This is a genomic window from Bifidobacterium [indicum] DSM 20214 = LMG 11587 (assembly GCF_000706765.1).
Classification (GTDB): Bacteria; Actinomycetota; Actinomycetes; order Actinomycetales; family Bifidobacteriaceae; genus Bombiscardovia; species Bombiscardovia coryneformis.
This window is the reverse complement of record NZ_CP006018.1, coordinates 57672-173014: the sequence shown is the minus strand read 5'-3', so window position 1 is coordinate 173014 and position 115343 is coordinate 57672. Positions and strand designations below refer to the sequence as shown.

The following is a 115343-nucleotide window of genomic DNA, read 5'->3' as shown; positions in this document are numbered from 1 at the left end:
GGACATCCTTACGGTCGCCCTTGATGACGCCCGACTGGACGGCGGCACCGACGGCCACGACCTCATCGGGGTTGACGGTCTGGTTGGCCTCCTTGCCGCCGGTCAGTTCCTTGACCAGGTCCTTGACGGCGGGCATACGGGTGGAACCACCGACCAGCACCACGTGGTCGATGTCCTGGATCGCGATGCCGGCATCGTGCAGCACGTTATTGAACGGCGTGCGGCAACGACCCAGCAGGTCGGAGGTCATCTCCTCGAAACGTGCCCTGGTCAGGCTCTCGTCCAGGTGGACGGGGGTTCCGTCGGGGGTCATGGCGAGATACTGCATGGAGATGTTGGTGGAAGAGGAGGAACTCAGCTCCTTCTTGGCCTGCTCGGCCGCTTCCTTCAGCCTCTGCAGGGCAATCTTGTCCTTGGAGAGGTCCACGTTGTACTTGTTCTTGACCTCGCCGACCAGCCAGTCGATGATCTTCTGATCCCAGTCGTCACCACCCAGCTTGTTGTCGCCGTTGGTGGCCTGGACCTGAATGGTCGAGAAGCCGTCGTCGTCCTTGCCGATCTCCAGCAGGGAGACATCGAAGGTGCCGCCACCCAGATCGAAGACCAGGATGCGCTCGTCCTCCTTGCCCTTCTCCAGGCCGTAGGCCAGGGCCGCGGCGGTGGGCTCGTTGATGATGCGCAGGACGTTCAGTCCGGCAATCTTGCCGGCGTCCTTGGTGGCCTGACGCTGTGCGTCATTGAAGTAGGCAGGGCAGGTGATGACCGCGTCGGTGACAGCCTCGCCCAGGTAGGATTCGGCATCCCTCTTGAGCTTCATCAGGATCTGGGCCGAAATCTCCTGGGGGGTCCACTTCTTGCCGTCGATTTCGACGGTCCAGTCGGTACCCATGTGGCGCTTGACCGAGCTGATGGTCCTGTCGACGTTGGTGACGGCCTGACGCTTGGCCACCTCACCGACCAGAATCTCGCCGGACTTGCTGAATGCCACCACCGACGGTGTGGTGCGGGCACCCTCGGCGTTCACGATGACCGTGGGCTCGCCACCTTCAAGTGTTGCAATGCAGGAATTGGTGGTTCCCAGATCGATGCCAACTGCACGTCCCATACTCATGACCTCCTGATGAGTTCCGGTACAGGACCCATGCCCTGCACCAGGTGTCTTCTACGTTTTCCACTCGCGCTTCGTTCGTGGTCCCGATGGCCGACTCGCGTCGGTCCCGGCAAGCAGCCAACCTGACCACTCCGAAACTTGAGCCTACATCACTCAACTTCCTTGCGCAAATATTATTCCCGCCTTTCACCAGTCCTCCCGGAAACGACTCCTCCCAGGTCGATTTTCTGTAATAGACAACGTTTGCAGTAGGAATAGCCACGGTTGCTGAATTCCAGATTGCATTCCAGATTGCAAATGGGCGAGCATAGCCAGTAAATAGATAAATCATGGAGACTCCACACCGCTGCTTCCTGGATGGGTATAGCACTTGATATCGTTGTCAGCAGTCGGGGCACCCTCGCATGTCAACCCAACTGGATTTCAAGGAGGAAAACAGCAATGACAGACAATAACCTCAGCGATGACTGGTGGAAGCAGGCAGTCGTATACCAGATATACCCGCGGAGCTTCAAGGACGTGAACGGCGACGGAATCGGCGACATCCGCGGAGTCACCGAGAAGATGGGGTATCTGAAGGACCTGGGGGTTGATGCCGTGTGGCTCTCCCCCTTCTACCCCTCCGAACTGGCCGACGGCGGCTACGACGTGATGGATTACAAGAACGTGGACCCTCGGCTCGGCACCATGGACGACTTCGACCAGATGGTCCAGGCCGCCCACGATTCCGGACTCAAGATCATCGTCGACATAGTCCCCAACCACACCTCGGACCAGCACAAGTGGTTCCGCCAGGCCCTGGCCGCAGGGGCGGGCTCCGCGGAACGAGATCGCTACATCTTCCGCAAGGGCAGGGGGGAGCACGGCGAGCTGCCCCCGAACGGGTGGATGTCGCTCTTCGGCGGATCGGCCTGGGAGCAGGTCGACGACGGCGAGTGGTATCTGCACATCTTCGCCAAGGAACAGCCGGACCTGAACTGGAAGAACCCTGATGTCCACGAGGAATTCAAGGACGTGTTCCGCTTCTGGTCGGATCACGGCACCGATGGTTTCCGCATCGACGTGGCGCATGGTCTGGCCAAGGACCTGGACAGCAGGCCACTGGCGGAACTGGACCGTTGGCCCATCCAGCAGCAGTCCGAATACCACAACTACGAGCACCCCCTCTGGGACAGGCCCGACGTACACGAGATATATCGGGAGTGGCGGCAGGTGTTCAACGAGTACCAGCCCCACCGGTTCGCGGTGGGCGAGGCATGGGTCGTGCCCGAACATCAGCACCTCTATGCATCCGAGGAGGAGCTTGGGCAGGTATTCAACTTCGAGTTCGCCAAGGCCAACTGGGAGTGCGATGCCCTCTACCGGGCCATCGATGAGGGCCTGGTCTCGGCCGACGAATCGGGATCGACCACCACCTGGGTCATGAGCAACCACGACGTGATCAGGCAGGCCACCCGCTACGCCCTTCCCCAGGTCGACAGCGTCAACTACCACCAGCTGGGCAAGGACTGGCTCCTGCGAAACGGGCAGTCCTACAGGGAGGATCGGCCCCTCGGAACCAAGCGGGCCAGGGCCGGATTCGCGCTGGAAGCAGCCCTGCCCGGCTCCGTATACATCTACCAGGGCGAGGAGCTGGGTCTGTTCGAGGTTCCCGATATCCCCTGGGACCGCCTGGAGGACCCCACTCCGCACCGGACCAGCCGGCAGTATATCGAAAAAGGCCGTGACGGTTGCAGGGTTCCCCTTCCCTGGGAGGCGGGGGACAAGCCCGCACCGAGCGACTGGGATCCTGCCTTCGGACAGGGTGCATCCTTCGGGTTCTCGCCCGCCAAACGCTCCGATGGTTCGGACTGCGCAGACCCCCACCTGCCCCAGCCGCTATGGTTCGAGGACTTTGCAGTGGACCATGAGGATCAGGACCCCGAGTCCATGCTCAATCTCTACCGCAGGGCCTTGCAACTGCGCGCCCAGCTGCTCACGCCGACCGGGGACACCACCGTGCAGGCCCTGACCCAGGAGGCCGGCATCCTCTCCTATCGGCGTGCGGCGACGATGAACGGAGCAGCGGGGGAGCTGGTCTGCCTGACCAACTTCTCGGAAGAGCCCGTGGACCTGCCCGAGGGCGAACCGGTCCTGACATCCGGTCCGCTTGAGAACGGCCGACTGCCCCAGGACACCACCGCCTGGGTTCTTCGCCCCGCGGGCGAGAACCGATAAGACGGTCCGTTACAGAGTTCAAGGAGGGGCGGCCCCGGGGATATTCTCCGGGGCCGCCCCTCCTTGAACCACCAACCAGGAAACCGCTCAGCCTTTGACGGCTCCTGCGAGGACTCCCTTGATGATGTACTTCTGGCAGATCAGATAGAAGACCACGATCGGGATGATGGCCAGGACCAGGCAACCCATCATCGCACCCATGTCGACACTGCCGTACCCGCCCTTCAGATACTGGATGGCGATACTCATCGTCTTGTACCTGCGCATATCCAACGTCAGATACGGCAACAGGAAGTCATTCCAAATCCACATGGCCTCCAAAATCGCCACCGACACAATCGACGGCTTCATAATCGGAACCACGATGCCGAAGAAGGTTCTCGGGATGCTGGCGCCATCAATCATGGCCGATTCCTCCAGCTCCTGGGGTATGCCCTTGATGACACCGGTGAAGATGAAGACGGCCAGACCCGCACCGAACCCCAGATATACAATCCAAAGACCCCAGGGGGTATTGAGCCCCAACATGTCTGCGAGCTTGGAAAGCGTGAACATGACCATCTGGAAGGGCACGATCATGTTGAAGAGGAAGAGCAGATACAAGCCTTTGGCGGCCCAGTTGTTGACCCTGACGATCCACCAGGCGCACATGGAGGTGCAGAGCAGGATCAGGAGGACGGAACCGACGGTCACCACGACCGTCCAACCGAAGCTGGCCAGGAGATTGGTCCGGTCCACTCCCCTGGTGTAGTTCTGGAAGCCGACGAAGGCCCGTCCGGTCGGTATGGAAAAGGCATCACGGGATATGTAGGCCTTGTTCTTGAACGAGTTGATGACCACCAGAACGATGGGGAATATCCACAGCAGGGACACCAGGGTGAAGAAAAGGGTCCAGAGCCAGGAGTGCTTGACCTTGCCGCTCATGCCGCCACCTCCTTACTGGTGGTGAGTCGGTTCTGAATGACCGCGATGATGGCCACGATCACGAAGAAGATCACGGCCTTGGCCTGCCCCACACCCTCGAAGCCCGTCCGTCCGTAGAAGGTCCGGTAGATGTTCAGGGCCAGCAATTCGGAGGTATTGGAGGGGGCGCCGTTGGTCAGGGCCAGGTTCTGGTCGAACATCTTGAAGCCGTTGGTCATGGTCAGGAAGGTGCACACCGTGATGGAGGGCATCATCAGCGGCAGGGTGATATGGAACAGACGCTGCCGTCCATTGGCCCCGTCGACCGAGGCGGCCTCGATCACGTCACCCGGCAGGGACTGCAACCCGGCTATGTAGATGATCATCATGTAGCCTATCTGCTGCCAGCAGTAGAGCATGACCATGCCCCAGAAGCCATATACCCCCGAGTAGGTGATGGAACGCCCCCACCTGCCGAGGACCCCATTGAGCAGGAGCAGCCAGATATACCCCAGGATGATGCCGCCTATCAGGTTGGGCATGAAGAAGACCGACCTGAAGATGTTGGCCCCCCGGATGGCCTTGGTCAGCATGTAGGCCACAGCGAATCCCAGAACGTTGATGATGACGGTGGTCACGACGGTGAAGGCCAGCGTATAGAGCATCGAATGCCAGAACTCCGGATCCGAGATGGCCTGGGAGTAGTTCCCCAGACCGATGAAGGAGGCGTCGGTCACCGTCGTGAACCGACACAGGCTCAGCCAGATACCCATGACGAACGGCACCACGAATCCAACGACGAAAGCCGCCAGGGTGGGGATGGTGAAGAGCGCCCACCAACGCCTGATTGATTTACCTACCATGGAAATCATGGGAACCTCCCAATCTTCTCAATGAAACACCACCCGATAAAGAGGAGTCCGGATCGGCCGGCCGCACAGTCTCCGGACGGCCGATCCGGTGGATTCCTCAGTGCGTGGTCTTGTACTCGGTGGCCCAGCCGTCCACGAAGGCGGTATTGACCTTGGCCCAGTCACCGGTCCCCTGGGCATACTCCAGCATGGCGTCGCTCAGCGAAGCCACCCATTGGGCGGAGGGCAGAGGATGGATGACCGTGTCGTAGTCGCCGGCCTTGGCATAGGCATCATTGGCGCGCTGGACCGGGTTCTTGGACTTGAAGCCGGCCTTTTCGTAGGACTTGAAGGGGGTTTCGAAGCCCATGTCGTCGGTCACGATCTTCCTGGCATCGTCATTGTTGAGGATGTAATCGAGGAACTGGTTCGTGGCCTCCTTGTCCTTCTCCGAGGACTTGTTGTTGGTGGCGAAGTACATGAAGCTGACGGTCAGACCCTGCTTCTCCTCACCGGGTACACCCATATAGATGGGGAGCACACCGATGTCCTCGTCGGGGACATCCTGGTCCTTGATCTGGGGATACCCCCAGGAGCCGTTCTGGAGGAATACGGCCTGCTTTGTGGAGAACTCGCTGTTGGAGTCATCCATGGTGGCGCTGGAAAGCTGGGAGGGCTTGGTGGTGGAGTCCTTCAGGTAGAGATCGAAGATGTTCTTGAAGTTGTCCATGTATTTGCCGGAGATGGTCGGCGGCTCTTCCTCGGTGTTCTGATCCCTGTACTCGTAATAGACCGGGATGTGGGCCAGCTGATCGCCGAAGCGCTTGCTGGAGCTGGAGTCGAAACCGGCCGAACTGAAGGCACCCTTGACACCAAGGGCGTCCTTGTGATCCTGAATCTCATCAGCGACGGTCTTCAGGGCCTTGAAGTTATCGATTTCCTCGATGGACTTGATCGAGGACCAGTCTGCGGAGAAGTACTGCTTCATCAGGGACTTGTTGTAGATGATTCCGTAACGCTCCATGACGTAGGGCACCGCGATGACCTTATTGTCGAGCTTCAGAGCGAAGTCCTGGTTCTTCAGATCCTTGTAGATGCCGGTCTTGGACATGTCGTTGTAGTACCCGGACCAGTTCTGGAAATCGTTGTTGTCCACATCGAACATGGTCGGGGCGTTGGACTTGGCCAGCTCGCTCTTGAGCGACTGCTCGTAGGTGCCGGAAGAGGCCACCGACACATCGACCGGTATGCCGGTATCCTTGGTGAACTGCTTGGCCAGATCCTTGAATTCATCCTGCTGCTCGGGCTTGGCGCTCAAGTAGTAGACGTGCCCCTTGTCGGCGCTGGCCTGGGAACCACCGCAGGCGGCCAGGCCGCTCACAGACATGGTCAGTACCCCAAGGACAGCCAGGGCTTTGATGCTTTTCCTCATGATTCACTCCATCACTTTTGTGACCGACTACCTTATCGGGCGAATTACTCCTGACCGTCATGGTCATGAATAAACGCTTAAGCTAAATAGACACAGGCACTGATGCCGGCCTGTGTGAGATGGGCCGGTGTCGGACTTCATCGACGGACACCGGCTCCGACGGCTTTTCTCCGGGTCTTACCCCTCCTTCAGTTTGGTGGATACGGATACGTTGGACACCTGCAGGCCACCTTCCGTGACGAACAGACCCAGGCTGTCACCATAGTGGTGGTACATCCTTGCGTTGAGGGCCACCCCATCCACATAGAGTGTGGCGATGGTGTCGTCAACGACAAGCTGCAGGTGGTAGTCCCGGCCCGCCTCAAGTTGAATGGGGCGCTCCAGGCCGATGTTCATGTTGGTGAACCAGGGATAGTTGGGATTGCCCTCGAACAGGTAGCGGTTCTCCCCCACCTTGAAGTGGAACTGATAGGATTCCCCGGTTTCCTCGTTCTCGTAGATCCGCAACCCCAGGGAACGCGTACCTTCGGAAAAGCGCACGTCCGCCTCCAGGGCGATCAGGTCACCGCATCCACGAGCCAGGACCTGCTCGGTCCTGCCACCATCGGAGTGCAGCTCAAGATCGGGCAGGGACCGGCGGTCGGCGAAGGAATCCCAAAGCGTATCCACCGGTTGCACACCGAGGGATCCATCAGGACGCTGGTAGACCTGATGCGGCACAAAGGTGCCACCCCACTCATAGTTGGCGGCATCATCGTCGTTCTCCTTGGTGGCCACCCAGCCGAAGAGAACACGCTTGCCGTTGAGCTCGAAGGTTCGGCCTGCGTAGTAGGCGCTGCCATCGAAGGCATCATCGACCGGAGCCGTCCAGGGCCCCTCAAGATCCCGTGCCATCCGATAGACCATGCCATGCTTGTCGCTGTACTCGGTCACGATGTGGTACCACCAGTCGCCGATCCTGAAGAGATCCGGCATTTCATGCATGGTGTACAGGTCCGGGGCCCAGAAATCACCCTCGAAGGTCCAGTGTTCAAGATCCTTCGAAGTGAAGGCCACCGTCCGGCCGGTCTGCCGGGTCTTGGGCCCCTGTTTACGGGCCCCCAGAATCAGCAGGTACCTGTCGTTCTCCTCATCCCTGATTACCCAGGGATCGCGCCAGTCATCGGGATCGTATCCCTCCTGGGGGGTGAAGGTCAGGGCATCCTGGGTTTTGGTCCAGTGATAGAGGTCGTCGCTTACCGCATGCATGAGGACCTGGGATGCCTTACCCTGCGCCGGGTAGTCCCGGTTGTACCCCGTATAGAAGGCATGGTAGCGGCCCTCACCCTGGAAGATGCTGCCTGCATAGATGAACTGGTCCTGCTCATCGTCACCCCCACGGGGGATGGCGATACCGCAGTCCTTGTAGTGGACGAAGTCCTTGGTGGTCGCCAGCGCCCAGCCGAAAGGCTGCCCGAAGGGAATGGGATCGCGGTCATCCCTCTGATGGAAGAGGAAGAACTCGTCACCCTTGCCGAAAGGCATGCAGTCTCCGAACCAGGTGCCGGGGAATTGATAATACAGTTTCGTCATTGCGCCCTTTCCGGTACAACCATGGACCCGAAATACTTGATATCCGCCTCAACAGCCAACCGGGGAACTAGGCCCCTCACACCGTTTAAGCGATTAAGCAACAATTATAGATAGCGGTCGTCAAATGTCAACTCAACTGAGTCGGCCCTCGAATGGCGGCAGATGGACAGGCCGCGTCAGACCTCGGATACCGGTGCCAGATTGCGGATGGAACGCCTCACGACCGTTGGGCAGGTGACCCGGATGGGCTTATAGGCAAGAGCGGAGCCCTCTCCATCCTCAGCGTCCTCGGCACCTTCCTCCGCGCCCCTCTCAAGGAGGGTCCTGATTCCCAGAACACCCAGGTCATACTGGGGAAGCCCGACCGTGGAAAGGGCCGGATGCAGGTGGGCGGAGATGATCTCCTGGTTATCGAAGCCGACCACCGACAGATCCTCGGGCACATGAAGCCCGCGCTCACGCAAGGCGTCAAAAAGCCCCATGGCGGTGCGGTCATTGTGGCAGAAAACGGCCGTGGCCCCGGAGGCCAGAACCTGCTCGACGACTCCGTACCCACCCTCCTGATCGGCGGCACAACGAATCACAAGATTGGGGTCATAAGCGACACCGGCAGCGGCCAGGGCATCGCGATACCCCTGTAGCCTGCCCTGCGAGGCCGGCGAGGGGTCCACGGCGTTGACGAAGGATATCCGCCGATGACCGGCCTGGAGAAGAAGGTCCGTGGCCGCCCTACCGCCCTGGACCTCGTCGGGGACCACGGCAGGGAAACGCCCCTCCGAATCAAAGCAGTTGACCAGCACCGAGTTCACCTTGTCCAGATCCCGCGGCGGACGAACCGCATGATGGACCCAGGAGGAGTATGCAATCCCCTCCACCTGCCGCTCCAGCATGAAGGAGCAGGCCCGACGCTCCATCCCGGCATCACCATTGGTGTCCACCACCAGAAGAATCTTCCCGTTGCGCCAGGCCTCATCCTGGGCCCCTTGAATGACCTGCCCGGCAAAGGGGGAGGTGGCGACCCCATCACTGATGAAACCAATCAGGTCAGACTGACCCCTCGCCAGACTTCGGGCCATGGCATTCTGCCGGTACCCCAGCTCCTGGGCGACCTTGCGCACCTTGCGTCTGGTGGATTCCGGTATTCTGACGTTCTTGTTGTCATTGACCGCCCAAGATGCCGTCGCGATCGAAACACCTGCCGCCCGGGCGACATCCTGAAGTGTGACCATACCCGTCAATCCTAATCGCGGTCAGGGATGCCATCGACTCCCGCATTTGTTTCCCGGGAGGGGTCCAGCCCTTCGGAAGCAGTGGCTTTCCCGACATATCGGACGAACACCCCCTCCAGAACAGGGGTATGAAGCATGATCAGGGTCCCATACCCCAGAACAATCAGCAGGAACAGCCCCTGGGGCATATAGACCCAGGAGGCCGCCACAAGAGCCAGATAGACCAGGTCCATACCCACCAGAGCCAGGGTTCTACCGATATTGGACAGGCCGAAAATCCACGCATTGAGCATGGTGTGGCCGGGGTCGTTCTCGAATCGGGCCTGCAGGGCCCATACCCATTCAAAACCGATGGCCCAGATGATGGTGAGGGCGAATTTGACAATAAGCAGGGGCGTGATCTGCAGGACCACCCAGGCATAGACCAGTGCCGCCAGAGTCGACCCGAAAACCAACCAGATCAACGTGGCCTTGACGAAGTTGTCCTTGAAGGCACGCAGGTAGTTGGCCGTTACGTGCCCGACACCATCGAGATCCCGCCTGGCCGCATCGAACCCCGCCGAAAGGGCGGCGCCTATGGTGAACAGGGGAATGCTGCATACCAGCATGAGGATGTTGATCCATATCGCATCGATGGCATCCGATAGACCACGCATGAATCCGGAGTCCGGAGACAGGAACTGCATCGTCACCTCCTAGGGGTGGGCCGGGAACCAGGAATGCCGGCAACCTGCCGGCGGGCGAACCGGAATCGTTATCCATCCCATCTCACCCGCAACCAAAGACTGGGACCGACGATGGGCATGAGCCCTCGTCGATCCCGACCGCCATCGTGGGCTCAGCCTTTGACGGCTCCTGCGAGGACTCCCTTGATGATGTACTTCTGGCAGATCAGATAGAAGACCACGATCGGGATGATGGCCAGGACCAGGCAACCCATCATCGCACCCATGTCGACACTGCCGTACCCGCCCTTCAGATACTGGATGGCGATACTCATCGTCTTGTACCTGCGCATATCCAACGTCAGATACGGCAACAGGAAGTCATTCCAAATCCACATGGCCTCCAAAATCGCCACCGACACAATCGACGGCTTCATAATAGGAACCACGATCTGGAAGAATATCCTGGGCACGCTGGCCCCATCCATCATGGCGGACTCCTCCAGCTCCTGCGGGATTCCCTTGATGACGCCGGTGAAGATGAAGACGGCCAGACCCGCACCGAACCCCAGATAGATGATCCAGAGACCCCAGGGGGTGTTCAGACCGGTCAGATCGGCCATCTTGGAGAGGGTGAACATGACCATCTGGAAGGGAACCACCATGTTGAAGAGGAAGAGCACATACAGGAACTTCGCGAAGTGGTTGTTGACCCTGACGATCCACCAGGCGCACATGGAGGTGCAGAGCAGGATCAGGAGGACGGAACCGACGGTCACCACGACCGTCCAACCGAAACTGGCGAAGAGGTTGGTCCTCTCGACGCCACGGCGATAGTTCTCCAAGCCGACGAAGGTCTTGCCGGTGGGTATGGAGAAAGCGTTGCGGGATATGTAGGCCTTGTTCTTGAAGGAGTTGGCCACGACCAGGATGATGGGGAATATCCACAGCAGGGACACCAGGGTGAAGAAAAGGGTCCACAGTTTCGAGTGCTTGACCTTGTCGCTCATGCCGAGACCTCCTTGCTGGTGGTGAGCTTGTTCTGGATGACCGCAATGATGGCCACGATGATGAAGAAGATCACGGCCTTGGCCTGGCCCACGCCCTCGAAGCCGGCACGCCCGTAGAAGGTCCGGTAGATGTTCAGGGCGACCAGTTCGGAGGTATTGGAGGGGGCGCCGTTGGTCAGGGCCAGGTTCTGGTCGAACATCTTGAAGCCGTTGGTGACCGAAAGGAAGGTGCAGACCGTGATGGAGGGCATCATCAATGGCAGGGTGATGCGGAAGAGGGTCTGGGTCCTGCTGGCCCCATCGACCGAGGCGGCTTCAAGCACGTCACCGGGCATGGACTGCAACCCGGCTATGTAGATGATCATCATGTAGCCTATCTGCTGCCAGCACATAAGGATGACCATTCCCCAGAACCCGTACGTGCCCGAAAAGGTGATGGACTTCCCCCAATGCTGGAGGACACCATTGAGCAGGAGCATCCAGATGTAACCCAGGATGATGCCACCGATCAGGTTGGGCATGAAGAAGACCGACCTGAAGATGTTGGCTCCCCGGATGGCCTTGGTCAGCATGACCGCAATGGCGAAGGCCGCCACATTGACAATCACCGTGGTGATGATCGTGAAGGCGATGGTGTACCAGAGCGCATGCCAGAACTCGGCATCCGCCAGGGCCGCCGAATAGTTCCCGAACCCGATGAACTTGGCGTCCGTCACGGTGGTGAACCTGCACAGACTCAACCAGATGCCCATGATGAAGGGCACCACGAAGCCTATGACGAAGGCTGCCAGGGTGGGTAGCGAAAACAGTGCCCACCACTTTCGGATCGTCTTCCCTGCCATTGTTGTCATAGTTCTGTTTTTGTTGTGCATGATTCCCTCCCTACTCTCAGTGGGACAAGCATGGCCATTTCGTTTCCTCCCGCAGTCCTCGTTCTGCTTTTCATAATCCAGGGTTACACCTCAAACGCCGCCTATGGCGGGCCGGATACCATCCCCATCACCAGACCGGCCCCGGTATATCTCCACCCCGATGAGATATCATCGACCTACCCGGAGAGGAGCCCGGCAATCGTTTGCAGGAAGTTCCATCCCGGCATGCAGATGAGGAGCACTTCATGGAGTCGACCATCCAGGACGTGGCCCGCCAGGCCAAGGTGTCCGTATCGACCGTCTCCCGGTCCTTCACCCGGCCCGACCTGGTGTCGGAACGGACGCGAGCCAAGGTATTGGCCATCGCCGATGAGTTGAACTTCTCCATATCCAGATCGGCCACGGCCCTCAAGTCCGGGCAATCCCTGCGGGTGGCCGTCCTGATCAACGACCATCTGAACACCTGGTTCAACTCGACCATCATGGAAGGGTTCAACTCCGTTTTCCTCAAGGCGGGGTACGACATATCCATCTGCCAGATCACCAGCGGGCAGGCGCGCCGGCGCTTCTTCGAGGAGCTGCCGGTCAAACGCAATGTGGATGCGGTCATCGTCACCTCCTTCGATATCGAACCGGTTGAAATCTCGCGCCTAATCAGTGTCAATGTGCCCATCGTCAGCCTGAACGTGACCGAGGAGGACGGCTTCATGGCCTCCACCCGCATCGATGACGAACAGGGGGGCAGACTGTCGGCCGAGCACCTGATGGCGCTGGGGCATCGCCGACTGGCGTACATCCGCTCCACCCCGGTCGCCTCCTTGCACTTCAGCATTCAAGCCCGTCTCGATGGATTCATCACCGCCTGCAGAAGCAGGGGCATCGAGCCCACCGTCCTGGCGGCACCCGCAGACGACAACCCCATACCCCAGGTCCTGACCCAGTTGATGAATCTGGACCAGAGGCCGACCGGCATAGCCTGCCAGGAGGATTCCCTGGCTGTTCCGCTGATATTCCAGCTTGAACGGTGCGGCATCAAGGTGCCCGGCGACATGTCGGTCATAGGGTACGACGACAGCCGCTTCGCCGAGGACATAGGGCTGACCACCATTCGGCAGCAGCCCTATGACATGGCCGTCTCCCTGGCCGGGAAGACCTTGGAGCTGATCGAGGGTCGAGAGCTTGAACACCCACACGACCTGGTCAGCCCCACACTGGTCCTCAGATCATCCACGGCCGCACCAGGCGGAACCAGCGACTGACCCGGCAGCCCACATCACTGCTTGTTGGCCTGGTACTCCTTGGTCCAGTTGTCCACGAAGGCCTTCTCGACACCATCCCAGTCGGCTGTTCCCTGCGCATACTCCAGCATGGCGTTGCCCAGGTCATCCTTCCAGCGCTCGGAGGGCACCATGGTGAAACTCCAACCCACACGGTCCTTATCGGAGTCCATATCCTTGTTCATGGCCTCCACCAAGGGGTTGTCGGTCTTGACCTTGTCGAAGGTCTTGAATGGCGTGGTGAAGCCCATGTCCTTGGCGATGGACTCTTTGCCCCGCTCGGAGGTGATCATCCACTTGAGGAAGTCCTTGGTGGCTTTGAGGTTCTTGTCCGTCGCCTTCTTGTTCAGGCACCAGTACTGGGCGGAACCGGTGGCCAGACCCTGCTTGGCTTCATCGGGCATACCCATGTAGATGGGAATCATGCCCACCTGGTCGGCCTCCATTCCGGCGTTCTGCAGGTCCGTCCAGGACCAGGTTCCGTTCTGGTAGAAGGCGGCCTCACCAAGGGCGAATTCCGAGTTGGCATCATCGCTGGTCTTTCCGCTCAGCTGCGAGCGCGGAGTGGTGGAATCCGTCAGGTACAGGTCGAAGATGTTCTTGAACTGGGGCATATAGGTGCCCTTGACGGTGGCGGGCTCCGCCGTGATTCCGTCGTCCTTGAACTCCCTGTCGAGCGGCATGTTGGCCAGGTGGGTGTCGTAGCGCCATATGGAGCTCGAGTCGAAACCTGCCGAGGTGAAGGCGCCCTTGATGCCCAGGTCATCCTTACGCTTCTGCATATCGTCGGTGACGGCCTTGAGCTTGTCGAAGGAGTCGATGTCATTCACGGACTTGACCGCTGCACCGGGGAGCTTGACGTACTTGGCCAGGATGTCCTTGTTGTAGATCAGACCGAAACTCTCGATGACGAAGGGGACGCCCACCGGTTTGCCGGTTTCGGCCGACTTGAGTGCCAGGGCGGGATCCTTGAGCTGCTTGTAGATGTCCATGTCGGTCAGGTCGGCAGTGAAGTCCTTCCAGGTCTCCAGGTCCACGGGGCCCGACAGCTGGAAGAGGGTGGGCGGTTCGGACTTGGCGAACTCGGACTTCAGGGTCTGCTGGTAGGTTCCCGCGGCCGCGGTCTCCACCGTAACGGGCACACCGGTCTCCTTGGTGTACTCCTCCGCTATCTGTTTCCACTGATCCGATACTTCGGGCTTGGAGTTGAGGAAGTAGACCTTGCCCCCATCCTCGTTGGCCGTAGTGCCGGACGACCCGCACCCCGACAGGGCCCCCACGGCCATGGCTGCTGTGGCCAGTACCGTGACCACTTGTCTTACGTGATGATTCATCTTCGAACCTTTCTCTTCGGCCGCCCGCTCATAAGCGACCAGTCCATAAGGCCGGAAGGCCTTCTTTGGTTTCCAGGATCCTTCGGTACCTTATATTTTCCACATTATTCCAGGAAATGCAAACGCTGGCATTTCCTTGTGTGCTGTTCTCCCTATATTCAAAGCCATTCGGAGAGCGGCTTCACGGAGGCTCGCAAGAAGTTCATCCAGCTTTTCTACAAACGTTTGCATAACTAGGTGGACCGAACCGGTTGCCTTCCTGCCCTGCCTTCATTCACTCTCAGCAGTTCCAGGTCTTGAGAACCCTGTCCCCCTGGTAGTTCCCCAGAACTCCGTAATGCGCCGTATAGAGTCTCATCAGTTTCGCCGCAGAGGGGTTCAGCCCCATCCACTGGGTGGCCAGCACCCTCAAAATGTGCGCGTGGGAGACCAGAAGAACCCGACGGCCCTCATCGACCAGAGGTGCCACCCTCTCGATGATTCCGCGCGTGCGGGCAGCCGCCGCAGCCAGGCTCTCTCCCCCGGTGACCCGAACCTGGACCAACGAACCGTCCGGCAAGACCTCCTGCCGGTCACCACTGCCGTCATGGGTCAGGACCGAAGGGTCATCGGTCCATACATCCCAATCCCGTCCAAGATGACGCTGGATATCCCGCCTTCTGCGTCCTTCAGCGTGGCCATAATCCCGTTCAACCAGTTCAGGCATGATCTCGAACCGGTCGAATCCGGACAGCCGGGCCGTCTGCCTTGCCCTCATCAGGGGGCTGACGAACACGCAACCGGCATCGAATCCTTCGGGGAAGTCCGACGAAAGTCGAACCCCCGCAGCAGCCGCCTGCCGCTCACCCTCCTCGGTCAGGGGGATGTCCGTTCTGCCGGTGTATTGTCCACTGAGGCTCCAGGCCGTCTGCCCATGCCTGAGCAGTACCAAACAACCGGTTTCCGAGGCCTCCTTGCCTGCGGCTTGATCTACAGTAGCCATGGTGCAACTCTATCACCGGCTTCAACGCCACCGCTCCATCCACATCCGTGGAATAATGGCCATATGAGCATGGCAGAGCATGAATCGGGCAATCAGGCCGACCACCTGGTCGGCGTATTCCACCGTATAGATGACAAGGTGAACCAAATGCGCTCTTCAGTCGAGTCAGATCCGGAAACCCTTATGGACAAGGTCATGAAGTTCGCCCTCCCCAGCATCGCAGGTCTGGTGGCCGGCAAACTCTTCCAGGCCTTTTGGGGCAGTCTGGTCCGCAAGCGCAATGGTGGCGTGGACACCGAAGAGGGCGACCAGGAGAGCGCGACTGCCGGACTGCTCTTTGCGGTACTTTCGGCGGCCGTGACCACCCTGGCATCCGAGCTGATCGGACGCGGCTCCCAGGCCCTGATCGACAAGCGCCATCGGTAAGCCCCGGAGTACCCGCACTGCCGCAACCTGCCCACCAAGTATCGGACCGGTGCAGGTCGCGTGGCGGATTCCATGTTCTGCGGTAAATCCGATTCAAGGCGCAGCCGTCAGGGATACCGGGCGCAATTGGATATATGTCACTATTCTCTGAGCAAGATTAACCTCTCGGTTCTTGTGTCCCTTCTGCCGCGATGGACACAATGACACCATGACCACTTCAATACAGTCTCCCGGTGAGGCCGGGAAGGGCGGAGAATCCGCCGAATACGAGAGGACCGTCCGCAACCGGACCATCGATACCCTGCTCAACCGCAGGACCATCCGCTCCTTCACCGATGAGGCAATCGACCCTGACACGGTTGCCGTTCTGGAGGAGACGGCCCAACATGCAGCCACCAGCCGGTACTTCAACGAATGGTCCGCCATCCGCATCACCGATTCCGACAAGGCCCGGGCCATTGCCGACATGGCTCACCAGGATTACGTGTCCCAGGCACCCCTTCTGTACATCTTCCTCGCCGACCAGCGTCGCAATGCCGACCTGGCCCGGCAAGAAGGGGTTGACATCGATGCAGATACGTTTGTGCTCAATACGGGATATGCCTTCCTGCAATCCCAGAATGATGCCGTTCTTGCCCTGCATGCCATGGAGACGGCCGCCAACTCACTGGGCCTGGGCTCCGTCATCCTGGGCAGCGTCATCAACGATGTGGAAGGACTGATCGACCTGCTTGACCTGCCCCGCCTGGTCTACCCGGTGCTGGGCCTGGCCATCGGCCACCCCGACCAGGACCCACCATTGAAGCCGCGCATGCCACGGGCCGCGCAGATATTCCTCAACTCCTATGGCCAGTCCGAGAGGCCCGGCGAGGCAGAGCGGGCACTTAAGGACTTCGATGAAGCGGTCAGACTCTATTACCGGGACCTGCGCCAGCTGGATGCGCCGCGCAAGGCTTTCAGCCAGATCATGGCCGATAAATCCTGCAATCCCAAGGGGGACCATGAGCCCATGCTCCCCTCCATCCAAGCCCAGGGTTTCGATATGAACCGCTGACCGACCGGGCAGCACTGCACCGACCGGACCTCATATTTCAACGTCTTGGTTTGTACCCCTTCTTCCGCGAATGCGGTTTCAACTGCTGATTGAGGGGCACCCGGGCGTAGGATCCCGGCTCACGGCTGGTCAGATGCCAGGTACCGCAGTACTGGCATCGGTACACCCAGAGCCGGGCACCTCGCTCGACCAGACTCTGATCGGCGGCTCGAAGCGCCTTCGTCTTGTCGTGATACATGATTTTCGACGTGCTGGCGCATCGCTTGGGAGTGAAGTAGTGCATGGAATACCTTGAAGACCGAACCTCTCAACCTGCCGAAATCGCCTTAAGGAAGGTCGTTCCCGGCAGACAGGTAGAGGTCATACCACTCCTGGGCGGTCAGTTCCACATCTGCCCCGGCGGCCATCTCGGTAATGCGGGATGGGGTCATGGACCCTAGCAGAACCTGCATGCCGGCGGGGTGACGAAGAATCCAGGCCACAGCGATGGCGCTCTTGCTGACGCCGTACTTCCCGGCCACCTGCTCCAGGCGGTCATTCAGCTCCGGGAACTTGGGATTATCAATGAAGACCCCCTCGAAGAACCCCGTCTGGAAGGGACTCCATGCCTGAATGGTCATGTGCTTCAGGCGGGAGTAGGAAATCAACCCACCATCATGATCCAGGCTGGGCGCATCAATCATATTGACGTGGAATTCCTGCTGGACCATACCGGTGTGCCCCAGCCCGAACTGCAGTTGGTTGACGTCCAGCCTCTGACTGACCGCGCTCTGGAGAAGTTCGACCTGCATGGGGTTGACATTGCTGACACCGAAATGGCGAACCTTCCCCGAGGCCTGCATGACATTGAAGGCCTCTGCCAGCTGGTCCAGCTCGACCAGGGTATCCGGCCTGTGCAGGAGCAGGTAATCGACGTAGTCCGTCTGGAGGTTCTCCAGTTCCTGGTCAACGGCCGCAATCAGATGCTCGGCCGAGAAGTCATACCTGGTGATCTTGTCACTGTCCGGGTCACGGAAGATGCCGACCTTGGTCTGGATGCCGACATCTGACCGGTCGATGCAGAGATCCCTCAGGGCCCGACCCAACACCCTGCTGCTCTCGCCATTGTGGTAGCAATCCGCTGTATCGAAATAGTCGATTCCCGCATCCAAGGCCGATTGGACGATCGCGGCGGCCTCTTCGGGCGACTTGGTGTCAATCCGCATGGCCCCCAGAGCCACGCGGGAGGCCTTTACACCCGAGACCCCGATATTCATATATTTCATTGTTTCTTCCTTAGAAATCCAGCTGGTGCAATCCTATCGCCGCACCCCTACGATTTGCGCTCATCCGCAAGGTGCCCACTTGACAAGAGGGCCGCATCCCCGGAAGGGTTGCATCCGGTGAGGGCAGGACCGCCTCGGAATCGTCGCCGAGTCGTTCAACATCGACCAGGGCGGCCCTCGATGAAACATCACCGGCAGCCATGAGCCGGTGGACTGCCGAGGGGGTGACGGCCCTGGTTCGGTTCAGCTTCTGCGTCAGAGAAGCCTTGCCGGACCGGGCAACCACACGAATCTCAACGGACCCCGCAACCGTCGCAATCCGGGTGCTGGTTACCGTGACCCTATAGGACCCCAGAGGCGTGTCCCGGTAGGTCCGCACCCGCCCGCGAGAGTCAACCGTGGGCAGGTTTTGCCGCAGCCCCTGGCCTGTCCCCACGGGCGTAATGGTCCAGACGACCCCCTTACCCCAATCATCAAGCTTCGGAAAAGGGGCCGCCGCGTGAATCTTGAAGGAAACCCGGGCCGTCTTGCCACGGATGACCTCAGGGCGTTTCACTCCCAACTCCACAGTTTCTGGCCTGGGGTGGGTACGGACCTCCTGAATCGGCTTCAGGTTCAGGGGATTGCTGATACCCATGGGCAGACTGACACCCCCCGGGAAGCGATAGGTGCCTGGAGCGCTCTTCTCCGTGTAGTTGGAGGGGTCATCGTCCCAGCCGGTCACGGTCAGTTCAACCCGTTCGCCTGATGCCAGGTTGGCCTTGACCTTCGTGGGCATACCCAGCTCCTGCCTTGCCAGCCCAACGGGCTTATCCAAAACGGGAAGGGGTTCGAAGGAGGTGATTGGATCCGACTTGACCGTGACCTTGGCCCCGACCATGGTGGTATCGTCCCGGATCCTTCCCTGCACCGTATAGACACCATCCTGGGTAAGCAGGGACGGGTCGACCTTCCAGTCCACAGTCTCCCTGATGAACTTCCCGTCGGAATAGCCGACCATGATGGTATCCGGCAGATTCGGCACCTGGCCAGGCTTGGAGGTAACCGAAACGGCCCCCACCGAGGTGATGTAGGCATCGGAAACGAGGAGCTGCGGTGCCAGACTGTGTTCATCAGTGGGCTTGCTCACCCCGGCGGGAATGGTCAGCAGGCCGCTCTGGAAGTCGGCATAGGCCTGCCGGGCCCCTTCCACCGAGAAGGCATCGAAGCCACCGTTATCGCGATTGAAGTTCGGGGTATCACTCATCGGTATGTCGACCAGGAAGCTGACCGGACCCGTAAGCCGTGATCCGCCCATGCTTCGGACAATCGAGGTCACATCGATGTCGACGGCATACCCGTTGTCGATGATCTCCTTATTGGTGAAGACCTGATGGGCTCCGGGTCGGAGTACGGCGTAGTCGGGGATGGTCTCACCGGACCCCAGAGGACGATGGTTGGCTTCGGTCACCTCGGCATTGAGTGGGCCGTTGGCCCAGGTCAGGGTGCTTTGGTCCCAGCCGGGATCGGTTTTGTAAACGTCGACACTGAAGGCGGTGTTGTTCAATCTTTCCGCATCAGTGCTCCCCGCGTTGTTGTTGATGTCGAACCTGGACAGGTAGACCCGCAGCTTGGCCTTCTTGATCTGGTCGGCCTGTCCGGGATAGGCGGAGGGATCGACCTTGACATAGAAACGACGGTTGTAGGAGGCCGAAGACGAGTTCTTCAGCTTCAGGACCAGGTTGTTCGAATAGGAGACACCGAATGGGTACTTGTCCCCCGTGGCCTTGGACGAGGTCCCGGGCTTGGCGCCTATGGCCTCGCTTGAGCCACGTTCTACAGTGGCCGCTTGACCAGCCAGGGACCTGACGTCCCTGTTTCGGCCCGAACCCACCTGCCCTGTCACAGTCACGGAGGCTTTGGCCTGGTCGGGAATGCCCGGAATCCTGCCTGCAACCGTAAACTCTCCCGCCTGACCGAACTGGCTGAGGTTGAGCTGGTCCCAGGTAACCGGCATGTTGGTCACCTTCTCGGTCATGGTTCCACCGGACGACTCCCTGACCGTCACCTTCAGGGTCTCCGGCAAGGCAGGATAGACCCCTGCAAAGGTGTTGACCCTGGTCTCAGGAATCTCATACCTGGTGGCGATCTCGTGGTTGGAGACCTGGGTGGCCCCAATATCGATGCCCCGGTCTTTCGTGCTGCCTCCGAACATGTCCTGGTCCGGTGCGCCTTCCATCCTGATACCGGCCGCAACCGCGGGGCTGTCCGCCTGGATCCTGAAAAGGGAAGCCCGCGTACGCATCCGGTCGACCTGGTCAGACCAGGGAAGAGACGTTTCAGGGTTGGAAAGGGTGGTGCCGAGTTGGTTCCGGATCGCCTCGGCTGCATCTGAGTTCTGGTCAATGACCAGCTTCGGGGTCTGGAAGACGTTCCCGGACGCCTCCAGTTCCTCAACGGTGGTTCCGCTGGCAGCGGTTGGGACGGTGTCGGGCCAGATCAGATTGTGCTTGATGAAGTCACCCGGGTTGCCATGCAGTCTGTGCTCTATGGGCCGACTGCCGTCAGGCGGATACGCCGCCAGGAACTTCAGACTTCCCGAGCCAGTCTTGTAGAGGATGTTGTTGGTGAAGTGGGCAATGGTACCGGAATTGTCGCCGGAGTTGCCCTCCCCGAAGAGGGAGGTCGAGACCCCGTCACCCACGTAGAAGGTGTTGTTGTATATCTGCGGCATGCTGGCACCCGGATCGGAAATCCAGTAATGGAAGAGGCTCTGCTCCTTGTAATCGTAGGAGCCGTGACCAGGGCCGGCCGCATTGGTGCCCGAGTTCCCCGCCCCGTCGTTCACCGAGATGTTGTAGCGGATGACGGAGTTGGTCTGGTTGCTCATGAGGAGCATGAAGCCACCACCGTTGTTGTGGCTGTAATTGTATTGGTAGGTGATTCGGTCGCAGCCCATATCGATGTCGAAGGCCTCGCCGTCGTTATACCCATGGGTATTGCCGTAGACCTCGTTGAACTGAAGGAGGACGTCCTTGCTGGCCATGGCCCAGATGGCCGCGTAGTTCTCGGTTCCGTAGTCCGCGTTGCAGGCCCGCACCACGGTATTGCCCTCAACCAGCCCCTGCGCCTTGTTCTCTGAGATGACAATGGCATCGCCGGCAATATCCTCCAGGTAGTTGTTCCTGATAGTGACCTTCTCGAAGAGCCCAGGGGATGAGTCATTGGAACTGTCCGCCTTGGTCCGTATGCCTTCGAGGCCCACCCGTTGAACGATGTTGTTCTGTATGGTCAGGTTGTGGAAGCCTGTATTGGTCACTCCTTTACCCAGGGTTCGCCCATCCTGATCGACCCAGTGCCCCAAGGCGATGATGCCTCCCACGGCCTTGAGGGTCTGCGACTTGCCTTCCCTCCTGGCCTGGAGGTAGTACTCCGATTGCACATCATGAACGTAGCAGTTCTCGACCGTATCGGATTCAAGCATCCTGTTCTGCCCGAATCCCAGCAGGAGTATCCCGACCCTCTGGGCATCACCATGCTTCTTATAACCTTCGGGGTTGTTCGGTTCCGGGGAATTGGTGACCTCAAGATTCCTGATGGTCCAATACTCCTGGTTCGTCAGTTGCACCGCACCCGACACATACCGTTTGAAGGAGCCCGAACCGTAGGTTCCCCCACCGTTGATGACAGGGCGTCGCCCCGCCTCATATGATGCGGACCCATCCGCCTTGCGGGTGTAGAAATCCAGAACAATCCGTTCGGAACCATTCCCATCCCCCTTCGGCCGTACCTGCCCCTGCCAGGTCGACCCCGACTCAAGGAGGATATGGTCACCGGGAACGAACGTCGTTGCGGAGACCTTGCCCAGGGACTTCCAGGCCCGCGTCGGTTCCAGACCATCATTGGCGTCATTACCGTGCAGAGAATCAACGTAATAGGTCCTGCCGGTCTGTGACACACCAACCGAGGTAAAGGTCCGGCCATTGCCACCCTCAGAGGGTACGCCACCAGCGGCCTCCTCAGCGGCCGCGGCATGGACGGGACCAATCAGCCCTGTAAGCACCAAGGAAACCAAAGTTGCCAGGGCAATCAGGATTGCAGGGAACGAAGGGACCGTCCATCGCGTCGCCTCTCCTGCGGCAGTCAACCAATCTCGATCTCCTGGCCCCGTGTGGATATTCCTATTCCCATTCATGCCTGTTCCCCCCTGAACTTCGCGATGGATATGCTTCACCTGTTACTGGAGTCATGCGGTTTCAGCATTGATCACCGCACCACCGCTAAGAATTATATGACGGCCCTCATTTTAAAGCACAGCTTTTTCATTCTGTTGCAACCCGTCGCTTCATTGCGAGGTGCTTCTACCGAACTTTCGGGCCGCCCGGGCATCCGAAGCCGGCAACAGTCGGTGTTGTGGCGTTTGTGCTGTGAGGAGTGGGTCCCGCAGCGTTGTGGGTTGTTGTGTCGGGGTATGTGGAAGGGGCCCCGTCGCGGCGTGTGCCGTGCGGGGCCCCTTGTGAGTTGTGGAGCGGCGGTGTGCTACTCTCCCACACCCTTCCGAGTGCAGTACCATTGCCGTGCTGGGTCTTAGCTTCCGGGTTCGGAATGGGACCGGGCGTCTCCCCCAGGCCATGACCGCCGCAAATTCTGTTGTACCGGCCCACTTTGAAAGGTGGGTGGGTCGTGGTGACGGTTCGGGGACCGGACGGTGGACGCGTGTTTCGTTGTCGATCGCCTGTGGCCGTTCGTGTTCATTGCCGCAGGTCTCGTTCGCAGTGGTGTCGATGCCTCCACCCCTCAAGGGGGGTGGGTGTTGTGTTGTCTTCGACCATTAGTGCCGGTCGGCTTCGCCCCTTGCGGGGTTTCCACGTCCGGTCTATCGACCATGTGTTCTGCATGGGGTCTTCAGGAACCGAGGTTCCATGGAATCCTTATCTTGGAGGGGGCTTCCCGCTTAGATGCTTTCAGCGGTTATCCCATCCGAACGTAGCCAACCGGCCGTGCCGCTGGCGCGACAACCGGCATACCAGAGGTTCGTCCACCCAGGTCCTCTCGTACTATGGGCAGGGCTCCTCAAGATTCCAACGAGCGCAGAGGATAGAGACCAAACTGTCTCACGACGTTCTGAACCCAGCTCGCGTGCCGCTTTAATCGGCGAACGGCCGAACCCTTGGGACCTGCTCCAGCCCCAGGATGCGACGAGCCGACATCGAGGTGCCAAACCATCCCGTCGATATGGACTCTTGGGGATGATCAGCCTGTTATCCCCGGGGTACCTTTTATCCGTTGAGCGATGCCGCGTCCGTACGCCGGCACCGGATCACTATCTCCGACTTTCGTCCCTGCTCGACCCGTCGGTCTCGCAGTCAAGCTCCCTTGTGCGATTGCACTCAACACCCGATTGCCAACCGGGCTGAGGGAACCCTTGGGCGCCTCCGTTACTCTTTGGGAGGCAACCGCCCCAGTTAAACTACCCGCCAGGCACTGTCCCTGACCAGGATGACTGGTCGAGGTTAGAGGCCAGATGAGGACAGAGCGGTATTTCACATTTCGGCTCCACGGATGCTGGCGCACCCGCTTCGAAGCCTCCCGCCTATGCTACACAGTCCGCACCTAACGCCAATACCAAGGTATAGTAAAGGTCCCGGGGTCTTTTCGTCCTTCTGCGCTTAACGAGCATCTTTACTCGTACTGCAATTTCGCCGAGCTCCTGGTCGAGACAGTGGGGAAGTCGTTACGCCATTCGTGCAGGTCGGAACTTACCCGACAAGGAATTTCGCTACCTTAGGATGGTTATAGTTACCACCGCCGTTTACCGGGGCTTGAATTCACCGCTGCCCCCCCGAAGGGGATGACGGATCCTCTTAACCTTCCGGCACCGGGCAGGCGTCAGTGCATATACAGCGACTTTCGTCTTCGCATGCACCTGTGTTTTTGGTAAACAGTCGCTACCCCCTGGTCTGTGCCACCCCCCTCGGCTCCGCGCGCTGGGCGCCTCACCGCAAGGGGTCTCCCTTATACCGAAGGCACGGGAGTGATTTGCCGAGTTCCTTGACCAGGATTCGCTCGATCGCTTTGGTATACTCTACCTGACCACCAGTGTCGGTTTAGGGTACGGGCGGCGACAGCCCTCGCACCGAAGCTTTTCTTGACGGAACGGCACACCGGATTCGGGGCACGAGGCCCCCCATCATCACACCTCACGCTCATGCCGGACGGATTTGCCTGCCCGACGCGCCACATGCTTGACCACGGATAACCACCACCGCGGCCCGGCTCCCGTTCCGTGTCACTCCTGTGCTACCCGCCACGCATCCACACACCGGTCCCGCACCATCGGACGGTCCGAAGACCGCCGCCCGATACAGGTAAGGGCATGCTTCCACGTCTTGGATTGGGCGGTCTGACGCCGGTAGGAGAATATCGACTCCTTCATCCATTCGACTACGCCTGTCGGCCTCGCCTTAGGACCCGACTCACCCGGGGACGACGAACGTGGCCCCGGAACCCTTGGTCATCCAGCGGACGGGATTCTGACCCGTCTCTCGCTACTCATGTCTGCATTCTCACTTCCACACGGTCCACGGCCGGCTCACGCCGCCGCTTCGCCCCATGCGGAACGCTCTCCTACCCAGTACAGTAACTGCACTGCCGCGTCTTCGGTGGTGTGCTTGAGCCCCGCTACATTATCGGCGCGGAACCACTAGACCAGTGAGCTGTTACGCACTCTTTCAAGGGTGGCTGCTTCTAAGCCAACCTCCTGGCTGTCTATGCGACTCCACATCCTTTCCCACTTAGCACACACTTAGGGACCTTAGACGACGATCTGGGCTGTCTCCCTCTCGACGACGGAGCTTATCCCCCGCCGACTCACTGCCGCGATACACCTCACACGTATTCGGAGTTTGGCTGCTGTCGGTACCCGATACGGGCCCTCAAGCATCCAGTAGCTCTACCCCATGGAGACATTGACGCGACGCTGCACCGAAATGCATTTCGGAGAGAACCAGCTATCACGGAATTTGATTGGCCTTTCACCCCTAGCCCCAGGTCATCGGCCCGGTTTTCAACCCAGGTCCGTTCGGTCCTCCACGCGGTCTTACCCACGCTTCAACCTGCCCAGGGCTAGATCATCCCGCTTCGGGTCCAGGGCACGCGACTCAAACGCCTTTTAAGACTCGCTTTCGCTACGGTTGCCCCACACGGGTTAACCTCGCCACGCACCACTGACTCGCAGACTCATTTTTCGATAGGCACGCCGTCACCCCGAAAGGCTCCGACGGATTGTAGGCACACGGTTTCAGAAACTGTTTCACTCCCCTCCCGGGGTGCTTTTCACCTTTCCCTCACGGTACTCGTACGCTATCGGTCAGACAGGTATATTCAGGCTTACCCCACGGTCGGGGCGGATTCACACGGGATTCCACGAGTCCCGCGCTACTTGGGAACAAGGATCGGCAGACGACGCGTCTTCGACTACGGGGCCATCACCCTCTACGGCCGGGAATTCAATCCCGTTCGTCTCACACGTCGTTTTATCACTGCCGCCGGGTCCGTCGGAACCCGGGCACCAAATCCCACAACACCCATGCCGCAACCCCCGACGGGTATCACACGGCACAGGTTTGGCCATCATCCGCTTTCGCTCGCCACTACTCACGGAATATCTCTTCCTGCAGGTACTGAGATGTTTCACTTCCCTGCGTACCCCCCGCACGAATGCGGTGCCAGCCCATGACGGCTGGCGGGTTTCCCCATTCGGACACCCTCGGATCAAAGCCCTGTCGGCGGCTCCCCGAGGCCTATCGCGGCCCCACGCGTCCTTCATCGGTCCTGTCTGCCAAGGCATCCACCATGCGCCCTTACCGACAACACGACCACAGGCCATGCCACGGCAACAACAACTGCGAACTGCCAGACGACAAATCATCACACTAATAGATCACAAAACGATCGACCCGAACCCACCATGTGGGCTCGGACGAAACAATACAAGCGGACGGACAGGCACAAGGCCAGCCATCCACTCGCGTCCACTATCCAGTTCTCAAACCACCACCACACCACCAGGACCCGCCACGGGACGACACCCGCACAGGAACCCGATGGGCGACAGGAACACCACCCACAAGGGTGGCGGTCCGGGAACCCAACAGCGCATCCATGCCACAGCCATTCGACCGTTCCACGCCAGCACGCCCACACCATCCGACCGACCGGCCGGACCCATGGACACGACCCCACGACCCATAAACAGGCGGGGGATTTTACTCATATCTCCGTAGAAAGGAGGTGATCCAGCCGCACCTTCCGGTACGGCTACCTTGTTACGACTTAGTCCCAATCGCGGACCTCACCTTAGACGGCTCCCCCCCAAACGGGTTGGGCCACCGGCTTCGGGTGCTGCCCACTTTCATGACTTGACGGGCGGTGTGTACAAGGCCCGGGAACGCATTCACCGCGGCGTTGCTGATCCGCGATTACTAGCGACTCCGCCTTCACGGAGCCGGGTTGCAGGCTCCGATCCGAACTGAGACCGGTTTTAAGGGATCCGCTCCATGTCGCCATGTCGCATCCCGTTGTACCGGCCATTGTAGCATGCGTGAAGCCCTGGACGTAAGGGGCATGATGATCTGACGTCATCCCCACCTTCCTCCGGGTTAACCCCGGCGGTCCCCCGTGAGTTCCCGGCATGACCCGCTGGCAACACGAGGCGAGGGTTGCGCTCGTTGCGGGACTTGACCCAACATCTCACGACACGAGCTGACGACGACCATGCACCACCTGTGAACCGGCCCCGAAGGGAAACCACGTCTCCGCGGTCGTCCGGCACATGTCAAGCCCAGGTAAGGTTCTTCGCGTTGCATCGAATTAATCCGCATGCTCCGCCGCTTGTGCGGGCCCCCGTCAATTTCTTTGAGTTTTAGCCTTGCGGCCGTACTCCCCAGGCGGGATGCTTAACGCGTTAGCTCCGACACGGAACCCGTGGAACGGGCCCCACATCCAGCATCCACCGTTTACGGCGTGGACTACCAGGGTATCTAATCCTGTTCGCTCCCCACGCTTTCGCTCCTCAGCGTCAGTAACGGCCCAGAGACCTGCCTTCGCCATTGGTGTTCTTCCCGATATCTACACATTCCACCGTTACACCGGGAATTCCAGTCTCCCCTACCGCACTCCAGTCCGCCCGTACCCGGCGCAGATCCACCGTTAAGCGATGGACTTTCACACCAGACGCGACGAACCGCCTACGAGCTCTTTACGCCCAATAATTCCGGATAACGCTTGCACCCTACGTATTACCGCGGCTGCTGGCACGTAGTTAGCCGGTGCTTATTCGAAAGGTACACTCACTCTCGCTTGCTCCCAATCAAAAGCGGTTTACAACCCGAAGGCCGTCATCCCGCACGCGGCGTCGCTGCATCAGGCTTTCGCCCATTGTGCAATATTCCCCACTGCTGCCTCCCGTAGGAGTCTGGGCCGTATCTCAGTCCCAATGTGGCCGGTCGCCCTCTCAGGCCGGCTACCCGTCGAAGCCTTGGTAGGCCATCACCCCACCAACAAGCTGATAGGACGCGACCCCATCCCATACCGGTAAACCCTTTCCCACACCATCATGCGATGATGCGGAACACCCGGCATTACCACCCGTTTCCAGGAGCTATTCCGGAGTATGGGGCAGGTTGGTCACGCATTACTCACCCGTTCGCCACTCTCACCAGACAGCAAGCTGCCTGGATCCCGTTCGACTTGCATGTGTTAAGCACGCCGCCAGCGTTCATCCTGAGCCAGAATCAAACCCTCCACAAAAAACAATGAAGAAGCCGAAACGACTCTCATAATAAATTGACGGATCCGCTTCCATAAGGAGGAAACAGACCCACGAAAAACCCCGACACCCCTCACAACGCTCCCGCGTACCCGGCAAAACCGGGCGGGCATCGGACTGGCAATCAAAAAAGCTATAAAAGTAGCACAAACACGCTCTTGAGTTCTCAAACCACCACCACACCAACAGTCTCAAGTTATCCGGGAGATTCCTTGTCGCTGTCGGGCAGCAAAAGAACAATTTACACGAACTACCGGAGCGGCGGTGTGCTACTCTCCCACACCCTTCCGAGTGCAGTACCATTGCCGTGCTGGGTCTTAGCTTCCGGGTTCGGAATGGGACCGGGCGTCTCCCCCAGGCCATGACCGCCGCAAATTCTGTTGTACCGGCCCACTTTGAAAGGTGGGTGGGTCGTGGTGACGGTTCGGGGACCGGACGGTGGACGCGTGTTTCGTTGTCGATCGCCTGTGGCCGTTCGTGTTCATTGCCGCAGGTCTCGTTCGCAGTGGTGTCGATGCCTCCACCCCTCAAGGGGGGTGGGTTGGTTGTTGCAAATTGGTACGCTTGAGTATCGGAGAAGCTCAATCATTGCAACGGTTTTACGGCGTGTCGGCATTTTTAACGCCGCCCCTTGCAATCCGACCTTCACCTTTTCAGGAATCCCCTCTGCACAGGGGGCTTCCCGCTTAGATGCTTTCAGCGGTTATCCCATCCGAACGTAGCCAACCGGCCGTGCCGCTGGCGCGACAACCGGCATACCAGAGGTTCGTCCACCCAGGTCCTCTCGTACTATGGGCAGGGCTCCTCAAGATTCCAACGAGCGCAGAGGATAGAGACCAAACTGTCTCACGACGTTCTGAACCCAGCTCGCGTGCCGCTTTAATCGGCGAACGGCCGAACCCTTGGGACCTGCTCCAGCCCCAGGATGCGACGAGCCGACATCGAGGTGCCAAACCATCCCGTCGATATGGACTCTTGGGGATGATCAGCCTGTTATCCCCGGGGTACCTTTTATCCGTTGAGCGATGCCGCGTCCGTACGCCGGCACCGGATCACTATCTCCGACTTTCGTCCCTGCTCGACCCGTCGGTCTCGCAGTCAAGCTCCCTTGTGCGATTGCACTCAACACCCGATTGCCAACCGGGCTGAGGGAACCCTTGGGCGCCTCCGTTACTCTTTGGGAGGCAACCGCCCCAGTTAAACTACCCGCCAGGCACTGTCCCTGACCAGGATGACTGGTCGAGGTTAGAGGCCAGATGAGGACAGAGCGGTATTTCACATTTCGGCTCCACGGATGCTGGCGCACCCGCTTCGAAGCCTCCCGCCTATGCTACACAGTCCGCACCTAACGCCAATACCAAGGTATAGTAAAGGTCCCGGGGTCTTTTCGTCCTTCTGCGCTTAACGAGCATCTTTACTCGTACTGCAATTTCGCCGAGCTCCTGGTCGAGACAGTGGGGAAGTCGTTACGCCATTCGTGCAGGTCGGAACTTACCCGACAAGGAATTTCGCTACCTTAGGATGGTTATAGTTACCACCGCCGTTTACCGGGGCTTGAATTCACCGCTGCCCCCCCGAAGGGGATGACGGATCCTCTTAACCTTCCGGCACCGGGCAGGCGTCAGTGCATATACAGCGACTTTCGTCTTCGCATGCACCTGTGTTTTTGGTAAACAGTCGCTACCCCCTGGTCTGTGCCACCCCCCTCGGCTCCGCGCGCTGGGCGCCTCACCGCAAGGGGTCTCCCTTATACCGAAGGCACGGGAGTGATTTGCCGAGTTCCTTGACCAGGATTCGCTCGATCGCTTTGGTATACTCTACCTGACCACCAGTGTCGGTTTAGGGTACGGGCGGCGACAGCCCTCGCACCGAAGCTTTTCTTGACGGAACGGCACACCGGATTCGGGGCACGAGGCCCCCCATCATCACACCTCACGCTCATGCCGGACGGATTTGCCTGCCCGACGCGCCACATGCTTGACCACGGATAACCACCACCGCGGCCCGGCTCCCGTTCCGTGTCACTCCTGTGCTACCCGCCACGCATCCACACACCGGTCCCGCACCATCGGACGGTCCGAAGACCGCCGCCCGATACAGGTAAGGGCATGCTTCCACGTCTTGGATTGGGCGGTCTGACGCCGGTAGGAGAATATCGACTCCTTCATCCATTCGACTACGCCTGTCGGCCTCGCCTTAGGACCCGACTCACCCGGGGACGACGAACGTGGCCCCGGAACCCTTGGTCATCCAGCGGACGGGATTCTGACCCGTCTCTCGCTACTCATGTCTGCATTCTCACTTCCACACGGTCCACGGCCGGCTCACGCCGCCGCTTCGCCCCATGCGGAACGCTCTCCTACCCAGTACAGTAACTGCACTGCCGCGTCTTCGGTGGTGTGCTTGAGCCCCGCTACATTATCGGCGCGGAACCACTAGACCAGTGAGCTGTTACGCACTCTTTCAAGGGTGGCTGCTTCTAAGCCAACCTCCTGGCTGTCTATGCGACTCCACATCCTTTCCCACTTAGCACACACTTAGGGACCTTAGACGACGATCTGGGCTGTCTCCCTCTCGACGACGGAGCTTATCCCCCGCCGACTCACTGCCGCGATACACCTCACACGTATTCGGAGTTTGGCTGCTGTCGGTACCCGATACGGGCCCTCAAGCATCCAGTAGCTCTACCCCATGGAGACATTGACGCGACGCTGCACCGAAATGCATTTCGGAGAGAACCAGCTATCACGGAATTTGATTGGCCTTTCACCCCTAGCCCCAGGTCATCGGCCCGGTTTTCAACCCAGGTCCGTTCGGTCCTCCACGCGGTCTTACCCACGCTTCAACCTGCCCAGGGCTAGATCATCCCGCTTCGGGTCCAGGGCACGCGACTCAAACGCCTTTTAAGACTCGCTTTCGCTACGGTTGCCCCACACGGGTTAACCTCGCCACGCACCACTGACTCGCAGACTCATTTTTCGATAGGCACGCCGTCACCCCGAAAGGCTCCGACGGATTGTAGGCACACGGTTTCAGAAACTGTTTCACTCCCCTCCCGGGGTGCTTTTCACCTTTCCCTCACGGTACTCGTACGCTATCGGTCAGACAGGTATATTCAGGCTTACCCCACGGTCGGGGCGGATTCACACGGGATTCCACGAGTCCCGCGCTACTTGGGAACAAGGATCGGCAGACGACGCGTCTTCGACTACGGGGCCATCACCCTCTACGGCCGGGAATTCAATCCCGTTCGTCTCACACGTCGTTTTATCACTGCCGCCGGGTCCGTCGGAACCCGGGCACCAAATCCCACAACACCCATGCCGCAACCCCCGACGGGTATCACACGGCACAGGTTTGGCCATCATCCGCTTTCGCTCGCCACTACTCACGGAATATCTCTTCCTGCAGGTACTGAGATGTTTCACTTCCCTGCGTACCCCCCGCACGAATGCGGTGCCAGCCCATGACGGCTGGCGGGTTTCCCCATTCGGACACCCTCGGATCAAAGCCCTGTCGGCGGCTCCCCGAGGCCTATCGCGGCCCCACGCGTCCTTCATCGGTCCTGTCTGCCAAGGCATCCACCATGCGCCCTTACCGACAACACGACCACAGGCCATGCCACGGCAACAACAACTGCGAACTGCCAGACGACAAATCATCACACTAATAGATCACAAAACGATCGACCCGAACCCACCATGTGGGCTCGGACGAAACAATACAAGCGGACGGACAGGCACAAGGCCAGCCATCCACTCGCGTCCACTATCCAGTTCTCAAACCACCACCACACCACCAGGACCCGCCACGGGACGACACCCGCACAGGAACCCGATGGGCGACAGGAACACCACCCACAAGGGTGGCGGTCCGGGAACCCAACAGCGCATCCATGCCACAGCCATTCGACCGTTCCACGCCAGCACGCCCACACCATCCGACCGACCGGCCGGACCCATGGACACGACCCCACGACCCATAAACAGGCGGGGGATTTTACTCATATCTCCGTAGAAAGGAGGTGATCCAGCCGCACCTTCCGGTACGGCTACCTTGTTACGACTTAGTCCCAATCGCGGACCTCACCTTAGACGGCTCCCCCCCAAACGGGTTGGGCCACCGGCTTCGGGTGCTGCCCACTTTCATGACTTGACGGGCGGTGTGTACAAGGCCCGGGAACGCATTCACCGCGGCGTTGCTGATCCGCGATTACTAGCGACTCCGCCTTCACGGAGCCGGGTTGCAGGCTCCGATCCGAACTGAGACCGGTTTTAAGGGATCCGCTCCATGTCGCCATGTCGCATCCCGTTGTACCGGCCATTGTAGCATGCGTGAAGCCCTGGACGTAAGGGGCATGATGATCTGACGTCATCCCCACCTTCCTCCGGGTTAACCCCGGCGGTCCCCCGTGAGTTCCCGGCATGACCCGCTGGCAACACGAGGCGAGGGTTGCGCTCGTTGCGGGACTTGACCCAACATCTCACGACACGAGCTGACGACGACCATGCACCACCTGTGAACCGGCCCCGAAGGGAAACCACGTCTCCGCGGTCGTCCGGCACATGTCAAGCCCAGGTAAGGTTCTTCGCGTTGCATCGAATTAATCCGCATGCTCCGCCGCTTGTGCGGGCCCCCGTCAATTTCTTTGAGTTTTAGCCTTGCGGCCGTACTCCCCAGGCGGGATGCTTAACGCGTTAGCTCCGACACGGAACCCGTGGAACGGGCCCCACATCCAGCATCCACCGTTTACGGCGTGGACTACCAGGGTATCTAATCCTGTTCGCTCCCCACGCTTTCGCTCCTCAGCGTCAGTAACGGCCCAGAGACCTGCCTTCGCCATTGGTGTTCTTCCCGATATCTACACATTCCACCGTTACACCGGGAATTCCAGTCTCCCCTACCGCACTCCAGTCCGCCCGTACCCGGCGCAGATCCACCGTTAAGCGATGGACTTTCACACCAGACGCGACGAACCGCCTACGAGCTCTTTACGCCCAATAATTCCGGATAACGCTTGCACCCTACGTATTACCGCGGCTGCTGGCACGTAGTTAGCCGGTGCTTATTCGAAAGGTACACTCACTCTCGCTTGCTCCCAATCAAAAGCGGTTTACAACCCGAAGGCCGTCATCCCGCACGCGGCGTCGCTGCATCAGGCTTTCGCCCATTGTGCAATATTCCCCACTGCTGCCTCCCGTAGGAGTCTGGGCCGTATCTCAGTCCCAATGTGGCCGGTCGCCCTCTCAGGCCGGCTACCCGTCGAAGCCTTGGTAGGCCATCACCCCACCAACAAGCTGATAGGACGCGACCCCATCCCATACCGGTAAACCCTTTCCCACACCATCATGCGATGATGCGGAACACCCGGCATTACCACCCGTTTCCAGGAGCTATTCCGGAGTATGGGGCAGGTTGGTCACGCATTACTCACCCGTTCGCCACTCTCACCAGACAGCAAGCTGCCTGGATCCCGTTCGACTTGCATGTGTTAAGCACGCCGCCAGCGTTCATCCTGAGCCAGAATCAAACCCTCCACAAAAAACAATGAAGAAGCCGAAACGACTCTCATAATAAATTGACGGATCCGCTTCCATAAGGAGGAAACAGACCCACGAAAAACCCCGACACCCCTCACAACGCTCCCGCGTACCCGGCAAAACCGGGCGGGCATCGGACTGGCAATCAAAAAAGCTATAAAAGTAGCACAAACACGCTCTTGAGTTCTCAAACCACCACCACACCAACAGTCTCAAGTTATCCGGGAGATTCCTTGTCGCTGTCGGGCAGCAAAAGAACAATTTACACGAACTACCTGGTTGTTGCAAATTGGTACGCTTGAGTATCGGAGAAGCTCAATCATTGCAACGGTTTTACGGCGTGTCGGCATTTTTAACGCCGCCCCTTGCAATCCGACCTTCACCTTTTCAGGAATCCCCTCTGCACAGCAGTCCACGCTCTTCTTGGAAGAGGAACCGCCGTGTTGAGCAGCAAGAGATAAACTTACCACGCATGCGTCATTCCGCAAATCAGAAATTATGGAGACCGTCGTTAATCCAGTAATTCCAGTCCTCGTATCGGCGTGTCGGAAATACGATCATCATCATCTGCTTTGTTCTGTCGGCCCTTTCCCCGGTGCAAACCCCCCTAATCCGAGCACATTTTATTCACATCTGCCCCCTTTAACTTCCGCATGACGGCGTGTTTCCAGGACCGTTTCGATTATGACATCGCCAAGGTGCCGACCGTGGTAATCGGTACCTACGAACATGCATATATCCAGTCTTCAATTCGGGCCTTGGCGAATCCGTCGATAGCTGCGGCGATACAGGGGGGGGGGGGGGACATCAAGACCCGGGCGGCTCTCGGCTGATGATCCTGAAACCTGATGGTGTAAGACAAAGGGTATGGGCAAAACAATTGCAGTACTGACCGGCGCAGGCATTTCAACCTCGGCAGGAATTCCGGATTTTCGCGGGCCAGATGGGGTTTGGACCAAGCATCCCGATCAGACGAGCGTGTACGACCTCGACCTCTTCATGAGTGACAGAGAGGCGCGGGAGTACTCATGGCGCTGGCAGAAGGAGTCACCGGTCTGGAGGGCCCATCCGGGTGTGGCCCACAAGGCCCTGGCCAGGCTGGAGAAGGCGGGCATGCTGATGCTCCTGGCCACGCAGAACTTCGACGCCCTTCATGAGAAGGCCGGCAATTCCAGCCAGGTAATCGTCAACCTGCACGGGACCATCGGCACCTCGCACTGCATGAAGTGCGGCCAGGAATACCGGACGGCCGACATCATGGAACGGCTGGACCAGGAGCCGGATCCCCACTGCCGCAAGCGCATGCCCTACCAGGGGAATATGCCCTGCGGCGGCATCATCAAGACGGATGTGGTCTACTTCGGTCAGGCCCTGCCCGAGGGTGCCATGGAGAAAAGCATGAAACTGGCCAGCAGCGCCGACGAATTCTGGGTGATAGGGTCCACCCTGGAGGTCTTCCCGGCCGCCTCCCTGGTACCCGTTGCGGCACAGGCAGGCGTGCCCATAACCATCATGAATCTGGGGCAGACCCAGTACGATTCCTTGGCCACACGGCTGATTCATGAACCGATAGAGGAGGCCTTGCCCAGGCTGGTGGACGAGACCATCGCACGGAACCCGGGTCAGTAGTTCTGATGAACCTGGAAGCCCTGGCTACGTAGGGTATCCAGAATCTGGGTGATGTGGTCGGGACCATTGGTCTCGACCGTCACCTCAAGGAGGACACCGTTCTCGTAGTGGCCCGAGGACTTGAACTGGTCATGGTTGAGCTCGATGACGTTGGCGCGAAGATCGGCCAGGACCGTGGCGACCTTGACCAGCTGACCCGGGGTGTCAGGAAGCTCGACGCCGAACTGCATGATACGGCCGCGGGATATCATCCCCCGCTGGATGACGGCGCCGATGGTGACCGTATCGATGTTGCCGCCCGAGATGATGGGGACAATCACATGGGGCCCGGGGGCGGCGCGGAAGACATCCGACTGAAGATCGAGCTGACCCAGGGCGGCCAGGGAGACGGCCCCGGCGGCCTCGACCACCAGCTTGTGCTTCTCCAGCATGAAGAGAATCATCTCGGATATGTCACTCTCGGTGACCTGCACCAGGTCGTCCATGTAATGGCTCAGCAGTGCATAATCCAGGTCGCCGGGGCGCTTGACGGCCACACCCTCGGCCGCCGTGCTGACCTGGTCGGCCGCCACGACCCTGCCTGCGGTCAGGGACTCGCGCCAGGCCGGAGAACCGACCGGAGTGGCTCCGATGACCCGGACATCGGGCCTGAAGGTCTTGACCGCGAGCGCGACTCCGGCACCCAGACCTCCACCACCCAGCGGAACCACGATGTCGGTCACATCGGGCACATCGTTCAGGATCTCCATGGCAATGGTGCCCTGCCCGCAGAGAACCTCGTAATCATCGAAGGGGTGAACGAAGGTCATTCCACGCTCGTCGGCCAGATGCCGCGCATAGGCGAAACTCTCGTCGAACACGTTCCCCTTGAGGACCACTTCGGCACCGTAGGCCTTGGTGGCATCCACCTTCAGGGGCGGAGTTATCTGGGGCATGACGATGGTGGCCTGTGCTCCGCGATGCCGGGAGGCGAAGGCCACACCCTGGGCGTGGTTGCCCGCCGAGGCGGTGATGATTCCCCGATCCAGATCCTCCTGTGAGAGGGACGCAATCTTGTTGTAGGCACCGCGCACCTTGAAGGAACCGGTCAGTTGTAGGTTCTCGGGCTTGAGCAGCACCTTGTGCCCCACCCGGTCACCGAGTTCCTGCGAGTGCTCGATCCGGGTGTGCCTGGCCACACCCTCAAGCCGCTTGGCGGCATCCCGCAGGTTGGCGGCATGATCCGCCCTCAGGTCAACATCGACTTCATTGGTATCCATGCTCAATCATTATCCCCGCCCCGCCCACTCGTGACGAGCCGGTGTCAACATGGTGGACATGGTCGCCCGATGAAAAGAAGCTGAACGGGCAAGACAGGGTCGGGAACCTCCATGAAGGCGTGAATATCCGGCCCTACGGGAGAAGCCGAATCGGCTGGAAAACAGGGAGGAGACTCCCCTCAGCCGGCATCGTCGATGATGGTGTGATCATCTGCGAAACGGGCAGGCAAGGAACCATCATTATCCGAGGGCACCTGGGCCACACCCGCGGCCAGGTCGGCCATGAGGAGGTTGACCGCAACGGGGTCCTCGACCCTCAACCTGGCCTTGGTCTGACCCGGACCGACCTTGAAGGTCCACCCCGAATCGGGCATGACGGCAAACATGGTCTCGTCGGTGTCATCATCACCCAGAGCCATCATGAAGTCATAATCACCGCTGGAAACAAGCGGAAGAACCGCCTGCCCCTTGCTGGTGGCGACCGGGGTCACCTCGACCACCTTGGAGTTCTCCATGATCATCAGCCCCAGGCCCACGACCACACGCCTGAGCCGTTGGAGAAGGTCCTGCCGCTCGGCGTCGGCCACCCTGGCATCACTCATCCGATAGTGCCAGGCCACGGCGTCGGACTTGCTCTCGACGAAGGAGCCGGGCACCCGCTCGGTTGAAACATCCATGATGGGCTTGATGACCTTCTGCCAGGTCTGAGAGTCGGGCAGTCCCTTGGCACGCTCCCAGACATCCTTCTGCTGACCGGGGCAGTTCTTGCTCCAGGCCCCATGCTCGGCGATGAGACCGACCGGGAGCTGGCTGAACCAGTCCTCCATGATTTCGTGGCTGCGGCCCGAGACCAGAATCATGTCCACATCGGGGTTGGAACCGACCTGGGTCAGGAGCTTGCACAGCGCCCGGGTGGGCCTGGCCCGTTCGGGCTTGCGGACCAGCGGGGTCAGGGTTCCGTCGTAGTCGCACAGGACAAGCCGGCGCTTGGCCTTGTCCCATTGACGGACGATTTCGTTGTGGTGATCCATTCTGAACCTCTTGTCGGTCATGCCGGGGGTGGATACCTGTTTGAGGGTCTCCAGGAAGGAGGTGCACCAGTTGGAGGCCGTGCGGACCTTCAACCGTGCCTGCATACGGATATTCCTTTGGCGGGACTCCTCGGGGGATATCTCCAAGGCGTTGTGGAGGGCCTCACAGACCATGTCGATGTCGTAGGGGTTGACGATGAAGGCATCGGTCAACTCGTCCGCCGCCCCGCACATGTCCGAGAGGACCAGGGCACCATCACGCCCGTCATGGCAGGCCAGATACTCCTTGGCCACCAGGTTCATGCCGTCGCGCAGGGGGGTGACCAGGGCCACGTCGCCGGCTGTGTAGATACCGCAGACCGGTTTGATCGACAGGGACCTGGTGATGTAGTGGATGGGGGTCCAGGCAAGCAGGGAATAGCGTCCGTTGATCTCGCCCACCAGCTGGTCCACCTGATCCTTGAGGCGCTGGTAGGACTCGACGTTCTCCCGGGAGGGGGTGGCCAGGAGATAGTAGGTGACATGCCCCACCCATTCGGGGTACTTGTCAAGCATGCAACCGAAAGCCTTGAGACGCTCGGGCAGACCCTTGGTGTAGTCCAACCGATCAACCGAGACGATGACCTTATTGGATCGGCTCTCTATGGAGGAGGCCGCCTGCTTGGCCAGGGTGGTCTCGGGAATGCCCTCGCTGGCGTAATGGCTCCACCAGTTACTATCGGGGACGCTGGCCTCGGTGGCGGCCACCCCCTCGGCGGTGACCGAGGTCCGGTAGCGGTGGCGGGGCGACTTGCCGCAGGCCTCATCTATGCCCCGGCGCATGGCCCTGGCCAGACCGGAACGGGCCGTGCGGCTGTACAGGTTGTAGTCGATGCCTATGGGAAAGGCGTCAATGGCGGCCCGATGCCCGTCGGGCATCTCGACCACCCCATCCTCATTGACCGGAATCTCAGGCAGAAGACGGTGCAGGGAGGCCAGGAAGCTGGCCGAGAAATCCACGGTGTGGAACCCAATCAGGTTGGCCCCCAGCACACCTTCCAGAATCTCACGGCTCCAGGGCAGGGATCGGAATATCTCGGCACTGGGGAAGGGGACATGCAGGAACCAGCCGATGGAGGCATCGGGGTAGCGCTCGCGGAGCATCTTGGGCAGGAGCATCAGATGGTAGTCCTGAATCCAAATCGTGTCCCCCTTGCGAATCAGGGGTTCCACCACCTGAGCGAAACGCATGTTGACCTTGCGGTACATGTCCCAATCCTGCTGTTTGAAAACGGCCTCATGGGAGAAATCATGGAAGAGGGGCCAGAGGGTGTTGTTGGAGAAACCGGCATAGTACCCGTTGAGCTCATCCTTGCTGAGGAAGACGGGGATGCACCGACTCTCCCGATAGGCCTGGCGGATGTCCTGGAGCTCCTTGTCGGAGTACTGCTCCGGGTCGATGCCGCTCCAGCCTATCCAGAGGCAGTCCTTGTGGGCGCGGTGATAGGGGCCGATGGCCGTGGCCAGACCGCCCACGTTCTGCCGCAGCGTATAGGATCCGTCATCCGTGGCCTCAAGTGACATGGGAAGCCTGTTGGAAACAATGATCAAACGAGACATACGGCACCACTCTCCTGTCCGGACCGGCCAAGCCAATGCCGGTCTACCTGTCGCTCCCCGGTCCGACCCGACCATCAGGGGCGGGCAGGTGAAAACCACGACATATAGGTTCCACTGTAGCCGCATGACCAGGTGGTTGCCATAATTGACCGGCCGGAATGGGATGACGAGACTCAGAGCCGATAGACGAATCCCTCCCAGGGGGCCAGACGGCCGGTCAGGAGAGAGCCGACGGTTTGCTCGGGCCGATAGGTGGAAATCATGATCCGGTCAACGTCTCCGACCCCCAAGGACATGGAGGTGGCGGCAACCTGGTCCATCCCGAGGAGGGAGGCGGTCTGTTCAGGCAGACCTGCGGGCTTGCTGCTCAGGTTGACCACGACCAGGAGACGCTGGCAGGGCACGGCCTCCTGGATGCTCCTGGCCTCCGGGCCGGACTTGCGCTCGGGGGCCTGATCCAGGGAACGGGTGAAGGAGTAGACCTGTTCCGCTTCCGGATCCAGGAGGGAGAAATCACCGGCGGCCACTACCGGGTTGGTGTGCCGGAGGCGAATCAGCTCCCGGTAAAAGGCCAGAACCGAGTCCTGGTCGCGCAGCTCACTCTTGGCATTGATCTTGTCATGGTTGGGATTGACGGACAGCCAGGGCTCCTCGGGGGCATAGGGGGCGGTGAACCCGGCGAACTTGGTCGCATCCCACTGCATGGGGGTCCGGGCGTTGTCACGACTCATATAGGCCAGGGCATCCATCATGGATTCCGGGCTCTGCTCGTGCGCCTGGTCGACCCGCTGATGATAGAGATTGATGGATTCGAGATCGCGATACTGATCGAGCCGGGTGAACCCGGCGTTGGTCATGCCCAACTCCTCGCCCTGGTAGATGTAGGGGGTGCCCCGGTGCATGTGGAGGAGAAGGCCCAGGGCCTTGGCGGACCGGGTGCGAAGCTCCTCGGTGGAGGTGTCACCCCAGCGGGAGACCACGCGCGGCTGGTCGTGGTTGTTGAAGTAGAGGCTGGCCCAGCCCGCCTTGGCCACGGCCTCCTGCTGCCTACCCATGGCATCCTTGAGCCTGCTTGCCCGGAAGGGACGGACGTTCCACTTACTTCCATCGGAGTCGATACCGGTCTGGGTGAAGAGGAAGAGCATATCCAGTTCGCGATTGTCCGGGTCGGTGATGGCACCGCTTCGCTCGGGCGGAAGGTCCGGGGCCTCACCCACGGTCAGGTAGCCCTGGCGCCCCTCGAAGACCTCCCGGCGCATCTCCTTCAGGTACTCATCCAGCCTGGGACCGTCCACGCAGAAGGGCACCGGAGAGGAATATCCCTCCGGGCCCACCGGCCCGTCCTGGATGGCCGCCCCCTCTTCGCCCGGCAGAAGACCCTGGTCGTCGACCAGCTTGGAAATCATGACAATCACGTCCATGCGGAAACCGTCGATACCCCGGTCCATCCACCAGTTCATCATCCGGTAGACGGCCTGACGCACCTGAGGGTTCTCCCAGTTCAGGTCGGGTTGCTTCTTCGAGAACTGGTGGAGGAAGTACTCACCGCGGTAAGGGTCGTACTCCCAGGCGGAGCCGCCGAAATATGACCCCCACCGGTTGGGTTCCGCGCCCGGGGTTCCCGGTTCATGGCCGGGCCTGGCAGGGCGCCACCAGTACCAGTCGGCATGCGGATCGTCGGTGGTGCGCGAGGCCTGGAACCAGGCGTGCTCGTCGGAGGTGTGGTTGACGACCAGGTCCATGACCACCTTGATTCCCCGGCTATGGGCCTCGTCCAGAAGCTCATCCATATCGTCCATGGTGCCGAAGATGGGGTCGATGTCCTGATAGTCGGAGATGTCGTACCCGTTGTCATCCTGAGGGGATCGGTAGACGGGGCTGAGCCAGATCACATCCACGCCCAGGTCGGCCAGGTAGTCCAGACGCTGGGTGATGCCCGGCAGGTCGCCGTAGCCGTCACCGTTGGTGTCCTGGAAGGACCTCGGGTAGATCTGGTAGACCACGGCATTGGCCCACCAGGGGTTGGGGGTGGCCCCGTTGGTCCGTATTGCATCGGATAGCTGCGCGCGCTCTTCCTGGGTCATGGCTTTCCTTCCACAGGCTGGATTCGAAGGACTTCCTTGTTCTGCAACTCCCACTATACGGGCTGTCTTCGCCCATTTCGAAAGGAGCCCCCAGGGCAATCCCCGGAGGCTCTATGACAAACAGACGAGCAAGATGTGACCCTACCGGGAGGCCTCCTCCCGGTGGACCTGGAAGGCCAACTCGGCCAGGTGGACGCCATGGGTCAGGAACTCCTGGGTCCGGCAGACGTAGTCGTTCTCACGGCCAAGTCTGGCTATGTACCCATTGATGTAATCCACCTCGGTCTTGCGCCCGCGCGACATATCCTGGTACATGGATGGGTAGTGGAGGGGGTTGCCCACGCGGCTGACATAGTCCACCTCGTCCAGGGTGGCCTGTCGGGTCTGAATCAGCTGCTTGCCGGCTCGCTCGCAGGCATCATAGGCCTCATCAATCAGCTGTCTGGCCATGTCCATTGCTCCCGGGTAGGAGATGAACTGGCCCATGGTGATCTGGTACATGGTGCAAATCGTGTTGACCACCGAATTGAAGATGATTTTTGCCAGACAGGTCCCCTCGAAGTTCTCGGTAAGGATCGGGTTCAGGTTGGCCGCCTTGAAGTCTGAGGCCATCTCCCGCTCCAGATCCGTGGTCTTCTCGGTCATGGCACAGAGGTGCATGGAACCGGCCCCGGACTTGCCTATGAAGTCCACATCCCCCGGTCCGTTCAGGACCGTCCCAATCATGGCCGTGCCCCCGTAGATTCGTTCCTTGGGGAAGTACTTGAGCATCTTGTCGAAGTGACCCCATCCGTTCATGGCCGAGAAGACGACTTGGTGGTCCTTGAAAAGGTGGGCGCACCTGTCCAGGACCTCCTCCAGTTGCATCTGCTTGAGCATGATGATCCAGACATCAGGGTCGCCCTGATAGTCCTCCGGAGTGAAAATGTTGATGGGAACCAGATGGCGGCCTTCATGGTCACGTGAGACGTAGACCCCGCCTTGATCGCGCACCTTATCGACATTGGGCATCCAGGTATCGACGAAGTCCACCTGCAACCCCGCCTGCTCCTGGAGGAGCACACCCAATCTGTATCCCATGGCACCGGCACCCATCACCGCGTACTTCATTGCAATCAGCCTTCTTCGCTATTGATAGTCTGTGCGGATAAACGTCCCCGGAGCCATCGGACCCCGGGGAGTTACTGGCAGTATGCAGACGGCGGAGCAAACAAGGTCGGGGTCCGTTCGGATGTTGGACGGAATGGTCAATTAGGCAGTTCTGAAAGTCACACCGGCGCTGGTGGGACGAAACCACGCAACAGCCCCGCTCAGGAATCCTGACGGCGGGCCTTGAAGAAATGCGAGAGGAGGTCGGCGCAAGCCCCTTCCTCCACTCCGCCTATGACCTCGGCCGAGGGTCCGGTGTGGGGATCACGGGGAATGTCCCAAACCGATCCGCAGGCGCCCATCTTGGGGTCCCACGCACCGAAGACCACACGGTCGAAATGACAGGCCAGGATTGCCCCTATGCACATGGGGCAAGGCTCCAACGTGACGACCATGGTGCAGCCCGACAGGTCCCAACCCCGGTCACCGTCGGCCCTGTCGGCAGGGCCATGGGCCGAGGCGGCCTGGGTGATGGCCTCCATCTCGGCATGAGCCAGGGGCCTCCCCTGGGCCTGCCGACGGTTGCAACCTCGACCCACCACTTGCCCATGAGCGTCCAGGACCACGGCCCCCACAGGGACGTCGCCCTGGTTGGCCGCCTGTCCAGCCAGATCCAAGGCCTGGCCCATGGCCCTCTTCCAAGATTCGTGCACAGGGCCAGTCTGGCAGTCCAACCTGACAGGCTCCACCGGACCGGCCCCGTGCTTTTCGACTCAGGACCGGCCGCTCAACATGTCGGCGATGCTGCGCCGCACATGGCGGAAGTGGTTGGCCCGACCGTGCTGCCCGTACCCATGCTTGGCCAGGAAGGATCGAATCAGCTTGTCGCCCTCACTGAAGATGAGGGCCGTCAGGCCGATGCCCAGGCAGATCAGCCACTGCGTACCGGTCAGCGGGGCCATGCCCAGCACGGACGCCACCGGAGCCAGGTACATGGCACCGGCGTGAATGCCCAGGGCCACGAACGATGCAACCAGGAGGAACTTGTTGTCGAGCGGATTGAGCTGGATGATCAGCTTCTTCTCGGACCTGGCGGACATGGCGATGAAGAAGTTGAAGAGCACCAGGAGGGTCAGCGCCATGGTCCGGGCCACGGTCAGGCTCATCCCCCTGTCGAGGTTGGACCGGAAGAGGACCAGGATGCAGGTGGCCATCCAGAGGCCGCAGACCGCCAGACGAATCCAGAGGACACGAGAGAGCAGACCCTCTTCGGCCGAGCGGGGTGGGGATTCCAGCTCGTCCCCGTCACCTGGCTCAAAGCCCAGGGCGATGTCCTGGACACCGTTGGTGACGAAGTTGATCCAGAGCATCTGGAGGGGAAGGAAGAGGAGCGGCTCCTCGGCGATGACATTGACACCGACCGCAATCATGGCAGCGGCCGCCGTGGAGAGGAGGAAGTAAGCCGAACCACGTATGGCCTTGAAGGTGGCCCTCCCCTGCCGGACGGCCTGGGTGATGGTGATGAAGTTGTCATCAGTCAGAACCACATCGCTGGCCTCACGGGCCACGTCGGTGCCGGATTCACCCATGGCAATGCCCACCGAGGCGGCCTTGAGGGCCGGGGCATCGTTGACACCGTCACCGGTCACAGCCACCACGTGCCCCTCGTCCTGGAGGGCTTCGACGATGCGAAGCTTGTCCTGGGGCGAGACCCTGGCGGCGATGGAGGTCTCGCGCAGACGGGCACGGAGAACCTCGTCACTCATCTCCAGCATCTCACTGCCGGTCAGGGTCTGCTCGGTGTGCTCCAATCCCAGGCGCTTGCCGATGGCGGCGGCGGTCACCGGGTGGTCACCGGTTATCATGACGACCCTGATACCGGCCTTGGCGCAGTCGGCTATGGCCTCGCGGACACCGGGGCGGGGCGGATCCAGCATTCCTTCCAGACCGAGGAAAGTCATGTCGTGGGCCTGCTTGTGGTCTTTCAGGTCTTCATCCGGGTCGATGGTCCGGCTGGCAACGCCGATGACGCGCAACCCTTGGGAACCCATCATCTTGTAGGAGGCATGGACCGCATCCTGGTCCAGGGGAATCCGGTTCCCGTCCGGGCCGACCATGGTCGTGCTCATGGACATGATCGCATCGGGCGCCCCCTTGACGTACTGGGTCAGAGTCCCGTCCGGATTGCGTCGGATGGTCATGGAATGGAGAAGTTCAGGTTCATAGGGGGTCTGGGAGGCGATCGGGGAATCCAGTTCCTCCCGGGTCACGGCCCCTGTCTGATCGGCGACCCGGGCCATGGCCATATCGACCGCATCACCGCTGTACCGGATTGTTCCATCCTCGTCGGCCTGTCGGTGGGCCTCGTTGGTCAGGGCTCCTCCGCGCATCAGAGCCATGAAGGCCCGGGTACGGGGATCGTCGGCACCGTCAGCACCGATCTGATCGACCTGGATCGGATCTCCCCCTCCCAGGGTGCACTGCTCAACCGTCATTCGGTTCTGGGTCAGGGTGCCGGTCTTGTCGGAACCAATCACCGTGATGGAACCCAGGGTCTCAACGGCCGGCAGGGACCGCACGATGGCGTTGTAGTCGGCCATCCGGGAAACACCCAGGGCCATGGCCACGGTCAGAACGATGGGCAGGGCTTCGGGCATGGAGGCCACGACCAGGGAGACGGCGGAAAGGAAGGCTTCGGTCGCATCCCCGTTGATGATGGCCCCACCGATGAAGACGAAGACGGCCACCAGGATGACCGCCACGGCGATGCCGACCTCGGTGCGGTGGATGATTCGCTGGAGCGGGGTACGCCCCTTGGCCACATGGACCAGGTCGTTGATCTCGCCCAGCTCGGTGTCCGAACCGGTGGCGACGACCAGTCCCCTGCCGCGTCCGCTGGTGACCATGGTGCCCGAGAAGGCCATGCACTTGCGGTCGCCCAGGGAGGCATCCTTGTGGACAGCGTCCGTACTCTTCTTGGCCTCATCGCTCTCGCCGGTCAGCATGGCTTCGTCGATGCGGAGTTGAAGGGCCTCAACCAGCCTGAGATCGGCTGGGACCCGGTCACCGCTCTCCAGCACCACCAGATCACCGGGGACCAGGTCGGCCGCATCGATGTCCTGAAGCCGTCCGTCGCGCATGACCCGGGTGGTGGGCGTAGCCAAGGAGGTCAGTGCCTCTACGGCCTTGTCCGCCTTAGACTCCTGGTAGTAACCGATGATGGCATTGAGGAGGAGGACGATGAAGATGGCGGCTGCATCGACATAGTGTTTGAGGAAGATCGTGACGATGCCGCAGACAATCAGAACGGCAATCAGAGGGCTGGTGAACTGCTCCAGGAAGAGTCGCCACTTGGGCTTGGTCTCTGCCTCGGCCAGGGTGTTCTGCCCGAAGATATCCAGGCGGCGACGACTCTCCTGTTCGTCCAGGCCCTGGTCGGTGGTCTTCAGCGCGGTCATGGCCTCGCTGGCATCGAGGCTGTGCCAGGCCGTATCCTGCAGTTGGGTGTTCCCTGTCTGCTCCAGGGATGTGTTCCGTGGTTCGTTGGTTGGCGGGTTGGTCGGATCTGTCATATCAGCCAGGCCTTTCCATGTGGATTGGTCGTACTGTCCGTAGTGCATAGGGCATTCGAGAACGCCTTGGCGAGGGGCCCAGGTGGCCAGTTACCATTCAGCTGACGCGGGCGGGTATGGAGCCCAGGCGTCCTGAGGACATGTTGTTGTCTGTCGGTTCGGTTTGCAGCCGGCCCATCATACGGGGGTCATGATGGATATGGAGTGCGGCGGACTTGTTTGTGAAAGCCGCCGGTACACGTTCGGGGTCCAGCGCCTTGACCGACCCTTGCAATGGTACAGATTCAAGGCTTCAGGATGAGCGCCGGGGCTTGAAGGCAGTCCACATCTTCACACATTTACGCCCGTCGCGAGCGCCGGGAAACCCTGGCGACCGATACCGTCCGAATCGGCCCGACAGACAAGTTGTGGGTTTGGCACCGATACGCAGAATTTTCCCTCTGTGGATAATTCAATTCCGTATACTGAAATAGGTAAGGTACGGGAACAAACTCCTCCCTGCTGGTTCGGCCCCATCCCAAGTTTCATCCCGGGCACGATGATATCGGGAATCCGCCAGACGCATGGCATGGGTGGGGCTTCCGAGCGAAGGAGGCAGCCAGTGGAAGTGTTCGTCCTGATTCTGTGCGTGGTGGCCGCCGTCCTTATATCCTCCTTTGTTTCACGGTTCATCCCCAGGGTCTCGACTCCCCTGGTACAGATCGCCCTCGGTGCGATTATGGCCTGCCTGCCGGTTTTCCCGGAAATGCAGCTGGACCCGGAACTCTTCATGGTCCTCTTCATCGCCCCCCTGCTCTACCTCGAGGCCCACACCATCAACAAGGTGGAACTCCTCAAGGACATCCGCTCCTCCTTGTCCCTGGCAATCGGTCTGGCCGCCCTGACCATGGTCATGGTCGGGGTCATCCTGCACGCGGCCTGGCCCATGTTCCCCCTGGCCGCAGCCGTGGCACTCGGCGCCGCCCTGGGACCGACCGATGCGGTGGCCGTTTCATCCCTCGGCAAGAGCGCCGACCTGACCGCCAGTCAACGGTCCACCCTGGCCGGCGAATCCCTCTTCAATGACGCCACCGGAGTCATAGGCTTCCAGTTCGCCATTCTGGCTACGGTCACCGGCTCATTCTCCATGACCCACGCCCTTCTGGAGTTCGTCGTGGAATTCGTGGGCGGCATTGGATTCGGCGTCATCATGGGCTTCCTGGTCAATTGGGTCTTTGAATCCGCCCGCCGAATGGGGTGGGAGACCACGACCACCAGAATCCTCCTGGAGCTCTTCCTGCCTTTCGTGATCTACCTGGTCGGACAGAACGTTCTGCATGTCTCCGGGGTCCTGGCCGTCGTGGCCACCGGCCTCATGGCCCGGTTCGACCACACGGGCGTCGGCCCCAACACCTCCAAGGCCAACATCGTCTCCACCAGCGTCTGGAAGGTCCTTTCCTTCAGTCTGAACGGGGCCGTCTTCATCATCCTGGGCATGCTCCTGCCCACAGCGATGGGCACCAGTTGGCGTGACCGCCGGGTCAGCAACTGGATGCTCGTAGCCACCATCGTCGTAGTGGCCCTGACGGTCATCCTCCTCCGGTTCCTCTGGGTGACGACCGTACTGGTTTTCGCCAGGGACAAGGAGACCGGGAGGCGCCGCCCCATGACCGCCCGGCGCTGGCGGTCGGCCGCCGTCATGACCTTCGGAGGCCCCAAGGGAACCATCACCCTCTCCCTGGCGCTGACCATCCCCTACACCATCTCCAACGGGAACCCCTTCCCCATGCGCAACGAGCTGATTTTCGTAGCCGCTGGGGTCATCATCGTCACCCTGGTCCTGGCCAACTTCGCCCTGCCCCTGCTTGCGCCCTCCCGTCAGACGGAGGTACCTGCCCAGCAGGTGGAGAAGTCCATCGACGTTCTGCGCAGAACCATCAGGGAGCTTTCGACCAGGATAAACGACGAGAACCGCCTGGCCATCCAGCACGTCATCAAGCAGTACAACCATCGAATCGCCAAGCTCAAGTCGGAGATTGGACAGTACTCCCCCAAGGAATTCGAGGACCTACAGGTCCAGACCATGGAGTGGGAGCAGGATTACATGGCCGAGCGGCTGAGCCGGATCGAGGATGCCGCCGACCAGATTGAAACCCGCCTGAACCTGGAGCCGAAAGGTAACCAGGAGAAGAGTGCCCCGGCAGCTGCAGATACCTTGAACGACGCACCCTCCGCTGCGGTTGGGGCCGATACGGAGGATGCCGCGGCCAGGGTCCCCCAGTCCGAGGAAAGGACCGTGTCCGAAGCCGGGACCCCCTCCCCCGCGGTCGATGATGCTGCGCCGACCGGCCAGTTGCCTGCGGGCACCGCCGCCGACCGGGATGCCGATGCGGACATGACCCGCAGCCTGCAGAAGGCCGAACAGGCTCGCGATAACGCCGAAGGGGAAATCCGCAGGCCCGAGGAAATCCAGGCGAGCGAGGATCAGAACCGTCTCTTGGAGCTACGCTGCCAGGAGCAGGCCGCCAGGAAAATCCTGTCAACCATCTCCTCCTCCCTCTTCCATCTGGACAAGGGCGGGGAGATTCGCTGGCGCACATATACAGCACACAGGCGGGTACGCGGCCTCGTTCGCAGCATCTTCTACCGCCTACGGCACAAGACGTTCAAACTCAGCGAAAACAAGGTCTTCCTGGCAGGACGCCATCTCCAGGCGGAGATGAACCATTTCCTGATTGAGAAGCTCTACGCCGAGCTGGGCAAGGGACGGTTCAAGACCGAGGACCTCCTGACCACCATCATCAACCACCAGATGATCGAGTCCTCCGCTGAGGGCCGGACCGATTACTCCGGCATGCCCGCCGTCAGGGATAACGTGGAGGAGGCCAAGCACGAGGGCTACGCCATTGAACTGGGCCAGATACAGGACATGTTCGAGGCCGGTGAGATCTCCCGCTCCCTTGCCAAGGAACTGCGCCGCAACGTATACGTCATGCAGGTGGATGCGGACTCGGCCCTCTGATTACATGAGTCCCGAGCTGACGTTGATGTCTGCCAGCCACTGACGCAGGTCGTTGAGCTCACGAATGTCAACACTATGGTCCAGGTGGTCGTACTCATGGGCCTGCAACCAGGTGTGCTCGTCCAGCCAGGCCGCCAGGGCCCTGAACTCATACTTGGGAACGATCGTGTCCTCGGAACCGAAACCGAAGAAGACCGGCTTCTCCAAATCCGCCAGGCGGACATCGGCAGGGGCCGTGCCCTCCACCAGTCCGGGAGCCAGGAAGCCTGAAAGGCAGACCGAGGCCCGGTAACGCTCCGGATTGACCCTCAACAGGTGGACCGCCAGCATCCCTCCCTGGGAGAAACCCATGACCACAATCTGCCTGTCGGCGGGAATGTGCTCTCCCACCCACTCGTCTATGGCCTTGGCCGCGGCATATCCGTCCCGGTCCAGGTCCTCCCGCTCCGGGCGCATGTCGTGGAACCAGGTGTATCCGGGGCCGAACATCCCCTTTTCACTGCCCGGCACCACCATGGGGGCTCTGAGGGAAATCGAATCATTGTAGGGGGCCACGTAGCGCATCAGATCCGCCACGTCCTCCTCATTGGAGCCCCAGCCGTGCATAATCAGGAAGAGTGGGCGGCTGGTATTGGCAGCGGCCTCTTTACGGGAATACAGGGCGTACTCCACCGTGAGCGGGTCGCCGAATCGCCCGGGAACCGCTGTGGACTCCCTGCCAATCAGGCCCGTCCGGTCTTCTGCGCCTTTTCCACCGTCACTGATTGCTTCAGCATTACCCATACCTCCACGATACCGTCCGCCGGAGGTGAATGCACGATAAAGCCGAACGGCAATCCTGGTTGAGACCGCATAATGTAGTGCACCCATGCGGGGCAAGGCAATCACAATGAGACAGTACGAGAGACGAGGCAGACAGCTACCGCCGAACGGACGGAGCCGAGATGATAAAAGCGACCAAGGCTCCGGGTCAACAGTGATTCGGCGCCTTGTCTTCTCTGTTTTAACGTTCGGATTCCAGGGATTGGATCTGTCCACCCCAATCCGCCTGGAGCCTGGACATCTGGTCCGCGTTACCGATGACCACCCACCGTTTGCCCGAAAGCAGTCGCATATCCGAAACGGAAAGAGCCTCACCACCACCGAATCGGTCCAGGAGATTCGCGGCCTGGGAACGAATGGGCCCCTTGGCCAGGGACGCAGCGGAATCATTGTTGAAGACCGCATATGCAACCTTGTTGCTGGCGCAGTACCTGACGTGGGAGACCCCGACGAACCTGTCTGCACCGGCTTCCTGCCATCCCGAAGAACAGGAGCCCACAGCCCGATCTATGCCCTGGGTCATGGCCTGGGCTGAATCAATCGGAGCAGCATCGACCTCCTTGGCCTTGATCAGCCCCTGCGGATGCCCCTCGGCGATGACCAACCCCGCAACCGTGAAGAGGACCCCACACAGAAGGAGGATGATTCCACCCGAGCCCACAGAACGGTGCCGGCCCGCAGGCATATATGTGTGCCTGGCAACAATGACCAGGACCACCGTCAGGAGGGCAAACCCCAGGGAGGCACCCGCCCAGGCGGAAATCGCAACCCGACCGATGACCCCCAGCCTGGTCGGCGCAACGGCATGGGCCAGGAGGGCAAGGCCGGCCAGGACCGAGACCAGACCGGTAATGATGGCGAGCCTGGCCCAGATGTTGGCATGCTGAACCTGAACGGGACGCTCGTTGACATAAGGGCCGGGAGGATAGGCAGCGGGCAAGCCCTCGCCGTATTCGCCGTCCGTCAACTGCTGATCGAGCTGGTTGAATCCATCAGCCATACGACTCACCGCCCTTCCGCCCAGGCTTCATCGACTTTCGATACTGCCCAGTCTATGGTCGGTACGCGCATGAAACCCTCCAGGCGGGCAATGATTCACCATCCTGTCAATTCCGCCGACGAACGGGGCGCGGCTCAACCCTTGGTGGAGCGGGGGTCCTCCTTGCCAATGGTCCTCTTGTCGCGCACCTGATTGGCTCCCTTCTTGTGGACGTTGACCTCGCCGCCACCGGACCTGTCCGCATAGACCTTGGCCTGCTTTGCCGCCTCCGCCTGGGTGGCAAAGGTCTTGGAGGCGCGTGAGGCCCCGGCCCTCTTGACGCTCCAGACGTCACGCCCCTTCTCGAATTGCACGTGATAATCAGCCATAATGACTTCCTTTCAGTACCTCGCCGTACTTACTCATCATCCACTGCCGACCCAGGGCGCAAGTGCTCCGACACACCTGCCCCCTGAACGGAACTCGTCGGGCAGATTCGCCACATTCCACGAGCCTGGACTGGCCGCCCAAGCCGATTTAGACCGGCGCATATCGCAATCCGCCACAGATAGGCACGATTCCCCAATTGAGCAGGCCAAGAGATACAAGAACAGAAACTGAATATAAAGGAAGGGAAAATCGAACCACGAGGGAAGTGAAATCTACGAGAGCGGGCGACGGGAATCGGACCCGCCTCTGAAGCTTGGGAAGCTTCCATTCTACCAATGAACTACGCCCGCAGTCGCACCGTCAGTACTTCGTATGAACAGCACGCAGGTCTTTATGATAGCAGTTCCTGAGGATACGCGCGAGTCCGCTCCCCAGGCCGTGGCGGCTGCCATGCTGGCACCGGCCCAAGCTCTGGGTCCGGACCGCCCCGGCAAGACCACCACGGCCTTGGGCTGGTGGCACCCGGTATGCCGCCGACTGCCTGCCGTCGAATCCTGGGGAGGTCCGTGCAGACCGTCATCTGCGACGGCCACAGGATTGAAACCTGAGCACACGGCCCACAGCCCACCAAATCCCGTCAGCACCCCAGACGACTCAGTAGCTGATTTGGCTACCCGCTCCGCCTTCTGCATCCACCTGGGTCTGGCCCATCTCCTGGCTCATGCGCATAAGGCGGGCGATGCGCTCATCAGTAGGCGGGTGGGTGGAGAAGAGTCTGCTGAATCCCTCGGCCGAGAAGGGGTTCTCAATCATCATGGCGGCCGCGCTCTGAGTACCGGAGGTCTGTGGCATGGGCACGGCCTGGGCACCGTAGGAGATCTTGTTCAGGGCGGACGCCAGGGCGGCCGGATCACCGGTCAGGCGGCTCCCATCCTCATCAGCGTCATATTCACGTGTACGGGAGATGGCCATCTGAATCAGGGAGGCGCCCAGAGGGGCCAGGATGGAGCTGATCAGAACGCCAATCAACCCCAAGGCTCCTGTCGAATTATCCCGGTCGCGGTCGCTACCACCGCCGAAGTACATCAGGGAGTACCCCAGATACGTGATGACCGTGGCCATGGCCGAAGCAATTGCCGAGGTCAGGATGTCGTGGTTATAAACGTGCATGAGTTCATGCCCCAGCACGCCCCGAATCTCGCGTTCGTTGAGGATGCGCAGGATTCCCTGGGTGCAGCAGACGGCTGCATGGCGCTCATTGCGGCCGGTGGCGAAGGCATTGGGTGATTCGGTCGGGGCAACGTAAATCCTGGGCATGGGCTTGCCTGCACGGCCCGAGAGTTCCCGGACAATCCGATAGAGCTCCGGGGCCTCCTGTTCACTGACCGGCTGGGCGTGCATGGAAGCGATTGCCACCTTGTCGGAAAACCAGTAGGACCCGAATGTGGTGGCCAGACCGACGATGATGTAAACGCCCAGGGTCCCCTGCCGACCTCCGGTCAGCCACCAGATCAGCATAATGACAGCCCACATGAGGGCAAACAGCAAGGTCGTTTTAAGACCGTTGAAATGCCCGTGAACCTTCAGCTTGCCATCCATGAGTGACATGTTAGTCTGCGTTGCTGGATTTTGACTGAATAGAAACTGTGCGGTCCCACCATGCATGGCGAGACCGCACCATCGACCCCGCGGAAAGCAGTGGGGCTGAAAATCCGCCCTAAGCGCCACCCTCCAGGGTCCTCCTCCGGAACTACTCGCCGTGGGCCAAACTTCTGAGCTTATCGGGGTCGGTGACCTTGATGTGCTCACGCCCAACCTTGGCGCCCTCGGCACGTTCGTAGGCGTCAACCCGCTTCCAGCCGGCGAAGTCGATGGGGGTTATCCCCTTGGAGGCCAGGAGACGGTCGATGGAATCGTCGGCACGGTCGGGGGCCAAACGGCCATGGGACTCAGTGGAGGCCAGATCATCCAGCATGTTGCCGATGGTCTCCAGGGCATCGGACTTCGTGGATCCAATCAGGCCTACCGGGCCGCGCTTGGCCCATCCCGTAGCATAGAGGCGATCGATCGGGTGACCACCCTCGGCCTGGGGGGCGGAGCAGACCCGACCATGTTCGTTGGCCAGGGTGTACCGGGAGAAGTCGTAGGGGATGCCACTCACCTCGGCAGGCTTATAACCGATGGCATGGTAGACCGCCTGGACCGGGCACTCCTCGTACTCGCCGGTTTCGCCCATAACACCCTCGGGGGTCACCTCGGTCTTCTCCAGGCGAATGCCGCTCACCTTGCCGTCCTGCCCCAGAATGGCTGCCGGCATCCGGTTGAAGTGAATGCAGAATCGACGGTCGGCCGGGTTGCCCTCGAAGTCGACGCCGCCATCCGCTTCCATGTCTTCGGCCATGTCCTTGATGGCGTAGAGCTCCTCCAGCATCTGCCTGGTCAGCTTGTCCTGTGCGGCCAGGTCGATGGTCTCCGGATCGAGGTCGAAATCCTCGTCGTCAAGAACAATCTGGACCCCGGGCAGCTTCTCCAGCTCGCGCAGCTCCTGGACGGAGAACTTGGCCTGGGCCGGGCCGCGGCGGATGAACATGTGGAGCTCGCGGGCCTTGTTTCCCTTGATGCCCTCGTACACGTTATCGGGGATATCGGTGCCCAGAAGATCATCTGCGCGGCGCATCAGAATCCTGGCCACATCCATGGCCACATTGCCGCCGCCTATCACCGCCACCTGTTCGGCATCCAGGGGCCACTCCCGACCCGCTGTCGGGTATCCGTCATACCACTCCACGAAGTGGGCGGCACCGTATACACGATCCAGGCTGTGCCCCTCGATCTCCAGAGGACGGTCGTCCACGGCACCAGTAGCGAAGAGGACCACGTCATAGCGGTCCCTCAGGTCATCAAGGGAGACATCACGGCCGAATTCCACATCCGCATAAAGGTGGATATCGGGGTTATCCAGCGTCTTTTCCAAGGCCCCGGCGATGTACTTGATGCTGGGGTGGTCAGGCGCCACACCGTATCGGACCAGGCCGAAGGGAACCGGCAGCTTCTCGAAGAGGTCGATGCGGGCACGGCTGCCAAGCCCGAGCTCGTCACCCTTCTCCTTGAGCTGACGAAGAAGAATGTCCGAGGCGTAGACCCCGGCAGGGCCGGCACCCACGACTGCAACACGCAACTGCCCATCGGCTACGTCGCCGGTCGGAGAGGCTGAATTGTTGGAATCATTGACCTTGTTATCGCTCATGCCGACCAGCCTAACGTAAAGTCGGAATCCGCAACAGACAGGGTCGGAGTCACTCCCCGGGACTTTCACCAAATTTTGGCAGCCCTGTTTTCCCTGAATGAAGTCGCAGGTGTGCCTCTCCAGCCGGACGAGGGCAGGTCACCGTTTCACCCGCATGGATGCCGCACCCGGACCCAGGGAATACCGGGAAGGTTCAGTCCCGATCCAAGGAGCGCGGTCAGTGCCCAGAGGATGGAGACCACGTCGATGGCCTCCTGCATGAAGGCGCCGACGACAACCGGAATCAGGTCGAAGGCCGCACAAAGCATGCCCACGGTGGCCAGGGAGAGTCCGGCCAGGACCGCCTGGAGCATGACCCGTTTGGTTCGGCGGGCGATGGCGATGGACCTGGGCAGACTGGCGATATCGTCATTCATGATGACCGCCTGGGCCGATTCGGAAGCCGCCGTCGTGGTTCCGTCGGTAATGGCCATGCCCACATCGGCCGCGGCCAGGACCGGGGCATCGTTAACCCCGTCACCCACCATCAGCGTGATGGATCGGGTTATCGATTCACCAACGAATTTCGAGAGCCACCGGTCCCACCAGGGTTCCCGGTTGGGCTCTGCTTTTGCAGCCTCGGCAATCAGGTCTGCCTTGTCCTCGGGGAAGAGGCCAGCATGGACGTCACTGATGCCCACCTGGTCGGCGATGACCCGGGCCGATTCCTCCTTGTCGCCGGTCACCATGGAGAGGCGTTCTATACCCAAGGCATGAAGGTCGGCAATGGTCTGCGCGGCATCATCCCTGGGTACATCCTTCATGACAATCCGCGCCGTCACATCCCCGTCAATGGAGACGTAAGCAGCCATCTCGTCGGGGGCGAGAGGTGCAAAGGCACTCTCCGAGACAGCTGGGTCACCGCCGGATACATAGGCCATGCGGCCCACACGCACCGTGTGCCCGTCAATGAGCCCCCGGACCCCGTTACCGGCCTCCTCCTGAACATCCTGGGCCTTGAAGCGGGCATCTCCCTGACGAGTCCGACCCTCCTCAACCCGGTTGCCTGCCGCCGTGATGCCGTTGGCCAGGATATGGACCGAATAGGACTCGACGGCCCCGGCCATGGCCAGAACCTGCCCGGTCTCCCATTCGGCGCTCTGCTGGTCGGCCATGTCAACGTGGGTGACCTGGGGCCGCTTGACCGTCAGGGTGCCTGTTTTGTCAAAGAAGATGTGCGAGACCCGGCCCAGGTTCTCAATGACATCCTGGGTCTTGATCAGGAGTCCGGCCTTGGCCAGTCTGCCGGAACCGGCCATGTAGGCCACCGGGGCGGCAATCAGAAGGGGGCAGGGGGTGGCCAGGACCAGGACCTGGGCAAAGCGGGTCGGTTCCCCGGAGATGATCCAGGCCACGCAGGCGATGATGAAGGCCAGAACCGTAAAGGGAACGGCCATCAGGTCGGCCGTCTTGACCACGGTCGCCCGGGAGGATTGGGCCGAGCGGACCAGGTTGAGAATCCGCTGGTACTGGGAATCCCGGGAGAGCTGCCTGGCCCTCATCAGGAAGGTGCCCGAACCGTTGACCGCACCGGACATAATCTGGGAACCCTCGTAGAACTGCCGGGGCATGGGTTCCCCATTGATGGTCGAAAGGTCCAGGGTTGCCGAGGGGCTGACCATCTCGCCGTCGACGGGCACGGTCTCTCCGGGTTTGACCACCAGGAGGTCGTCCAGAGCCACCTGAGCCACCGGGACGGTCTTCCAATCCGATTCCTCGGGCAGGCTGTGCCCATCAATCCGGGCCTCCCTGCCGCCATCGACCACATGGGCCACCTGGGGCGCAGCCTCGACCAGGAGGGTCAGGTTGCCCTGGGCCTTGTTGTTGGCGTATTGCTCGATTGCGTCGCCCGAGTAGAGCATGAGGACCACGGCCCAGCTGGCCCAGTACTGCTTGACGGCCAGGGTGGAAAGAATGGCCACCACTGCCAGGATATCCACGCCGACATGACCATGACGGACGTCGTCTATCATTCCGCGAAGGGTGTCAATAAGGGAAATGGCGACCAGGATCGTAACAACCCACTGGGCAATCACCTGATGGGGCCGCCATAGCAGGCCCATGGCCAGACCGCAGGCCAGGACCAGCCAAAGCATGGGTACCTTGGAGGCAAAGGACAGGATTTTCTTCATCACCGCTCCCTGAGGTCGACAGACGACGAGGCGCCGATGGATGCCCCTCGCTTCTCCCGTCCACCCTATATCCAGATGTGTTTCCCCGAGCCGAGCGACATGAGGAAAGACCGTCTGCCCGCATGGCGAGCGCCGCAGGACCATTCCGTGGATTCAGACGGGAGGAGCTGAGGCGATGAAAACAGGTGGGGTTCCCGGACACCAGCTTATGATGTCCAGGAACCCCACCTGTCAGAGCGCTCTACCCTGCCTTCAGGGTGCGAATCGCCATCCCACGGTGCGAGCGGTCACACTCGGGAAAAGCGTTCTCCGGTTCACTGCCCAAAGAAGAACCCGAAGGGATCCTGCGGGTTGTTTCCGTTACCGCTACCGGAATCATCCTGTCCGGAACCGTCATCACCGGAACTCCTCTTATTGGACTTGGGCCTGCCTTGCACGGCCTGCTCTTCCTGATCGAGGGTGATATTCAGATCGACGGCCTGGTTGTTGCGCACAACCGTAATCTTGGCCGAACTGCCGTAGGCCGCGGCCCGCACATATCCCAGGAGGGAGTAGTTGTTGTTGACCGCATTGTCGTTGAAGGCCACGATGGTGTCGCCGGTCTTGATGCCCGCCTTTTCCGCCGGGGAACCGGCGACCACCTTGTTGACCTTGGCACCGCCACGGGTGACCCCATCGGCCTCGACCGTGCCGCTGGTAATGGTCACGCCCATGGAGACGTGCCTTGCCTTGCCGCTCTTGATGATCTCCTCGGAGATCCTCTTCACCAGGTTGGAGGGGATGGCGAAGCCGATGCCGATGGAGCCCGCCTCGGACTGGGAGGAGGCCATGGAGGCGATGGAGGAGTTGATACCGATGACCTGACCGGCGGCATTGAACGTAGGACCGCCCGAGTTACCGGGATTGATGGCCGCATCCAGCTGGATGGCGTTGGTCACGACGGGGTTGTTGTTGCTCTCATCCATGACCGAAACAGGGCGGTTCAGGGCCGATACGATACCCGTGGTGGCTGTGTTCTCATAGCCGAGCGGGTTTCCGATTGCCATGACATCCTCACCGACGGCCAGCTGGTCCGAGTCGGCGTACTGAATCGGTTTCAGGTCACTCGGGGCCTTTTCCAGGGCGATGACCGCCAGGTCGGCCGTGGTATCCACCCCGACCACCTTGGCTGTATATATCTGGCCATTGGACAGGGTGACATTGATCTCCTGGGCACCATCGACCACGTGGTTGTTGGTGACCACATGGCCCTGGTCGTCAATGACCGCACCAGAGCCTGCACCCACACCGTTATTGACCTTGACCTGAATGGAGACCACGGAGGCGGAGACATCCTTGCTGATGGCCTGCCAGTCGGGGGCCTTCCCGCCCTCGATCTTGGCGGTCCCCTGCCCGGAGGAGTTGGAGGAGATTCCACTCAGGCTGGATGAGCTGGGAAGGCTGACCCAACCGTTGGAGAGGGCGGCCCAACCAAGACCCAGCATCAGGGCCGCAGCGACCAGAGCCGCCACCACGGCGGTGAAGACATACTTGCCGGAGCCACTCAAGGAACCCCCACGCATGGAGCCGTCAGGAGCCTTGCCGTCGCCACCCGGAGGGAAGGACCCCTGACCCTGTGCGGCAGGCCGACCAAAGACGGGGTATGGAGCACCCGGGCGGTTACCAGCGGGGGCACCACCATTGGAGGGCTGCCCGAAGACACCGCGCCCACCGGGCTGGCCCTGTTGGCCCGAGGCGGGCTGTTGCCCGGGTTGACCCTGCTCACCGGGCTGGCCCTGTTGATTCTGCTGGGTCTGCTGGGTCCCGGGTGCTGTCTGTCCGGTCGGGGCATAGGCACCATACAGCGGAGCCGGACGATAGTAGGCCTGCCCCGCCTGCTGTGGCCGCGCATCCTTCGATGCATCGGATGAGGAAGTGGGAGTTGCACCCGCACCCGGAGTTCCAGGATCCGCGTTGGGGGACTGGGCCGACGCCCCGTCCCCGTTCTCCGGGACTATATCCATCGGGTTGGCTGCGTAATCGGTCGAAACCGCTTGCGGCTGAGCGATGGGCTCGGGCCGGCCCATCTGGCCGGCTCCATCCTGCTTGACGGGTTCATTTCGTGCTGCGGACTCCTGCTGGTTGGGTGCCTCAGCCTGCGAATCGGCAGTCTCGTTCTCGATATGGCCGGTCTGCCATGACTGGTTCCCATCCGACCCCTTCCAGGGTTCGGGCCTGTTCTCTTCAGCCATTCCTGCTCCTTCGAATCAACTCTATGCACTGCCTATTGCGTGGCCGCACCTGATAATCTACCCCGGCAACCCGCGATATTCGTTGATTATACGTAGGCTATCGGGTCCTTATTATCGTTCGAACCGCTATCAGACTAAGACAGGTGGCCTGGATGATTTCTGAACGTTCCATGAAAGCGGATTGTGACCTTCCATCCAATCTGCCGAGAGCGTGCCTCCTGGTGGCGAATCGCTTAGCCATGCTTTTGGATACAGTGAAACCATGACCTTCCTCATGAATCCCCTGGGAGCGGAACCCGGTCGACCGGGCGACCGTTCCGCCTTCTCGTTCGAAGCCATCACCCAACTGCCCTCTGCTGCAGACGGACTGGGCCGCGAGGGGCGGCGGTACGGCCGGACCGGAATCATCCATACCCCCCACGGCGATATTCATACGCCGGCTTTCATCCCGGTGGCCACCCAGGCCGCCATGAAGGCCGTGCTGCCCGAGCAGATGCGCGAAATGGGTGCCCAGGTGCTTCTGTCGAACGCCTTCCACCTCTTTGAACGTCCCGGCGAGGATATTCTGGACCAGGCAGGCGGACTTGCCCGGTTCATGAACTGGGATGGCCCCACCTACACGGATTCCGGCGGATTCCAGGTCCTCTCCCTTGGAGCGGGATTCAAGAAGACCCTGGCCATGGATGTGACCGGAATGCAGTCCGACGAGGTCATCGCCGAAGGGAAGGAACGCCTGGCCTTCGTCGATGAGGACGGAGTCACCTTCAAATCGCCCCTGAACGGGGACCAGCACCGATTCTCTGCCGAGATATCCATGGGAATCCAGCACAAGATCGGGGCCGATGTCATGTTCGCCTTCGATGAGTTGACCACCCTGATGAACACGCGTTCCTACCAGGAGAAATCAGTGGAGCGGACCTTCCGGTGGGCCAAGCGGTGCGTGGCGGAGCATGAACGCCTGACCGCGGAGAGGACGGGAAAGCCCTATCAGGCCCTGTTCGGCGTCGTGCAGGGGGCCAATTACGAGGACCTCCGCCGCAAGGCCGCCGGTCATATCGCCTCCCTGGACTTCGACGGGGTGGGCATCGGCGGGGCCATCGAAAAGCGGCTTCTGGGCCAGACCTGCGCCTGGATATGTGACGAGATGCCCGAGTCCCGGCCCAGGCACGTTCTGGGCATCGCCGCCGTGGACGATATCTTCGCCGGTGTGGAAAATGGCGGCGACACCTTCGACTGCGTGGCACCGGCCAGGTGTGGCCGCAACGGGGCCGTCTTCACCCGCGACGGCCGTTGGAACATCAAGCGCGCCCAGTTCAAGAACGACTTCAGGCCCATTGAGGAGGACTGCGACTGCTACGCCTGCACCAACTACTCCAGGGCCTATATCAACCACCTTCTGCGGGCTCGGGAATTCAACGGGTTCACCTTGGCCACCATTCATAATGAGCGCTTCTTCGTTCGCCTCCTGGACGAGATCCGCGCCTCCATCGATGGCGGCTATTTCGATGACTACAAGAAGGAGACCCTGGCAAGGTTCTACGCCAACGGCTCCAGAGGGTAAAACCAACACGCTTGTAATTGCGCCACCTGCGGGGACATGCTATCATTTCTGTTTGTCTGCGAACGTGGCGGAATGGTAGACGCGCTGTCTTCAGGTGGCAGTGAGCGAATGCTCGTGAGGGTTCAACTCCCTCCGTTCGCACGGAGACGAAACGCCGTCGACAAGGGTTCTTCCCTGTCGACGGCGTTTTCCATATCTTCAATCAGTCAGGTGCCGGAAGCAGCACTCCCGGCACCTCACCTTTTATAGACCCTCCGGGTCTTCTTCTATGTCCTGATCATCGAAGACCTTCCGCCCACTGTAGAGGTCCATGTCCAGCTCGTTTTCCGTCCTGGCCACAATGACGGCCGTATTGGCGGCACCAGCCACGTTGACCAGGGTGCGGCCCATGTCGACCAACTGGGAGATGGGCTGCATGATGGCGATGAAGGGAACGGGCAGACCCGCCGCCGTGAACAGGGAGGTGGCGGTAATCGTGGCCGTACCGGGCACACCCACCGTCCCGACGGAAACCACCAGGGCGAAGACAATCAGAAGGGCAAAGCGCACGAAGGAGTACGAACCACCCTGGGCATTGATGGCGAAGACCGCCAGGAGGACCGGCCAAAGACCGGCGCATCCGGGCATACCCAGATTGGCACCCAGGCTGGCCACGAAGGAGGCGGTCTCCTCCGGAACGCCGGCCGAACGCAGCTGGCGGACGGTGACGGGAATGGTGCCGATGCTGCTCTCGGAGGTGAAGGCCACCACACCCGCAGGCCAGAGGGCCCGGAAGAAGGGCAGGGGGTTGACGCGTCCAACCAGGGCCAGAATCAGGGGCTGGGCCAGGAAGAGCTGAATGGCCAGTCCCAGGTAAGCCACCAGGAGAACACCCAGAAGGGGCAGGAGACTCTTGAGGCTACTGTTCCCGATGGCGGCCGCAATCAGGGAGAGGACAGCGTAGGGGGTAAAGCCGACGATGATCTGGGTGGCCTTGGAGAGCACCACATTGCCGGCTTCGACGAAGGCCTTGAAGGGGGCCACGCTCTTCTCGCCACGCGGGGTGGAAGCGGCCTTGTTCATGGAAACGGCCAGGAGGATGGCGAAGATCACAATCGGAATGACCTGGTTATTGGCCCAGTTAGCGGCAAGATTCGATGGGAAGAGCCCTACCAGGGTATCGACCACACCGGGCACCTCGCGGGGTTTGACCCCCTTGGGCAGGGCCTGGTCAAACCCCTTGCCCACCTGGAAGAGCAGTCCGAGGACCAGAGCAATCACGGCTGCAGTGAAGGTATTGACCAGCAGGAGCACGATAGTCTTCAGGCTGATGTTCTTAAGCCTGCCGGCCCCGCCTATCCGCCCGATGCTGGCGACGATGCTGAAGAGCAGGAGGGGGACCACTATGGCCGATATGACCTTGGACCAGATGGCGCCGAAGGCTCCCACGTAAGCGGTGTGGCCCGAGAAGCCAACCCCCACGATGATTCCCAGTACCGTGGCTATGATGACCCGCCAGCTGAAGTTGACCTTGGTCTTCTTGCTCAGCAGGGCCAGCCCTGCAAAAAGGACGACGACGACTATCAGAGCCGCCCAGTCCCAACTCGTTTCCGACATCGGATCTCCTCTTTTAGCAAACCTTCCCAGAGACCGGTCGGCCCAGGGGTGGGGTTTAATCTAGCAGGAGAAAAACGTAAGTTCATCCGGTTCGGGCCTAATGCATATATCTGTTGCTTATGAGGCGTTATTCCCGGACCGATCAGGCCGATTGAAAGGCGGTTGCCGACTAGGAGCGGACCAGGCGGGCGATGGCCTCGGAAGCCTCTTCCATCTTCTCGTCGGCCTCCTCCCCACCCTTGGCGGCGGCCTGACGGACACAGTGGCTCATGTGGTCATCCAGAAGCGTCAGTGCCACCGACTTCAAAGCGCTGGTGGAGGCTGCAATCTGGGTGAGGATGTCGATGCAGTAGGTATCGGACTCGACCATCTGCTCGATGGCCCTGACCTGACCCTCGATACGCCGAAGTCTGGTGATGGTTCTCTTCTTGTCGTTGGCATATCCGGGCAAGGTCCACTCCATTCCTGGTCGGACCATGGCCTGCCGGGCGGGAACCGGGGATTGTCCATGAAATCCGTCTTGAAATCTACCATCAGTATACCCCCCGGGGGTATTATGGAGGCAATCCACTCCGAAAGGGTGATTCATGAGCAGCACTCTCGTTCTCATTGCGGCCCTGGTCATAACGGCAGGCATCATCTGGTACTTCTTCGCGCCCAAGAAAGCCGCGCGAGCCAAGGAAGAGGACGGCGTCCAGACCGTCCGCATCACAGTCAAAGGCGGATACAGCCCCCAACTGATCCAGGTTCAGGCCGGGCGGCCGGTCAAGCTGGTCTTCGACCGCCAGGAGAGCGGAGAGTGCTCCTCGCACGTGGTCTTCAACGACTTCAACATCGACAAGACCCTGCCTGCCTTCCAGACCTCGACCATCCAGCTGACACCGCCCAAAGCCGGCGACTACCCCTTTGCCTGCGGAATGAACATGCTCCATGGGATGCTCCGGGCCACCGACGGACCCCGGGCAGGGGATACCGCGGACTCCACCCGGACAGAAGCGGACGAAGCAGTGCCCAATCAGGAGCAGAGGAACCAGGGGCAAATCAACCAATCTCAGGAGGACCAGGGCGAAGCGGACCAGGAACGAACGGCTGAAATCCGCGACCTGACCCGACGGTTCATCGTGGCCCTGATCTTCACCCTCCCGGTCTTCATCCCGGCCATGTTCGGCATGTTCATCCCCATGCCCCGCATCCTGATGAACCCCTGGGTTCAACTGGTCCTGATTCTGCCGGTCATGTTCTACGCGGGCTGGCCCATCCACCGCACCGGATGGCTGGCCCTGGCGCACCGGACTCCCGAGATGAACTCCCTGGTCGCCCTGGGCACCGCCACCGCATTCCTCTACTCGCTGGTGGTCACCATAGCGCCGCAACTCCTCCCTGTCGGCAGTCGTGAACCCTACTACGAGGCGGTGGGAACCATCATCACCCTGATGATTCTCGGCCAGATACTTGAGGCACGGGCGCGACGCGGCACCGGTGATGCCATTCGCGCCCTGGTCGGATTGAGGCCGAAAACGGCCACCGTGGTCAGGACCGACCAGGATGGCATGGAGACCACCAGGGAAATCCCGGTCGACGATGTGGCCGTCGGAGATGTGATCCAGGTCCACCCGGGCGAGAAGCTGCCAGTGGATGGCCAGGTCATTTCGGGGTCATCCTCGGTCGACGAGTCCATGGTGACCGGCGAACCCATGCCCGTTCTCAAACAGGAGGGCGACTCCCTGGTGGGGGCCACCGTCAACGGGACAGGCTCCCTGCGCTACAGGGCCACCCAGGTCGGCCAGGACACGGTCCTGGCCCAGATCATCCGCCTGGTCAGGACGGCCCAGACCTCCAAGGCGCCCATCCAGAAACTTGCCGACCGGATATCCTCCATCTTCATCCCAGGGGTCATCCTGGTGGCGCTGTGGACCTTCGTGGTCTGGTGGGTCTTCGGCCCCATGCCCCGCGGGGTCTACGGAATAGTGGCGGCGGTCTCCGTCCTGGTCATCGCCTGCCCCTGCGCCCTGGGACTCGCCACCCCACTGTCGGTGACGATCGGAACCGGGCGCGGAGCCCGGGCCGGCGTGCTCTACAGGTCGGCGGAGGCCCTCCAGGGGGCGCATGATGTTGATACGGTCGTGCTCGACAAGACGGGCACCATCACCCAGGGCCGTCCGGAACTGGCCGACGTTCTGACCGCACCGGGGGTGGACGGCCGGCTCCTGATCAGGGCGGCCGCGAGCGCCGAGAGCAACTCCGAGCATCCCCTGGCCCAGGCCATCGTTCAGGCAGCCAAGGACCGCAACCTCGCCATGGTCCAAGCCGACGGCTTCGATTCGGTCACCGGCGAGGGCATCGACGCAACCTTCCCCCCAGGCTCCTTCCAGGAAGACAGGGCGGAAGGTCCCCGTAACGGGGATGCCATCCATGTCCTGGTCGGCAACCGCAGGCTCCTCGAAGGCAAGGGAATCGAGTCGGGTGCCGAACGGTCGGACCATGCGGACACACAGTCGCTCTTCGACACCGCCCGCAGCTGGGAAGACCAGGGGCGCACGACCATCTTCGTCGCCATCGATGGACTTCCGGCCGGGGTCCTGGCCGTGACCGACCAGGTCAAACCCGGCTCCAGGCAGGCCATCCATGACCTGAACGAACGCGGCATCCAGACAATCATGTTGACCGGCGACAACCAGGGCACCGCCGAAAAGGTGGGTGGTCAGGTAGGTGTCAACCGGGTGGTGGCGCAAATCCACCCCGAGGACAAGGCGGGCATCGTCAAGGCCCTCCAGGCCCAGGGGCACAAGGTCGCCATGATCGGGGACGGAATCAACGACGCCCCGGCCCTGGCCCAGGCCGACCTGGGTATGGCAATCGGCACCGGAACGGACGTGGCCATCGAGTCCGCCGACGTAACCCTGGTCTCGGGCGACCTGAATGCAGCCGTCAAGGCCATTGACCTTTCGGCGGCGACCATGCGCAACATCCATCAGAACCTCTGGTTCGCCTTCGGGTACAACGGCCTGGGCATACCCATCGCCGCCGGTCTCCTCTACCCCTTCACCGGCCTCCTCCTCAACCCGATGATCGCCGGGGCCGCCATGGCCTTCTCGTCCCTGTCGGTGGTCCTGAACGCCAATCGTCTACGCCGAACCCCGCTCAGGGCCAGACCGGTCAAGGGGGCCACCCCCATCGACATGGATGCCCTTACTACGGATATCAACATTTCCGACCATCAAGAACACAACCAAGAGAAAGGACATGAGATGGGACTCTTCCACCGTCATGACGACAATCAGCAGAATCAATCCGCCAAGGTGACCGACCCGGTCTGCGGTATGACCATCGACCCCGACACGGCTGCGGCCAAGCGCGACTATCAGGGGAACACCTACTACTTCTGCTCGCAGAACTGCGCCGACACCTTCGACAAGGACCCGGAGAAGGTTCTGAACAAGTAGGTTGGGCGGCAGGCCAGCACCCGTGAGGTGGGCCGCCTAGTCCTCCTCGTCGAGTTGGCAGGGCTCATCCAGGAAGGCGAAGATACGGTCCAGATAGGGACCAAGAACCGCGTTCGGCATCTGGTAGAGCTCGTGCATACTGTCGGGTATCTTCACCAGCTCGGCCTGGCAACCCCCATCGCGCACCTGGGCCACGAACCGTTCCTGTGGCGAGGGAAGAACGAAGCGGTCGTGCTGAGCCTGGAACACCAGCAGGGGTGACTCCACCTGCCCACACTGGGATGGCCTCAGGACCGCCCTGCTCAGTTCCAGACTCTCCCTTACCCAGCCGAAGGTGGCCGCGCTGGTCTGGAAGCGGACCTGGTCCCGCCTTTGCCGCCGGGCCCAGGTCACCCGGGCCCGGCTTCCCCCGGGGTAGTTGTCCATGTTGATTTCCGGGTTGAAGGGACCGAATCCAGGCGCCATCCGCCTGCTCCACCCCATCAGACATGCACCATTCGCCGCACCCCAGGCCACAGCGGGCATGAGCCCTGTTCTGGGAACAATCATCGGTGAAGAGAGAATGGCCTTGTCGATCATGACAGGGAACCTCTCCAGGAGCCGCGCCCCCACACCGCCACCCATGGAATGGGCGTACAGGACCAGGGGTCGGTCACCTGCATAGGACCGCCCCACCTGGGAGCAGAAGGCCGCCAAGTCGGCCACATAACGCTGCCAGTGATCCACCCAGACCAGATTGGGATCGGAGACGCCCCGTCCCGAGAACCCGTGCCCCCAGTGCTCCAGGATGCAGACCGAGTACCCCTCCATCAGGAAGTACCAGGTCAGCTCCTGGTACTTGTCGGCAAACTCCGTGAACCCGAAGGAGATGACCACCGCACCACGGCAGCGGGCCTGGCAGGGTTCCGAGGTGCGGTCCTGGAACTCGCCCCGGTCGTAGCAGACATAGTGAAGAAGCTCATCCGACCCGTATCGATCCCGGTCCGCCTCACCCACCAGGATGCCGCCCTTCCCCGAAGCGCTTTGGGAGGTCATCCACCCTTCGTGGCGACAGAGGGCAAGATCCGGCAGGACGGTATCCTGCATGATCCGGTCATACCGTTCCTCGTCAATCAGCTCGACGGTCATGGCTCAACCTCCTACATGAGCTTGGTGCTCTCCAGGTTCCGAACAATCCAGTCGTTGAAGCGAATCACGGGCTTGCGCAGAAGAAGGCCCAGCAAAAGGGAGGGAACCAGGAAGAGGGCCAGGGCACCCATCTCCCTCCAGAACTCCATCCCGTAAATACCAGCCACGGCGGATTGCATGGCCCCGATGGCGTGGACGAAGGGAAGGAACGGGTAGACCCCCTGGAAGAAACCGGGCAGGGTCTCCATGGGGAAGGTACCGCCCGAACCGGCCACCTGCATGACCAGGAGGATGACTGCGATGGCCTTGCCGATATCGCCGAAGGAAACCACCAGGGTATAGATCAGGTTCATGAAGACGAAGGAGGTGAAAATGGCCACCACAATGAACAGGAGTGGGTGGACGCACTGGACCTTCAGATAGAAGAGGTCACCCAGACCAATCAGGCATCCCTGAAGTACGGACAGGAGGGCGAAGATCGCGAACCGACCGAAGTACTCCTGATAGAGTTTGAGCCCGAAGCGCCGGGCATTGCCCGGAGACTCGGGGCGGAACTCTCCCCAGGGGTGGGGGTCGCCGGGGTCGGCCTCGTCTGCATCCGCCCGATTCCAGGTGGCCTGCAAGGAGTCGAGGTGGAGCACGGCCGCCTTCTTCCTGTCGGAGATGGCAACCTTCATCATGGCCGCGAGAATCGTGGCACCCACCCAGATGGAGAGGACGGTATAGAAGGGGGTCATGGCCGACCCGTAGTTCATGACCGGGAAGACCGCATGACGGTTGACCCCGACCGGGGAGGCCAGGAGAGAGGCCAACGTGTCCGAATCGCCGGCCAGGAGAGACTTGACGCTCTCGGCATCCTGACCCTGGTAGGCCTGCGTCAGGTGGCCGCTCAGGTCGGTCAACCGCTTCGCGGCCTGGGCAAGCCGCTGGGAAATGCCGGTCAGCTGGTCCTTGGTATGGCTGATGTCATCGGCCATGGAGCCGGTCAGGCCCGAAGCCCCCTTGATGGTGCCATCCAGGCCGGTCAAGAGCTGGCCTGTAGAGCCGACCACGGTATCGACGGCCCCCGCCAGGTCATCCAGTCGCGGCTTCAGATCCTTCCTGTACTGGTCGCGTACCTGGTCAACGGAGGAACGGGCCTGGCTGATTCTGTCCCTAAGGCCCTGGTGGAGTTCATCCAATTTGCCCGAGCCGTCCCTGACCGCCTGCGAAGCCTGGCTGATGTGGTCGGCCAGGTCGCGCTGGGAGGCCTGGGCGGTGCGCATGTTGGCCTGGGCCCGGTCGATGGCATCCAACAGGGCCTGGCGCTGGGCGGGAGTCAGACCCGCGTCGGATTGAACAGAGTCCCGCAAGGCATCCAGGCTGGCAATCAATCTGTCATAGTCGGCGGCCGAGGCGTTGACCCTGTTGCTCAAATCGTCCAACTGACCGCTGACCGCAGCACTCTGATTCCCTACCTGGGCAAAGGCGTCGTCAACCTTGGAAGCGATGGTGTCATAGGCTCCGGAAGCCTGGTCCAGGGCCGTATTGACCGAGTCGGCCGAACCGGACAGGGACTTCCCCAGGTCCTTGGTGCCCTTGACTCCCTGGTTCAGGGACTTCCTGGTCTGGGAAAGGGCGGAGTCGGACTGGCCCAGAATCCTGCCGGTGGAGTCGATCATCTGTCCCGACGAGTCCAGCAGACCCGCGTAGGCGTTCACCTGATCGGATGCAGTGGCCAACCTGCCTGATATCTGATTGATGTGATCGGTGGCCCTGTCCAGATAGTCCTGGGCCTGGGGGCTCTTGGAGTATGTGAATACCTGGCTGGCGAGGTCAATCCCCACCTGTCCCACGGTCTTGACGAAGGTCTTGTCGATGGTGGTGGCCACCGTATCCGCACCCTGCTCGGTGACATGAGGGGCAATGGCGTTCTTTTTCTCGTTCAGATAGTACTCAAGCTTGGCATGTTCCATGTCGGGCGAGAACAGGGTCATCATATCCGCACTGAAATCCTTGGGAATGATGATGGCGGCATAGTACTCACCTGAGCGCACCCCATCCAACGCCTGGTCACGGTTGACGAACTTCCAGTCCAGCTGGTCGTTTGCCCGCAGGGTGCTGGTAACCGTCTCCCCCACGTTGATTTTGACCGGAATCAGGTCGGACTTGTACCCCCTGTCGGTATTGGCCACGGCCACCTTGATGGCCTTGGTGTTCTTATAGGGGTCCCAGCTGGCGGCGATGTTGAACCAGGCGTAAAGGGCCGGCACGATAACCAGCCCCATCAGAACTATGATGGCGATGACGTTGCTGGTGGCATCGGACAGGTCCTTGCGCAGCACCCTCCAGATGTTCTTCATCGGTTCCCACCACCTTCCGATTCCTCGAAACCCTTGGGGTCCGGGCCCGAACCGGCCGAGCTCCCGGGTGCACCCTCGGATGCGCCGCCCTTCCCCTGGTTCGTTCCGGCCCCGTCACGTCTCCGGTTGGATTCATGGGCGACAGCAGTCAGCCTGGTCGTGGCGGTGTCTCCTGCTCGGCGCCCACGGGCCGCGGGCAGAATCAGGGAGCGGAAGTCATCACCGGACCTCTCGGTCATACCAAGCTGCTGAACATAGCTGTCACAGATGTACTCGACAACAATCAGATAGGTATCGATCAGCACGATGGAGGCGATGCAGGCGATCAGCATGACAATCTTGGCCTCGGTGCTGAAAAGGAGGATGAGGAAGAGAACAGGCAGGAGAACCAGGGCCAGGCCCGCCCTGATCAGGGACGGATAGATTGACAGGAAGCGATGGGCCCGCTGTCGCAGAATCGCATGGTAGCCTTCCTCACCGCCGCCCATGAAGGCCCGGGCCAGGTTGCCGAGGTTCAGTCTCCGGTCAGCCGAGTGGTTCTGCTCGGTCAGCATCAGGTCGGTGGCGCCCAGACGCCGGTCGAAGAGGGCATTCAAGTTGAGGAGGTACCGCCGCACCACCAGACCAATCAGGAGGGCAACCGGCAGGTACCAGAAGACGTGGAGCATATCCGCCCAGTAATGGGACCCGTACATGCCGCCGATGGTCTCCCTCATGGCATTGATTCCGTAGGTGAAGGGGAGCCAGGGATTCAGGTTCCGGAAGAAGTCGGGCATCATTTCAATCGGATACATACCCGAGGAACCCGGAATCTGCAGGATGACCAGGACCACGGCCAGGGCCTTCCCGATGTGACGGAACGAGGCGGCCAGGGCGTAGATGATATTGATGTAGACGAAGGAGGAGAACACCCCGGCAAGAACGAAAAGGAGGGGCTGCTGGCACTGGATGCCCAACATCAGGTCGCCCACCGTGGCAATCAGGGCCTGGAAGAAACCGACGAAAACAAGGAGGAGCCAGCGTCCCAGGTAGGCCTGGGTGGCGTTGCACTTGCCGATACCCTCCTTGTCGACCTCCAGCTTATAGATGGCGATCAGAATGAAACCACCCACCCAAAGGGCCAGATTGGTATAGAAGGGTGCCACCGAGGACCCGTAGTTGCTGACCGGGTAGACCGTATGGGTTTCCAGTTCCACCGGGGTCGCCATGGCCTTGCCGAACGACTCGGGGTTCAGACCAAGGGTCTGGGATATCCGGTTCCAGGCGGCCGAGGACCCCAGGGCAGCCACATCGGTACGAACCACATCCAGATCCGACCTGACCGAGGCCAGTGAGGTCTTGGTGGTTGCCAGGGTGGTCTGGGCCTGGCCGATAGTCGAATCCAGCTGGTCAAGGAGGGTCGATGTTTGAGCGGCTGTGGTCGACAGGCTGGTCAGGGCACCCTGGAGGGAGCCGTTGGAGGCGTTGAGATTATCTAACCCCGTAAGGAGATTGGGCATGGTGGTTCCGGTCAGCCCCTGACTGGCCGTTGACAGTGCCGCAATGCCCGTATTGCCAGTACCAGCCATGGCCGAGCTCAGGTCCGACGTGGCCTGCTTGCCCGATTTCAGGGCAGCCGACGAGTTCTTCCTGAAACTGTCCAAAGAGGATTTCTGCTGCTGGTTGGTGGTCTTCAGACTGGTGATCTGCCCCTGGATGGTGTCATACACAGGATCCCCCGGTCGCAGTCCGGAATGGTCCAGACCGGACTGAAGTCCATCCACTGCCCTCCCGTTGGCATCGACCAGCTGCCCAAGACTCGAGTTGACGCGATCAACCTTGTCCTGGGTGGTGTTCAGGTCAGCGGTGATGCCGCCGGCCACCGTGTTCACATCCGCAATCCCGTTCGACAGGTCTGTCGTGCCGTTGGACAGAGCCTGGTTCAGAGCGGTGGAAAATCCCAGACTGTCATCCCGAACCTGGGTCATGGTGCCCTGGGCCTTGCTCAGGGTGGTCTGGGTTGAGGCTATCTGTGCCTGCAGATCCTTGATGTTCCGCTTGGAATCCGCCACGGTCTGCCGGGCCTGGCCCATGGTGGAGTCGATCCGATCCAGCTGCGCCGCCATCTGATCGATCTGGTCGATGGTCCGCCCCAGATCACCCACCACCTGGCTCCTGGTCTGCTCGGCCGCCCCCTGTGCATCGCCGGCCGTCTCCAGCACCTTCCCGGCCAGGGCGTCACTGACCGCCGAGATGAAGACCGTATTGATTTCCTGGTCGATTGTGGAGGCCCCCGTATCGGTCACCTTGGGGGCGATGGCGTTCTTCTTCTCGTTGACGTAATAATCCAGGGCAGGTCTGCTTCCCGTCCCCTCGACCACACCGACCAGGTCCGAGCTGAACCGTTCGGGAATGACGATGGCCGCGTAGCAGCGACCCGAGTTCACCTCGTCTATGGCCGCCTTGTCGTCGTCCATGAACTTCCAGCCAAGGCTCTTGTTGTCCCTCAGCTCCTGGATGACCGACCGCCCGGCGTTGAGTTTGCCCGTCTGGGCCGACTGGGCCCCCCGATCCATGCTGACCACTGCCACGGGGAGGTCCTTGGTATTGCTATACGGGTCCCACAGGGCCATGATGTTGAACCAGGCATACAACGATGGGAGGATGGCCACGCCTATGGTGACCACCAGGGCCACGGGATTGCGCAGTATCCTCCAGAGGTCTCGCCTGAAGATGGCCAGTATGGTCCTCACCGCCAGGCACCTCCTTCTCAATAGTCCGATCCGGTTCCCGACAGGGTGTTTCCTGCCGCCAGGTCCGCCAGCGGTCTCGCCCCGCCCGAGTATAGCCACCCTGCCTTGATGCTTGTCCGGGTCAGCTCTTCGTGAATCCTCAAACGGGCCCCGCCGCCTCGTTTACATATCCATGCCTATTCGACACTAGGATGGCAAGGCGGCAAGAAACATGCAACAATGATGACTTCATCTTATGCATTCACAGCGTTTTTACCGTTTGACCACGCCGTCATGGGGGATGACAAGTTCTTGAAGGAGTGTGTATGAAGCTGGCTGAGCTCTCACGCCGCAGTAGGATTTCGGCAGCCACAATCAAGTATTACCTTCGTGAGGGGATGATGCAGCCGGGGACCAAGGTGAGGGCCCGGCTCAGCGAGTATGACGGATCCCACCTGAAACGACTGGACCTGATCGACACACTGATCCACGTCGTCGGGTTGTCGGTCAACCAGGTCAAAACCATCCTCTCCGCCGTGGATGATCCCGATATGAGCCTGGGCGACGTCCTGACCAGGGCCGCCGTTGCCCTCCCCTCCTATGACAGCAGGGCCAAGAGGTATTCGGAGGAGGACGACAGGGGCAGGGACGAATTCGGGGGAAACCAGATCGACGAGGAACACGATGCGGATAGGGACGAACGTCTGAAACAGGTTCGGGAGGACCTGAAAACGGTGGGATTCGAGGACCTGCCGGACCTGCCCTACGTACGACAGCTTGAAGATGCCATCGATGCCGCCCGCAAGGCAGGCATCCCCTGGGGCCGGGATGAACTGGCACGGTTTGCGGACCTTGCACGGGAGGTTGCCAAGGTCGACTTCTCCCTTGTGCCCTGGCCCAAGCGCGAGGACAGCATCACTGTCTCGGTCCTGGGCATGGTCATGACCGAACCGATTCTCATTGGCCTGCGTCGCCTGGCCCACTTGCAGCTTTCCAAGGATCTTCCTCGGACGACCGAGCTGTCCTGAGCCTTCTGCAAACCGCATGTAGCGCCAGGCAGCAAGCAACCGGATACTTGCTGCCTGCTATCGCAAAATCGACTTCCACGGATGACAAGCCAGGGTTCCGCTTGTCATCAAAGACGGCTTACAAAACAGCCTCTTCCCATTGCGGGGAACTTGGTATTTGCCGAATTGAGCGTGATGCCAAAATCATCAAGGTGCCCAAAAAGAACGTGGAGGAAAATACCATAACTGTTGCACGGAACCCGATGGCAGTAAGTAGGGTTCCTGCTATAGCACTACAGAACGCCGACGCCATTTGCGATGGAGCCGTAAGAGTAACACCAATTCTGCCTTGCATACGGTTTGGGGCTTTCGCAAAAATGAAGCCAACCAGCAAAGAGTTAATGATTGGGAAGGGAACACCAATCAGAGAATTGCAGATGATAATCACAAGTTGATTCCCCGACACGACCATGGGAATCATAAAGAGACTGATGCAGGCAAAAGCCAGACCCACACTTTTGCCGACAGGTGCGGTATTGCTGATTTTGTTTGCAATGAGCGATCCGGCAATCATACCAAGGCAAATTCCGGCGCCAACAAGACCGATGTATGTGGAATTTACTCTCTTTCCAGTCAGATCGAGCTGGATGGCATATTGAATTCCATTGATGCCGAAGCTGGCAAGGCTGGCAGCGCTGACGGAGAGCACCACGGTCTTACGCTTCAGCGACCACTTCCAGCCCGACAAGAAGTCTTGACCGTAGGACTTCCTATCTGATTGAGTCTTCTCGATCTGCTGATTGCCGGTTTTTAATCCAAAAGCAGCAATTCCGGCGATGGCGTACATGAACGATGCTGTGAAAAACGGGAGCATCGGATGCAGCGAATAGAGAAATCCACTGAGTGGGCTGCCGGTCATATTGACGGTTGAGTCTCTTCCTTCGTTGATGCTTCTGGCCTTCGGGTAATTGCGGACACCAATAATTGACCGAAGCATGGCATCTGTCGCACCCCCCAAGAACCCGTTGATCGCCGATGCAGTCACTGATAGCACAATCAGAACCGTAAAAGAGAGATGGTTGACCAAACCCAGAATCGCAATGGTTCCCCATAAGACGAATCCGGCCAATGCGTTGAAAGCAATCAGCCTTTTCCTATCGTGGCGATCTATATATGTACCGCCGAATATGCTCAAGCCCTGCTGAGCCACCAGTGAAAGTGTTCCGAGCCAGCCTGCCGACACCAGCGAACCGGATACAGAATAACCAAGCAACGATAAAGACAAGGTTTTGATGGAGAGACCAACAGCGGAAGCGGTGTCCGCTGTAAACCAGGATAAGTACTCTGGATTTTTCCAGAAGGACTCTGAGCGTGTGGATTCGGCCATCAGTTCACTCTTTCAGGGGTTAGGGAGAAGCCGGTCTCACTCACTGCCAGATGTTCCATCAACAGTATGGAAGGAGTCTCATCAATACCTCTCGCGGGAGGGTCTTATTACCTTTTCCGTTGCTTCTTTCTTTCCGTATGGTGTGCTGCTCGCCTTATTGGATTGATATGAGAATAACACGTACAAACTATTTGTATAACTTATTTGTACAACTTGCTTGCTATGATTCTCGCGGGAAAGAGAGGGGCTTTTCTTATGACTCAAGAAACATCCGCAGATGAAAAGTCTGAAATCCCAAGAGCTTCAAACAGCGAAACACTTAAAGTCCTAGCCAACCCCATCAGGATGAGGATTCTTGGAGTCTTGCGAGTCAAGGGAACACAGAACGTCGGATCTATAAGCAGCTTCCTTGGGGAGGCGCCAGGCGCAATAAGCTACCATCTCTCTCAGCTGGCAAAAGTTGGACTCGCAGAAAAGGTACGGAACGCCGAGCAAGATAAGAGGCAAAGCTGGTGGAAGGCAAGCCAGACTGCAACACTTGTAGAGTCCTCAGACAGGGATGATGCCACCGAGGAAGAAGCAACAGATCTCTTTAGGCGCTCGGCAGCACTGGCATATGAGCAAACCTACGAACGCTATCTAGACGCATTGCCTGATCTTCCAAAGGAGTGGGCCAGCGCAGGCGTAAGCAGTGATTCCGTATTGATGCTGACACCCGATCAGATGAAACAGATGAATTCCGAGCTTGATGCCGTCGCAAGAAAGTGGGCGAAGAGAGGTGCCGAGCAGCTACCAGGGGCCGAACAAGTGGCCCTGATTGTACAGGCTTTCCGCTGGATTCCGTAAGGGCTGCGGTACAGATGGGCAGGCTGAACCGTCTGACTCGGTTCGCGCCTACGCACCCTTACGAAGAAGGCGGGATACAGCCACTGACAGGGCCACGGCAAACCCCAGTGGCATAAAGCCTCCGACCGGGAGGTGGCAGACCTCCATCAGCATGGACATAGCCATCAAGGGAGCCGATTGAGAGGCCGCCAGCAGAGCAGCGGCACCAAGTACGGCGCACTGCCAGAGGGGCAGACCCGGGAACCACCAGGACACGACCAGTCCCATGGCTGCACCCAGGCTGGATCCCAGAGCGATGGAGGGGGTCAGGGTGCCACCCGAAGCACCGGCCCTGATGGTGGCAGTGGTCAGAGCAGCCTTGGCCAGAGCCATAATCAGCAAAGCGCATACCGGAATCAGGAGAGCTACCAGAGAGTCTCCCGAAACGGCGTGCTGACTCATGCCCACCTGGGCCAGGGCCCGACCGTTGCCCATGACCTCGGGCATCCAGATGGACACCAATCCGGTCAGGAGGGCCACCCCGGTCAGTTGCCAGATGATGGCAGGCCCTGTGGTGCGGTGGTTCTGAGCCCACGTGGTCAGCCAACGGAAACCGGCACCGGCCAGCCCCATGACCGGACCGGCCAAGAGCACAAAAACCATGAACCAGGGGGAAAATGAGTCATGCCCCACCAGATAGTAGGAGTCGAACCCCTTGATGGAACCCCCAACCAGGGTGGCCAGGCACGACATGGACAGGGTGACCAGGACGGCGGTCATATCAACCCCGGTCAGGAGCACCTCTATACCGAAAAAGGTGCCGGTCAGGGGGGCTATATAGATTCCCGCGAATCCAGCACCTGCCGCAGCCGCCACCAATAGGGACCTGTCATCCTTACGCAGTCCCAAGCGGGATGCCGCCCTCCACCAGATGCCACCCAGCATGGCTCCGGCCTCACGAGGGGCCACTTCACGACCGATGGAACCCCCCGTGGCCACCAGGAAAATCTGAGTCAGCACATGCAGAACCGTCTGCCAGACGGGCATATCGGCACCCTTGACCACCTGACCGACCGAAGGCACCTTACGAGTCCGGTTACGCAAGAACCACCAGATAAGAGAGGCAACCAGGCCTCCGATAAGGACTGATGCAACCCGCCGTAGAGTGGGCACCTGCGAGGGGGTGGAGACCCCCGGGGATTCGACGAAGCCAAGGACGGTACGTTGTATCCACTCGAAAAAGAGGGCCAGTAGGCCCGAAGACAGGCCCACCAAAGACCCCAGAACCAGGACCGATAAGGCAAGACCCCAGAACCTGGGCAGGGAACGACCGACCTGCGGGGGGTCAATGCCTCCCCGGCGGTCCGCACCGAACTCTTCCCGTCCCTGCATCGCTTGGGTCATGGTCTCCAATCTAACGCCAGGGCCTTGTAGAGGAAGTCCCTCTGGAGGACCAGCAGGTTCCTGGCCACGGTCTCATCATTGGTCATATGGGTGATTCCGGACAGGGGAAGGACCGTATGTTCCCTACCGGACGCCATCAGGGCCCCGGACAGGCGCAGGGTGTTCGCCACGGACACGTTGTCGTCGGCGAACCCATGAATCAGCATCAGGGGCCTACGCAGGAGTGGTGCGTCATCGATGATGCTGTTGCGCCGGTACACCTCGGGATCCAGACCCAGATAGCGCTCGGTGTAGTGGGTGTCGTAAAGGGTCCAGTCGGTGGGAGGGGCGCCTGCACAGGCCGCATGAACCTGGTCGGGAGCCCTGAGGACGGACAGGGCCGAAAGGAAACCTCCGTAGGACCATCCAATCATGGCTACGTGGTCCAAATCTGCTTCTGGGGCGAAATCAGGCAGGGCCTGGAGGGCCTCCAGCTGGTCATCCAGGGTCACCTGGGCCATGTCTTCGAATATCGCCCTGTCCCAGGCGGGGCCGCGACCAGGAGTACCGCGTCCGTCGGCGGTCAGAACCAGGAAGCCCTGGTCGGCCCACCACTGGGACTCCCAGTAATAGGCCTGATTGAAGAGAACCTGCTGCGCTCCCGGCCCCCCGTATGGTTTCAGGAGTACAGGCAGGTGCTCCGCACCGGCATAGGGGCTGGCGGGCGAAGGGTGGACGATGGCCCCGAAGAGCCCATGGGCACCCATCCGGACGAAGTCGACATCGGGGATGAAACCGGGCTGGCTGCTGTGGTCCGCCAGAACGGCACTCCTGGCTCCAAGACTGTTCAGGTGACCGGGGTCGACCTGATCACGCCCGACAGCAGCGGCCTGGGTGCCGGCCCCGGGAATCCCTCCGGGGGTTCCGTCCGTCATGGCCTCAACCGTGGAGGCGGGACCGTCGGAGGCCTTCCTCCGGTCATCGGTGATCAGTCCAAGTCCATCCACTCCCAGTCGATCCAGACAATCGTCCTCACCCAGGTAGCAGTGCTTGATCTGACCATGGGACGAGGCCATGGTATGGCACTCGACAACGACACCCCGTCCGGCCCGGGAGGCCGTCCAGAGGCCCGGCAGCCGGTTGAGCACATGGACGCTGCCGTCATAGCCCAGACCCATCAGGTCGAAGCTGCGGGGATCGGTGGAGACAATGGCCAGCACGTTATCCGGCCCGACCGATATGACCCGCCTGATCTGACATCCAGCCGGAGAGAAGGCCTTTCCGTTCACCTGCAGGCGGGTGGTATCGCACTGGGTATCGATCAGGGCATCCACCAGTCCGCCGTCGGGGCGGTAGGCCGGCAGTCCTTCCACAATGTCCAACCACTGATTGTTGCTGTGTGCCCCCAGTTCACGGGTCGGCACACGGGATGCCCCCTCGGGGGGAAGACGGGGGACGCCGCCATCCGAGACCTCTACCAGATCCTGAGAGGCCCCATCGGTTCCATTCTCGCGGGCCGGAATCTCAATACCCAGAATCCTGTCTTCGGTCTGTCTGCGGTTCTGAACAAGCAGAAGGGGTTGATGCCCATCCTGCCAGCGGACCACGGCCAGGTATTCGAAGGCCTGGTGATCCCAGTCCACCTCACCTACCCGAACGGGGCACCCTTCCTGGTTCAGACTCACCAAGGCCAACCCCACGCGGGCATTTTCCGTCAGAGCCTGGGGGTAGCGCCTGGCCTTAGGAGCTTTCTGGGGGTTTGCAGGGTCGCTGACATACCAGACCGGCTCATTCGAATCATCGGTGTGCTCCACCAGGAGGGCATCGGAATCGGGAGACCACCAGAATCCTTGATACCGGTCCATTTCCTCGCCGGCCACGAACTCCGCCAACCCCAGGGTCATCTCATCGCCGGCATCGGCACCCAGAGTCAGTACGGGGAACTCCTGGTCAAGGCCAGCCTCCTGACCAATCAGGACCATCATCATGGAGGAGCCGGTGGAATAGGCCACCTTGGACCCGTCGGGCGAGATGGTCGGGTTGAGAATGGCCTGATCAGCGTAGTGCCGGGACCCATCGGCCTCCATCCGCCCCAGGGTCCGGGTCGAGGCACTCAGACCGTCCTGGGCGATCCGAACGAGCCAGAGCTGCCCGCCCAGGGTGAAAACCACCCGGTCACCGGACCGGTCAACGCTGTAGGAGACGATTCCCTCCCCGCCTTCACGCGAGCGCTCACGTCTGGCCCGTTCCTCCGCAGGCACATCCTCCACGTCGGCATCAGCAAGGAGGTTACGGGGGTCGGCCAGGAGAATCTCGTGGTGACCACCATCCTTGTCGAAGGAGGAGAGCCATAAGGAGGTCACCAGGTCCTCCGCCCCGTCGGAGCGCAGGAAGAGGGCGCGGGAGCCATCTCCAACGGCCCTGGCCGACCGGGGCGCACCAAGGGTGAACCGCAGTGTCCGGGCCTTCATACGCGGGAAGTCCTCTATTGCCGAGACGGGACCGGAATCCCGTAAACCAGGGTTCTCCTCTTCGACCATGCTCTCTCTCCTGCCGGATGTCTTGCACGGTCCTCCCATCGGGCCATGCATCTGGTCTGATGATAGGCGTCCACTTCCCCAAAGGGGAATCTCGATATCAGCACCACCACGGCCACCCCCGCCCGGATATCCGCCCCGGAATCCGCATGAACCCTTGCAATACCGACCTTTTCAAAGACCGGTCTCGGCTGGTTTCATTGAAGAATTTGCAAGTATCCGCGGGCACATCTGCTGCCCCGCCCACGGTCACGTACTATAAAGGAGTTATATAGAAAGGGTTAACTATGAGCGTTCTCGACCGTTTCGAGAAGAGCGTGGAGGGGGCCGTCAACGGCGTCTTCTCGAAGTTTGGCTCCAAGGATCTTCAGCCTGTCGACCTGTCAAGCGCCCTCGAGCGCGAGATAGACTCACAGGCCATGCCCGTCGGTCGTGACCGCACGGTGGCACCCAATGAGTACCGGTTCCGACTCTCGACCCCGGACTTCGACCGGATCGAACAGTGGGGATCCGAGGCCCTGGCCAACGAGCTGGCCGATAACCTCACCAAGTACGCCGAAAGCCAGCATTACGCTTTTGTCGGCCCGGTCGTGGTCATCTTCGAAGAGGATCTGAACCTCAACAAGGGTGACTTCCACCTGAGCGCGGAGTCTGTCCAGGGGAACGCGGCTCCGGTCACCACACCCAGCGAATCCAAGGATTGCCCCGTTCTGGAGATCAATGGTCGGCAGTACCTCCTGACCGCCCCCAAGACCACCATCGGCCGTGGATCCTCATGCGACATCGTCATTGACGATGCGGGAATCTCACGCCGCCATCTTCAGATTGAAATCACCGACAAGGGCGTAGTCGCCCGCGATCTGGGCTCCACCAACGGAACATACGTGGAAGGGCACCAGGTTCCCGCCGCCACCCTGCTCGACGGCAATACCATCACCGTTGGCCGAACGCGCATCCTGTATTGGGCTTCTTCGCAGGAGCAGGATTCGTAAATAGCCAGGCCTTGACGTAAGGTCGATATCATTATGCTGACCGAACTGACATTCGCCATCCTCAAATATGGATTCCTGGCACTGCTATGGGTCTTTGTCTGGCTGGCAATCAGGTCCCTGCGCAAGGATATCGAGACTTTCTCGCCCCGAACTTCGCACAACCGCCGACGCTGCCAACGTGCAGCACGCCGTCAGGTACCCCCGGCGACCCGTTCGGCTGCTCCGGTGGCTGCCGGTCATTCCCCGCAGGCCGGCCCCACCCTCCTGGTGGTCATTGATGGACCCCTGGCCGGGTCCACCACCCCGCTCTCGGGTCAGCCCATCACCATGGGTCGATCCTCTTCCAACACCCTCGTCCTGGATGACGAATTCGTCTCCGGCCACCATGCCCGGGTCTATCAGGACCCGGCCAGCGGCCAGTGGGCCATCGAGGACCTTGGGTCGACCAACGGCACCATTGTTTCGAGCCAGCGCATCGCAACGCCGACCATCCTGCCGGCCGGAGTGCCCGTTCGAATCGGCGCCACAACCTTCGAGTTGAGGTAGGCGCCATGACCAAGACCGACCAATCCGAACGTCTGTTCCTATATTCCACCGCCGTTTCCGATGTGGGTTATGTGCGTAGCAACAACCAGGACTCCGCCTTTGCCGGAGAACGCCTGGTGGCCATGTGCGATGGAATGGGTGGCCATGCCGGAGGCGACACGGCTTCGACCATCGCCATCAGATCACTGGCCCATATCGAGCGTGACGACCGTGACCAGGACGTGCAGTCCCTGGCCCAGATGATGGAGACCTCAGTCATTGCCGCCCATGATGCCATCGTGGGCAAGGCCAAGCGGGAGCATCGGCTCTCGGGGATGGGGACCACGGTCACCGCCCTGGCCCTGGCCGACGGATCCTGGGTTCTGGCCCATATCGGCGACTCCCGGGCCTACCTCCTGCGCGAAGGTCGACTGGTTCGGATGACCCAGGACCACAGCTATGTTCAGCACCTGATCAACACGGGCCGCATCTCACCTGCCGAGGCAAAGAGCCATCCCCAGCGCAACGTGGTCATGAGGGTCCTGGGTGATTTCGACATCGACCCCAGGCCGGATATCTCCATCAGCAAGGCCCGGCCCGCCGACCGGTGGATGCTCTGCTCAGACGGCCTCTGCGGCGTTTTGGAGGATTCAACCATCGCCGAGGTTCTGGAGTCGGTCTCCGACCAGGCCGAGTGCGCCCAGCAGCTGGTCACCATGGCCCTGAAGGCCGGCAGCACCGATAACGTGACCGTGGTCATCGCCGACGCCACCCTTGCACTGGATGCGGATGCCTTTGATCTGCCCCACCAGACCCCTCTGGTCGGTGGAGCGGCAAGCTCCAACCTGGAAGCCCTGGCCGACATCCTCGACGAACCGGTGGCCGCCACACCAAGGTTGCGCGACGAGTCCAACGAGTCCCCCGCCAAGCGGGCCGCCGTCCTGACCCAGGGCGGGGAACCGGACGAGGAGGAGACCCGGGGGGTCATGGTCCAGCCCTCGGCCGCCCGCGAGGAAAGCGGCGAACGCCACGTGCTCGATACGAGCGAGATTCCGGTTGTTCTCAAGAAGGATGGGTCGCAAACGGATGACCCTTACGACCCTGAAGTGGCAGATGCCATCCACAAGGAGCATCTGGAGCAACGCGAGCGCGACCGCTCCCACCGATTCCGCATGCGTCTCGTACTGGCCGCCATCGCCGCCATGGTGTTGGCGGGGCTGGTGGGAGGAACAGCCAGCGCCTATGGATGGAGCCAGAAACAGTACTATCTGGGTCAGGAGAACGGCAGGGTCACCATCTACCAGGGTGTGCCCACCAAGGCCTTCGCGGTCTCCCTCTCCCACCCGGTCAGGTCAACCGACATCGAGGTGAGCAACCTGCCCCAGTCCTGGCGCGATCAGCTCGACGCGGGAATCACGGTCTCCAGTCTGGCCGATGCCGAGGAGCATGCCACCCTGATCAGGCATGAGGCCAGAAGCCTGAGCGAGGAGCGAAACAAGGGGGGCGACCGGATCAAGCCCTCCGCATCCCCGACCCCTTCGGACAATCCAGAGGATGGGCAGCACTCCTCATGATCTCCACACGCCTGCGACGCCTGTCGCTGTTGCTCTTCTCCCTTTTGGTGGGGTTCGTCGGTTTCTTCCAGATGTTCGCCCGGACCAACGGGGGCCTGCCTGGTCCCTTCATGGCCATGCTTGCGGTCACCGCGGTTCTCTTCATCGCCCTCTGGGTACTTTTGGAGATATTCCAGCCTTACGGGAGCCAGGTCATCCTCCCCAGCGTGGTCATACTAAGCTCATTGGGAACCACGTTGATTACGCGCATCGACCTGCGCAATGCCAAAATCGGCGAACCGACCAAGGTTGGCATGACCCAGTTGGTCTGGCTCAGCCTGGCCCTGGTCCTCTGCGGGATTCTGGTGGTCACCCTGCGGGACTACCGGGTTCTTCGGCGATTCTCGTATGTCAGCATGGTTGTGGGCCTGGTACTCCTCCTCTCCCCCATGCTGCCGGTGGTCGGCCGCGAAATCGGTGGGGCGCGCATCTGGGTGGGCGTGGGTTCCCACACCATCCAGCCCGGTGAGTTCGCCAAGCTCTTCCTGGCCTTCTTCTTCGCCGCCTACCTTTTCGACCACCGCGACCAGCTGGCCGTTGGCGGCAAGAAGTTCCTCGGCATGCGGATGCCCCGCATCAAGGACCTGGGGCCCATCATCATCGTCTGGATGATCTCCCTGGGCGTCCTGGTGCTCCAGCATGACCTGGGTACCTCCCTTATGTACTTCGCCATGTTCGTCTCCATGCTCTACGTGGCCACGGGGCGAACCAGCTGGATCGCCATCGGCGCGGTCTTCTTCATCGTCGGGGCTGTCGTGGCATCCATGGTCTTCGCCCACGTAGGGGCCAGGGTCGACGCCTGGCTCCATCCTTTCAGCGACGCCGAGTACGGCAAGGAATTCGGAGGGTCCGGCCAGCTGGTCAGAGGCATCTTCGGATTGGCCGCAGGTGGACTGACAGGAACCGGACTGGGGCAGGGCAGGCCCTGGATCACCCCCCTGGCCAACTCCGACTTCATCTACTCCTCCATCGGCGAGGAACTTGGGCTCACCGGCCTTCTGGTTGTTCTGGCCCTCTACCTGATCATCGTGGCCTCCGGAATGATAACGGCCATGAAAATCAAGGATGGGTTCGGTAAACTCCTGGCCTCCGGCCTGGTCTTCACCATGGCCTTCCAGGTCTTCACGGTCGTGGGCGGCATCACTCTGGTCATCCCCCTGACCGGTCTGACCATGCCGTACATGGCGGCCGGCGGGTCCAGCCTGGTGGCCAACTGCATCCTGGCCGTCCTTCTGATCATCATCTCCAACGCAGCCAACAAGCCCGCCCCGGAAGTCTCATCCGATACCTTCCAGTACGAAGCCCTGGCCGTTCTGCGTCAGCATGAGGCCGAGGAGCAGATCGAAGGCAAGGGCCACCGGTCCTCACGCAGCACCGGCAGCGAGAACGAAAGTCGTCATGCCCATACAGACACCAGCAACTCCCCGACGCAGCAGATGAAGGGAGGGGCGGAATGAACAAGTCCTTACGGCAGCTTTTCAATGCCGTCATCGTCCTCTTTGTCATCCTGGGTATTTCCAGCACCCTCATCATGGTGGTCCGGGCCAACTCCCTGAACGCGGATTCGCGCAACATGCGGGCCCTGTACCATGAGTACGCCGCGCCACGAGGAGCCATCCTGGCCTCGGACGGAACCGTCATGGCCATGTCCGACCCCATCGACGACTCCTTCCAGTACCAGCGCAAGTACATGAACGGAAACGTCTACGCTCCGGTAACCGGCTACTACTCGATCACCAGCCCGGCCGACCGGGGCATCGAGGCTTCCAGGGATCGCCTCCTGAGTGGTCAGTCCGACAGTCTCTGGATGGACCGGGCCAAGTCGCTCTTCACAGGCACCCAGAACAAGGGGGCCTCCATCGAGACCTCCATAAATCCCCGTATGCAGGAGACCGCCTACCGGATGTTGGGTGGTATGTCCGGCTCGGTGGTGGCCATAGAACCCTCAACCGGGCGAATCCTGGCCATGGTCAGCACCCCCAGCTACGACCCCGGCGCACTGACCGGGCACGACAGCTCCGACGCTTCAAGGGCCTACCAGGAACTTGCCAGACGCGCCGACAACCCCATGCTGAACAGGGCCACTTCGCAGCTCTATCCGCCTGGGTCCACCTTCAAGGTGGTCGTGGCCGCAGCCGCTTTGGAATCCGGCCAGTACAGTCCCGATAGCGAAATCCCGGCAGGTGCTTCGTACACCCTGCCCGGCACCGCGTACGATATGACCAATGCCACGGCCGCCGGGGACGGGGTCAACGGTAAGATCAGCATGCAGGATGCCCTGGCTTACTCCTCGAACACGGCCTTCTCCCAGTTGGGGGTTTCCCTGGGTGGCAAGACCATCGCCGACCAGGCCAAGAAATTCGGGTACGGGTCCACAATCACCCTGGACGGGACCAACTCCTCCGGTTCCCCCATGCGGGCCGTGGCCTCCAGGTTCCCGGGCGAGCAGACCCCCGACAAGATAGCTCTCGCCTCCATCGGTCAGGGCGACACCCTTGCCACCCCCCTCCAGGACGCCATGATTGCGGCGGCCGTGGCCAACGGAGGCAAGCTCATGCAGCCCACCCTGGTGGACCGGGTCCGCTCCAGCGATCTGAGCGTCATCAGCGAGACCACGCCCTCCGTCTATTCTCAGACCTTCTCGGCAGACACGTCCCAGGCTCTGACCCAGATGATGGAGGGAGTGACCACCAAGAGCTATCCCGATCTGCAGATTCCCGGCATGCAGGTGGCCGCCAAGTCCGGCACCGCCCAGATCGGTGCGGGCAATACCTCCAATGACGGGTGGATGATAGGATTCGCTCCGGCCGACAAGCCCAAGGTGGCCGTCGCCGTGGTGGTCCACGGCATCTCCTCCTATGGCATGGAAATCGCCGGCCCGATCATGAAGAGCGTGATGCAGGAGGCTGCCAAGTGAAGCTGATAGAGGGACAGCTCATACATCGTCGGTACCGTCTCGACCGACGCCTGGCCCAAGGTGGCATGGGAGAGGTCTGGAAGGGCTATGACATCGAGCTGGGCCGCGTGGTCGCCATCAAGGCCCTCCGTGGCGACCTGACCAACGAAGAGTCCAAGCTCCTTCGCTTGCGGGCAGAGGCCCATAACTCGGCCAACCTGGCCCACCCCAACATCGCGGCCCTCTTCGAGTACTACGAACACGACGGCATCGGCTTCCTGATCATGGAGTACGTCCCCAGCGACTCCCTGGCGGACATCTACCGATCACGGGGTTCGCTGGAGCCGACAGAACTCCTGCCCATCCTGATCCAGACGGCCCGGGGCCTTTACGTGGCCCACTCGCATGGTGTGATTCACCGGGACGTGAAACCCGCCAACATCATGGTCTCCGAGACGGGCGAGGTCAAAATCACCGACTTCGGAGTCTCCTACTCCACCAACCAGGGTCAGATCACCCAGGATGGGATGGTGGTGGGCACGGCCCAGTACATATCGCCCGAGCAGGCCCAGGGGCTCCAGGCCACCCCCCAGTCCGACATCTATTCCCTGGGTGTCGTCGCCTACGAGGGCTTGTGCGGGCATCGGCCCTTCACCGGGGCCACTCCGGTGGACATCGCGGCCGCCCACGTGAACGACCCCGTACCGCCCCTGCCTGATTCGATCGACACCCAGCTGACCAGTTTCATCATGTCCATGCTGGCCAAGGACCCACGTGACCGTCCGGCAAATGCCCTGGTGGTATCCCATACCCTGGCCAAAATCGAGCAGCGCCTGCTTGACCAGCAAATCGGCCAGACGGAGATAATGGACCCCGATGCACCCCGGCCACGGCAAATCATCAGCAAGCCGCACATGGCGAAAAACCTGTTAAGACTTCCCTGGACGCAAAGTGGAAACAAGACTGCAGACGTTCCTGAAGGGATGAACGGAAGGGAAACCCTATGAGCATCACACTGCCGCCTTCCTTGGCGAACGGACGTTACCAGCTCGAACAACTGATCGGGCGCGGCGGTATGGCCGAGGTCTACACAGCGCTGGACACCCGGCTCGGCAGGATCGTTGCCATCAAGATCATGCGGTCCGACCTGACCAACGACGAGATATTCCTGTCCCGGTTCAGGCGCGAGGCCCACGCGGTCGCCCAGCTCAACAATCCCAACATCGTCTCCATATACGACTCAGGCGAGGAAATCCTGGTCGACAGCCAGGGCAACCATGAGCGGGTGCCCTACCTGGTCATGGAGTATGTGAAAGGCCAGACCCTGAGGGCCATCCTCAAGGAAAACGGCGCCCTGAGCCAACGTGACGCCGAGCAGGTGATGCTGGGGGTCCTGGCCGCCCTGGAGTACTCCCACCATATGGGAATCATCCACCGCGACATCAAGCCCGGCAACATCATGATTTCGGAGCAGGGCATCGTCAAGGTCATGGACTTCGGCATCGCCCGCGCCCTGGATGACTCCGCAGCCACCATGACCCAATCCCAGGGTGTGGTGGGCACGGCCCAGTACCTGAGCCCCGAGCAGGCCAGGGGCGAGAGCGTCGATATGCGCTCCGACCTCTACTCCGCCGGCTGCGTGCTCTACGAGATGCTGACCGGACGGCCGCCCTTCAACGGGGATACGGCCGTGGCCATCGCCTATCAGCATGTGTCCGAGGTGGCGACCCCGCCCAGCAGCATCGTGCCCGGCCTTCCCCGGATGTGGGACTCCATCTGCGCCAAGGCCATGGCCAAGGACCGCCAGAACCGCTACGCCACGGCAGGGGCCTTCAAGAACGACATCATGGCCTACATGAACGGCGGCACTCCCGTGGCTGCCGCCTTCAACCCCCTGACCGACCTTTCGAACCTCAAGGCCAGGAAGGACGCCGAACAGGAGGCCGCCACCTCGGCTCTGCCCCCAGAGGACGAGGCCACGACAGCCACCCAGGCCTTCAGCCCGATTGAGGATGAGGCCCGAGCCGCCGCCCCCATCGCCACCGCACAGAAGGCCAAGAAGGCCGCCCAAAAGGCCAAGCGCAAGAAGAAGATCATCATCGGCTCCGTTCTGGGGGTCATCCTGGTCCTGGCCATCGGTCTGGGCGCCTGGGCGTTCTTCAGCAAGGACCGCACGCAGACCACCACTGTGCCGACCATCACCAATCAGATGTCCAAGGTCCTGGCCAGGGAGAAGATCACAGCCGCGGGGCTCAAGTACCAGGAGAGAGAGGACAACGATTCCTCCGAGCCCAAGGGCACCTTCACCAAGCAGAACCCCAAGGGTGGCAGCCAGGTCCCCAAGGGTTCCACGGTGACCGTTTGGTTCTCGGCAGGACCCAAGGATTCCGCCATCCCCGATGTCAAGGGGCAGGACCAAGACAGCGCCAAGAGAACCTTGGAAAAGGCGGGCTTCAAAGTATCGCCCGCTGCCTCCGTCGAAGACAGTACGGACGTGCCCAAGGACCATGTGACCAGAACCGACCCCGCCAGCGGGCAGAGCATACCCAAGGGGAGCAACGTCCTGCTCTATATCTCCTCGGGCATGACCAAGGTGCCTGACCTGACCGGCAAGTCCAAGGATGAGGCCACCAATATCCTGCAGAGCCAACGTTTCAACATCACCATCCAGGAGGAACCCTCCAAAACGGCGGCCAAGGGCACGGTCATCAGTTCCAATCCGGCCCCCGGATCATCAGTCCAGCAGGGAACCATGATTACCCTGTCCGTCTCCAGCGGGATGAGTATGCCCAACCTCATCGGCAAGACCCTGGCCCAGGCGAGGCAGGAACTGGGCGAAGGGGTGAAGATCAATGTCAACGGCCCCAACGATGACAACGCCAAGGTGACAGAGCAGAACCCGTCGGCAGGAACCGTCATTGACAAGTTCAGTGACGCGGTGAACCTGACCACCTCCAGTGGTCTGGCCATCCCCTCCTACAATGGGGACACCCTGGGCAGCTACAAGCACAAACTCGCGGAACTGGGCATTACCAGTGTTTCCGTGAACGGGCCGACAACGGATAACGCCAAGGTGGTCGGTGTCGACCCGGCCCCGGGTGCCCCGGTCGACAACAAGCCACCGGTGACCATCTCGACCAAGAGTTGACCCCGGGAGAGATATCGGGGTCTCCCAAACAACGAGCGGCCGTCCTGCAATTCAAGTTGCAGGACGGCCGCTTGCATATCGGTCGGGAACAGGAGACCGCAAGTCGAAGGCCCGGAATCCCGACCAGGGCGTCTCTAGAAGGCGGAGTAGTTGGACATCTGCCTGAGATAGGGCACATTGGTGGCCAGCCAGGGGAAGCCCCACTCCAGCAGGGCACAGGCGATGACCAGAATGAGCAGAATCATCAGTATCCAGCGAATGGGTGCGGTGCCGGACTGATGACGCAGAATCCAGCCATAGATGCTGGCCACCGGGCGGGGCCTGGTCCCGTTCCTGATTTCCCGTAGAAGGGGATAGCGCCAGGCCAGCAGGGCGGCCAGGTAGATGACCAGGTAGGCGGCAATCAGCACCAGAATCGTTGTCTGGAGAGAACCGACCCTGACCAGGGGTGTCGAGGCCTTGTCGGCGAAGAGCACATCGGTCCCCTGATCCCCCATCAACTCCCTGGGCACACCATCGGAGACCTTGGCCCAGTAGTCGAGCTCACCCCAGCTGACCCAACGATGGGTGGCCGTGGAGTACTTGGGCTCGCAGGTGGTCAGGGTAATCATCCGCTTGGTGGCAGGATCGTCCGGCCGCTCGGGATTGGGCGCAATCACATCGACCTGGTCAGGCAGGACGATCTTGTAAGAGGTGTAGCGGTACACGTACCAGTAGTTCTTGGTCCGGAGCACGATGGCATCGCCGGGCTTGAACTCGTCAACATGGGCCAGGGGTTCACCGTATCCGGCGCGGTGGCCGGCAAGAGCTACATTGCCCAGTTCACCAGGCATCTGCGAGGTGGGGTAATGCCCGATGCCGGCATAGGCCAGCTGGGAGGGCGAGGTGCCCTGAACGACATTGCGCTCCCAATGCTCGCCGAAGCGAGGAATGTAGAGCTGGGCCATCAATTCGCCATCAGCGGCCGATTCCGGTTCGACCGGGGGATTACCGTGCTGGGGCTCGGCCACGCGCTCGGTATCACCGGAGGCGGGTTTGCTCCAGGAGGAGGCCTCACGGGCCTCCAACTGCCGGTGCTCCGACTGTACGCCCGTCCACCAGAGTTGCCAGACAACATAGAGCGCGCAGAAAACAGCCAGGGTTATAAGCAGCTCTCCCAGAACCTCTGCCACGGAAACCAATTTGCTGGGGCCTTTTTTGGGGTTTCCCCCGGCCTCATTCCTCGAATCGGGGGCGTAGTCGTTTCCCGGCTCTTCTGATGTCATTCTTGCGCTTTCTCGTCCACTGATGCGTATTGGAGGGGCTGGAGCACCGCGGTGGCCTCGGCGAAGCGGAGGTTATCGGAGTTCTCCACCTTCCACCCCAGGCCCAGCGTATTCACATACTCCTTATAGACCTTGACTGACGGCGAATCATCCAAGGCCTTGTTCATGCGATCAGTCGGACCTATGGCAGCGATTTTATATGGCGGCGAGTACTTTCTTCCATGCAGGAGGAGCACATTGCCCACGCAGCGCACAGCCGAAGTGGGCAGGACCCTCTGGTCCTGAATCTGCATGGACTCGGCCCCGCCGGCCCAGAGGGCGTTGACCACACTCTCCACGTCCTGCTGGTGAATCACATAGTCGTTGATATTGGCTGAGGATCCGTCCTGCCCCACCTTTTGCTGCCAGAGGGGGGAATCGTTCAGGGTCACCGTCAACCCAGGTCCCTGGACGGCCTTGAGGACCGTTCCCGCCCCGGCATCCTCCCTGGAGTCGGATCCGTCCTTGTCGTCAGTCAGGTTTTTCAGAGCGTTGATCTGGGAGCTCATGGAATTGATGTCCTGGCGCAGACCGGAGGCCTTGCTCTCACGTTCCTCCACCAGGCCGGCCGTATCCGATGTGACGGTCACGGTCCTGTTGACCCTGATATTCACAGTCAGCATGTACCCGACAAGAGCCAGGACCACAGCCACAGCCACCGTACCCACCAGGGACTTGCGAGCACCGTGCTTGCCCGTCCTCCTGACCATTGCGCCCCTCATTCCCGTCTGCGATAGTATTACGTTCGAGTCTAACCGCTACTATGTCTTAGTAGACCGAATGAAGGAGAATATTCTCATGGCAGAGCATCAGCTCCATGACACAGACGAGGCGGTGGACGAGGAGCCTGTCAAGGCCGAGGAGACCGTCGAGACCGGGGAACCCATGTCCGAGTCGGCACCAGACAAGTCGGAAGAGGCCGAGGCCAAGGCCGGAGATGCCGATGTTGATGCGTCCGGCGATTCAGGCGATAAGGACTCCGACGACGACCTGGATGACGAGGAGTACGGTCTGTCCATGGACAAGGTCGAGGCGGTTCTCAACCAGAGCGTCGACAAGAAGCACATGACCCCTCAGATGCGTCGTATCATCCAGCGCCAGGAGGAGAACACCAAGCGCGTGGAAGAGACCATCAAGGGCACCAAGGCGAACCCCCGTTGGTTCGTTCCCCTCTTCGTCACCCTGATGTTGCTGGGTCTGATCTGGATCGTGGTCTACTACATCTCCTCCACCCGAGGCAATGTCTACCCGATTCCCACCATCGGCAACTGGAATCTGGCCGTCGGCTTCGGCATCCTGCTGGTCGGCTTCCTGATGACCATGTGGTGGCACTGAGCCGATTCATCTTCCCGAGAACCCCGGAATCGCAGCCTCTATGACTTGCGCTTCCGGGGTTTTCCATATCCAGCAGACTATCCGTGGTCACATCCGTACTCAGGAATTTGACTTATCCACACCCTTCACCCTGTAGTTACAAACACTTTGTACACAACCCAGAATCGTCCTATTTGCAACGATTTTGGGTTACTTATCCACACTTTTACCCAGCATATGCACCAGAATCAGGGACTTATGCGCAACTTATCCACACTTTTATCAACAGTTGTGGATAGATTACACGTGTGTAATTTGCCGCCGGCGCTCCTTACATGAAGGGGATGGGGTTGGTCATATTGCAGAGGAAGGCCAGAGCGGCAATAACCCACAGGAAGACAATCGCGATGCCAATCCACCGCACGGTAAAGGACCTTGCGGTCCTGGCCCGTCCCGCGATGCGGTCCAAGGCGACCATATAGAGGAGACCTGCCAGGAATCCGCCTACATGGTCCTGCCAGGCGATTCCCGGCACGATGAGGGGCATGCAGAAGTTGAGGACCATCCAGATCACCATGGATCGAATGTCCATTCCCATACGGCGGTAAATCACCAGAATGGCGCCGAAGAGCCCGAAGAGGGCCCCCGAGGCACCGATGGCCGACGTGCTCCATCCGCTCGGAACCAGTGCGGCATAGACCATCAAGCCCAGATCGCCGCCAAGTCCGCTCAAGAGGTAGAGCACCAGGAAGCGCCACCTTCCCAGAAAGCGCTCCAATACCGGTCCCACCACCCAGAGGGTGATCATGTTGAAGAGGATGTGGGTCACATTGGTCGAGTGCATGAACATGGAGGTGACGAACATCCACGGGTTCCGCAGGGCCAGGGCCGGGGCGAAAGCCAATCGGTTGACCAGGACGGTCAGATAATCCTGCGGTCGGAGCAGGTAGGCAATCATCTGAACCAGCCAGACCAGAATGCAAATCAGGGTAATCCCCACCGTCGCCAGGGGAAGGTCGCTCCCCCACCGCCTGCGCATGTAGGCCAGGGGCCCACCCGACCCCCTGCCCGAACCTCCCGGATTGGTGTACTTGCCGTTGAGCATGTGCCCACTCTACCCCGGCACCTTGGGCCCTGTGTGCCTTTTCCGTGCTTCAATCGGCCCGTCGTCGCACCCGTTCGCTTCCATCCACTAGGATGGAAAGGGAGTCGGCCATAACGGGCAAGGCCGGCATATCGTCGTCGAAAGGAGCCAAACATGGAGAACAAATCTTCAAACGGCTGGAAGTTCTTTGCTCTGCTCTTCGGCACGCTGCTGGCTGGCGTTGTCGCTCTGTTCATATACAAGCAGCAGAACCCGGATTATGATCCCTGGGAGGAGCCCTGGGAGAACAGCTCATCGCCGGTTGACCTGGGCCTGACCAAGGATGAGGGTGAGGAGTCCACGGACACCATTTCCCCCCTGCAGGAAGGCGCCACGGCCTGAACCGTTCCGGCCGGAGGGGAGCCTGACCCAGCGTTCACGCAAGGCACCGCCCGTTCATGTCAATGAGCATGAAGCGGCGTGCTTCGTTTGCGGACGTGCGGGCAACAGGCTCCTCTTTTTGTATATTCATGCTCTTACGAGGACTCCCACTCGTTTTGCCCGGGGATGGACCACGCCAGGCGGGAATGGTGACACGCCAGGTTCCCAGCTGGGCCACAATGGGAACATGAGTGTCATACGAGAAGCTGACGTGGAAGAGGGTCGTCGGGATTTCCTGTCCTGGCGGGATATGGCCAAGGAGATCAGGCAGGGCCTGACCGACCCCGATGATGTGGCCGCACGAATGGCCATCGACCCGAAAGTACCCCGACGCCAGGCTGCCATGGCCGTGCGATACTCCCTGCATATGTTGGAGATCAAGGCCCCCGGACCAGGAGTGGAGGTAAGGGTGGCTCCTTGGGGGGCCATCAAGATTCTGGACGGTCCGGCTTCGGACCCCCACAACCTGACCCCGCCGGATGTAATCGAACTGGACCCGGAGGTCTGGCTGCGCCTGGCCACTGGAATAACCAGTTGGCAGGAGGAGCGAGAAGTCGGACACATAACCGCCGTCGGCGAACGCGACGACCTTCACGAATTGCTGCCCCTGGTCTGATTGACTCACCTAAACAGGTGACAGTCACCAAAGCAAGAAGGCCTCAGGCGATTAACCCGGTTGCCCTGCAACCGGCCTATAGGTCACTCGGCCTTTTTGGAACCAGCCTTTGCCGTACCCGATGCCTTCGTGCCTGCCTTGGTTGAAGACTTGGATGCCGTGGATTTCCTGCCCGAGCCGGACCCGGCCGTGGCCTTGGAAGCACTCTTGGCCGATGTCTTACCGGATGCCTTGGTCTTGGCCTTGGTTGTACCCGTCTTGGAGGCGGATGTCTTGTCGGCCACCTTGGCACTCGAGGCCTTGCTACCCGCGGTCTTGGTGGATACGGCGCTCTTGCCTGTCTTGGTCGCCTTGGAGCCTGACTTGGCGCCGGCCTTCTGGGATTCCGTCTTTACGGCTGCGTCCTTCGTGTCCTTCTTCGGGGCACCATGCCCCAGGATGCTGGGAACGGGAATGGGGATACGCTTGCGGGGCTTGGGCGTCACCGGCATCTCACCGGATGTGGCCTTGGCCGCGGCCTCGGCAGCCCAGCGCGCATAATCGTCCAGATCATCGTCTGCAGGGGCTGATGCCGCATCCGCCGTATCAGGCAGAGCACCAACTGTGTCGGAGGACTTTTCGGCTGAATCCGCATGCCTATATTCGGCCTCGACCACCGTAAAGGGATCGGCAGGCCCCTCACCGGGCTCCTTGCCACTTAGTTCCTTGGCCAGCTCGTCGTAATCCGTATCAGTTGTCAGATACTTGAGCTTACGGGCTATTTTCGTCTGCTTAGCCTTCTGACGTCCGCGGCCCATCCGACCCCCTTCGCCAGGTAACGTGCACGTTAGGCACAGTGATTGTAAGTTTGCATCACATAAGAGATTACCACCTGCTTATCTTGTCTACTCGGACTTTTACGATAAAAGCAATTTCCAACGGCATTTCGGCATTTCGACAAGGGCGGGTCCATGCAGAGCGAAGAGCAGGTCACAGCGGCAGGCAATGAGATCAGCGAGAGCTTCAAAACCGCCAAAAAGCTGTCGGACCAGGTCCTAGCCAAGCTGAAGGAGAACCCCGGACAGTACACGATGCTGACCGGAGACAGGCCCACGGGGCGTCTCCACCTGGGCCACTATTTCGGCTCCATCCGCGAGCGCGTCCAGATGCAGGACCGAGGGGTCCATACCAATATCATCATCGCCGACTATCAGGTCATCACCGACCGCGATACCACCGAGCACATGAAGGACAACGTCCTCAACCTCGTCCTGGACTACCTGGCGGCCGGCATCGACCCCGGCAAGACCATGATCTTCACCCACTCGGCCACTCCAGCCGAGAATCAGCTCATGCTCCCCTTCCTCTCCCTGGTGACGGAGGCCGAGCTGCATCGCAATCCGACAGTCAAGTCCGAGATGGAGGCCAGCGGCCACGCCCTGACCGGACTGCTCCTGACCTACCCGGTCCACCAGGCCTGCGACATCCTCTTCTGCAAGGCCAACGTGGTCCCGATCGGGAAGGACAACCTCCCCCACGTGGAGCTGACCAGGACCATCGCCCGCCGTTTCAACGAGCGCTACGCCGGTGGGAACACCGTCTTCCCGGAGCCGGCGGCCATCCTCTCCGACTCCCCCGAGATTCCGGGCCTGGACGGACGGAAAATGAGCAAATCGTACGGAAACTCCATCATGCTGGGAGCCACCGCCGAGGAGACCGCCAAGCTGATCAAAAAGTCCCCCACGGATTCCGAGCGCAGGATCACCTTCGACCCGGTCAACCGTCCCCAGGTCTCGGCCCTCCTGACCACTGCCGGACTGGTAACCGGACGCGACCCCAGGGAAATCGCCGAGGAAATCGGTGATTCCGGTGCAGGCGCCCTCAAGGCCTATGTGACCGAGTCGGTCAACACCTTCCTCGCCCCCCACCGCGAGCGCAGGGCCGAGCTGTCCAAGGACATGGATTACATCCACGACGTGCTGGACGAGGGCAACAGGAAGGCCGAGCAAATCGCCGAGGAGACCCTGGACCAGGTCCGCTCGGCCATGGGAATGCGGTACTGAAAACCAAGCCTCCAGGCAACAGGCCTGCGGAGCCGACAAGTCGCTCCGCAGGCCTGTTTTCATACGTCGTAACGCCAGGACTTATCGGTGATGACCCTGGCCACCACCAGTCCGATGGGCAGGCAGATGATGACCATGAAGGCCCGGAAGGCCCAGTCCAGCGCCTCCAGTGTATTGAACTGCCCCAGGTAGAACATGGCCCGGTACATGTAAAGCCCGGGCACCATGATGACGATGGAGGGGACGGTCAAGCTGATACGTGGATACCCCAGGTCCGGCGGCAGGTATCCATGGCGGACCGATGACCGCCAGACCGTGGCCAGGATGCCGGCCACGAAGGCCCCGAGGAAAGCGCCCATCTCCGGCGGGACATTAAGCAGATCCTGCATCTCCAGACGCATCGTATCGGTCAGGGCCCCGATGGTGGCCGCAACCAGGGCCATGCGCTGGGGAGAATTGAAAAGGACCGAGAACCCCCATACCCCGCAGAAGGCCGCAACCATACGCAGACCGGCAAGGACCCAGGCGTTGAGAACCATGGGCTCGAAGCCCTGCGGGTTGAGCATGACCATCCTGGCAACGGCCCAGCCACCCAGGGTGGCGACCAGGATAATCGAAAAGGCGTAGGTGATGCGCTGTATCCCCGAGGGAAAATCCAGTTTGGCGATATCCAGGCCACCGGTGACCAGGGGGAAGCCCGGAATCACATAGAGGATGGCACCAATGTATGCGGTGTCGTGCCTCAGGGCCACCGGGTCGAAGAACCCGACCAGACGTAGGGTGCCGATGCAGGCCAGGGCGGCGATGATCACCGAGGCTCCGGTGGCAAAGAACTGGTTGATTCTACGGTCCAGCATCTGCCGGCGGAACCACTGACCGATGCCCGCGCCGACAAAGGCGCCCGCCATGTCATATGGGCCACCGCCAAGAAGAAAGACGAATGCGGCGCAGGCCACCGCCGCAGCGAAGCCGGAGAAGATCGGAGAGTAGAGGGGCTTTCTGCGCTCAATCAGATTCAGGCGTTCATGGGCCTGACGGACCGTAATGCCTCTATCGGCGGCGACGGGTTCCACACCGGAGGATTCCTCCCGCTCTATATGTTCGGCGGCAATCTCAGCCGCCCCGTCGCCCCCATCAAGGCTGGAGGCCGACTGATTTCCGACGGCACCCAGACCAACGGCCGTCATCGTGTCCATCTGCGCCGCCTCAACCCGGCTCTGCTCAATCTGGTCCAGGTTCTCCACCGCCTCCGCAGTGGTCTCCTTCAGGGCCTCAACCGCTGCGGCATCGTGGGCCAGCAGATCCTTCAAGGCCTTGCGGGCAACCGCATACACGTGGGGATCATCCAGATTATCGACCAGCTCCTCGGAAACCGAAGGCATGGCATGGTACGTGCTACTCTGCCCACAGTTGACGCTGAGCCAGTCGGCAAAGTGCTCCAGGAGCCAGATTCGCTCCGTATTGACACCGGTGGTGGGAAGGTCGACCACCTCGGTAATCCGCGAAACCCCATCGGTACAGGAGGCTTCAATGTCGGTCAGGTTCACGTCGGCCCGGACATGGACCCCCATCGGATAGGCGATTCGGTGCATCATCTGGCGCACACGGAAGCTCCCGGTGCCTGCCCCCAGTTCCAGCATCCCCACCCGTACTATGAGGCTGGTCTTGGCCGCTATGCAGGCATCGAGGATCGGCTTGTCATAGTCCCGCTCGATGTCTTCCATATCCAGGGGAATGGAATGGGTATGGTACTTGCTGACCCTCCTGGCACCCGCTTCCGTACGGCGGGGATCGTGATGCGGCAATCCGCTGCTCTTGGTTTTCACCCTTTCATTCATACTCCCTCCCACGTCACGCAGGCCGGTCATGACCAGGTAAACCACCCTGTATGCAGGAAACCCGTCCATATGTCAGGCGAGCCACACCCATTCACAACGTGACGGATGCCGGATGGACCATGAAATACAAATATGCCGTAGGCGACCTAGAATGAAGAGCGAGCCGCTAATTCGAAGGCTGTGGGCCTGCAACGCCAACCACCAATAACCGCGGAGGTGCCGCGGAATGGTTGATGACCGGGCAACCGGAGATTCGGCAAGGAGGACTGATGACAGATAGTAATCAGCAAATCACGGCGGCGGATGCGACCCTGGTTGCGTCCGGTACCGGCACAAAAGGCCCGGAGGAGCGCGATCTTCCCCAATCACTGGGTGAGGATATGGCATTGTGCCTGCGACTGCTTCGGGATGTTCTGGGGGAATTCGACAAGGAACTGCTCAACCGGTTTGACTCGCTGCGCGAAGATGTGGTGGCGGCCAGTGCCGACCATTTCAACAGACACCCCTCCGACCCCCTCCCCGACGAGGACGGTCTGGCCAAGGCGGTCGCCCTGATTGACGACACATCCATACAGGACTCCCAACTCCTGGCCCGGGCTCTGACTACATACTTCCACCTGGCCAACCTCTGCGAGGAGAACTACCGGGTGCGCGTCCTGCATGAGCGCGAAGGAAAGATCGACCTGGGTGTCAAGGGCACCGACCCCATCAACGAAATGACCAGCGCCTACAGCCAACTCCTTCAGGAGATGGGTCCGGCCAAGGCCTCGGAACTGCTGGAAAAACTGGAGTTCCACCCGGTATTCACCGCCCATCCCACCGAGGCGCGACGCAAGGCCGTCGAGGGCAAGATACGCCGCATCGCCAACCTGCTGGCCGTTCGCCGTGGACTGGGTGGTTCCGAGCGGGTGGAAAACGAGCGTCTGCTCCACAACGAGATCGACGCCCTCTTCCGCACCTCCCCCATCGCGACCAAGAAGCCGACGCCCGTGGAGGAATCCAACACCATCCTCGACATCTTCGATGCCACCCTCTTCCAGACCATCCCCAGGGTCTACCGCAGGTTCGACGACTGGATGCTGGGCAAGAAGGCCGGTACGGTCAAGCCCGTCTGCCCCGCCTTCTTCCACCCCGGCAGCTGGATAGGCTCCGACAGGGACGGTAATCCGAACGTCACCGCCAAGGTCTCGCGCAAGGTGGCCCGCAAGTTCTCCGACCACGTGCTCAAGGCCCTCCAGGAGGCAACCTCCACCGTCGGCCGCAACATGACTATGGAGGCGACCACCACCCCGCCCAGCAGCGAACTGCGAAGCCTGTGGAGCCACCAGAAGGAAATGAGCGAGCGCCTGACCGACCGCGCCGAGGTCGTCTCCCACAGGGAGTTGCACCGGGCCGTGGTCCTGGTCATCGCCGACAGGCTCACCGCCACCATCAAGCGTGACGCCGACCTGATGTACCGCAGCTGCGACGATTTCATCGCCGACCTGAAGATTGTTCAGGACTCTCTGGCCGCAGCCGGGGCCGTCCGCCAGGCCTACGGCCCCCTCCAGGACCTGATATGGCAGGCCCAGACCTTCGGTTTCCACATGGTCGAGATGGAGTTCCGTCAGCACTCACTGGTCCACGCCCGCGCCCTGGAGGACATCCGCGAGCACGGCCTGCACGGCGAGCGGGGAGAATTGCAGCCCATGACCCACGAGGTGCTCGACACCTTCCGTGCCCTGGGTGCCATTCAGAAGCGCAACGGGCAGAAGGCGGCCCGCCGCTACATCATCTCCTTCACCAAGTCGGCCCAGAACGTCAAGGACGTCTATGAACTGAACCGCCTGGCCTTTGAGCATGCCGAGGACGTTCCCGTCATCGACGTGATCCCCCTGTTCGAGCAGCTGGAGGATCTGCAGAACTCGGTGGACGTGCTGGAGGAGATCATCAAGATTCCCGAGGTCCAGGCCCGTCTCAAGAAAACCGGCAACAAGATGGAGGTCATGCTGGGGTACTCCGACTCCTCCAAGGATGCCGGACCCGTATCGGCCACCCTGGCCCTGCACTCCGCTCAGGAGCGTATCGCCAAGTGGGCCGAGAGCCATGACATCGACGTGACCCTCTTCCACGGCCGCGGCGGTGCCGTGGGCCGTGGCGGCGGCCCGGCCAACAGGGCCGTCCTGGCCCAGCCGGTGGGTTCCGTGAACTGCCGCTTCAAGCTCACCGAGCAGGGCGAGGTGATTTTCGCCCGCTACGGCAACCCGGTTCTGGCCATCCGCCACATCGAGTCCGTTGCCGCAGCCACCCTGCTCCAGTCGGCCCCTAGCGTCGAAGAGCGCAATACGACCATGACGGAGAAGTACTCTGACATGGCCGCCAAGCTGGACGATTCCGCCCACCGGCGCTTCCTGGACCTCCTCCACACCCCCGACTTCGCTCCCTGGTTCTCCATCGTGACGCCTCTGAACGAAATCGGCCTCCTCCCCATTGGTTCCCGCCCCGCCAAGCGTGGTCTGGGAGCCAAGTCCCTGGATGATTTGCGGACCATACCCTGGGTCTTCTCCTGGGCACAGGCCCGCATCAACCTGGCCGCCTGGTACGGCCTGGGAACGGCCTGCGAGGAGTTCAACGACCTGGATACCCTGCGCCAGGCCTACGAGGAATGGCCCCTCTTCAGCACCTTCATCGACAACATCGAAATGAGCCTGGCCAAGACCGACGAGCGCATCGCCAAGATGTACCTGTCCCTGGGCGATCGTGATGACCTGAGTCAGAAAGTCCTTTCGGAGATGGAGCTGACCCGCAAGTGGGTCCTGCAAATCGTCGGCGACGAGTGGCCCCTACAGCATCGCCACGTGCTGGGCCAGGCTATCCGTATCCGCTCTCCCTATGTGGATGCCCTATCGGTCACCCAGGTACGCGCCCTGCGAACCCTGCGGCGGCGCAACGACAAGGAGGAGCTCAGCAAGAGCCAGCAGGCGGACTTCATCTACCTGATTCTCTGCACCGTTTCGGGAGTCGCCGCTGGCCTCCAGAACACTGGCTGATCGCCGCTTGACGGTTTAAACAGGAGGCCCCGTTCTCCCGCAAATAGGAGGAGGTGGGGCCTCATTGCATTCATATGCTCCTTGAGATGAGTCGCATGTTCTTGTTTTCCAGATAACATGATGAGTATCGGTGAGTTAGCTCGTTTTCGATGTAGCTTGAAGAGTCGCTTCCTGACGGATAGAGCGTTGTAAGCATGGGCCATCGGCACGGTTCTGGAGATATTCGAAGTGGCTGTGTCCGGGTGGGGGGGGGGGCAGACTCCCCGCGTAGCCGAGCAGACCCCGGCACACTTCCCGGCAATACAGCCAGGGCACGCACACCGTCCAAACCCAAGTCCTCGGCAGAGGATTCCTCCTACTGGACGGGGACGGATAGGCCCGATACCTGGCCGATAGCACGACCAGATTTGCAGCCGTCAGCCTGCCGGAAAATCTGAAAGCCAGCCGGATCACCGGCAAACAAGACGGCCAGCCCTTCACCAGAAGCCAGTCACACAGTCAACTTCACGATTGGCGGAGGAGCCCGACACCGGACCCACAGCAGGTCTCCTACCCGTATGGCAGGGCGAAGCGACCTTCGCCCGATCCAGTGCGTAAAGGCTATCTTTCCGACGGATGGTTCATCGGACAGGTCGCCTGCGATTTCAGCAACCCCGTCACAGACAACCTCACCCTCACCGCCAAATGGACACACCAAGACCCAAACAAAGCGTGGAGAATAAACCCCGACAAGGGCATCCTGCTCGCCTTGGCCACCGGTATGACCGGCATGGGCGGAATGCTGGCATCCCACCGCCACAGGAGCAACTGCTTCACGCTTCGCACGAGTAAGACAGGCCGGGTCCCATCACTGCAATCCGGCGAACCGGCGGTTGTGCCCATCCCAACCGAGCATGGCCGCCATCTGCTTCTAAATGACGGAAAGGTACCCGTCGTAGCGCTCGGGCATGTCCGTGAACTCCAGACCAGCCGGCTGATACCACGAGTATCGGCGGGCGCCACCGTCGCCGGTCCAGATCTCAGGGCAGTCGTTGACCAGCCAGTCCGAGGGAACGGCATGGGCACCACCTGTTGAAGCCAGGGCCAATGCCTGCCTGAGCTGGCCTTCTTGGTCTGAGGTCAGGCTACCGGGGTAGGCCGAGAAGAAGAGCGGGGTTCCTGTCCGCGCCAAGAGGTCCATCCATTGACGGTTGAGCTTCCAGTCGATTGAGTCGGATATGCCCACGCAGTCGGCATCGGTGGCGTAGAAGCTCCCGTTCTGAGGAAGGCGGAAGGCCAAGGTATTGACCCCGATCTGCCTCGTCCGATCCCACTGCAGACCGCTGGTGTCGTCACCGGTCCGGTTGATCTGCATGAAGCCGACACCCAGGTGGCCGACCACGTTGCACCCCTGGACCAGCATTCCGGTCGTAGAAGCCTGCTCGAAGATGGCCCGGTAGAGCTGCTTGACCACCTGGGCGCTGGTCAGGCTCTGGTCGTAGAAGTGCCAGCCGTCCAGGCTGGGCCAGGGATTCATCTGGAATCCCCACCTGCCCAGCAGGTCGAAGGTGCTGAAATCATGCTTGACCAGCTGGTAGCCCCACTCCCCCATATGGACGATGTCCTGGCGGATGTAGTCCAGGGCCTGCGGGTTCGAGGGGTCCAAGCATCCGTTATGCGGGAGCCTCCACTGGTCGGCAATGGTCTCGTCCTCATTGAGGAGCGGACGGTACCAGATGCCGGGTTTGATGCCCTTGGCCTTGATCTGGTCGGCCAGGGTGCCCATGTCGCCGAACTTCTCATTGCCACGCCGCCAGGGGCCGCCGTTGTAGTCCTCAAGCCGGTGGTGGTCCTGCCAGCCATCGTCCACGACCATGGTGGGACGGTGGGCGTTGCCCCGGGTCAGGGAGGCCAGATACTCAGCATCGGCAAGGATCCGGGAACGGCTGGAGTCCCCGTAGGCGTAGTACCAGTTGTTGCTCCCATAGACCGGCTCAGGGGGCATAAGACCGTTCCGGCTGATCCGGGAGCAGAAGTCACTGCCCACAGCAAAGACTGGGCCGCCAGCCCGCTCCTGGAGCGGATATTGCAGGCAGATTATGGTGGCAGCTTCAAGCTCCCGGCCGTCCAGCACCAGGCCACTGCCGCCGTTGCGCAGGTCCAGGAAGAGGGTGATGCCGGCCGTATCGACCTGCCAGAAGCAGAAGGCGTTAGCGCCGGTGGCCACCCCGTACCCCTCGGCTTGCTCCTGACCCACCGCCAGGAAGTACCAGGGCATGAACCGGTTGGCACGCATGGTCTGGAAACCCATTCGGCCGTAGCCACGCTCCCAGGCGTCGCCCAGGTAGAGGTCGTCGGAGGGCATGGGCCTGGTCCAGCGCAGGGCCAGGGAGCGGATGGGGGTGGAGCCGGCGGTCAGGCTGACCTTCAAAGCAGACTCGCCCTTGAGACTGACCCTCACATCGGGGGCTGTGCTGAAGGGTCTGCCTGCGGACATCGTCTCCCTGTCGGCATCGGTGGTCAGCGTGATCCAGTCCGGCTCTCCCAGGCTAAGACTGGTTGGGTTCATGATTCTGTGCTCCTTCATCCCTGCGGTGTAACAGATGGCGATAGGTCAGACCCGGACCAAATCGATCAGGCGGATGGTCTCGGGCTGGCAGCGGGGTATGCGGATGCCCACGCGCTCCAGATAGGTGCCGGTGACCTCGGCGTCGCCTAGTGGACCTATCGGATCCAAGTGCTCCAGCGAGGCTCTGGGCTTAGCGGGGCCAGTCCAGGCCAGCCGATATCGGGCCTTGGGGTCCAGGCCGGGAATACGTAGATAAACACCACGATTATGCAGGGATTCATCCAACTGGACGTGGGCCATGATGGCACGACTGCGGTCGGGGGCCACCACGCCATGTGCCAGGACCGAGGGGTCTGCCAGGTCCAGGCGGACCACATGGCCAGAGTGGAGGAAGCCGCGGTTGACCTTGTACCAGGTAATCCACTCCTTGAGCCGCTCCAGGTCCTCCTCGCCGGCCTGGCGGATGTCCCACTCGATGCCCATGGACCCGAAGACGGCCGTGGCCGCCCGGAAATCCAGGCCGTAGGTTCTGCCTGTCTGTTGGGAGGAAGGCTGGGAGATATGAGCGCCGATGTACTCGGGAGCCACAGTCTGCTCGGTCCAGCGCTGGATCAGCTGCCTGCTCAGGGCATCGGTCATATCGGAGTTCCAGAAGCGGCGGATTTTCTCGATCACACCCAGATCGATGCGGCCGCCGCCTGAGGCGCAGGACTCCCACTCCACCGTGGGGAAGCGAGCGCGGAGGGTGTCCAGCAGGCGGTAATAGGCCAGGGTCTGCTCGTGAATGGCCGGTGCGCCACCGTGGGTCTGGGAACCGGCTTCAAGAAGGTCGCGGTTGTGGTCCCACTTGACGTAGTCGATTTGGCAGGACTCCAGGACCTTGGTCATCGCCTCTAGCACGTGATCGAAGGCCTGGGGGTTGGTCAGGTCAAGGACCAGCTGGTTGCGCTGCAGCTCCGGGTTTCTGGATGATGCCCTCATGACCCACTCAGGATGGTCGCGGCAGGCATCCGAATCAGGATTGATCATCTCCGGCTCAAACCAGAGACCGAACTGCATCCCCAATTTATGGACATAATCAACTAAAGGTTCCAGGCCCTGTGGCCAGACCGCAGGGTCCACCCACCAGTCGCCCAGACCGGCCTTGTCGTCCCGACGTAGATGGAACCAGCCGTCGTCCAGAACAAGGCGCTCCGCCCCGATGCGGGCGGCCAGATCGGCCAGGTCGCGCAGGGTATTGAAGTCGTGGTTGAAGGTGATGGCCTCCCAGACGTTCAGGATGACCGGCTGCTCGCGCGGATGCTCGGGCAGGGTGCGTTCCCAGTCATGCAGGCTGTTCATAATCGGATCCATGCCATGGTCGGAGGCCGTGACCACAATCCAAGGGGTGCTGTACTCCTGGCCCTGGTCTAGGACCACCTCGCCGGGCATGAGGAGCTCGCCAGCACTGACCCCGGCCGGGGTGGAGCTGTTCCGGTCCACCCGGAACACCGTGTTCCCGCTCCAGGCCGGCTGGACGCAGAGCACTCTGCCATGATGGAAGTTGAACCCGGGGGTGCCCACCATGACCACAGGCCCCTCGAAGCCGGTGCGGCCCCAACGGAACTCGCGAACCCAGGCCCCGTCAGCCAGGTCATGACGCTGGGGGCTGCGCTCACGCTCGTGCCGGCCCGCAAAATCCAGAATCTGGGTTTGCTCGTCGTCCAGGGGCAGGCGGACCTCCAGACCCTCCAGCAGGAAGGGGTCGGCACCCAGGTTGCGCAGAGTATGACGAATCCGCAGTGAACCGCCGGCCATGGCCTCCACCCTGGTCTCCAACCCAAGCTGGGCATCCTCGTCACCGGCCTTGATGGTCAGCGAGTCAGCTGTCTGCTCAGGCTGACTCTCGACCAGGAATCGAGGCGACCATGAACGGCCAGCATGGATACCATCGGGGTCTTGGGTGATCCGATACCCGGTCAGGCCCGGATGCAGGTAGGTGTTCTGCGCATGCTCCAGCAGCAGGGGCGAATGGGTCGGGGCCCAGGCGGGGGTCTGTTCCAAGCCATCCAGTTCGGGGCCTGCATAGAACCCTCTGATGTCAGGAATATCGGCACCCGGCGTAATAGGCCCCAAGGCCATGCAGGTGAGTGGCTGACCCGAATGGGCCGACTGTGGAAAGAGCATGGGGAAATCCTTTGGTAACTACGGCACAAATGTGCAAAAACAATGATGCATGATGAACCAGTGAGCCGCCCGCCCACTGCAATTGGGCGGCTCCTGATTAATGGACTACTTGACCGCTCCGGCCACCATCCCTGCAATGAAGTACTTTTGCAGAAACATGTATGCGACCACCATGGGGACTGCCGCAATCAGGGATGCTGCCGCGGCAACGCCCAGATTGTTGGTATTGGCAGAGAAGAAGGAGGCCACACGAGGAGCAATGGTCTGGGCCGAGGGGTCGGTCAGGATGTAGCTGGACAGGGCATAGTCGTTCCATACTGTCGAGCCGGTCATGATGATCACGGTCGCCGTCACTGGCTTGAGCATGGGCAGGACCAGGCGTATGAAGACCTGGAGTCGGTTGGCCCCGTCCAGCTCGCCGGCTTCGTCAATCGCCGGAGGTATGGCCTTGATGAAGGCCGTGTAGAGGAAGACCGACAGAGGCAGGTTGGTGGCGGTCAGCACCACGATGATGCCCCAGTAGTTGTTCACCCCGCCGATCTTCACCAGGAAAGAGTAGAGGGGGACCAGAATGCTCAGGGGCGGAATCATCATCATGGAGAGGATGAAGGCCGAGACCAGCTTGTTGAACCGAGTCAGACGACGAGCCAGGGGATAGGCCGCAGCTGCTCCCAGGATGCAGACCATGGCTGTCGTCCCCACGGTCACCACTACGCTGTTGAGTACGGATTTGAGGATGCCGCCCTCATTAATGGCCTCGAACCAGTTGGACCATGCCATGTCGTGGGTGCGCATGCTCAGGGCCGAGCTCAGATCATCCGAGGGCTTGAGCGAGGTGGTGATCGCCAGGTAAAAGGGCAGAAGCTGGCAGAGGCAGACGATGACCAGGAAGAGGTAGATAGCCCAGCGCCCACGCTGGTATGACCGCTCGGCAGGGGTCATTGCGCTCTTGTTCTTGCCAGCCATGTCAGGCCTCCCAATCCAGCTTGGCCAGTCCCTTGTTGACCAGCCAGGTCACGATAGCAATCAGGACGAAGAGGAAGACCCCGATGGCGGAGGCATATCCGGCCGCCTGGTTGTCGAAGTAGATCGTGCCGATATAGGTCGAGATGGAGTTGGTCGAATACCCGGGACCACCGCCTGTCAGCACCTTGACCATGTCGTAGAGCTTCAGCCCTCCGATCAGGTTCAGAACCACGCTGGTCGTGAAGGCGGGTGCCAGGAGCGGCAGGGTGATGTTCCAAAACTTCTTCCATCCGGATGCCCCATCGACTTCGGCGGCCTCTACGATCTCCTGGTCCATGGTCTGCAGACCGGCCAAGTAGATGATCATGGAGACGCCGACGAACTGGATGGAATTCACCAGCACGATGATGCAGACCGAGAACCCTGCATTGTTGAACCAGGCCACCTTGTGCAGACCCAGCGCCGTCATTACGGCGTTCAGAGCGCCCTGCTGGTACTGGAAGACGAAGTAGTACATGATGCCCATGATGACCGGGGCCACCAGAGCAGGCAGGTAGATGATGGCCCTGATCAGGGTGCGCCCCTTGATCTTGGCGTTCAGCAGCAGCGCCAGAGCCAAGCCCAGGATCTGCTGAAGCACTGTGCTGCCGATGCCGTAGATGAAGGTGTTGATGACCACCTGTTTGAAGTTGGTGTCAGTCAGCATCTGCTTGTAGTTGGCCAGCCCTACGAAGGACTTGGCGTCGTTGTACCCGTCCCAGTTTGTCAGAGAAAGCCCAATCCCCGACAGGAGCGGATAGATGATGAAGACCACCAGGAGGATGACAGCTGGAAGATAGAAGAGATTAATCGAGGCACCCCTGAAGCGGCGACGACGCGGGGAGGGACTCCTACCATGGTCAATGGATGCACTCCTGCCATCCCCATGTAACGGTGATCCGGATTGGGTGTCCTGCAAAGGAATCACCCCTGAGCAACTATCTGTCATGACTCGACTCCTCTTGGCCTATTAATCAAGAAGACTTCTGGCCATACAGGCCATTGAAAGAGGTCTTGACCTGATCTGCAGCGTCCCGTGCAGTCAGCTGACCGGTCAGCAGACCGTCGGTCGACTTGGCCAGGGTGTTGTACATGCCGTTGGGCAGGTACTTGCGGTCGAAGAAGGGGACCAACTTGGTTTTCTTCTCGTTCACCCAGTAGTTGTAGGTCGGCTCGAACTGCCCCAGCGCGGACTTGACGCCGGTCAGAGCCGAATCGTTCATGCTTACATCTACCAGCTTCTGCAGGTTTTCAGGCTCGGCCATGAAGTCGATGAACTTCAGCGCCGCATCCTTGTTTTTGCTGGTCTTGGAGACACCGAAGGTCAGGGTGTCCTCGCCCGTGGAGAAATAGGGCTTGCCGACTTCGGCAGGAACCGGCATCATGCCCAACTTGACGCCGGGGTTGTAGGACTGGATCAGCTGGGAGCTACCGTTGGCGCGGAAGGAGAAGCCGGCCTTGTCCTGAGCCATCAGCCTGGAGATGTCATCCTGGGATGCAGAAGTGTAATCCACGTTGAACCAACCGTCCTTGGCCCACTTGGCCACTCTGGAGGTGTACTTCTCGTAGATTGCGGTGTCGAACTTGCCATTGGAGAGATCCTTGAGCTGGTTTTCGTCGTACATGCCCGGAAGCATGTAGTCGGCGATGTCGCCATTGGGACCCGCGTCCTTATTGGAGGAGATGAGCGGAGTGTATCCGGCGGCTTTCAGCTTCGTGCAGGCCTGCTCAAAAGCATCCCAGGTGTCGATGGACTTGGGATCGACGCCAACCGCATCCAGGACCGTTTGGTTGTACATGATGCCAGACACCTGGATGTCGGCGGGCAGGGCATAGAACTTGCCGTCCTTGGTCTTAAAGACATCGTCGCCTATCGGCTTGAGCCGCTTGGCCCAGGACCTGTTCTGCAGCGGCTCCAGGAAGTTGGCGTAACGGTCGCGCGACCAGCCATGGGTGTTCCAGATATCCGGAGGATTGTGGCCCGCCAGACGAACCTTGATATCGTTCTCGTTGTTGTTGGTGCCCGGAACCATCTTGATGGTGATGTCCGGATTCTTTGCTTCGAACTTCTTGCCCAGGCCCTGAAGAGCCTTGAGCTGGGCGGTCCCCGTCGACTGCATAGTCATGAATTCCACGGTCTTCTTGCCTCCGGAGGAGGAAGAGCCGCAGGCGGCCAATGGGGTTATTGCCATAGCGCAGCAGATGCCGACCGCTGCCACCGTCTTGATCTTGTTCATCAACCACTCCTTCGTGGGTTGTTTCTTCGTCGAACATGTTCCGAGAGAAACGGAACTGACTTCGCATTCCTAAATATACGCGAGTAGATTCGTCTGTCAAATACCTGAGGCCGGCTGCCTTCACAATTGACTTTGAAGAAAAGTGCTCTCAATATAACTGTATATTTAGAGCTATTTTCTTGATTTCCCAGTCACGACAAGACATATACAGACAAGTCCACATAGCTTCTAAACCAGGGTTCACAGCTATATCAATTCGAGTAGATTCTGCATTTCGGGTAGCATAAATTGAGACTGGTGAACAGGCAGATGGGAACGGGCTCTGATGGCTATAAACAATAAGAATCACCCACAACGCAGAAGGGCCACACGCACGGATGTGGCCAAGCTGGCCAATGTCTCCACGGCCGTGGTCAGCTACGTATTCAACAACGGGCCCAGGGCTGTGGCTCCGGACACATCCAAGCGGGTGCGCGAGGCGGCGAAGCTACTGAACTACCATCCCAACCCCACTGCACGAGCCCTGCGCACCGGGTATTCCAAGATGCTGGGGGTCATTGTGCCCGATTCGTCCAACCCCTTCAGCGCCGGCATCTACGACGAGCTGCAGACGGTGGCCATGCGACGAGGATACTCGGTCCTCTTCATGAACGTGCGCAGCGACCCCGAACTGGAGGAACAGGCCATCAGACAGCTGCTGGAGCGCAATGTCGATGCCATTTTCCTCTCTTCCTCACGCAGCTACACACAATTGAGCATGGCCCATCTGGAAGAGTGCCGCTTCGTCTTCATGGACCAGCCCCACCGGGTAACCAATGCCAAGAGCGTGTCGACCGATTACTTTCACTCTGGCCTGACCGCCACCCAACACCTGATCGAGCACCGGCATTGCAGCGTCGACATGCTTTTTGGCGGCTCCCCCGACGACCGGGGCGATGCCCGAATCCAGGGCTGGTACGCGGCCCACCAGAATGCCAATCTTCCTGCGGGCAGAATCCGCCAGGCCTTCTTCACGCGCGAGGGCGGCTATCGCGCCACCTTGGACCTGATCGACAGCGGCAGGCCACCCCAGGCCATCTTCGCCGGATCGGACCTGGAGGCCATGGGTGCCCTCCGGGCCCTGCATGAGCGCAGGCTGCGTATCCCCGATGACGTGTCCATTGTCTCCTTCGACGGCACCATTGACTCCCTCTACACTTGGCCTCAGTTGACCACAATGCAACAGGACACCGTGAAAATTGCCTCCTGCGCCATCAATGCTGCCCTGGAGCCGGATCAGGTCCCTGACGTGCAGACCATCAAGGCGGATATGGTCGTCCGTCACTCCTGCGGCTGCTGATACAACACATCGCACAAACTGTGGATAATATCCTTAGTTTCTCATCGATATAGACCAGCAGCATATATCAGAAAAGGCACTAGCATCATCGCCGCAAAGACAGTGACATCAGCACCTTCTCAGACTCCGCTCTGGCCCGAACCCAGGGTCAGGCCCCTATCAGATCCAGCATTTCAGGAACGGACTTCTTGCCGAACTCCACGGTCTCCTGACCATCCTTGCGGATCACAATACAGGGGACGCTCATGACCTGGTATCGGTCCTTCAGCTCGGGGAAGTGGGCCAGGTCGTAGGCCTCGGCTCGCACCATGCCGTTCTGAGCAGCCACACGCTGAGCGGACAGGACCGTGGTCGGACACATGGTACAGGTCAGGGAGACCAGCATCATCACGTCTACCTGGTCCTTGATGGCATCGATCCGGTCCGAGGTGGGCTGATCCACCTGCTGGCCGGGGCCCGCCACATTGTAGAGGGCCAGGACGAAGGAGTTGAACTCGTGGCCGCTGGGCACGCCATGGAAGGCCAACCCGGTCGTCCGGGAGACGCCTTGGTCGTCCACACGGCAGATGCGCACGCTGGGCCGAGCATCGGGCAGGTCGCCGACGGAATCATAATCCTTGCCGTCCTCATCCGTACGGGAGCCCACCCTGGAAGTCAGCTTGCCGTCGGAAAGCCCGACCAGCTCGTCTACGAAGGCCTCCAGCTCCTTGGAGACCTGGCTGCCATCCAGATCCAGGGCCAGCTCCAGCTTTCCGATCATCTTGCCGAAGACCAGATCCAGCTGCTTCCTGATATCGGGCCCAAAGAAACCAGATGTCTTGGCTGGGGCATTTCCCGTACCCTGGGCCACGGGAGCCGGCGAGGTACCAGAAGCGGCAGCCGACTCGGCGGCCTCCTTTTCGGACTTCTCATAGGGGGTGTTCTCGGGTCTGGGCGGCACCAAACCGGTCCGGGCGGACATATCGGAGGCATAGCGCTCCAACTCCACGGCTGCCACAGCACCGTCAGAGGTGGCGGTGATGACCTGGCGGAGGTTCTTCACCCGCAGGTCGCCAGCGGCGTAGACGCCCGGGACCGAGGTCTCCAGGTAGCCATGGGTGATGACGTACCCGTGATCGTCCAGGTCAACCACGCCTTTGACCAGGCCGGTCTGAGGCACATAGCCCGCGAAAACAAAGACACCGAAGGTGCCTTGGTCGGCCGGCCTCCAGGCCTTGGTCTCCCCGGTGGTCCTGTCCAGGAGGGTGGCCTCGACCAGGCCGCCCGGACCGGCGGAGACACCCTGGAGCTCGGTGGAGTAGTGAATCTCGATCTTGTCGTTGTTCCTGGCCTCGGCGGCCACGGAGGCGTCACAGGTGAAGTCCTCCTCACGCACCAGGAGGGTGACCTTGGTGGCGTACTTGGTCAGGAAGACGGACTCTTCGGCGGCGGCGAATCCTCCGCCAACAACCAGGACCTCACGCCCGGAGAAGAACTCCCCGTCACAGGTGGCGCAATATGCCACTCCCCTGCCGGCGTACTCCTGCTCACCTTCGAACCCGATCTTACGGGGGCTGGCTCCGGTGGCAATCAGGACGCCGAAGGTCCGCAGATCGCCCCTGGATGTGTGGACCACCTTGATGTCGCCATCCACATCAATCCCGGTGGCCTCGGCCGTCATGAACTCCGCACCGAAGTCCTGGGCCTGCTGACGCATGGTCTCGGTCAGCTTGTGCCCATCCGTCCTGGCCACTCCTGGGTAGTTGACCACGTCCGCAGTGATGGTGATCTGCCCGCCGAAATCGTCCTTCTCCAGAATCAGAGTACGGTACCGGGCACGGGCCAGGTAGAGCCCGGCGCTCAGTCCGGCAGGGCCGCCACCGATGATGACCACATCATAGAGATTCTTGTCTTCCTTCATGTTCCTTATTTCCTTGTCGATGAAGTGCATACAGTAAGGGGAACCCCTCAATCGCAACGACGGCCTGGTAACCGGAGGAACCGGCTCTCCGGAAAGGCGGATGCACTCCGCCAAGCAGCGCCGCTCCGATGAGCAGGTTCCCCTGGCTCACTGGAATGGTCCGTTCAGGACGCTTGAATCAGAGCTGACCCACCAGGTCCAGGCTGGGCTCGATGGTGTCATCGCCCGGCTCCCACTTGGCAGGGCAGACCTGATCGCCGTGCTCGTAGACGAACTGCGAGGCCTGAACGCGGCGCAGCAGCTCGTCGGCGTTACGGCCCACATTGGAGGAGATAACCTCGTAGGCCACGACCTTGCCCTCGGGAGACAGGATGAAATCGCCTCGCTCTGCCTTGCCTTCGGCCTCGTTGTACGTATCCAGGTCCTTGGCCAGGGTGGCTGTGGGGTCGGCAAGCATCGGGTACTGGATCTTGGCGATCTTCTCGTTGGCCTCATGCCACGCCTTGTGGACGAATTCGGTGTCGCAGGAGACCGAGTAGATCTCACAGCCGGCCTTCTTGAAGTCCTCGTACTTGATGGCCAGATCCTCAAGTTCGGTCGGGCAGACAAAGGTGAAGTCCGCGGGGTAGAAGAAGAGGACGGACCAGTGACCCAGCAGGTCCTGCTTGGTCACCTCGTGAATGTCGTCGTTCTGGAAGGCCTGGGTCTTGAAGTCGGTGATTTCATGCTGCAGTAGCGTCATGGTTGGTTCCTTTCGGGGAATTATCGGATACCGTCAATCCAACCGCCCGGAACACCTCGGATTGTGGAGGATTCAGAACCTCGTACAAGAGGCGACGGGCCGGGTCGGATACCGACTCCATGCTAGCGACCGAGACTTGGCACCGAAAGGTGGGTATCATCCCAGCCTGTGTGATATACGGCACAGAGCCCCCTGATGGCCGCCTATGATGGAGGGATATGCCAGAGCAGCCAGAAGGAGTCCCCGCCATGAGCGAAAATCGCACGCCCGCATCAGAGGGAGAACCCCGCGCCAACGCGACCTGGAGCAGGATGCTGGCCGGCAACCGCCGCTTCTTCGAAGGGCAGGCCGAACACCCCTGGCAGGACGCGGAAACAAGGGAGTCTTTGATTGATGCCCAGTCTCCGGATGCTGTTGTTCTCTCCTGTTCGGACTCCCGGGTCCCGCCTGAAATCATCTTCGACCAGGGGCTGGGTGACCTCTTCACGGTCCGCACGGCCGGTCAGACCTTGGACCCGTCGGTTCTTGCATCCCTGGAATTCGCCATTACCGAGTTGAAAATCTCGCTTCTGGTGGTGATGGGGCATGAGCACTGCGGAGCCGTGACCGCCTGCCTGCGGGCCATCGAAGACCACCGTTCGGAAACAGGAAGGACCCGAATCGAACCCGGAGACGAGGCCCTGGATGAGACCTTCGTCCACGACAGCCCCTCACCAATCGTCAACCAGGTGGGCACTTCGATTCTGGCGGCTCAGGAGGCCGGCCTGGAGACCACTGACGAATACGAATCGGTGCATATAGCCCGGACCATCGAGGCCCTGGTCGACAGGTCCGAGGTCATCCGCCAGGCCGTTGCCGAGGGACGGATCATGATGGTGGGGGCCCGCTACAGTCTGACCAGCGGCAAGGTTCAGGTTCTCTCCTTCTGACCAATCCACGGAGTCCCGCCTGCCCGAGGTTGGGGATCCCCTCGGACCCACCATCCGGCCGAGCAGGCACCCTGCCACTCGCGCCAGCCGGTTTGACCTCTATGGCACTGGATACCCCGGATAGAGAAGACCATAACGTACATTGGAGGCATGTCATTATGGCTCAACATCCTGCTTATCTTCGTCTTCCTCCTGATCGGGTCCGTCTTCTCGGGAACCGAGCTGGCACTGGTCTCCCTGCGCGGATCGCAGCTGGAACAGATGGAACAGCAGGATGCCCGCGGCGCCAGGGTGGCTCGAATCGCCCGTGACCCCAACACCTTCCTTTCGTCCGTCCAGATAGGCGTGACCTTGTCCGGATTCCTCTCGGCCTCCTTCGGCGCCTCCTCGATAGCGCCCTACGTGGTTCCGGTGGTGACCGGCTGGGGTGTCCATGCTGGACTGGCCTCGACCCTGACCACCATCGTATTGACCCTGATCATCTCCTACTGCTCCATCGTCATCTCGGAGCTGGTGCCCAAGCGCATCGCCATGCAGCGCACGGAGAAAATAGCCCGGGCGGTGGTACCGGCCATCGACATGTTCTCGACCATCTGCAAGCCGCTTATTTGGCTGATTGCCAAGAACACCAACGGCATCGTGCGCATCCTCGGTTTCGACCCCCAGCAGACCGACACCCAGGTCAGCGACGATGAGCTGCGCGTCCTGGTCTCCTCCAACACCAACCTGAGCAAGGATGAGCGGATGATTCTGGGCGATGTCTTCGACGCCTCGGAGACCAGTGTGGCCGAGGTCATGCGCCCCAGGGCCGACGTGGTCTTCATCTCGGGCGATATGCCCCTGAAGGAGGCGGCCGACTTCGTCCACAACGAGCCTTACTCACGCTACCCGGTGACCGGCCGTGACTTCGACGATGTTCTTGGATTCGTCCATGTACGCGATCTCCTCGATGTGCGCAACCGGCGCGCCCGGACCGTGGCTGATGTAACCAGGCCCGGCATCTCCCTGCCCGGAACCTCCAAGCTCCTTCCCAGCCTGGAACGCCTGCGCAAGAAGGGAATCCACCTGGCCGTGGTCATCGACGAGTATGGCGGCACCGATGGCATCGTGACGCTGGAGGATATGACCGAGGAGCTCGTGGGTGATATCCGCGATGAGTACGACCTGCCCGAAGAGAAGGGGTCGGCCCAGTCGGGAGCCTCCGCCTTCGTGAATGGGGTGGCCAAGGTGGATGGCGGCATGACCATCGAGGACTTCGCTGACCTGACCGGAATAGAACTGGAAGACGGGCCTTACGAAACCCTGGCCGGGTACTTCCTGGCCCAGACCGGGCGGATGGGCAGGGTGGGCGATGTGGTCCACTCCGACGACGGGTACGATATGGTCGTTACCAGGGTTGATGGGCGGCGTATCGAGACCATCGAGGTCAGACACCGCGAAGTGCTCCCAAGCGACGGCTCCGAGGATGACGATGGCAGTAAGTCGGAGGCAGCGAACTCCGATACTTCTGGTGGAGACAAGGAATAGCGCCGGCCCTCCTCGTCGAGAGGGACATGGTGCCCACAGAAGGTCTGAATAATCACACTAATCTCCCGGGAAATCCCCATACTCGCAGGTATCCGTGGCTAGGGTTGAAGTAAGGGTCGGTTGGGAAACCGGCCGAATGGAATCGCTGACGATACGCCGACGAACGAAGGAGAGATTATGGCACTGAACTTTACCGTACCGGGGCTGGACGAAGCCACCAGTGAGAAGGTCATCGCAATCCTCCAGGAGCGCCTGAGCCAGGAGCAGGAGACCGCCCTGGTTCTCAAGCATGCCCACTGGAACATGAAAGGCAAGGAGTTCATCGGCATCCACGAGATGATGGACCCCGAGGTCGACTCGGTTCTGAACATGGCCGACGAGACCGCCGAGCGCATCGCCACCCTGGGTGGCTCACCCGCCGGACGCCCAGACGACATCGTGAAGAACCGCAACTGGGAGGGCCTTGAGCTGACCGGTCGCCAGGATGCCCTGGACTATCTGAAGGCACTCGACAAGTACTACACCACCTTCATCAAGCTGGACCGCGAGGCCATCAGTAAGCTGGATGACCTGGATGTCATCAGCTCCAATATCCTCCAGGACCACGTCCAGGAGCTGGAGCACTTCCAGTGGTTCATGAGGAGTCACCTGTTCTGATTCCCCCGGAATCACCTCGGCTGCTCCAAGCCGGTTGTTCCGTCAAGCGTTGATTGACGACAGTCCGGCGGACAGCACGGAAAGCGGGCTGATTGGTAAAACGCCAATTAGCCCGCTTTTTATTGCGAGCCATCAGCCCTTGCGATAGAGCTTGGTGTAGGAACCCTCGGCACGAGGACGAACCACAATCTGGTCGACATCAACCGTGTCGGGCTGCTCCAGCGCCCAGGAAACACATCCTGCGACATCATCGGCAGTCAAGGGATCCGGCACCCCGGCATAGACGGCATCGGCCTTGGAGGAATCACCGCCGAATCGTTTCAGGGAGAACTCATCAGTATGGACCAAGCCGGGTGCGATATCGACTACCCGAACCGGCTCACTGACCAACTCCAGACGCAGAATACGGGCCATGACCCGTTCCGCTGCCTTGGAAGCGCAGTATCCGCCACCACCCTCGTAGGGTTCGATACCGGCAGTCGATGAAACAACCAGGACCGTACCCTCGGACTCCTTCAGGGCCGGCAGGAACTTCTGGATGACCCTCAACGTACCCAGGACGTTGAGCTCATACATGCCCCGCCAATCGTCCAGGTTCGAGGTGGCCACGGCATCCTTGCCGAAGGCTGCCCCCGCACAGTTGACCAGGGCCTTGACCGGACCTTCCGACAGCACGGCATCCACTGCCTTCCGTGTTGAATCCTCGTCGGTCACATCACAGACCTGATAGGTGAATCCTTCGCCCAGCTCCTTGGCCAGGTCCCGCAGGTTCTCCTCGCGGCGGGCCAGACCCACCACCTGCCAACCCTTACCCACCAGGGCCCTGACACTGGCCTGCCCGATACCACTCGATGCACCCGTGACCACTGCCCGCTTGAT

The 115343-nt window shown here is 60.7% G+C and carries 73 protein-coding genes, 2 tRNA genes, 6 rRNA genes and 2 pseudogenes (2 of these 83 cut by a window edge); 28 read left to right on the top strand and 55 right to left on the bottom strand.

The window, feature by feature from the left end:
• Nucleotides 1–1105 carry the 5' portion of a molecular chaperone DnaK gene (dnaK, locus tag BINDI_RS00590; RefSeq protein ID WP_033491733.1) on the bottom strand. The gene continues 770 nt to the left of window position 1, outside the view, so only the first 1105 of its 1875 coding nucleotides appear in the window; the start codon lies at nt 1103–1105; its stop codon lies off the left edge, out of view.
• 447 nt (nt 1106–1552) lie between these two features.
• Between dnaK and BINDI_RS00585 the strand changes: the two genes are divergently transcribed.
• Nucleotides 1553–3328 (top strand): glycoside hydrolase family 13 protein, encoded by a 1776-nt coding sequence (locus BINDI_RS00585; protein WP_033491734.1) that lies wholly within the window; start codon nt 1553–1555, stop codon nt 3326–3328.
• Between the two features lie 87 nt (nt 3329–3415).
• Here BINDI_RS00585 and BINDI_RS00580 read toward each other — a convergent pair whose 3' ends face one another.
• The 8 genes from BINDI_RS00580 to BINDI_RS00545 all read right to left on the bottom strand — a co-directional run bounded on the left by BINDI_RS00580 (nt 3416) and on the right by BINDI_RS00545 (nt 11841).
• Nucleotides 3416–4252: a carbohydrate ABC transporter permease gene (locus BINDI_RS00580; RefSeq protein ID WP_041031327.1), complete on the bottom strand. Its 837-nt coding sequence runs from the start codon at nt 4250–4252 to the stop codon at nt 3416–3418.
• Nucleotides 4249–5103, bottom strand: a complete 855-nt coding sequence (locus BINDI_RS00575; protein ID WP_033491765.1) for a carbohydrate ABC transporter permease — start codon at nt 5101–5103, stop codon at nt 4249–4251. The genes BINDI_RS00580 and BINDI_RS00575 overlap by 4 nt, the downstream gene beginning before the upstream one ends.
• A gap of 97 nt (nt 5104–5200) precedes the next feature.
• On the bottom strand, nt 5201–6514 hold the full coding sequence (locus tag BINDI_RS00570; RefSeq protein WP_081830726.1) for an ABC transporter substrate-binding protein: 1314 nt from the start codon (nt 6512–6514) through the stop codon (nt 5201–5203).
• A 177-nt stretch (nt 6515–6691) separates the two neighbouring features.
• Nucleotides 6692–8086 (bottom strand): glycoside hydrolase family protein, encoded by a 1395-nt coding sequence (locus tag BINDI_RS00565; RefSeq protein ID WP_033491768.1) that lies wholly within the window; start codon nt 8084–8086, stop codon nt 6692–6694.
• Nucleotides 8087–8262: 176 nt separating this feature from the next.
• On the bottom strand, nt 8263–9315 hold the full coding sequence (locus BINDI_RS00560) for a LacI family DNA-binding transcriptional regulator (protein WP_033491769.1): 1053 nt from the start codon (nt 9313–9315) through the stop codon (nt 8263–8265).
• A gap of 11 nt (nt 9316–9326) precedes the next feature.
• Complete coding sequence (locus tag BINDI_RS00555) at nt 9327–10001, bottom strand: YesL family protein (protein ID WP_033491771.1); 675 nt, start codon at nt 9999–10001, stop codon at nt 9327–9329.
• A gap of 152 nt (nt 10002–10153) precedes the next feature.
• Nucleotides 10154–10990 carry a carbohydrate ABC transporter permease gene (locus BINDI_RS00550; protein ID WP_041031326.1) on the bottom strand — a complete coding sequence of 279 codons (837 nt, stop codon included), beginning with the start codon at nt 10988–10990 and terminating at the stop codon, nt 10154–10156.
• Entirely contained in the window at nt 10987–11841 is an 855-nt protein-coding gene (locus BINDI_RS00545; RefSeq protein WP_033491750.1) for a carbohydrate ABC transporter permease, read from the bottom strand. Before BINDI_RS00545 ends, BINDI_RS00550 begins: the two co-directional genes overlap by 4 nt.
• Nucleotides 11842–12107: 266 nt before the next feature.
• On the opposite strand from BINDI_RS00545, the gene BINDI_RS00540 reads away from it, so the two are divergent.
• Nucleotides 12108–13121, top strand: coding sequence for a LacI family DNA-binding transcriptional regulator (locus tag BINDI_RS00540; RefSeq protein WP_033491755.1), 1014 nt, complete (start codon nt 12108–12110; stop codon nt 13119–13121).
• Nucleotides 13122–13135: 14 nt separating this feature from the next.
• On the opposite strand, the gene BINDI_RS00535 is transcribed toward BINDI_RS00540, so the two are convergent.
• Both BINDI_RS00535 and BINDI_RS00530 read right to left on the bottom strand, forming a co-directional pair.
• Nucleotides 13136–14473 carry an ABC transporter substrate-binding protein gene (locus BINDI_RS00535; protein WP_033491751.1) on the bottom strand — a complete coding sequence of 446 codons (1338 nt, stop codon included), beginning with the start codon at nt 14471–14473 and terminating at the stop codon, nt 13136–13138.
• A 280-nt stretch (nt 14474–14753) separates the two neighbouring features.
• Entirely contained in the window at nt 14754–15455 is a 702-nt protein-coding gene (locus BINDI_RS00530; RefSeq protein WP_033491752.1) for a histidine phosphatase family protein, read from the bottom strand.
• Nucleotides 15456–15524: 69 nt separating this feature from the next.
• Between BINDI_RS00530 and BINDI_RS00525 the strand changes: the two genes are divergently transcribed.
• Nucleotides 15525–15881 (top strand): DUF4235 domain-containing protein, encoded by a 357-nt coding sequence (locus tag BINDI_RS00525; RefSeq protein ID WP_033491756.1) that lies wholly within the window; start codon nt 15525–15527, stop codon nt 15879–15881.
• A 208-nt stretch (nt 15882–16089) separates the two neighbouring features.
• A complete protein-coding gene (locus BINDI_RS00520) occupies nt 16090–16935 on the top strand; it encodes a nitroreductase family protein (protein ID WP_081830725.1) in 846 nt (281 codons plus the stop codon).
• A 37-nt stretch (nt 16936–16972) separates the two neighbouring features.
• Here BINDI_RS00520 and BINDI_RS07245 read toward each other — a convergent pair whose 3' ends face one another.
• The 9 genes from BINDI_RS07245 to BINDI_RS00475 all read right to left on the bottom strand — a co-directional run bounded on the left by BINDI_RS07245 (nt 16973) and on the right by BINDI_RS00475 (nt 33550).
• Entirely contained in the window at nt 16973–17218 is a 246-nt protein-coding gene (locus BINDI_RS07245; RefSeq protein ID WP_033491753.1) for a hypothetical protein, read from the bottom strand.
• A 43-nt stretch (nt 17219–17261) separates the two neighbouring features.
• Nucleotides 17262–18200, bottom strand: a complete 939-nt coding sequence (locus BINDI_RS00510) for an aldo/keto reductase (protein WP_033491754.1) — start codon at nt 18198–18200, stop codon at nt 17262–17264.
• Between the two features lie 10 nt (nt 18201–18210).
• A complete protein-coding gene (locus BINDI_RS00505; RefSeq protein ID WP_158332577.1) occupies nt 18211–22254 on the bottom strand; it encodes an Ig-like domain-containing protein in 4044 nt (1347 codons plus the stop codon).
• 451 nt (nt 22255–22705) lie between these two features.
• Nucleotides 22706–22822, bottom strand: a 5S ribosomal RNA gene (gene rrf / locus BINDI_RS00500).
• A gap of 169 nt (nt 22823–22991) precedes the next feature.
• A 23S ribosomal RNA gene (locus BINDI_RS00495) occupies nt 22992–26055 on the bottom strand.
• A 409-nt stretch (nt 26056–26464) separates the two neighbouring features.
• Nucleotides 26465–27989: ribosomal RNA gene (locus BINDI_RS00490) — 16S ribosomal RNA — on the bottom strand.
• 275 nt (nt 27990–28264) lie between these two features.
• Nucleotides 28265–28381 (bottom strand): 5S ribosomal RNA (gene rrf / locus BINDI_RS00485).
• A gap of 186 nt (nt 28382–28567) precedes the next feature.
• Nucleotides 28568–31616, bottom strand: a 23S ribosomal RNA gene (locus tag BINDI_RS00480).
• Nucleotides 31617–32025: 409 nt separating this feature from the next.
• Nucleotides 32026–33550, bottom strand: a 16S ribosomal RNA gene (locus BINDI_RS00475).
• The 16S, 23S and 5S rRNA genes sit together here, the layout of an rRNA operon.
• Before the next feature lie 865 nt (nt 33551–34415).
• Here BINDI_RS00475 and BINDI_RS00470 point away from each other — a divergent pair.
• The gene (locus tag BINDI_RS00470; RefSeq protein ID WP_033491447.1) at nt 34416–35177 is read left to right on the top strand and encodes a Sir2 family NAD-dependent protein deacetylase; all 762 of its coding nucleotides are present in this window, start codon (nt 34416–34418) and stop codon (nt 35175–35177) included.
• Here BINDI_RS00470 and ilvA read toward each other — a convergent pair.
• From ilvA to BINDI_RS00440, 6 genes are all read right to left on the bottom strand, one after another.
• A complete protein-coding gene (gene ilvA / locus BINDI_RS00465) occupies nt 35171–36436 on the bottom strand; it encodes a threonine ammonia-lyase (RefSeq protein ID WP_033491448.1) in 1266 nt (421 codons plus the stop codon). The two genes, BINDI_RS00470 and ilvA, sit on opposite strands and share 7 nt — an antisense overlap.
• 179 nt (nt 36437–36615) lie before the next feature.
• Complete coding sequence (locus BINDI_RS00460) at nt 36616–39066, bottom strand: bifunctional alpha,alpha-trehalose-phosphate synthase (UDP-forming)/trehalose-phosphatase (protein ID WP_052109056.1); 2451 nt, start codon at nt 39064–39066, stop codon at nt 36616–36618.
• Nucleotides 39067–39239: 173 nt separating this feature from the next.
• Nucleotides 39240–41150, bottom strand: a complete 1911-nt coding sequence (locus BINDI_RS00455; protein ID WP_033491450.1) for a glycoside hydrolase family 13 protein — start codon at nt 41148–41150, stop codon at nt 39240–39242.
• 141 nt (nt 41151–41291) lie between these two features.
• A complete protein-coding gene (locus BINDI_RS00450; protein ID WP_162472056.1) occupies nt 41292–42269 on the bottom strand; it encodes a ketopantoate reductase family protein in 978 nt (325 codons plus the stop codon).
• 191 nt (nt 42270–42460) lie between these two features.
• Nucleotides 42461–42952 (bottom strand): nucleoside deaminase, encoded by a 492-nt coding sequence (locus tag BINDI_RS00445; RefSeq protein ID WP_269147294.1) that lies wholly within the window; start codon nt 42950–42952, stop codon nt 42461–42463.
• 60 nt (nt 42953–43012) lie between these two features.
• Entirely contained in the window at nt 43013–45859 is a 2847-nt protein-coding gene (locus BINDI_RS00440) for a cation-translocating P-type ATPase (RefSeq protein ID WP_237742949.1), read from the bottom strand.
• 520 nt (nt 45860–46379) lie between these two features.
• Here BINDI_RS00440 and BINDI_RS00435 point away from each other — a divergent pair.
• Nucleotides 46380–48812, top strand: a complete 2433-nt coding sequence (locus BINDI_RS00435; protein ID WP_437123901.1) for a cation:proton antiporter domain-containing protein — start codon at nt 46380–46382, stop codon at nt 48810–48812.
• Here the strand turns inward: BINDI_RS00435 and BINDI_RS00430 are convergent, their stop codons facing one another.
• The 8 genes from BINDI_RS00430 to BINDI_RS00395 all read right to left on the bottom strand — a co-directional run bounded on the left by BINDI_RS00430 (nt 48813) and on the right by BINDI_RS00395 (nt 58652).
• Complete coding sequence (locus BINDI_RS00430; RefSeq protein ID WP_052109059.1) at nt 48813–49595, bottom strand: alpha/beta hydrolase; 783 nt, start codon at nt 49593–49595, stop codon at nt 48813–48815. It lies immediately after the preceding gene.
• A gap of 220 nt (nt 49596–49815) precedes the next feature.
• Nucleotides 49816–50634: a hypothetical protein gene (locus BINDI_RS00425; RefSeq protein ID WP_033491455.1), complete on the bottom strand. Its 819-nt coding sequence runs from the start codon at nt 50632–50634 to the stop codon at nt 49816–49818.
• Between the two features lie 134 nt (nt 50635–50768).
• On the bottom strand, nt 50769–51002 hold the full coding sequence (locus tag BINDI_RS00420) for a DUF2188 domain-containing protein (protein WP_033491456.1): 234 nt from the start codon (nt 51000–51002) through the stop codon (nt 50769–50771).
• Nucleotides 51003–51282: 280 nt separating this feature from the next.
• Nucleotides 51283–51353 (bottom strand) — tRNA-Gly (locus BINDI_RS00415).
• 304 nt (nt 51354–51657) lie between these two features.
• Nucleotides 51658–52602, bottom strand: coding sequence for a zinc metalloprotease HtpX (gene htpX, locus BINDI_RS00410; RefSeq protein ID WP_033491496.1), 945 nt, complete (start codon nt 52600–52602; stop codon nt 51658–51660).
• Nucleotides 52603–52753: 151 nt separating this feature from the next.
• Nucleotides 52754–54250, bottom strand: a complete 1497-nt coding sequence (locus BINDI_RS00405; RefSeq protein WP_081830722.1) for an FAD-dependent oxidoreductase — start codon at nt 54248–54250, stop codon at nt 52754–52756.
• A 146-nt stretch (nt 54251–54396) separates the two neighbouring features.
• Nucleotides 54397–56421, bottom strand: a complete 2025-nt coding sequence (locus tag BINDI_RS00400) for a heavy metal translocating P-type ATPase (RefSeq protein ID WP_052357135.1) — start codon at nt 56419–56421, stop codon at nt 54397–54399.
• A gap of 314 nt (nt 56422–56735) precedes the next feature.
• Nucleotides 56736–58652 (bottom strand): S1C family serine protease, encoded by a 1917-nt coding sequence (locus BINDI_RS00395; protein ID WP_033491458.1) that lies wholly within the window; start codon nt 58650–58652, stop codon nt 56736–56738.
• Nucleotides 58653–58914: 262 nt separating this feature from the next.
• On the opposite strand from BINDI_RS00395, the gene tgt reads away from it, so the two are divergent.
• Both tgt and BINDI_RS00385 read left to right on the top strand, forming a co-directional pair.
• Nucleotides 58915–60213, top strand: coding sequence for a tRNA guanosine(34) transglycosylase Tgt (tgt, locus tag BINDI_RS00390; RefSeq protein WP_033491460.1), 1299 nt, complete (start codon nt 58915–58917; stop codon nt 60211–60213).
• Nucleotides 60214–60271: 58 nt separating this feature from the next.
• Nucleotides 60272–60354 (top strand) — tRNA-Leu (locus BINDI_RS00385).
• A 102-nt stretch (nt 60355–60456) separates the two neighbouring features.
• Here the strand turns inward: BINDI_RS00385 and BINDI_RS00380 are convergent.
• Together BINDI_RS00380 and BINDI_RS00375 are read right to left on the bottom strand one after the other, a co-directional pair.
• Nucleotides 60457–61809, bottom strand: a complete 1353-nt coding sequence (locus BINDI_RS00380) for a dicarboxylate/amino acid:cation symporter (protein WP_033491462.1) — start codon at nt 61807–61809, stop codon at nt 60457–60459.
• Between the two features lie 169 nt (nt 61810–61978).
• A complete protein-coding gene (locus BINDI_RS00375) occupies nt 61979–62260 on the bottom strand; it encodes a metal-sensitive transcriptional regulator (protein WP_033491463.1) in 282 nt (93 codons plus the stop codon).
• A 136-nt stretch (nt 62261–62396) separates the two neighbouring features.
• Here BINDI_RS00375 and BINDI_RS00370 point away from each other — a divergent pair, with 136 nt between their 5' ends.
• Nucleotides 62397–65252, top strand: a complete 2856-nt coding sequence (locus BINDI_RS00370) for a heavy metal translocating P-type ATPase (RefSeq protein WP_033491464.1) — start codon at nt 62397–62399, stop codon at nt 65250–65252.
• A 36-nt stretch (nt 65253–65288) separates the two neighbouring features.
• On the opposite strand, the gene BINDI_RS00365 is transcribed toward BINDI_RS00370, so the two are convergent.
• Genes BINDI_RS00365 through BINDI_RS00355 form a run of 3 tightly spaced genes read right to left on the bottom strand, consistent with a single transcriptional unit; the run spans nt 65289 to nt 71454 of the window.
• Nucleotides 65289–66380: an alpha/beta fold hydrolase gene (locus BINDI_RS00365; protein ID WP_033491465.1), complete on the bottom strand. Its 1092-nt coding sequence runs from the start codon at nt 66378–66380 to the stop codon at nt 65289–65291.
• A gap of 11 nt (nt 66381–66391) precedes the next feature.
• Nucleotides 66392–68722 carry a YhgE/Pip domain-containing protein gene (locus BINDI_RS00360; RefSeq protein WP_033491466.1) on the bottom strand — a complete coding sequence of 777 codons (2331 nt, stop codon included), beginning with the start codon at nt 68720–68722 and terminating at the stop codon, nt 66392–66394.
• On the bottom strand, nt 68719–71454 hold the full coding sequence (locus BINDI_RS00355; RefSeq protein ID WP_081830721.1) for a YhgE/Pip domain-containing protein: 2736 nt from the start codon (nt 71452–71454) through the stop codon (nt 68719–68721). Before BINDI_RS00355 ends, BINDI_RS00360 begins: the two co-directional genes overlap by 4 nt.
• A 305-nt stretch (nt 71455–71759) precedes the next feature.
• Between BINDI_RS00355 and BINDI_RS00350 the strand changes: the two genes are divergently transcribed.
• Complete coding sequence (locus BINDI_RS00350; protein WP_033491468.1) at nt 71760–72461, top strand: MerR family transcriptional regulator; 702 nt, start codon at nt 71760–71762, stop codon at nt 72459–72461.
• 118 nt (nt 72462–72579) lie between these two features.
• Here the strand turns inward: BINDI_RS00350 and BINDI_RS00345 are convergent, their stop codons facing one another.
• Entirely contained in the window at nt 72580–73827 is a 1248-nt protein-coding gene (locus BINDI_RS00345) for an MFS transporter (protein ID WP_033491470.1), read from the bottom strand.
• Nucleotides 73828–74082: 255 nt separating this feature from the next.
• Between BINDI_RS00345 and BINDI_RS00340 the strand changes: the two genes are divergently transcribed.
• The gene (locus tag BINDI_RS00340; protein WP_033491472.1) at nt 74083–74673 is read left to right on the top strand and encodes a winged helix-turn-helix domain-containing protein; all 591 of its coding nucleotides are present in this window, start codon (nt 74083–74085) and stop codon (nt 74671–74673) included.
• A gap of 48 nt (nt 74674–74721) precedes the next feature.
• Here BINDI_RS00340 and BINDI_RS00335 read toward each other — a convergent pair whose 3' ends face one another.
• On the bottom strand, nt 74722–76056 hold the full coding sequence (locus BINDI_RS00335) for a chloride channel protein (protein ID WP_202805347.1): 1335 nt from the start codon (nt 76054–76056) through the stop codon (nt 74722–74724).
• A complete protein-coding gene (locus BINDI_RS00330) occupies nt 76053–78575 on the bottom strand; it encodes a S9 family peptidase (protein ID WP_052109061.1) in 2523 nt (840 codons plus the stop codon). The genes BINDI_RS00335 and BINDI_RS00330 overlap by 4 nt, the downstream gene beginning before the upstream one ends.
• 284 nt (nt 78576–78859) lie before the next feature.
• Between BINDI_RS00330 and BINDI_RS00325 the strand changes: the two genes are divergently transcribed.
• The 7 genes from BINDI_RS00325 to pknB are packed head-to-tail and all read left to right on the top strand — an operon-like array spanning nt 78860 to nt 87746.
• Nucleotides 78860–79564, top strand: coding sequence for an FHA domain-containing protein (locus BINDI_RS00325; protein WP_033491473.1), 705 nt, complete (start codon nt 78860–78862; stop codon nt 79562–79564).
• 36 nt (nt 79565–79600) lie between these two features.
• Nucleotides 79601–80110 carry an FHA domain-containing protein FhaB/FipA gene (locus tag BINDI_RS00320; RefSeq protein ID WP_148302005.1) on the top strand — a complete coding sequence of 170 codons (510 nt, stop codon included), beginning with the start codon at nt 79601–79603 and terminating at the stop codon, nt 80108–80110.
• Nucleotides 80111–80115: 5 nt separating this feature from the next.
• Nucleotides 80116–81663, top strand: a complete 1548-nt coding sequence (locus tag BINDI_RS00315; protein WP_033491476.1) for a PP2C family protein-serine/threonine phosphatase — start codon at nt 80116–80118, stop codon at nt 81661–81663.
• Nucleotides 81660–83159 carry an FtsW/RodA/SpoVE family cell cycle protein gene (locus tag BINDI_RS00310; protein ID WP_081830719.1) on the top strand — a complete coding sequence of 500 codons (1500 nt, stop codon included), beginning with the start codon at nt 81660–81662 and terminating at the stop codon, nt 83157–83159. Before BINDI_RS00315 ends, BINDI_RS00310 begins: the two co-directional genes overlap by 4 nt.
• Nucleotides 83156–84619, top strand: coding sequence for a peptidoglycan D,D-transpeptidase FtsI family protein (locus BINDI_RS00305; RefSeq protein ID WP_033491477.1), 1464 nt, complete (start codon nt 83156–83158; stop codon nt 84617–84619). Before BINDI_RS00310 ends, BINDI_RS00305 begins: the two co-directional genes overlap by 4 nt.
• Nucleotides 84616–85605: a serine/threonine-protein kinase gene (locus BINDI_RS00300; protein ID WP_033491478.1), complete on the top strand. Its 990-nt coding sequence runs from the start codon at nt 84616–84618 to the stop codon at nt 85603–85605. Before BINDI_RS00305 ends, BINDI_RS00300 begins: the two co-directional genes overlap by 4 nt.
• A complete protein-coding gene (pknB, locus tag BINDI_RS00295) occupies nt 85602–87746 on the top strand; it encodes a Stk1 family PASTA domain-containing Ser/Thr kinase (protein WP_033491480.1) in 2145 nt (714 codons plus the stop codon). The genes BINDI_RS00300 and pknB overlap by 4 nt, the downstream gene beginning before the upstream one ends.
• A 134-nt stretch (nt 87747–87880) precedes the next feature.
• On the opposite strand, the gene BINDI_RS00290 is transcribed toward pknB, so the two are convergent.
• Nucleotides 87881–89011: a class E sortase gene (locus BINDI_RS00290; protein WP_081830718.1), complete on the bottom strand. Its 1131-nt coding sequence runs from the start codon at nt 89009–89011 to the stop codon at nt 87881–87883.
• Nucleotides 89008–89760 (bottom strand): DUF881 domain-containing protein, encoded by a 753-nt coding sequence (locus tag BINDI_RS00285; RefSeq protein WP_033491481.1) that lies wholly within the window; start codon nt 89758–89760, stop codon nt 89008–89010. Before BINDI_RS00285 ends, BINDI_RS00290 begins: the two co-directional genes overlap by 4 nt.
• 88 nt (nt 89761–89848) lie before the next feature.
• On the opposite strand from BINDI_RS00285, the gene crgA reads away from it, so the two are divergent.
• Complete coding sequence (crgA, locus tag BINDI_RS00280) at nt 89849–90385, top strand: cell division protein CrgA (protein ID WP_237742948.1); 537 nt, start codon at nt 89849–89851, stop codon at nt 90383–90385.
• A 310-nt stretch (nt 90386–90695) separates the two neighbouring features.
• On the opposite strand, the gene BINDI_RS00275 is transcribed toward crgA, so the two are convergent.
• Entirely contained in the window at nt 90696–91469 is a 774-nt protein-coding gene (locus BINDI_RS00275) for a rhomboid family intramembrane serine protease (RefSeq protein ID WP_033491483.1), read from the bottom strand.
• 153 nt (nt 91470–91622) lie between these two features.
• Between BINDI_RS00275 and BINDI_RS00270 the strand changes: the two genes are divergently transcribed.
• Both BINDI_RS00270 and BINDI_RS00265 read left to right on the top strand, forming a co-directional pair.
• A complete protein-coding gene (locus BINDI_RS00270) occupies nt 91623–91850 on the top strand; it encodes a hypothetical protein (RefSeq protein ID WP_033491484.1) in 228 nt (75 codons plus the stop codon).
• A gap of 226 nt (nt 91851–92076) precedes the next feature.
• Nucleotides 92077–92505 carry a sterol carrier family protein gene (locus BINDI_RS00265; RefSeq protein WP_033491486.1) on the top strand — a complete coding sequence of 143 codons (429 nt, stop codon included), beginning with the start codon at nt 92077–92079 and terminating at the stop codon, nt 92503–92505.
• 413 nt (nt 92506–92918) lie between these two features.
• Here BINDI_RS00265 and BINDI_RS07605 read toward each other — a convergent pair.
• Nucleotides 92919–93302: pseudogene (locus BINDI_RS07605) on the bottom strand (DUF3073 domain-containing protein); the annotation flags it as partial.
• A 153-nt stretch (nt 93303–93455) separates the two neighbouring features.
• Between BINDI_RS07605 and trpS the strand changes: the two are divergent.
• Complete coding sequence (trpS, locus tag BINDI_RS00255) at nt 93456–94547, top strand: tryptophan--tRNA ligase (RefSeq protein ID WP_033491487.1); 1092 nt, start codon at nt 93456–93458, stop codon at nt 94545–94547.
• Between the two features lie 59 nt (nt 94548–94606).
• Here trpS and BINDI_RS00250 read toward each other — a convergent pair whose 3' ends face one another.
• Nucleotides 94607–96385 (bottom strand): threonine/serine exporter family protein, encoded by a 1779-nt coding sequence (locus BINDI_RS00250; protein ID WP_033491509.1) that lies wholly within the window; start codon nt 96383–96385, stop codon nt 94607–94609.
• Nucleotides 96386–96654: 269 nt separating this feature from the next.
• On the opposite strand from BINDI_RS00250, the gene BINDI_RS00245 reads away from it, so the two are divergent.
• Both BINDI_RS00245 and BINDI_RS07800 read left to right on the top strand, forming a co-directional pair.
• The gene (locus BINDI_RS00245; RefSeq protein WP_033491489.1) at nt 96655–99414 is read left to right on the top strand and encodes a phosphoenolpyruvate carboxylase; all 2760 of its coding nucleotides are present in this window, start codon (nt 96655–96657) and stop codon (nt 99412–99414) included.
• A gap of 526 nt (nt 99415–99940) precedes the next feature.
• A pseudogene (locus BINDI_RS07800) lies at nt 99941–100245 on the top strand (hypothetical protein); the annotation flags it as partial.
• Nucleotides 100246–100324: 79 nt separating this feature from the next.
• Here the strand turns inward: BINDI_RS07800 and BINDI_RS07595 are convergent.
• From BINDI_RS07595 to BINDI_RS00220, 5 genes are all read right to left on the bottom strand, one after another.
• Nucleotides 100325–101962 carry a glycoside hydrolase family 36 protein gene (locus BINDI_RS07595; RefSeq protein WP_052109070.1) on the bottom strand — a complete coding sequence of 546 codons (1638 nt, stop codon included), beginning with the start codon at nt 101960–101962 and terminating at the stop codon, nt 100325–100327.
• Between the two features lie 45 nt (nt 101963–102007).
• Nucleotides 102008–104128 (bottom strand): alpha-galactosidase, encoded by a 2121-nt coding sequence (locus BINDI_RS00235; protein ID WP_033491511.1) that lies wholly within the window; start codon nt 104126–104128, stop codon nt 102008–102010.
• A gap of 105 nt (nt 104129–104233) precedes the next feature.
• On the bottom strand, nt 104234–105094 hold the full coding sequence (locus BINDI_RS00230; protein ID WP_052109072.1) for a carbohydrate ABC transporter permease: 861 nt from the start codon (nt 105092–105094) through the stop codon (nt 104234–104236).
• A 1-nt stretch (nt 105095) separates the two neighbouring features.
• Entirely contained in the window at nt 105096–106082 is a 987-nt protein-coding gene (locus BINDI_RS00225) for a carbohydrate ABC transporter permease (RefSeq protein ID WP_081830715.1), read from the bottom strand.
• Between the two features lie 25 nt (nt 106083–106107).
• A complete protein-coding gene (locus BINDI_RS00220; RefSeq protein WP_033491512.1) occupies nt 106108–107370 on the bottom strand; it encodes an ABC transporter substrate-binding protein in 1263 nt (420 codons plus the stop codon).
• A gap of 325 nt (nt 107371–107695) precedes the next feature.
• Here BINDI_RS00220 and BINDI_RS00215 point away from each other — a divergent pair, with 325 nt between their 5' ends.
• On the top strand, nt 107696–108709 hold the full coding sequence (locus BINDI_RS00215) for a LacI family DNA-binding transcriptional regulator (RefSeq protein WP_033491514.1): 1014 nt from the start codon (nt 107696–107698) through the stop codon (nt 108707–108709).
• Between the two features lie 148 nt (nt 108710–108857).
• On the opposite strand, the gene BINDI_RS00210 is transcribed toward BINDI_RS00215, so the two are convergent.
• Entirely contained in the window at nt 108858–110609 is a 1752-nt protein-coding gene (locus tag BINDI_RS00210) for an FAD-dependent oxidoreductase (RefSeq protein WP_033491543.1), read from the bottom strand.
• Between the two features lie 178 nt (nt 110610–110787).
• Complete coding sequence (locus BINDI_RS00205) at nt 110788–111351, bottom strand: redoxin domain-containing protein (RefSeq protein ID WP_033491516.1); 564 nt, start codon at nt 111349–111351, stop codon at nt 110788–110790.
• Nucleotides 111352–111662: 311 nt separating this feature from the next.
• On the opposite strand from BINDI_RS00205, the gene BINDI_RS00200 reads away from it, so the two are divergent.
• The 3 genes from BINDI_RS00200 to BINDI_RS00190 all read left to right on the top strand — a co-directional run bounded on the left by BINDI_RS00200 (nt 111663) and on the right by BINDI_RS00190 (nt 114464).
• Entirely contained in the window at nt 111663–112280 is a 618-nt protein-coding gene (locus BINDI_RS00200; protein ID WP_162472055.1) for a carbonic anhydrase, read from the top strand.
• A gap of 150 nt (nt 112281–112430) precedes the next feature.
• On the top strand, nt 112431–113807 hold the full coding sequence (locus BINDI_RS00195; RefSeq protein ID WP_033491519.1) for a hemolysin family protein: 1377 nt from the start codon (nt 112431–112433) through the stop codon (nt 113805–113807).
• A gap of 177 nt (nt 113808–113984) precedes the next feature.
• Nucleotides 113985–114464: a Dps family protein gene (locus BINDI_RS00190; protein ID WP_033491521.1), complete on the top strand. Its 480-nt coding sequence runs from the start codon at nt 113985–113987 to the stop codon at nt 114462–114464.
• A gap of 132 nt (nt 114465–114596) precedes the next feature.
• Here the strand turns inward: BINDI_RS00190 and BINDI_RS00185 are convergent, their stop codons facing one another.
• Nucleotides 114597–115343 carry the 3' portion of an SDR family oxidoreductase gene (locus BINDI_RS00185; protein WP_237742947.1) on the bottom strand. The gene runs 24 nt beyond the window's last position, so 747 of the gene's 771 nt are visible here — the last part of the coding sequence; the start codon falls outside the window, past its right edge — the gene reads right to left on this strand; the stop codon is at nt 114597–114599.

Bases quoted from the DNA above. Each gene is read 5' to 3' on its own strand.
- BINDI_RS00585 (WP_033491734.1), top strand. From the start codon at position 1,553: ATGACAGACAATAACCTCAGCGATGACTGGTGGAAGCAGGCAGTCGTA.
- BINDI_RS00580 (WP_041031327.1), bottom strand. From the start codon at position 4,252: ATGAGCGGCAAGGTCAAGCACTCCTGGCTCTGGACCCTTTTCTTCACC.
- BINDI_RS00575 (WP_033491765.1), bottom strand. From the start codon at position 5,103: ATGATTTCCATGGTAGGTAAATCAATCAGGCGTTGGTGGGCGCTCTTC.
- BINDI_RS00570 (WP_081830726.1), bottom strand. From the start codon at position 6,514: ATGAGGAAAAGCATCAAAGCCCTGGCTGTCCTTGGGGTACTGACCATG.
- BINDI_RS00565 (WP_033491768.1), bottom strand. From the start codon at position 8,086: ATGACGAAACTGTATTATCAATTCCCCGGCACCTGGTTCGGAGACTGC.
- BINDI_RS00560 (WP_033491769.1), bottom strand. From the start codon at position 9,315: ATGGTCACACTTCAGGATGTCGCCCGGGCGGCAGGTGTTTCGATCGCG.
- BINDI_RS00555 (WP_033491771.1), bottom strand. From the start codon at position 10,001: ATGCAGTTCCTGTCTCCGGACTCCGGATTCATGCGTGGTCTATCGGAT.
- BINDI_RS00550 (WP_041031326.1), bottom strand. From the start codon at position 10,990: ATGAGCGACAAGGTCAAGCACTCGAAACTGTGGACCCTTTTCTTCACC.
- BINDI_RS00545 (WP_033491750.1), bottom strand. From the start codon at position 11,841: ATGACAACAATGGCAGGGAAGACGATCCGAAAGTGGTGGGCACTGTTT.
- BINDI_RS00540 (WP_033491755.1), top strand. From the start codon at position 12,108: ATGGAGTCGACCATCCAGGACGTGGCCCGCCAGGCCAAGGTGTCCGTA.
- BINDI_RS00535 (WP_033491751.1), bottom strand. From the start codon at position 14,473: ATGAATCATCACGTAAGACAAGTGGTCACGGTACTGGCCACAGCAGCC.
- BINDI_RS00530 (WP_033491752.1), bottom strand. From the start codon at position 15,455: ATGGCTACTGTAGATCAAGCCGCAGGCAAGGAGGCCTCGGAAACCGGT.
- BINDI_RS00525 (WP_033491756.1), top strand. From the start codon at position 15,525: ATGGCAGAGCATGAATCGGGCAATCAGGCCGACCACCTGGTCGGCGTA.
- BINDI_RS00520 (WP_081830725.1), top strand. From the start codon at position 16,090: ATGACCACTTCAATACAGTCTCCCGGTGAGGCCGGGAAGGGCGGAGAA.
- BINDI_RS07245 (WP_033491753.1), bottom strand. From the start codon at position 17,218: ATGCACTACTTCACTCCCAAGCGATGCGCCAGCACGTCGAAAATCATG.
- BINDI_RS00510 (WP_033491754.1), bottom strand. From the start codon at position 18,200: ATGAAATATATGAATATCGGGGTCTCGGGTGTAAAGGCCTCCCGCGTG.
- BINDI_RS00470 (WP_033491447.1), top strand. From the start codon at position 34,416: ATGGGCAAAACAATTGCAGTACTGACCGGCGCAGGCATTTCAACCTCG.
- ilvA (WP_033491448.1), bottom strand. From the start codon at position 36,436: ATGGATACCAATGAAGTCGATGTTGACCTGAGGGCGGATCATGCCGCC.
- BINDI_RS00460 (WP_052109056.1), bottom strand. From the start codon at position 39,066: ATGTCTCGTTTGATCATTGTTTCCAACAGGCTTCCCATGTCACTTGAG.
- BINDI_RS00455 (WP_033491450.1), bottom strand. From the start codon at position 41,150: ATGACCCAGGAAGAGCGCGCGCAGCTATCCGATGCAATACGGACCAAC.
- BINDI_RS00440 (WP_237742949.1), bottom strand. From the start codon at position 45,859: ATGCACTACGGACAGTACGACCAATCCACATGGAAAGGCCTGGCTGAT.
- BINDI_RS00435 (WP_437123901.1), top strand. From the start codon at position 46,380: ATGGGTGGGGCTTCCGAGCGAAGGAGGCAGCCAGTGGAAGTGTTCGTC.
- BINDI_RS00430 (WP_052109059.1), bottom strand. From the start codon at position 49,595: ATGGGTAATGCTGAAGCAATCAGTGACGGTGGAAAAGGCGCAGAAGAC.
- BINDI_RS00425 (WP_033491455.1), bottom strand. From the start codon at position 50,634: ATGGCTGATGGATTCAACCAGCTCGATCAGCAGTTGACGGACGGCGAA.
- BINDI_RS00420 (WP_033491456.1), bottom strand. From the start codon at position 51,002: ATGGCTGATTATCACGTGCAATTCGAGAAGGGGCGTGACGTCTGGAGC.
- htpX (WP_033491496.1), bottom strand. From the start codon at position 52,602: ATGGATGGCAAGCTGAAGGTTCACGGGCATTTCAACGGTCTTAAAACG.
- BINDI_RS00405 (WP_081830722.1), bottom strand. From the start codon at position 54,250: ATGAGCGATAACAAGGTCAATGATTCCAACAATTCAGCCTCTCCGACC.
- BINDI_RS00400 (WP_052357135.1), bottom strand. From the start codon at position 56,421: ATGAAGAAAATCCTGTCCTTTGCCTCCAAGGTACCCATGCTTTGGCTG.
- BINDI_RS00395 (WP_033491458.1), bottom strand. From the start codon at position 58,652: ATGGCTGAAGAGAACAGGCCCGAACCCTGGAAGGGGTCGGATGGGAAC.
- tgt (WP_033491460.1), top strand. From the start codon at position 58,915: ATGACCTTCCTCATGAATCCCCTGGGAGCGGAACCCGGTCGACCGGGC.
- BINDI_RS00380 (WP_033491462.1), bottom strand. From the start codon at position 61,809: ATGTCGGAAACGAGTTGGGACTGGGCGGCTCTGATAGTCGTCGTCGTC.
- BINDI_RS00370 (WP_033491464.1), top strand. From the start codon at position 62,397: ATGAGCAGCACTCTCGTTCTCATTGCGGCCCTGGTCATAACGGCAGGC.
- BINDI_RS00365 (WP_033491465.1), bottom strand. From the start codon at position 66,380: ATGACCGTCGAGCTGATTGACGAGGAACGGTATGACCGGATCATGCAG.
- BINDI_RS00360 (WP_033491466.1), bottom strand. From the start codon at position 68,722: ATGAAGAACATCTGGAGGGTGCTGCGCAAGGACCTGTCCGATGCCACC.
- BINDI_RS00350 (WP_033491468.1), top strand. From the start codon at position 71,760: ATGAAGCTGGCTGAGCTCTCACGCCGCAGTAGGATTTCGGCAGCCACA.
- BINDI_RS00345 (WP_033491470.1), bottom strand. From the start codon at position 73,827: ATGGCCGAATCCACACGCTCAGAGTCCTTCTGGAAAAATCCAGAGTAC.
- BINDI_RS00340 (WP_033491472.1), top strand. From the start codon at position 74,083: ATGACTCAAGAAACATCCGCAGATGAAAAGTCTGAAATCCCAAGAGCT.
- BINDI_RS00335 (WP_202805347.1), bottom strand. From the start codon at position 76,056: ATGACCCAAGCGATGCAGGGACGGGAAGAGTTCGGTGCGGACCGCCGG.
- BINDI_RS00330 (WP_052109061.1), bottom strand. From the start codon at position 78,575: ATGGTCGAAGAGGAGAACCCTGGTTTACGGGATTCCGGTCCCGTCTCG.
- BINDI_RS00325 (WP_033491473.1), top strand. From the start codon at position 78,860: ATGAGCGTTCTCGACCGTTTCGAGAAGAGCGTGGAGGGGGCCGTCAAC.
- BINDI_RS00315 (WP_033491476.1), top strand. From the start codon at position 80,116: ATGACCAAGACCGACCAATCCGAACGTCTGTTCCTATATTCCACCGCC.
- BINDI_RS00310 (WP_081830719.1), top strand. From the start codon at position 81,660: ATGATCTCCACACGCCTGCGACGCCTGTCGCTGTTGCTCTTCTCCCTT.
- BINDI_RS00305 (WP_033491477.1), top strand. From the start codon at position 83,156: ATGAACAAGTCCTTACGGCAGCTTTTCAATGCCGTCATCGTCCTCTTT.
- pknB (WP_033491480.1), top strand. From the start codon at position 85,602: ATGAGCATCACACTGCCGCCTTCCTTGGCGAACGGACGTTACCAGCTC.
- BINDI_RS00290 (WP_081830718.1), bottom strand. From the start codon at position 89,011: ATGACATCAGAAGAGCCGGGAAACGACTACGCCCCCGATTCGAGGAAT.
- BINDI_RS00285 (WP_033491481.1), bottom strand. From the start codon at position 89,760: ATGGTCAGGAGGACGGGCAAGCACGGTGCTCGCAAGTCCCTGGTGGGT.
- crgA (WP_237742948.1), top strand. From the start codon at position 89,849: ATGGCAGAGCATCAGCTCCATGACACAGACGAGGCGGTGGACGAGGAG.
- BINDI_RS00275 (WP_033491483.1), bottom strand. From the start codon at position 91,469: ATGCTCAACGGCAAGTACACCAATCCGGGAGGTTCGGGCAGGGGGTCG.
- BINDI_RS00270 (WP_033491484.1), top strand. From the start codon at position 91,623: ATGGAGAACAAATCTTCAAACGGCTGGAAGTTCTTTGCTCTGCTCTTC.
- BINDI_RS00265 (WP_033491486.1), top strand. From the start codon at position 92,077: ATGAGTGTCATACGAGAAGCTGACGTGGAAGAGGGTCGTCGGGATTTC.
- trpS (WP_033491487.1), top strand. From the start codon at position 93,456: ATGCAGAGCGAAGAGCAGGTCACAGCGGCAGGCAATGAGATCAGCGAG.
- BINDI_RS00250 (WP_033491509.1), bottom strand. From the start codon at position 96,385: ATGAATGAAAGGGTGAAAACCAAGAGCAGCGGATTGCCGCATCACGAT.
- BINDI_RS00245 (WP_033491489.1), top strand. From the start codon at position 96,655: ATGACAGATAGTAATCAGCAAATCACGGCGGCGGATGCGACCCTGGTT.
- BINDI_RS07595 (WP_052109070.1), bottom strand. From the start codon at position 101,962: ATGAACCCAACCAGTCTTAGCCTGGGAGAGCCGGACTGGATCACGCTG.
- BINDI_RS00235 (WP_033491511.1), bottom strand. From the start codon at position 104,128: ATGCTCTTTCCACAGTCGGCCCATTCGGGTCAGCCACTCACCTGCATG.
- BINDI_RS00230 (WP_052109072.1), bottom strand. From the start codon at position 105,094: ATGGCTGGCAAGAACAAGAGCGCAATGACCCCTGCCGAGCGGTCATAC.
- BINDI_RS00225 (WP_081830715.1), bottom strand. From the start codon at position 106,082: ATGACAGATAGTTGCTCAGGGGTGATTCCTTTGCAGGACACCCAATCC.
- BINDI_RS00220 (WP_033491512.1), bottom strand. From the start codon at position 107,370: ATGAACAAGATCAAGACGGTGGCAGCGGTCGGCATCTGCTGCGCTATG.
- BINDI_RS00215 (WP_033491514.1), top strand. From the start codon at position 107,696: ATGGCTATAAACAATAAGAATCACCCACAACGCAGAAGGGCCACACGC.
- BINDI_RS00210 (WP_033491543.1), bottom strand. From the start codon at position 110,609: ATGAAGGAAGACAAGAATCTCTATGATGTGGTCATCATCGGTGGCGGC.
- BINDI_RS00205 (WP_033491516.1), bottom strand. From the start codon at position 111,351: ATGACGCTACTGCAGCATGAAATCACCGACTTCAAGACCCAGGCCTTC.
- BINDI_RS00200 (WP_162472055.1), top strand. From the start codon at position 111,663: ATGCTGGCCGGCAACCGCCGCTTCTTCGAAGGGCAGGCCGAACACCCC.
- BINDI_RS00195 (WP_033491519.1), top strand. From the start codon at position 112,431: ATGTCATTATGGCTCAACATCCTGCTTATCTTCGTCTTCCTCCTGATC.
- BINDI_RS00190 (WP_033491521.1), top strand. From the start codon at position 113,985: ATGGCACTGAACTTTACCGTACCGGGGCTGGACGAAGCCACCAGTGAG.